Annotated in this window: 84 protein-coding genes, 1 other RNA gene, 6 pseudogenes and 1 CRISPR repeat array; of the genes and pseudogenes, 49 read left to right on the top strand and 42 right to left on the bottom strand. The window is 38.0% G+C overall.

Annotated features, from left to right (window positions below; all coding sequences use genetic code 11):
* The 8 genes from HEQ36_RS18335 to ychF all read left to right on the top strand — a co-directional run.
* Positions 1-214, top strand: a 214-nt coding sequence (locus tag HEQ36_RS18335; protein WP_290708232.1) for a hypothetical protein, incomplete at its 5' end; no start/stop codon positions are given.
* A gap of 1,017 nt (positions 215-1,231) precedes the next feature.
* A complete protein-coding gene (locus HEQ36_RS18330) occupies positions 1,232-3,853 on the top strand; it encodes a hypothetical protein (RefSeq protein WP_290708230.1) in 2,622 nt (873 codons plus the stop codon).
* Positions 3,854-4,676: 823 nt separating this feature from the next.
* A complete protein-coding gene (locus HEQ36_RS18325) occupies positions 4,677-5,240 on the top strand; it encodes a DUF11 domain-containing protein (RefSeq protein ID WP_168636678.1) in 564 nt (187 codons plus the stop codon).
* A 188-nt stretch (positions 5,241-5,428) separates the two neighbouring features.
* The gene (locus tag HEQ36_RS18320; protein WP_053539848.1) at positions 5,429-6,967 is read left to right on the top strand and encodes an isopeptide-forming domain-containing fimbrial protein; all 1,539 of its coding nucleotides are present in this window, start codon (positions 5,429-5,431) and stop codon (positions 6,965-6,967) included.
* Positions 6,964-10,935 (top strand): TonB-dependent receptor, encoded by a 3,972-nt coding sequence (locus HEQ36_RS18315; RefSeq protein WP_205748588.1) that lies wholly within the window; start codon positions 6,964-6,966, stop codon positions 10,933-10,935. The genes HEQ36_RS18320 and HEQ36_RS18315 overlap by 4 nt, the downstream gene beginning before the upstream one ends.
* A complete protein-coding gene (locus tag HEQ36_RS18310) occupies positions 10,932-13,112 on the top strand; it encodes an OmpA family protein (RefSeq protein ID WP_168636677.1) in 2,181 nt (726 codons plus the stop codon). Before HEQ36_RS18315 ends, HEQ36_RS18310 begins: the two co-directional genes overlap by 4 nt.
* Positions 13,113-13,175: 63 nt before the next feature.
* The gene (locus tag HEQ36_RS18305; protein ID WP_290708227.1) at positions 13,176-14,774 is read left to right on the top strand and encodes an isopeptide-forming domain-containing fimbrial protein; all 1,599 of its coding nucleotides are present in this window, start codon (positions 13,176-13,178) and stop codon (positions 14,772-14,774) included.
* A gap of 634 nt (positions 14,775-15,408) precedes the next feature.
* Positions 15,409-16,500, top strand: a complete 1,092-nt coding sequence (gene ychF / locus HEQ36_RS18300; RefSeq protein WP_168636675.1) for a redox-regulated ATPase YchF — start codon at positions 15,409-15,411, stop codon at positions 16,498-16,500.
* Positions 16,501-16,576: 76 nt separating this feature from the next.
* Here the strand turns inward: ychF and HEQ36_RS18295 are convergent, their stop codons facing one another.
* Entirely contained in the window at positions 16,577-17,434 is an 858-nt protein-coding gene (locus HEQ36_RS18295; RefSeq protein WP_053539851.1) for a prephenate/arogenate dehydrogenase, read from the bottom strand.
* A gap of 186 nt (positions 17,435-17,620) precedes the next feature.
* Between HEQ36_RS18295 and HEQ36_RS18290 the strand changes: the two genes are divergently transcribed.
* Positions 17,621-18,196: a DUF1517 domain-containing protein gene (locus tag HEQ36_RS18290; RefSeq protein WP_168636674.1), complete on the top strand. Its 576-nt coding sequence runs from the start codon at positions 17,621-17,623 to the stop codon at positions 18,194-18,196.
* Positions 18,197-18,283: 87 nt separating this feature from the next.
* On the opposite strand, the gene HEQ36_RS18285 is transcribed toward HEQ36_RS18290, so the two are convergent.
* The 3 genes from HEQ36_RS18285 to HEQ36_RS18275 all read right to left on the bottom strand — a co-directional run bounded on the left by HEQ36_RS18285 (position 18,284) and on the right by HEQ36_RS18275 (position 21,990).
* Complete coding sequence (locus HEQ36_RS18285; RefSeq protein WP_290708045.1) at positions 18,284-19,009, bottom strand: transposase; 726 nt, start codon at positions 19,007-19,009, stop codon at positions 18,284-18,286.
* A 99-nt stretch (positions 19,010-19,108) separates the two neighbouring features.
* Positions 19,109-20,683 carry a reverse transcriptase domain-containing protein gene (locus tag HEQ36_RS18280; RefSeq protein ID WP_290706444.1) on the bottom strand — a complete coding sequence of 525 codons (1,575 nt, stop codon included), beginning with the start codon at positions 20,681-20,683 and terminating at the stop codon, positions 19,109-19,111.
* A gap of 509 nt (positions 20,684-21,192) precedes the next feature.
* Entirely contained in the window at positions 21,193-21,990 is a 798-nt protein-coding gene (locus HEQ36_RS18275) for a transposase (protein ID WP_290708047.1), read from the bottom strand.
* Between the two features lie 76 nt (positions 21,991-22,066).
* Here HEQ36_RS18275 and tnpA point away from each other — a divergent pair, with 76 nt between their 5' ends.
* Positions 22,067-22,471, top strand: coding sequence for an IS200/IS605 family transposase (gene tnpA, locus HEQ36_RS18270; RefSeq protein ID WP_039202577.1), 405 nt, complete (start codon positions 22,067-22,069; stop codon positions 22,469-22,471).
* Here tnpA and HEQ36_RS18265 read toward each other — a convergent pair.
* The 6 genes from HEQ36_RS18265 to HEQ36_RS18240 all read right to left on the bottom strand — a co-directional run bounded on the left by HEQ36_RS18265 (position 22,462) and on the right by HEQ36_RS18240 (position 27,546).
* Positions 22,462-23,046 carry a carbamoyltransferase N-terminal domain-containing protein gene (locus HEQ36_RS18265; protein ID WP_233455548.1) on the bottom strand — a complete coding sequence of 195 codons (585 nt, stop codon included), beginning with the start codon at positions 23,044-23,046 and terminating at the stop codon, positions 22,462-22,464. The genes tnpA and HEQ36_RS18265 overlap by 10 nt on opposite strands.
* Complete coding sequence (locus HEQ36_RS18260) at positions 23,034-23,525, bottom strand: MATE family efflux transporter (RefSeq protein ID WP_168636672.1); 492 nt, start codon at positions 23,523-23,525, stop codon at positions 23,034-23,036. The genes HEQ36_RS18265 and HEQ36_RS18260 overlap by 13 nt, the downstream gene beginning before the upstream one ends.
* Positions 23,411-23,920, bottom strand: a complete 510-nt coding sequence (locus HEQ36_RS18255) for a Rieske 2Fe-2S domain-containing protein (RefSeq protein WP_233455547.1) — start codon at positions 23,918-23,920, stop codon at positions 23,411-23,413. Before HEQ36_RS18255 ends, HEQ36_RS18260 begins: the two co-directional genes overlap by 115 nt.
* 24 nt (positions 23,921-23,944) lie before the next feature.
* On the bottom strand, positions 23,945-24,574 hold the full coding sequence (locus HEQ36_RS18250) for a hypothetical protein (RefSeq protein ID WP_205748587.1): 630 nt from the start codon (positions 24,572-24,574) through the stop codon (positions 23,945-23,947).
* A gap of 372 nt (positions 24,575-24,946) precedes the next feature.
* Entirely contained in the window at positions 24,947-25,906 is a 960-nt protein-coding gene (locus HEQ36_RS18245; protein ID WP_205748586.1) for a hypothetical protein, read from the bottom strand.
* A gap of 2 nt (positions 25,907-25,908) precedes the next feature.
* Positions 25,909-27,546 carry a hypothetical protein gene (locus tag HEQ36_RS18240; protein ID WP_168636671.1) on the bottom strand — a complete coding sequence of 546 codons (1,638 nt, stop codon included), beginning with the start codon at positions 27,544-27,546 and terminating at the stop codon, positions 25,909-25,911.
* An 86-nt stretch (positions 27,547-27,632) separates the two neighbouring features.
* Between HEQ36_RS18240 and HEQ36_RS18235 the strand changes: the two genes are divergently transcribed.
* The 3 genes from HEQ36_RS18235 (at position 27,633) to HEQ36_RS18225 (ending at position 28,900) form a co-directional block, all read left to right on the top strand.
* Positions 27,633-27,857 (top strand): hypothetical protein, encoded by a 225-nt coding sequence (locus HEQ36_RS18235; RefSeq protein WP_168636670.1) that lies wholly within the window; start codon positions 27,633-27,635, stop codon positions 27,855-27,857.
* A gap of 184 nt (positions 27,858-28,041) precedes the next feature.
* Positions 28,042-28,425 (top strand): hypothetical protein, encoded by a 384-nt coding sequence (locus tag HEQ36_RS18230; RefSeq protein WP_233455546.1) that lies wholly within the window; start codon positions 28,042-28,044, stop codon positions 28,423-28,425.
* 133 nt (positions 28,426-28,558) lie between these two features.
* Positions 28,559-28,900, top strand: coding sequence for a hypothetical protein (locus tag HEQ36_RS18225; RefSeq protein WP_041457533.1), 342 nt, complete (start codon positions 28,559-28,561; stop codon positions 28,898-28,900).
* A 126-nt stretch (positions 28,901-29,026) separates the two neighbouring features.
* Here the strand turns inward: HEQ36_RS18225 and HEQ36_RS18220 are convergent, their stop codons facing one another.
* Together HEQ36_RS18220 and HEQ36_RS18215 are read right to left on the bottom strand one after the other, a co-directional pair.
* The gene (locus HEQ36_RS18220) at positions 29,027-29,410 is read right to left on the bottom strand and encodes a hypothetical protein (RefSeq protein ID WP_290708219.1); all 384 of its coding nucleotides are present in this window, start codon (positions 29,408-29,410) and stop codon (positions 29,027-29,029) included.
* 153 nt (positions 29,411-29,563) lie between these two features.
* Positions 29,564-30,091, bottom strand: a pseudogene (locus HEQ36_RS18215) (hypothetical protein); the annotation flags it as partial.
* Positions 30,092-30,460: 369 nt separating this feature from the next.
* Here HEQ36_RS18215 and HEQ36_RS18210 point away from each other — a divergent pair.
* The 9 genes from HEQ36_RS18210 (at position 30,461) to HEQ36_RS18170 (ending at position 34,388) form a co-directional block, all read left to right on the top strand.
* On the top strand, positions 30,461-30,817 hold the full coding sequence (locus HEQ36_RS18210) for a hypothetical protein (RefSeq protein ID WP_168636669.1): 357 nt from the start codon (positions 30,461-30,463) through the stop codon (positions 30,815-30,817).
* Positions 30,818-30,905: 88 nt separating this feature from the next.
* A complete protein-coding gene (locus HEQ36_RS18205) occupies positions 30,906-31,205 on the top strand; it encodes a hypothetical protein (RefSeq protein ID WP_168636668.1) in 300 nt (99 codons plus the stop codon).
* A gap of 109 nt (positions 31,206-31,314) precedes the next feature.
* On the top strand, positions 31,315-31,863 hold the full coding sequence (locus tag HEQ36_RS18200; RefSeq protein ID WP_168636667.1) for a hypothetical protein: 549 nt from the start codon (positions 31,315-31,317) through the stop codon (positions 31,861-31,863).
* A gap of 103 nt (positions 31,864-31,966) precedes the next feature.
* Positions 31,967-32,410, top strand: coding sequence for a hypothetical protein (locus tag HEQ36_RS18195; protein WP_168636666.1), 444 nt, complete (start codon positions 31,967-31,969; stop codon positions 32,408-32,410).
* 82 nt (positions 32,411-32,492) lie between these two features.
* Positions 32,493-32,780, top strand: a complete 288-nt coding sequence (locus tag HEQ36_RS18190; RefSeq protein WP_053539820.1) for a hypothetical protein — start codon at positions 32,493-32,495, stop codon at positions 32,778-32,780.
* Between the two features lie 105 nt (positions 32,781-32,885).
* Complete coding sequence (locus HEQ36_RS18185) at positions 32,886-33,110, top strand: hypothetical protein (protein ID WP_053539819.1); 225 nt, start codon at positions 32,886-32,888, stop codon at positions 33,108-33,110.
* Between the two features lie 41 nt (positions 33,111-33,151).
* Positions 33,152-33,607: a hypothetical protein gene (locus HEQ36_RS18180; protein WP_053539818.1), complete on the top strand. Its 456-nt coding sequence runs from the start codon at positions 33,152-33,154 to the stop codon at positions 33,605-33,607.
* A gap of 106 nt (positions 33,608-33,713) precedes the next feature.
* Positions 33,714-34,034 carry a nucleotidyltransferase family protein gene (locus HEQ36_RS18175; protein ID WP_053539817.1) on the top strand — a complete coding sequence of 107 codons (321 nt, stop codon included), beginning with the start codon at positions 33,714-33,716 and terminating at the stop codon, positions 34,032-34,034.
* A gap of 168 nt (positions 34,035-34,202) precedes the next feature.
* A complete protein-coding gene (locus HEQ36_RS18170) occupies positions 34,203-34,388 on the top strand; it encodes a hypothetical protein (RefSeq protein ID WP_233455544.1) in 186 nt (61 codons plus the stop codon).
* 156 nt (positions 34,389-34,544) lie between these two features.
* Here HEQ36_RS18170 and HEQ36_RS18165 read toward each other — a convergent pair whose 3' ends face one another.
* Positions 34,545-35,432 carry an IS982 family transposase gene (locus HEQ36_RS18165; protein WP_168634808.1) on the bottom strand — a complete coding sequence of 296 codons (888 nt, stop codon included), beginning with the start codon at positions 35,430-35,432 and terminating at the stop codon, positions 34,545-34,547.
* 256 nt (positions 35,433-35,688) lie between these two features.
* Positions 35,689-35,988: pseudogene (locus HEQ36_RS18160) on the bottom strand (hypothetical protein); the annotation flags it as partial.
* Positions 35,989-36,488: 500 nt separating this feature from the next.
* On the opposite strand from HEQ36_RS18160, the gene HEQ36_RS18155 reads away from it, so the two are divergent.
* Entirely contained in the window at positions 36,489-37,331 is an 843-nt protein-coding gene (locus HEQ36_RS18155) for a DNA/RNA non-specific endonuclease (RefSeq protein ID WP_053539802.1), read from the top strand.
* Here HEQ36_RS18155 and HEQ36_RS18150 read toward each other — a convergent pair.
* On the bottom strand, positions 37,328-37,714 hold the full coding sequence (locus HEQ36_RS18150; RefSeq protein WP_053541310.1) for a nuclease A inhibitor family protein: 387 nt from the start codon (positions 37,712-37,714) through the stop codon (positions 37,328-37,330). The two genes, HEQ36_RS18155 and HEQ36_RS18150, sit on opposite strands and share 4 nt — an antisense overlap.
* Positions 37,715-37,826: 112 nt before the next feature.
* Entirely contained in the window at positions 37,827-38,780 is a 954-nt protein-coding gene (locus HEQ36_RS18145; protein WP_168636665.1) for a DUF4351 domain-containing protein, read from the bottom strand.
* 180 nt (positions 38,781-38,960) lie between these two features.
* Between HEQ36_RS18145 and HEQ36_RS18140 the strand changes: the two genes are divergently transcribed.
* Both HEQ36_RS18140 and HEQ36_RS18135 read left to right on the top strand, forming a co-directional pair.
* Positions 38,961-39,149, top strand: coding sequence for a hypothetical protein (locus HEQ36_RS18140; RefSeq protein ID WP_168636798.1), 189 nt, complete (start codon positions 38,961-38,963; stop codon positions 39,147-39,149).
* Between the two features lie 91 nt (positions 39,150-39,240).
* Positions 39,241-39,975, top strand: coding sequence for a class I SAM-dependent methyltransferase (locus tag HEQ36_RS18135; RefSeq protein ID WP_290708215.1), 735 nt, complete (start codon positions 39,241-39,243; stop codon positions 39,973-39,975).
* A 195-nt stretch (positions 39,976-40,170) separates the two neighbouring features.
* Here HEQ36_RS18135 and cas6 (HEQ36_RS18130) read toward each other — a convergent pair whose 3' ends face one another.
* The 9 genes from cas6 (HEQ36_RS18130) to HEQ36_RS18090 form a co-directional block, all read right to left on the bottom strand.
* On the bottom strand, positions 40,171-41,310 hold the full coding sequence (gene cas6, locus HEQ36_RS18130; protein WP_168636664.1) for a CRISPR-associated endoribonuclease Cas6: 1,140 nt from the start codon (positions 41,308-41,310) through the stop codon (positions 40,171-40,173).
* Between the two features lie 43 nt (positions 41,311-41,353).
* Positions 41,354-41,754: a CRISPR direct-repeat array (repeat unit 38 nt; unit sequence GTTTCAGTCCCCTTGCGGGGATTAGATATGCGGAAACC).
* 209 nt (positions 41,755-41,963) lie between these two features.
* Entirely contained in the window at positions 41,964-42,257 is a 294-nt protein-coding gene (gene cas2, locus HEQ36_RS18125; protein ID WP_168636663.1) for a CRISPR-associated endonuclease Cas2, read from the bottom strand.
* Complete coding sequence (gene cas1d, locus HEQ36_RS18120) at positions 42,254-43,231, bottom strand: type I-D CRISPR-associated endonuclease Cas1d (RefSeq protein ID WP_168636662.1); 978 nt, start codon at positions 43,229-43,231, stop codon at positions 42,254-42,256. The genes cas2 and cas1d overlap by 4 nt, the downstream gene beginning before the upstream one ends.
* A 3-nt stretch (positions 43,232-43,234) precedes the next feature.
* Entirely contained in the window at positions 43,235-43,819 is a 585-nt protein-coding gene (cas4, locus tag HEQ36_RS18115; RefSeq protein WP_053539797.1) for a CRISPR-associated protein Cas4, read from the bottom strand.
* A 171-nt stretch (positions 43,820-43,990) separates the two neighbouring features.
* Positions 43,991-45,019 (bottom strand): CRISPR system precrRNA processing endoribonuclease RAMP protein Cas6, encoded by a 1,029-nt coding sequence (cas6, locus tag HEQ36_RS18110; RefSeq protein WP_168636661.1) that lies wholly within the window; start codon positions 45,017-45,019, stop codon positions 43,991-43,993.
* Positions 44,997-45,749: a hypothetical protein gene (locus HEQ36_RS18105; protein WP_168636660.1), complete on the bottom strand. Its 753-nt coding sequence runs from the start codon at positions 45,747-45,749 to the stop codon at positions 44,997-44,999. The genes cas6 (HEQ36_RS18110) and HEQ36_RS18105 overlap by 23 nt, the downstream gene beginning before the upstream one ends.
* Positions 45,730-46,560, bottom strand: a complete 831-nt coding sequence (locus HEQ36_RS18100; protein WP_290708237.1) for a DevR family CRISPR-associated autoregulator — start codon at positions 46,558-46,560, stop codon at positions 45,730-45,732. The genes HEQ36_RS18105 and HEQ36_RS18100 overlap by 20 nt, the downstream gene beginning before the upstream one ends.
* Before the next feature lie 130 nt (positions 46,561-46,690).
* Positions 46,691-47,608, bottom strand: coding sequence for an IS982 family transposase (locus tag HEQ36_RS18095; RefSeq protein ID WP_290708209.1), 918 nt, complete (start codon positions 47,606-47,608; stop codon positions 46,691-46,693).
* A gap of 167 nt (positions 47,609-47,775) precedes the next feature.
* Complete coding sequence (locus HEQ36_RS18090; RefSeq protein ID WP_205748585.1) at positions 47,776-48,909, bottom strand: hypothetical protein; 1,134 nt, start codon at positions 48,907-48,909, stop codon at positions 47,776-47,778.
* A 227-nt stretch (positions 48,910-49,136) separates the two neighbouring features.
* On the opposite strand from HEQ36_RS18090, the gene HEQ36_RS18085 reads away from it, so the two are divergent.
* Together HEQ36_RS18085 and HEQ36_RS18080 are read left to right on the top strand one after the other, a co-directional pair.
* A complete protein-coding gene (locus HEQ36_RS18085; protein WP_168636658.1) occupies positions 49,137-50,078 on the top strand; it encodes an Rpn family recombination-promoting nuclease/putative transposase in 942 nt (313 codons plus the stop codon).
* Positions 50,079-50,485: 407 nt separating this feature from the next.
* A complete protein-coding gene (locus HEQ36_RS18080) occupies positions 50,486-50,809 on the top strand; it encodes a hypothetical protein (RefSeq protein WP_290708191.1) in 324 nt (107 codons plus the stop codon).
* A 2-nt stretch (positions 50,810-50,811) separates the two neighbouring features.
* Here HEQ36_RS18080 and HEQ36_RS18075 read toward each other — a convergent pair whose 3' ends face one another.
* Positions 50,812-51,798 carry an ISH3 family transposase gene (locus tag HEQ36_RS18075; RefSeq protein ID WP_290602942.1) on the bottom strand — a complete coding sequence of 329 codons (987 nt, stop codon included), beginning with the start codon at positions 51,796-51,798 and terminating at the stop codon, positions 50,812-50,814.
* Positions 51,799-52,194: 396 nt separating this feature from the next.
* Between HEQ36_RS18075 and HEQ36_RS18070 the strand changes: the two are divergent.
* Positions 52,195-52,329: pseudogene (locus tag HEQ36_RS18070) on the top strand (IS982 family transposase); the annotation flags it as partial.
* A 459-nt stretch (positions 52,330-52,788) separates the two neighbouring features.
* Here HEQ36_RS18070 and atpC read toward each other — a convergent pair.
* Together atpC and atpD are read right to left on the bottom strand one after the other, a co-directional pair.
* Entirely contained in the window at positions 52,789-53,202 is a 414-nt protein-coding gene (gene atpC / locus HEQ36_RS18065; RefSeq protein ID WP_039201817.1) for an ATP synthase F1 subunit epsilon, read from the bottom strand.
* A gap of 96 nt (positions 53,203-53,298) precedes the next feature.
* A complete protein-coding gene (gene atpD, locus HEQ36_RS18060; RefSeq protein ID WP_027404015.1) occupies positions 53,299-54,747 on the bottom strand; it encodes a F0F1 ATP synthase subunit beta in 1,449 nt (482 codons plus the stop codon).
* Positions 54,748-55,550: 803 nt separating this feature from the next.
* On the opposite strand from atpD, the pseudogene HEQ36_RS18055 reads away from it, so the two are divergent.
* The 4 genes and pseudogenes from HEQ36_RS18055 to HEQ36_RS18040 form a co-directional block, all read left to right on the top strand.
* Positions 55,551-55,679 (top strand): annotated as a pseudogene (locus HEQ36_RS18055) (helix-turn-helix domain-containing protein); the annotation flags it as partial.
* Between the two features lie 289 nt (positions 55,680-55,968).
* On the top strand, positions 55,969-57,057 hold the full coding sequence (locus HEQ36_RS18050) for an ISH3 family transposase (protein WP_325064634.1): 1,089 nt from the start codon (positions 55,969-55,971) through the stop codon (positions 57,055-57,057).
* 139 nt (positions 57,058-57,196) lie between these two features.
* Positions 57,197-57,775: an RNA-guided endonuclease TnpB family protein gene (locus HEQ36_RS18045; RefSeq protein ID WP_290708189.1), complete on the top strand. Its 579-nt coding sequence runs from the start codon at positions 57,197-57,199 to the stop codon at positions 57,773-57,775.
* 636 nt (positions 57,776-58,411) lie between these two features.
* Entirely contained in the window at positions 58,412-58,663 is a 252-nt protein-coding gene (locus HEQ36_RS18040; RefSeq protein ID WP_367272413.1) for a reverse transcriptase N-terminal domain-containing protein, read from the top strand.
* Here HEQ36_RS18040 and HEQ36_RS18035 read toward each other — a convergent pair.
* Positions 58,601-60,322, bottom strand: a complete 1,722-nt coding sequence (locus HEQ36_RS18035; RefSeq protein WP_053538855.1) for an IS1634 family transposase — start codon at positions 60,320-60,322, stop codon at positions 58,601-58,603. The genes HEQ36_RS18040 and HEQ36_RS18035 overlap by 63 nt on opposite strands.
* Positions 60,323-60,411: 89 nt before the next feature.
* On the opposite strand from HEQ36_RS18035, the gene ltrA reads away from it, so the two are divergent.
* Both ltrA and HEQ36_RS18025 read left to right on the top strand, forming a co-directional pair.
* Entirely contained in the window at positions 60,412-62,025 is a 1,614-nt protein-coding gene (gene ltrA, locus HEQ36_RS18030; RefSeq protein ID WP_168636478.1) for a group II intron reverse transcriptase/maturase, read from the top strand.
* 102 nt (positions 62,026-62,127) lie between these two features.
* Positions 62,128-62,403 (top strand): hypothetical protein, encoded by a 276-nt coding sequence (locus HEQ36_RS18025; RefSeq protein WP_233455519.1) that lies wholly within the window; start codon positions 62,128-62,130, stop codon positions 62,401-62,403.
* A 45-nt stretch (positions 62,404-62,448) separates the two neighbouring features.
* On the opposite strand, the gene HEQ36_RS18020 is transcribed toward HEQ36_RS18025, so the two are convergent.
* Together HEQ36_RS18020 and HEQ36_RS18015 are read right to left on the bottom strand one after the other, a co-directional pair.
* Positions 62,449-63,951 (bottom strand): cryptochrome/photolyase family protein, encoded by a 1,503-nt coding sequence (locus tag HEQ36_RS18020; RefSeq protein ID WP_168636657.1) that lies wholly within the window; start codon positions 63,949-63,951, stop codon positions 62,449-62,451.
* Between the two features lie 25 nt (positions 63,952-63,976).
* Entirely contained in the window at positions 63,977-64,231 is a 255-nt protein-coding gene (locus HEQ36_RS18015; protein WP_039200108.1) for a TIGR03643 family protein, read from the bottom strand.
* Positions 64,232-64,458: 227 nt separating this feature from the next.
* Between HEQ36_RS18015 and HEQ36_RS18010 the strand changes: the two genes are divergently transcribed.
* Together HEQ36_RS18010 and HEQ36_RS18005 are read left to right on the top strand one after the other, a co-directional pair.
* A complete protein-coding gene (locus HEQ36_RS18010) occupies positions 64,459-65,274 on the top strand; it encodes a SirB1 family protein (RefSeq protein ID WP_053539752.1) in 816 nt (271 codons plus the stop codon).
* Positions 65,275-65,322: 48 nt separating this feature from the next.
* The gene (locus HEQ36_RS18005) at positions 65,323-65,778 is read left to right on the top strand and encodes a DUF29 domain-containing protein (protein ID WP_168636656.1); all 456 of its coding nucleotides are present in this window, start codon (positions 65,323-65,325) and stop codon (positions 65,776-65,778) included.
* A gap of 71 nt (positions 65,779-65,849) precedes the next feature.
* Here HEQ36_RS18005 and HEQ36_RS18000 read toward each other — a convergent pair whose 3' ends face one another.
* A complete protein-coding gene (locus HEQ36_RS18000) occupies positions 65,850-67,283 on the bottom strand; it encodes a GTP-binding protein (protein ID WP_168636655.1) in 1,434 nt (477 codons plus the stop codon).
* A 337-nt stretch (positions 67,284-67,620) separates the two neighbouring features.
* On the opposite strand from HEQ36_RS18000, the gene HEQ36_RS17995 reads away from it, so the two are divergent.
* The gene (locus HEQ36_RS17995) at positions 67,621-69,108 is read left to right on the top strand and encodes an AAA family ATPase (protein ID WP_053539749.1); all 1,488 of its coding nucleotides are present in this window, start codon (positions 67,621-67,623) and stop codon (positions 69,106-69,108) included.
* Positions 69,101-69,814 carry a hypothetical protein gene (locus HEQ36_RS17990; RefSeq protein WP_168636654.1) on the top strand — a complete coding sequence of 238 codons (714 nt, stop codon included), beginning with the start codon at positions 69,101-69,103 and terminating at the stop codon, positions 69,812-69,814. Before HEQ36_RS17995 ends, HEQ36_RS17990 begins: the two co-directional genes overlap by 8 nt.
* Before the next feature lie 13 nt (positions 69,815-69,827).
* On the opposite strand, the gene HEQ36_RS17985 is transcribed toward HEQ36_RS17990, so the two are convergent.
* Entirely contained in the window at positions 69,828-70,631 is an 804-nt protein-coding gene (locus tag HEQ36_RS17985) for an ABC transporter permease (protein WP_325064623.1), read from the bottom strand.
* 291 nt (positions 70,632-70,922) lie between these two features.
* Between HEQ36_RS17985 and HEQ36_RS17980 the strand changes: the two genes are divergently transcribed.
* Positions 70,923-71,996: a glycosyltransferase family 4 protein gene (locus tag HEQ36_RS17980; protein WP_168636652.1), complete on the top strand. Its 1,074-nt coding sequence runs from the start codon at positions 70,923-70,925 to the stop codon at positions 71,994-71,996.
* Positions 71,997-72,460: 464 nt separating this feature from the next.
* On the opposite strand, the gene queF is transcribed toward HEQ36_RS17980, so the two are convergent.
* From queF to HEQ36_RS17955, 5 genes are all read right to left on the bottom strand, one after another.
* The gene (queF, locus tag HEQ36_RS17975; protein WP_039200120.1) at positions 72,461-72,877 is read right to left on the bottom strand and encodes a preQ(1) synthase; all 417 of its coding nucleotides are present in this window, start codon (positions 72,875-72,877) and stop codon (positions 72,461-72,463) included.
* A gap of 81 nt (positions 72,878-72,958) precedes the next feature.
* Complete coding sequence (locus tag HEQ36_RS17970) at positions 72,959-73,381, bottom strand: hypothetical protein (protein WP_053539744.1); 423 nt, start codon at positions 73,379-73,381, stop codon at positions 72,959-72,961.
* A gap of 165 nt (positions 73,382-73,546) precedes the next feature.
* Positions 73,547-73,948 (bottom strand): phasin family protein, encoded by a 402-nt coding sequence (locus HEQ36_RS17965; RefSeq protein ID WP_053539743.1) that lies wholly within the window; start codon positions 73,946-73,948, stop codon positions 73,547-73,549.
* A 25-nt stretch (positions 73,949-73,973) separates the two neighbouring features.
* An RNA gene (gene ffs / locus HEQ36_RS17960) (signal recognition particle sRNA small type) lies at positions 73,974-74,070 on the bottom strand.
* Between the two features lie 37 nt (positions 74,071-74,107).
* Entirely contained in the window at positions 74,108-74,374 is a 267-nt protein-coding gene (locus HEQ36_RS17955) for a YciI family protein (RefSeq protein ID WP_027404002.1), read from the bottom strand.
* Between the two features lie 175 nt (positions 74,375-74,549).
* Here HEQ36_RS17955 and HEQ36_RS17950 point away from each other — a divergent pair, with 175 nt between their 5' ends.
* Positions 74,550-75,101: a 2'-5' RNA ligase family protein gene (locus HEQ36_RS17950; RefSeq protein WP_168636651.1), complete on the top strand. Its 552-nt coding sequence runs from the start codon at positions 74,550-74,552 to the stop codon at positions 75,099-75,101.
* Positions 75,102-75,349: 248 nt separating this feature from the next.
* Positions 75,350-76,138, top strand: coding sequence for a peptidoglycan-binding protein (locus tag HEQ36_RS17945; protein WP_168636650.1), 789 nt, complete (start codon positions 75,350-75,352; stop codon positions 76,136-76,138).
* 92 nt (positions 76,139-76,230) lie between these two features.
* Here the strand turns inward: HEQ36_RS17945 and HEQ36_RS17940 are convergent.
* Positions 76,231-76,668, bottom strand: a pseudogene (locus HEQ36_RS17940) (AAA family ATPase); the annotation flags it as partial.
* 43 nt (positions 76,669-76,711) lie between these two features.
* On the bottom strand, positions 76,712-78,148 hold the full coding sequence (locus HEQ36_RS17935; protein ID WP_168636796.1) for a BCD family MFS transporter: 1,437 nt from the start codon (positions 78,146-78,148) through the stop codon (positions 76,712-76,714).
* Between the two features lie 144 nt (positions 78,149-78,292).
* Here HEQ36_RS17935 and HEQ36_RS17930 point away from each other — a divergent pair, with 144 nt between their 5' ends.
* The 3 genes from HEQ36_RS17930 (at position 78,293) to HEQ36_RS17920 (ending at position 80,650) form a co-directional block, all read left to right on the top strand.
* Complete coding sequence (locus HEQ36_RS17930; RefSeq protein WP_168636648.1) at positions 78,293-78,808, top strand: GNAT family N-acetyltransferase; 516 nt, start codon at positions 78,293-78,295, stop codon at positions 78,806-78,808.
* A gap of 368 nt (positions 78,809-79,176) precedes the next feature.
* On the top strand, positions 79,177-80,139 hold the full coding sequence (locus tag HEQ36_RS17925; RefSeq protein ID WP_168636647.1) for a DUF1517 domain-containing protein: 963 nt from the start codon (positions 79,177-79,179) through the stop codon (positions 80,137-80,139).
* Positions 80,140-80,410: 271 nt separating this feature from the next.
* A complete protein-coding gene (locus HEQ36_RS17920; RefSeq protein ID WP_233455541.1) occupies positions 80,411-80,650 on the top strand; it encodes a hypothetical protein in 240 nt (79 codons plus the stop codon).
* A 52-nt stretch (positions 80,651-80,702) separates the two neighbouring features.
* Here HEQ36_RS17920 and panB read toward each other — a convergent pair whose 3' ends face one another.
* The gene (gene panB / locus HEQ36_RS17915) at positions 80,703-81,476 is read right to left on the bottom strand and encodes a 3-methyl-2-oxobutanoate hydroxymethyltransferase (protein ID WP_168636646.1); all 774 of its coding nucleotides are present in this window, start codon (positions 81,474-81,476) and stop codon (positions 80,703-80,705) included.
* Between the two features lie 224 nt (positions 81,477-81,700).
* Complete coding sequence (locus tag HEQ36_RS17910) at positions 81,701-82,765, bottom strand: two-component regulator propeller domain-containing protein (RefSeq protein ID WP_168636795.1); 1,065 nt, start codon at positions 82,763-82,765, stop codon at positions 81,701-81,703.
* Positions 82,766-83,637: 872 nt separating this feature from the next.
* Between HEQ36_RS17910 and HEQ36_RS17905 the strand changes: the two genes are divergently transcribed.
* The 5 genes and pseudogenes from HEQ36_RS17905 (at position 83,638) to HEQ36_RS17885 (ending at position 86,664) form a co-directional block, all read left to right on the top strand.
* Positions 83,638-85,068 (top strand): form I ribulose bisphosphate carboxylase large subunit, encoded by a 1,431-nt coding sequence (locus HEQ36_RS17905; RefSeq protein ID WP_027403993.1) that lies wholly within the window; start codon positions 83,638-83,640, stop codon positions 85,066-85,068.
* 70 nt (positions 85,069-85,138) lie between these two features.
* A pseudogene (locus HEQ36_RS17900) lies at positions 85,139-85,547 on the top strand (chaperonin family protein RbcX).
* Between the two features lie 46 nt (positions 85,548-85,593).
* A complete protein-coding gene (locus tag HEQ36_RS17895) occupies positions 85,594-85,923 on the top strand; it encodes a ribulose bisphosphate carboxylase small subunit (protein ID WP_039200136.1) in 330 nt (109 codons plus the stop codon).
* 130 nt (positions 85,924-86,053) lie between these two features.
* Entirely contained in the window at positions 86,054-86,278 is a 225-nt protein-coding gene (locus HEQ36_RS17890; RefSeq protein ID WP_053539736.1) for a type II toxin-antitoxin system Phd/YefM family antitoxin, read from the top strand.
* A complete protein-coding gene (locus tag HEQ36_RS17885) occupies positions 86,278-86,664 on the top strand; it encodes a type II toxin-antitoxin system VapC family toxin (RefSeq protein WP_053539735.1) in 387 nt (128 codons plus the stop codon). The genes HEQ36_RS17890 and HEQ36_RS17885 overlap by 1 nt, the downstream gene beginning before the upstream one ends.
* The last annotated feature ends 307 nt before the right edge of the window (positions 86,665-86,971 follow it).

The following is an 86,971-nucleotide window of genomic DNA, read 5'->3' as shown; positions in this document are numbered from 1 at the left end:
GGCAAGAGGCAAGAGGCAAGAGGCAAGAGGCAAGAGGCAAGAGGCAAGAGGCAAGAGGCAAGAGGCAAGAGGCAAGGCAAAAGGCAAGAGGCAAGAGGCAAGAGGCAAGAGGCAAGAGGCAAGAGGCAAGAGGCAAGAGGCAAGAGGCAAGGCAAAAGGCAAGAGGCAAGAGGCAAGAGGCAAGAGGCAAGAGGCAAGAGTGAAGAGGGTTTAGGCGATTTTACGTTTCTTTACACAGTTCGGTTTTATTGTGTTCACCTACTTATTTCTTCTCTCTCTGTGTTCTCTGTGCCTCTGTGGTTCTTTTGTTCATTTATTGGGATAATTTTTTATTTTCTCTCTTTTCATAATGATTATCATTATTTTTTTTGGGACAATTTATTTCTTGGAAGTCCCTTCGGTGAATTTTCTAGCAGTACATTTTATAAAGATTTTGTAAATTTATGTAAAAAGCGTAAATCCTAATGCAGTGATTGCATATTTAATTTCTCTCCATTAATTTATTTGTGAGATAAATATATTACATTATTATCTTATTATTAAAAAACTAAGCGAGAATTAGTGGTTGTATTTATTTACACTATATATTTACATATTTTATCAAATACATTGCAAATATACTGATAAATGAGATACTTGAATTAATTTTATTTATACCTTTATTTAAGTAATAAGTGATAATACTAACAGTGCTTTTACCCCTAAAAATTCATTTTCTTTTACCAGAAATAATATTGATACTTAAAACGTTCTATTTGTAAAAAAGTAATATGTTGTCATTTCAAGCATCAGTCACTCTACAAAAAGTAACTAAAGATGATTTATAGTGGGATAAGAGGTAAATACAAATCAATTAGACCGTATTCAGGGTAAAAACAAAAAAATCTGTAAGGCTAGTCAACGATAGTCATATACCGAGCAAGTATTAGAGGATGTTTGAAAAGTTTTTAATGTATCAATAAACCCCTCTCCAAACCTCTCCCCTAAGCGGGGAGAGGCTTTGAAACCCCCCTTCCCAGCCTTCGGCACGCTGCGCTAACGTAGGGAAGGGGGGCTGGGGGGTTAGGTTTTTGGAGATTATGGGTTTCATATAATACTTTTCAAACAACCTCTTAGCCTTGACCTTGCAAACTTCTGCCAATTAGTCTTTATTGAGGATAAAAAACCCCCAATATTACTACGGTCTTATTAAACCTATAGTTTATTCAACTTAGCCCAGAGAGGTATCAACATGCAATCTACTCGAAAGTCTTCAACTCGTAGAAAATCTCAATTATTCCGTTCTTTAATAGCGACAGCCTTTATCGCTAACGGCTTCTTCCCATTCGTTGCTCCTGCGCTTGCTGACGGAACAAAAGCTGGACAAGTCATTAGTAACACAGCAACAGCGACCTACGAAGATCCTAACAAACCTGGAACAACTATTAATGCTACATCTAACACCGTTACCGTAACGGTGGCAGAAGTAGCAGGTATCACGGTAACAAACACTGGTGTACCAACAGATAACAGCCCAACAGATGCAATTAAAGTTGGTGATATCCTTACCTACACATTCACCATCAAGAACGTTGGTAACGACCCCACCAAATTCCGCATACCTAACCTAGCCACAACCACTGGACCTGGTGTTGTTGATGGAAACTTAAAATATAATGACGGCACGGGTTACAAGGAGATAAGTAGTGGTGATGGTGAATTTATTACAAACTCAATCCCAGTTGGTGGAACAATCTTAGTTCAAGTCCCAGTTAAAGTCCAGGCTGGTGCTAATACTGGTGACATTATTACCGTGCAGCTTGGTGATACACCTGGTAACGCTCAAAACGTACTCCGTGTTAACAACGGTGGTGACGTTTACACCGTAGATAACACTATTCCTCCTCTTCTTTCTCTTCCTGCTAATGAAATAGATGGTGCACCAATTAACGGCACACGGGAAGCCAGTGCGAAACAGCAGAGTGTAATTGGTTCATTGACAAAGAACCTAGCTTTAGCTACCTTGCTGAAAACTCGCAAGGATTATGATAATAATAACACATCCGGTGTTATCACTGACGATAAAATTACTTACGAGTTGAGTTTACGAGTTGAAAGTAATGACGTAACTGGACTAGGAATCACACCAAACCCACTTGCAGGTTATACAGGCATAAACGTTGATAGTGACATCACCAAGAATTACATTTTAGTTTCCGACGTAATTCCTGCTGGTACGGTATTAGCAGAACCACCTACCGCCCCAACTGGGTGGACAGCCGTTTATTCTACCGCTGAAGCTGGTTCAGCTAAGCCAAATGATGTTACGTGGACTAGGTTCAACACCACGCCTCCATCTTCAATAGGAGGTGTCAAAAGAGTCGGTTTCGTTAAAGAGACTACTGCTGTTACTTCTAGTTATATTCCCGTCGGTACCACTGTTGAGGGCTTCTCTATCAAGCTAGGCGTAGCAACACCCGCAACACCAACATCATCCCTTACGATTAGTAACATTGCTCAGGTAGTCGGTCAAACGCCCGGTACTAATGAACTACCAGTGTATGACGAATCAGGTGACCAAAATCCCAGTAACTACAATGGTGTTTTAGGTAATATGAAACCAGGAGTGGATGCATCCGCTGATGGTATTCTACCTAAAGATGCAGCCACTGTAATTACTGGTATTAAAAATGGTGTTGCTGACCCAGCCACCCAAGGAGTTGACGCTAGTAACGACAACACTGGTGTTGGGGATGGTGGTGAAGACAACGTTTTCGTAATTACTGCAATAACAACTGGTTCTGCTTCTGTACTCAATGGACCTTTAAATGCTCCCAGTGCTATTGGTCCAGACGGAACAACTGCAACTGACTTCACTAACAAGTCTTCCTTTATTCCTGCGGGGACAAGTCCTGGTTCTACAATTGACCCACAAGCGGTTGCTTTCAGTAATACAGTCCAAAATAATGGTACCACTGCTGGCGATGTCACATTAGAACCAACTGCACTAGCAAATAAGCTGGATTTACCAGATGAGACAACAGTAACTATTACCTATAATGGTCTTTCTGCTGTCTATACCTATGATCAAGCTAATGGAACATTTGATATAGCAAATGGTGGGACAGCAGTTACCATTCCTGACGTTACCGTTGGCGCTAGTGTTGGCTATGGTGTGGAAGTAAATCTGCCAGCAGGTACGAAGCTGTCAACAGATACCTTGATTGACTATGACGGCGATACAGAATGGGGCTATCCAGTACCTATCACCGCTACTATTGGTAGTGGTCTAAATGCTCCAAAAAACGTTACGATTGATAGGGTATATACTGGCTTCTTGCAACTGGTCAAATTCTCACGGATTTTACAGGGAACTAGTGATCAAGCAGTAGGAACTGGTCAAGATAACTTTGAAAGCACACCAAAATATGTGAATGCTGGTGTGGACATTGACCCGAATAGTACCGTTAATGACGTACCTAGAACACCACTTCCTGGCAACATTATTGAGTACCAAATCCGCTACAAGAATATTTCTGATCTTCAAGCTGGTGTTGGTAACGTGACTTTGAAAGCTGGAAATATTGTGATTACTGAGGATGGCGCTCTCAGCGAGACTCCTCCTAACACTACTCCTACTGATGGTAAAAACAACTGGGCACTAGATAATGATGACGACACTATCATTGATACCAGTAATGTTACCAATCCACAGGCTTCCGACTCTAACAGTGGCACAATTCAATTCTTCCCCTCTGTTAACCAAAGTGGTACAACAGCAGCGACAGATGTTACCAAGTATGTTAACACTGTGAACCAAATTATAAATCCACAAGGATCAGGACGGTTTACTTTCCAACGGAAGGTGAACTAAGTAGGTGAACACAATAAAACCAATCTGTGTAAAGAAAAGTAAAATCGCCTAAACCCTCTTGCCTCTTGCCTCTTGACTCTTGCAAAGCATGGTCAGAAGGTTAGAGGTTGTTTGAAGAGTATTATATCAAACCCGTAATCTCCAAAAACCTAACCCCCCTACCCCCCTTCCCTGCAAGGGAATGGGAGTTTTAAAGCCTCTCCCCTTGCAGGGGAGAGGTTTGGAGAGGGGTCAGTCTATACATTCAAAACTTTTCAAACATCCTCTTAAAAGTATCAGCTATTAGAGGATGTTTTAAAAGTTGTATCCCGTGATTTTTATCACATTTTCACCCTCCTTAATCCCCCCTTGGAAATGGGGGAAACAAGAAAATCCAGTTCCCTCCCCTTCACAAGGGGAGGGTTAGGGTGGGGTGATTTGAGGAATAAGGGTGAAAAGCTATAACACAAGTTAAATTACCCCCCTTAATCCCCCCTTGGAAATAGGGGAAACCGGAAAATCGTGTAAACACAAGTTAAATTACCCTCCTTAATCCCCCCTTGGAAATAGGGGAAACCGGAAAATCCAGTTCCCTCCCCTTCACAAGGGGAGGGTTAGGGTGGGGTGATTCGATTATGAGCGTCGGGTTGCGCGACAGTGCAACCCAACCTATTCCCTTGTTGATGACTGATATTGAGTTAAGTAGGTGAACACAATAAAACCAAACTGTGTAAAGAAACGTAAAATCGCCCAAACCCTCTTCACTCTTGCCTCTTGCCTCTTGCCTTTTGCCTTGCCATAACGACAATTTTCAACGCCAACCTACTTAATAGGAAGTATAAAAATGAGACGGTTTTCTATAGCTAGTTTAAGTGCATTTGCTCTGGTTGTTACCGTACCTTTTATCAATCAGGTTCCAGAAATAGCACCTATATGGCAGTCTACCAGTGCGGTTGCTCAAAGTAATAATCAGAAGCCTCAACTGGAATTACGATTGACAGCCAAAAAACGAGTTATTGCTCAAGATCAACAAGGTAAGCAAGTTAAAACCTGGGAACCTGTACAGAGTAAGGACTCAGTTAAACCAGGGGATCTATTGCAATATACTTCGACGGCAAGTAACAAGGGTGATAAACCCATTAAAAATGTGACTCTTAATCAACTCATTCCTAAAGAAATGGTGTATGTGTTGGATTCAACAAAGGTTTCTGCTAAAGATGCCAAAATTACTTACAGCATTGATAATCAACTCACATTTGTGGAAAACCCCACCATTCAGGTAACTCGCAACGGGAAAAAAGTAACTGAACCTGCACCAGCAAGTGCTTACACTCATATTCGGATTCTAGTTCCATCTGTGGTGGGTAAGGCGACTGTGACAGCGACTTATAAAACTCAAGTTCGCTAATGATCTGGGGGATTTTGACAATCTGCGGTCTAAAGACACTCGGATTCTTTAATACTTGCTTAAAAAGGATAGTCAATTATCCTCTTCAGATTAAAACAACTACCACTACGTCGGGTATCCCATCCTACGCATCCACAAAAATACTGAGATAAAGATGAATTTTAAGTCAAAAGAGATGAATTTTATCCGTGAATATTTATTGGCTAATCAAAAATTATTTAACTGCTCAAGGTGGTTGGCGGAGAAAGCTAACTATTGGTCTTTTGTTAGGAGGTATATTACAGGCTAGTGTACCTGTAGCAGTTGCACAAAGACGAGTAAGTGGAAAAAGAGCTAATTTTTACAATCAAGCTAGTTATAGTTACAGTTATTCAGATCCTGTAACTGGTAACTCTGTAACCCATACTGGCAGTTCTAGTGTTGTCCCGGCGGATAATTCTTTGACTGACCCTCTCGGACGGATTTATGGCTGTGGAGGGGCGCTGTTACCTGACTATACGGGGTTTTCGGTGGGTATTTATGAACCCCTGGGCGGTCCGACTGGTACAGAGTTAGGAGAATTAGTCTCTTTGACAACGACGGAAGTTCCAGATGTGCCTAAGAATGGTGTACCAGCAGGTCTATCACCAAACACCAAAAATGTCAACCCTTATTTTATTGGCAATGAGCCTATACAATACAAGGGTGTGTATAACTTCTTACTTGATCCTACTAAGGGTCAACTTGACATTGGCAAAACCTATATTCTTGTAGTTAATCCACCGACTAATTCCATCTATGCGGAGCAACTGATTAAACTGGAGATATTAAGTAATACAAATAATATTGTTGCGTATCGGGCGACCTCCTTGGATGGTAAACCGATTGGTCTTGATAACAGCACGACGATTACAGATCAACAGGTTTTGGTGACTGATGCGGCAACTCAGTTGTTAGCGTTTAACTTTAAGTCGAGGTTGTGTCAATCAAATCAAATACGGATCACAAAGACTGGAGATCGGGCTACAGCAGAACCAGGAGATACGGCAATTTATCGTGTATCAGTAAAAAATACATCCAAGGAAATACCACTAGATAATTTAGTAGTTAAGGATACTTTACCTGTGGGGTTCAGGTTTTTGCCTAATTCAGTCCGCGCCGAGCTAGATGGTAAAAAGCTGGATATTATCACTAGTTACAATGGCAATACTGTCAGTTTTAGTATAAATACGACTGTTGCTGTTGATAAAAGTATCAATATAGCCTATGCTGTGCAACTGACCAATGATGCTCAACGGGGGACAGGAAAAAATAGTGCGATCGCTAGTTCAACTCGCAGTGATAATAATTTAACGGTGAAAGATGGACCAGCTATACACTATTTGAAAGTTCGTGGTGGAATTACCAGTGATTGTGGGACAATCATCGGGCGGGTATTTGTTGATAAAAACTTTGATGGAGAACAACAACCAGGAGAATCGGGAATCCCCAATGCGGTGATTTATCTGGAAAATGGCAATCGTCTGATCACAGATCCTAATGGTTTGTTTTCTTTGGTGAATGTCTTACCAGGAGCGCATACAGGGGTATTAGACTTGAGCAGTTTACCGGGATATACTTTAGCTCCTAATCGAAAATTCAGGGAACGTAATAGCCAATCTCGCTTGGTGCGAATAGCGCCTGGTAGCATGGTAAGAATGAATTTTGCGGTTACTCCTACATTCCAGGAGGAGGGGAAAACAAGATGAAACCTAAGCTAGATTACCATCCTAGTTTCATCAACATATTAATGAGGACTGTGGCGGTAGCCTTTAGCGTTGCGGCATCTCATGATTTAGTCAAGGCCGAGGTTTCTCCTGTTCCTTTAACTCAATTACCTATAAATACAGCAGCAGAAAAAGCGGAAAATATTCCTGTTGCTGGTTCTCTAAATTTTACAAATCCAACGGACAAAAAGGCTATAGATGCTCCTGTTCCAGCGTCTTTAAATCCAACTACCACAACTACAGAAAATGCTCCTGTTCCAGCGTCTTTAAATCCAACTACTACCACAACTACAGAAAATGCTCCTGTTCCAGCGTCTTTAAATCCAACTACCGCAACTACAGAAAATGCTCCTGTTCCAGCGTCTTTAAATCCAAATACCGCAACTACAGAAAATGCTCCTGTCCCAGCGTCTTTAAATCCAACTACTACCACAACTACAGAAAATACTCCTGTCCCAGCGTCTTTAAATCCAACTACTACCGCAACTACAGAAAATGATCCTGTCCCAGCGTCTTTAAATCCAACTACTACCGCAACTACAGAAAATGATCCTGTCCCAGCGTCTTTAAATCCAACTACTACCGCAACTACAGAAAATGATCCTGTCCCAGCGTCTTTAAATCCAACTACTACCGCAACTACAGAAGTTTCCCAAACAACCAAAGTTGTGAAAATTCTCACTCCTAGTGCTGATGAGGTTTTAAGTAGTCCTGCTACTTCCGTCATTGTCCAGTTTAGTATTGGTAGTCAGATAGAATTACGAGTTAATGGGGAGTTAGTTGATTCCTCCTTAATTGGACGGACAGAAACAAGTCCTAGTACCAATTTAGTAACGCAAACATGGTATGGTGTGGGTTTCAAAGAAGGTAAAAATACCATTTCTGCTCAGTTAGTGGGAAGAGTAGAGCCACCAGAAATAGTCCAGGTTTCTATTAAAGGTTCAGCAACGGAATTAAAATTAGAAAGTCAAGCTAGTCGGATTCCAGCTGACGGACGTTCTACTGCGGTAATTCAGGGACAACTGTTAGATAAAGGTGGTAATCGTTCCGAGCAGGATGCTGTTATTACATTAACACCCACAGCCGGAAAGTTTCTTGGTGCAGACTTCAAACCAGACCAACCAGGATTTCAGATAGAAGCGAAAGAAGGGATATTTGTAGCTACCTTACTTTCGGATACTAAGGCACAAACAGTGCGAATTAGTGCTACAACCACTGGGTTAGAAGGTTTTACCCAGCTACAGTTTGAAACTGCACTACGTCCGAGTTTGCTAACTGGGGTAGTAGATCTACGACTGGGGGCAAAAGGTACAGATTATTACAGCCGATATCGTGATTTTCTGCCAACTGATAAGAATAATGGCACAGAAGTCGGATTTAATTCGGCCATATTTGCCACTGGTGCTATTGGAGATTGGTTGTTTACTGGTGCATACAATAGTTCTCGCAGTTTGAATGAAGATTGCGACTGTAATACTAATTTATTTGCGTCTGGCTCTTCTAGTAATCAAAATTATCCTGCTTATGGTGATAGTTCTAGGTCTGAGATTGTTACTCCTTCTATTAGTAGTGTATTTGCCCGCTTAGAGAGATCCTCAAAAGTTCCTGGTGCTAACCCGGATTATTTGATGTGGGGTGACTATAATACGGAGGAGTTAGCACGACCATCACAGCAGTTTACATCTACCAGTCGTCAATTAAACGGGTTTAAAACTAATTATAATTTAGGAAACCTGGCTGTTACAGGTTTTTATAGTCAATATGTGAAAGGCTTCCAACGGGATACTATTGCTCCTGACGGAACTAGTGGTTATTATTTTCTCTCCCGACGCATATTGGTGGGAGGTAGTGAAAACGTATATTTAGAATTAGAAGAACTCAATCGTCCGGGGACAGTGGTTAAACGGCAAAAACTTGAGCGGGGAACAGACTACGATTTTGATTATGATCGTGGGACTGTGTTGTTTAAACAGCCGATTCTGAGAACTTCTGTGGATGAGTATGGACAGATATTAGTCCGCAAAATTATAGTTAGCTATGAATATGATGCGAAAAATTCCGATGGTGATATTTATGCAGGTCGTCTGCAATATAACTTAAGTGGAGATTCTCAACAACAAAGTTGGTTAGGAACAACTTTCCTACAAGAAAATCAGGGACTCCGGGATTTTCAAGTCTATGGTGCAGATACCCAAATTTCTTTACCTAATGCGGGTAAAATCACTGCTGAATATGCCCATTCCCGCAATACTTCGGAAGTATTGGGTAAGGTACGTGGCCAAGCTTATCGCTTAGAAGTGGCAGGGCAACTTTTCTCCAGTTTGAAAGGACGCAGTTATTACTCTTCTGTAGATACAGGATTTGCTAATAATGCTACAACTAGTTTTGTTCCTGGGCAAACTCGTTATGGCGTGCAAATGACAGGTAGAATAACGACAAATACAAATTTGCGGTGGCAATATGACCATGAAGATAACTTTGGTATTGCTCCTGTAGCCCGGAATACCTTTGAAGAGCTATTTAGTCCTCAAACCCAAGCCACGCCCGGAACTCCCGTTGATAACTCTCTGACGACCATTAATGCGGGTGTGCAACAACGGTTTGGTCAGACTAATTTGGATGTAGATTGGATTTATCGCCAGCGTGAAGATAGGATGTCTGTTGGTGCGCCTAGTAGCAGTTCTCAACAATTGCGATCGCGTTTAACTGTCCCCATTGCTAAAAGTCTTACATTCCAAGCCCAAAATGAACTGAGTCTCTCAAAGCAACAGGACAGCGTTTACCCCGCTCGTACCACCTTTGGCCTCAATTGGGCAGCCATTCCCGGTGTCAACGTTAGTTTAACTCATCAACTGTTTAATAGTGGTCAATCTAACGGTAATTCTGTCACCGGTTTAAATGTCAATGGTGAACAAAAACTCGGTCAAGATACCTCCTTAACCGGACGATATTCCATTATTGGTAGTGCTAATGAAAGGACTACACAGGGTGCAGTTGGTCTAAAAAATCGCTTAACTATTGCACCGGGCTTAAAATTAAGTGTGGCTTACGAACACGTATTTGGCAGCTTCTTTAGCAAGAATGCCACTGGTCAACAATTTTCTCAACCCTTTGCCTTTGGTCAAGCAGGTTCGGCGATTAGTTTTAATAGTGGTGATAGCTACAGCGTGGGTTTAGAATATACAGATAATCCTAATTTTCAAGCCAGTACTAAATATGAATATCGCAATTCTGCTGGCGGCACAAATACAGTAATTTCCGGTAGTATCACTGGTAAAATTTCCCCCTCACTCACAGCCTTGGCCCGTTACCAACAAGCTAGTTCTGCTAATCAAACCTTGAGTTTAGGAGATACCATTAATGTCAAAATGGGTTTAGCTTATCGTGATATTAATAGTGATAAATTTAATGCCCTATTTCGCTATGAATACCGTCAAAATCCCGCCACTATTCCTGACACAATCCTAATAGGAAGTGGCACAGGTTCGGAAGATCATACTTTCGCTATAGAGGGTATTTATGCTCCTAATTGGCAATGGGAATTTTATAGCAAATATGCTTTACGCAATAGTACGTCCTATTTAGCTAGTGATTTAGTAGGGACCAGTTCAGTAAATTTATCTCAACTCCGGGCTACCTATCGTTTAGGGTATAGTATGGATCTGGTGGGGGAAACTAGGTTAATTACTCAAGGCAATTATACAGAGACGGGTTTTGTTTTAGAAACTGGCTATTATCTTAATCCTAATTTACGTCTGGCTGCTGGTTATGCCTTTGGTAAAGTTGACGACCGAGACTTTTCAGGAACTCGTTCCGCTGGTGGTGCATATTTAGGTTTAACCCTGAAACTTAATGAACTATTTGAAGGTTTCGGACAACAAAAGGTTGCGCCAAAACCACAACAGGAATCTGCGATTAAAGCAAATAAAGCAGGGAATACAGGAATATGAAACTATTAAAATTAAAATTTATCTGGTCAGTAGTCAGTGGTCATTTAACAACTGACAAAGAACAACTGACAAAAAACCACAACAAATTAAGACGGCAAAAATTCTCTAAATTGTTGAATTTTTCGACATTGTTATTAATCTTGCTACCACTGACAGCTTTAGCCCAAACTTCAGATAAGGGACTGAAAATAGTAGTCAATAGCAATCAAGATGGTGCTATTATAGCCGATGATGTTTTAACCTTGCGAGAAGCCATTTCTCTCGTCAATGGTAGTTTAAAAATAGAGCAGTTAAGTAATATTGAAAAGGCTCAAATTACCCCTAGTCAATATTCACAAATTAGCTTTAATTTACCACCGGCACAAACTACAATTTATTTGCAAGAAGTCTTACCACCGCTGGCTACTCCTGGTTTAATTATTGATGGTACAACCCAGCCAGGATACAATAGAGAAAAATCACCGACGACGGAAATTAAGATTCCTCAACCAGTAGTAAGTATTACCGCTGCTAGTGACGCAGAAGTATTTCGAGGCTTGACTATTACTGCGGATAATGTGACAATTCGCGGCTTGAGTATTTATGGTTTTAACTCCTATCACCGCGATACCGAAAGCACTCCTCCCGCAGATATTTTTATTGCCCATTCTTTCATTTTACCTCTTACATTTAAATTAAAATCTTATGTAGGCAATATTGCCGAAACTGAAAATAATCCCCCACCTCAAAATGTGGTAATTGAAGATAACTGGCTGGGAATTACTCCAGAAGCAAAAATGCCAATTATGACTTCTGCTTTTGGGGTATATGTATTTAATAGTGTGGATACAATGATTCGTCGTAATCGGATTTCCTATCATGATGGTAGTGCAGTTATTACAGGGATTCGCGCCCAAGGACTGAAAACTATTGAAAATATTATTATCGCTAATGGGATAGCCGGAATGCCCGACGCAGTTCGTTTAGATGGCATTATTGATAAATCGGAAATTAGTGGAAATCTGATTTGTGGTAATGATGGTAGTGGGATATTTTTATTTAAATCTGAAGGTTCTATTCGCATTTTCCAGAATCAAATTAAAGCCAATGCTCGCAGATTTAGAAGAGCCGCTATTTATCTCATGGGCAATGATCATCAAATATATGATAATCAAATTAGTCATCAAGCCGGCGCAGGAATTGTCATTGCTTCCTATCCTCAAAGTGATAGAAATATTATTCTCAATAATCAGTTTTGGAATTTGGAAGGGTTGAGTATTGACCTCAATGCCTTTCATAATGTTGACGTGCAAAACTGGGAAAATGGAGATGGTCCAAACCCACCCCGCAATTCATCTAACCGTCGTTTAGATACGGCTAATGCTGCTATTAATAGTCCGCAATTTTTGAGTAAGGAATTTTTCTCAGGTTTGAGTTCTACCGTGGGAATTGATGGTATGGCTGAACCAAATTCTCAAGTTGATGTTTATTTAGTCGGTGGAAAAGATGGTTATGGCGGTTTAAATAAATTTTTGGCTAGTAGCAAAGCTGATACTCAAGGTAAGTTTACCATGAATTTGGCTAATTTACAACCAGGAGATCGCATTAGTGCGATCGCAACTTTACCCCAATATGGAACATCTGAGCCTACCTATCCGGCCTCAATTCGTGCTATTAATTCACAATCACCCCCAGTTCCCGACCCCTTAAATCAGTTAGCAACTTCTAGCCTCCAATGTCTCACACCAGTAACCGAAAAACCACCAGAAAAACCACCAGAAAAACTACCAGAAAAACCACCCACACCCACTAAACTTAAAGTTCCTAAAAACGTCCATTTTGCCCTAGACAAATATAATATTAGTCCTGCCAGTGCGAGAGTTTTAAATAAAATTGCCCAGGTATTACGTGATAATCCGTCAATTGTTGTAGAAATTTATGGACATACAGATTATCGTGCTAATGATAAATATAATATGCGATTGGGAGCAAATCGAGCTAAATCTGCGAGAAACTATCTAATTCGTCAAGGAATAGCCCCAGAAAGAATGACAATTCGTTCTTTTGGTAAACGTCAACTATTAACACCCGGAAACGGAAAATTAGATCATGCTCGTAACCGTCGTGCAGAATTTATTTTCCAAGATATTCGCGGTATGGAAGTAATTGTCCAAGAAGAAGATTTGCAATTGGAATAAAAGTGGTTATTGGTCAGTGGTCAGTGGTCATGAACAACGGACAAAGCTGGAACTGCTCTATCTGTGGGAACTTATAATGCCAAGGTTTACGTTACTGCTGGAGAATATCACTTTCCCCTGTTAGACGTTGAGAGCAATCAAAATGGGATTAGAATCATCATGGAAAACGCTCCAGGAGCTTTTACCGGGACGAATACTACTGGGGTTGCTATAAACAGCAGTACCATATACTATGACGATAGTAACTATACAACTAAAGATGGTACACCTGTTAATTTAGATTTGACGGGTGACGAACTTGCTACTTCTCCCCGTGATGCTACTAAAGGGGTTAATACTAATACGTTTGGACGGCATGAATGGTCACGCTTGTACGGTAATGACAAGGGTATAGATACTTGGAAATATTTCTTAGATCCGAACGGAACTGCTACTCCAGTCGTAATTGTTGCCACAACTCCCAACGTTGCCGGAACTAAACAAGTAGCATTTAAAGCAGATAATGATAGTAGTGGCTCAGTGACAAAAAATGATACTGTTGAATACACTGTTAGTTATGCCAATACTGGTGATGCTAATGCTAATAATTTCATGATTAAAGACACCCTGCCAGCCGACTTGACTTATGTACCTGGCTCGTTGGCCATTGTTTCCCAGACTTCAGGAAACACCTTGGCAATTAATCCTAATTACGGTGTAACGACTGGTGGCATTATTGATGTTAATCTGACTAATACTGGTACTTTGCGTGCAAATGATACAGTCACTATTAAATTTAGTGCTACAGTTAATACTGCTGCCGTTACGATTAGTAACCAAGCAACAGCTAATTTTAATCCAGCTACTAATACAACAGTTACTGTTACTACCTTAACAGATGCAGTACCAACTACTACTACTGATGGTGCTACTGATAAACCCACAAAATCTGGAGATATTGTTTTACAGACTGCTGACGACGGTACGGATACGGGTAACAATCCTGGTAGTACCAGCGATGATGATCCTACCTTATTTACATCTGTGAATAATCCGCCAAAATTACTGTTGGTTAAACGAATTACGGCTCTTAACGGTATTACCACTGACTTTACTGGATTTGATTCCTCAGCGCCAACGCCGGAAGACACTGATACTAATTGGCCTGATAAGATTACTTATCTACGGGGGAAAATTAATGGTAGTACAGTTAAATCGGGGGATATTTTAGAATATACCATTTACTTCCTGTCTAGAGGTTTTGCGCCGGCAGTGAGTACGAAGATCTGCGATTTAGTGCCAGATAATCTCGAGTTTGTACCTACAGGTTTTAATAGTGATACTACTATTCCTTCAGATTCTGGTATAACAACGACGACAGCAGATTTCGGTATTGTTTTGGGCTGGAATTCTACTGGTACTGGTGGTTTACCTTCACCGGCCACACCTTTGACCGGATCTTATTTATTGAGGTTAACAGGTGCAGGAACAGATACAGATGCAGGTGAATTTTTCGCGGCTGGTGTCACCCCCAGTACAACCTGTGCTGCAACTAATACAAATGGTGCAATTGTCGTGAAAGTTGGTGGTTCAACACCAGCAGCGGGAATACCCCAGTCCACGGGGGTGGGAACACCAGTAGGTTCTTATGGTTTCTTTCGTTTTAGGGCTAAGGTAAAATAAACTGCTTAATCTTTAATTTTCTGATCTCTATCATCTAGACAAAGCATTTGTTACCAAAACCTTATATACTAAGTAGGTTAGCATTGAAAATCGTCGTTATGGCAAGGCAACAGGCAAGAGGCAAGAGGCAAGAGTGAAGAGGGTTTGGGCGATTTTACTTTTCTTTACACAGATTGGTTTTATTGTGTTCACCTACTTATATTAAACTTTGATAAACTTGAAAGCTGTATTAAATATGACGTTATAACTATGTATTCCTAAATAAATACTAGGATATCTATGGTTTTTAAGGTTTAATAAAGACTAATTAATTCTCCGTTAATAAATATTTATATACAACTCACATTCAGTATTGCCTTGCCCTAATATAGAATTGCGTGTCATTGTCTGAAAATTTTGGTATCATTGGGTTATGGATAATTCCCAAAATACCTGGATGAAAGTCTTTTTGAGACTTCCAAGAAATAAATTATCCTAAGAAACGAACCACAGAGGCACAGAGTACACAGAGAGAGAATTTCTGCATCAGTTTTGGGACATTTTTTTATTTGGAAGTCTCTTTGTGAATTAAATCCAACCATCCTCCACCTGTTTGAATTATCCTGATACTTGAAACCAAAATCTAAAATTTGCAATGCTAAGAGCCGGAATTGTCGGACTTCCCAACGTCGGAAAATCAACCCTATTTAACGCTGTAGTCGCTAACGCTAAAGCTGAAGCCGCTAACTTCCCATTTTGCACCATTGAACCGAATGTTGGTATGGTCTCAGTCCCCGATGACCGGTTAGACGTTCTCGCCAAAATTGCCACCTCAGTGCAAACTATACCTGCCCGTGTTGAATTTGTTGACATTGCCGGTTTAGTTAAAGGTGCAAGTCAAGGAGAAGGACTGGGTAATCAATTTTTATCCCACATTCGGGAAGTTGATGCGATCGTTCATGTTGTGCGTTGTTTTGAAAACGATGATATCATTCACGTAGCCGGTTCTGTTGACCCAGCACGAGATATTGAAATCATTAATTTAGAACTTGGTTTATCGGACTTATTCCAAATTGAAAAACGTATTGAAAGAACTCGTAAACTTGCTCGTACCAGCAAGGATGCACAATCGGAAATAGAAATTCTGGAAAAATTAGCTGTCGCTTTAAATGAGGGTAAATCTGTTCGTCAAGTTGGTTTAAATACCGAAGAATCGGAAATTATTAAGGGCTTAGGATTACTTACCAATAAACCCATTATTTACGCTGCTAATGTTTCTGAAGAAGACTTAGCTACAGGTAATGATTTTGTCGAAAAAGTGCGAGCAGTTGCGGCGGTTGAAAATGCCCAAGTTGTCATAGTTTCTGCCCAAGTAGAAGCGGAATTAGTCGAATTACCAGAAGCCGATAAAGCTGACTTTCTGGAATCTTTGGGAGTCAAAGAAGGTGGGTTAAAATCCTTAATTCGGGCAACTTACACTCTTTTAGGTTTGCGGACTTATTTCACCTGTGGACCGAAAGAAACCCGCGCTTGGACAATCAATGCTGGGATGTCTGCACCTCAAGCCGCAGGAGTCATTCACTCTGATTTTGAACGGGGATTTATTCGGGCAGAAACTGTAGCTTATCATGATTTAGTAACTCATGGTTCAATGAGTGCAGCCAAAGAAAAAGGCTTAGTCAGAAGTGAAGGAAAAGAGTATATTGTCCAAGAAGGTGATGTACTATTATTCCGGTTTAATGTATAAATCGCAATAAAACCGTAGGGCGCAGGGCCTGCGCCCTCATTTATATTTCAAATCAAGCACTTTTTCAAGTTCTCGATCATTCGTCCTGATTCCTGACTCCAACAAAATCAGGACGCGCTTGCTGATTGAATTTAAACTTTTCCTCTAACAATTCCCATTTTTCCTGCTCAATTATATGAATAAATTCGTCTAAATTTTCGCGGTATTGATGAAGGGAATGTAATAATGCTTGGCGGTTATATTGCGCCATCATGACTCCTAATTCTGGATTTCCACCGCCAACCCTACTTGTATCTCGAAACCCCGAACTAGCAAAATTTTGGGCTAATGTAGCAATTTCTGGATCTTTCTCACTTAAACAAGCTGCAATCAAGGAGGCACTCACCATTACAGGTAAATGAGAAATCCAACTCACAGCCCGGTCATGTTGTTCTGGTTGACAATGGTAGATAATAGAACCGAGCGATCGCACAATTTCTTCTACAATTATCACAGCATCACCAGGTGTTGTCTCCACTGGCGTTAATACATAAGGCCGATTGACAAACAAATTTCGCTGTGCTGCTTCTATCCCGACATCAGTTTTTCCCGCCATGGGATGACCACCAACAAAATTTTCCCATAAAGGAGAAATCGTTTCCACTATGGGTGTTTTAACTGAACCAACATCAGTGATAATAGTAGTCTTTGGTAAATGAGTTATTAATTCTTTCACTTGGGGGACTATCAGTCCTATAGGGGTACAAATAAATACAACCTCTGCTGATGCCAACAAGCTCAAGTCCACCGACGCTTGATCAACACTACCAAGTTTAATTGCTTTCTCACAGGTTGATTCACGACGGCTGACACCTAAAATATAATGTCCTTGCGATCGTAAATCGAAACCTAAACAACCACCAATGAGTCCCAGTCCTACAATACCAATTTTCATCGTCATTTTGAAAATTTAATTTTTACTTATTCTCTCGATACTTTACCAACTCCAACTCTCAAAGTTGGCAATACCAGGGTAGACATCATACCTGATTTTTCCGTGATTGCAGATTTTATCAAAGAATTTTACTGCATTGGTTAATATACAGTTGTCAACATTTACCGAAATTACAGGAGAAAACAAATGTTTAATCGCATGATGGGCAGAACTCGCTATATTGTCTGTCGGTTGTTTTTGCATTTAAAGGGAGATGAAGTAGCACCAATCTTAGGCACTCTCAATCGTGCCGCCAGCGCAGCGATTAATGCTGACGGTGAGCTAGAAGTTTTAGGAGAAGGATTGGTGGAACTATGCCAAACTTTCCTCCAATATGACGAATATTGGTTCTCTGCTGCCAATGAAGGTGATGTCTTTTGGAATGAAGGGGAAGCAGGAGATTATGTCAATGAACTATTCACAGACTCAGCCCAAAGATATGGAGCTAATCTGGATTTGAATTCCTCAAATCAGCCCTTATCACTTCCCGTCACCCGAAACATCATTGTCATGATTACAGTCGCGGCTGAGGGGGAAATTCCAGAGTTAGAAACCGATTTGGCTAACATCTCCGCCTTGAAAGCAGCCTTTAAAGCCCTAATTAATCTACACTACAAACATAAACTCCGCGCTATCCAAGTACATTTTTCCCCAGCCCAATTAGGTGATGAACTTTCCAGCGACCAATTATTGGAATATTATCCAGAATTGATTCCTCTGTAAATGATTTGTTAAGGCATAGGGCAGCGTGAGATGAATGGCTTGACACTCCCCGGTCTAAAGACGCGGGGATTCTTAATCGAATAATTGTCAAGACAACTGCTCGAATAATATCCGCTTTTCAGGTATTACCTTAGATGTACGGTTCTTGCCCTGATCCTGTTTGCCATTACTGGCAGAATCATCTCTGACAAGCGTAACTTTCCCGCAGTCCGCAGGTAGGTTTTTAATGTCTTTGCTGACAAATTTTAAATTAGCTCTTCGTAAAATTGTCCGGGAGGCTTGAGTATCAGCATGGTCAATATGACCGCAGTTTTCACAAATGAACTTTTCGCCATCTCTGTTAGCTTTACTAATATGATGACAAGCCGAACATTCTTGAGAAGTAAATTTAGGATTAACGGATAATACTGGCTTACCAGACTTCAATGCCAGCCAAGCGATTTTAGAAAATAAGTCACCCCAACTGGCATCAGAAATAGAGCGATTTAACCCACGTTTTGCAGATTGACCATTAGGCATAAATCGCCCTTTCTGCCGTTTAGGTTTGCAGCGGGACTTCATCGCCTTAACATTTAGATCCTCTTGGACAATTGCCTCAGCGGTGTTAACAACTTTATTAGCTGCTTTCCATTGATGATCATTCCGTTTATCTGCAATCTTTTTATGTAGTTTGGCGACTCTTTTCCCGGCTTTTTTACGATTATTAGAACCCTTGACTTTACGGTTAACCCGGCGCTGTCTGATTCTTAATTGACGACGGACTTTTTTGTTAGTTGCAAATTTAGGATTTTCAATAAATGAACCATCCGACAAAGAAATTAATTTAGGTAGAGTCGAGGGCGGGTATTATCCCGCGCCCCTCTCTGTTAAATCTGGACGTGCCACTTTCACGGCATCCAGCTTCCGATGTTCTTAGCTTTCGCTTTTGCTCATGTGAATATAATCGTGGCAGCTTTCATGAATTGCTAGAAGGTTTTTAGGTTTACCATTCTTATGGTTTCCATCTATATGATGTAAGTGTACCTTCTCATCACTGAGCATTTTTAACCCACAATTACCACATTTATGGTTTTGCCGTTTGAGGGCTTTAGAGGTGTTACCGTCATATAACTTACTGTTGCGTTCGCTCCAGTAGGTTATATCTCCGTCGTAGGGTGATTTTTCACCTTTGACATTGATATGTTTATTTTCGGAGTAAGGGACTGCTGGGAACGCCTTATCTAGTAATTGCTTACTAGTGTAGCGATTCTGCTTTGTTTCCTTGTTGAATACCCTAAATGCTCTAGTTTCGATGTGGAATAACGAGTTTCTTGACCCGTCCATCTTGCAGAAGCGGTGGTAATTCCTCCAACCTCTAACTACAGGGGCTAATTTCTCAGCCTTTGTGGTAGAACCATAATTCGAGTTGTTGACGATGTGTTTTACTTTCTTGCGGAAAGCTTTGAAATTGTCCGCTGATGGGACGCATCTAAACTTCCCGTTTTTCTGGACTTTAAAATTCCAGCCGAGGAAATCAAACCCCTCTGTCGCGGCGGTTAACTTTGTCTTTTTCTCACTGACTTTCATTCCCCGCTCTGCTAAGAACTGACTGATTTTGTCAAGTATATCAGTTGCATCGTCTTGTGGTCTGAGTATTATTACCATATCATCGGCGTAGCGAATTGATGGCTCAATAATCCTTTCCTTTGGGGTCTTGTCTGTGATTCTGTAGCCTGACATCTGGTGATATCTGTGAATACTTTCAATCCCATTTAAGGCGATGTTAGCTAAAAGTGGACTTACCACCCCGCCTTGAGGTGTTCCTTGTTCAGGAAACTCTGGATTAACTCCGGCTTTGAGACAGCGGAATACTCCCTGTCTTATACTCTTAGGAGCGATAAGTTTATCCATGATGGCGGTATGGTTTATCCTGTCAAAGCATTTTTCAATATCGAGTTCTATAACTCGTTTATCTATTCCATTGCAAAATGAGCGTAGGTTGTTGAACAGGATTTTCTGGGCATCGTGAGCCGAACGCCCCGTCCTAAACCCATAGCTGTATGCGTGGAAGGTTGCTTCGTGCGCTGGTTCTAATGCGTATTTGATAAGGCATTGATACGCCCTATCGGCAATAGTGGGGACTTTGAGAATCCGGGTTTTACCATCCTTTTTAGGGATGGGTATTTCACGCAATCCCTGGTGATTCCAGTTATTGCATTCTGTTCTAAGTTTTTCATTTAGTTCAAACCTTTGCTCGAATGAGAGCGCGGTTTTCCCGTCAATTCCCGCTGTCTTTTTCCCAGCATTTAGCTGTGTTACTTGACGAATAGCCAGTAATCTTGCTGCGGTTGATTTCAGAATCAGCTTTTGTAGGGACTTAGCTTTGCGCTTGTCGCCAACTTGAACCGCTTTGTACACTCGTTTTTGTAGGCGGAATAGGTTACGGCGGAATTTCTTCCAAGGTAACGTTTTCCAGGATTCACTAGAGTTTTCTCTGTGTCTAATCATGCTCTGCTCCAATTTGTGTATTCTGAACACCTCAGACCAATTACGGTCTGTCCTACCCGAATTGAAGGAGTTCCGCTGCTCGTCTAGCCTACTTTAGGGTTCGACCTCCCTAAGACCCTCAATCCGTTTTTATTCGTTCCCTCGGTTAGATTGTTAGTTCCTTTAGGTGTAGCCATTTCAACTACTGGAATCCCTAGACTCTTGCCGCTATTAATTAAAGATGCGGCGGGAATTAATTCCAGTTAAGTCAGGATTTTTAATGTTGTGTCCTGCTTCGTAGTTAGTCGCTTTTCTAGGCTCTGTTTCACCGTGGGAACTCCCCATTAGCACCAGTGTCACCCCACAACGGATGTCTGATTGCGCCCTGTTCCTAGCTTCGACCTCCCGAAACCGAGTCGGGTCATCGTAGGCAGATAGGGAGTCATACCTGAGTCTGGTAGATGGGACTTACACCCATATCAGACCGAGAGTTCAACCTTTCCTCTATTACTAGAGTTGGGTTGGTTAGCTTATGTACGGGCTGGATACCGTGATTCAACTAACAACGAATCGCACTTAATTCCTACGTCAATACCCACCGCTGATTTGACAGTTTCAATTTCTGTGACTTCAGGTAGCGATTCAGGTAAATTGAGTAATACACTCATGTACCATCCGTCAGCTTCTTTAATTACTGTTACCGTCCTAATGTCAGCATCTACGGGAATAGTCCGACTATCAAAATAGCGCATAGTCCCCAGTCCAGGAAAGTAGGCATGGGAATAGCATCGGGGCTGATTGGATTCACGATTAACGGTTAATTTTACTTGTCCTGGCTTGAATTGAAAAGTTTTAAAATTAGCTGCTTTACGAAACGCAGGAAAACCCCTTTTGTGTTGAAAAAATCCGTTATAAGCAATATCTAATTTAGCTAAATTACCTTGTAAAACATCTGAATTAATTCGGCTATACCATTCAGATTCAGAACGTAATTCAGTTGTTCTCTTACTTTGAATATCAGTCGCACTACCCCAGCTTAAACCATGCTTCTTACTATTTTTTGTTAGCCCAGAGGACATTACGCCATGCTTAACGATAGGGCAGGTTAATGGGCAATAAGAACCATATTCAATACGACTATCTAAGTCTGAAAATGCGCCATATTGGTACATAACAGACTCATCTGATTTTTGGTTATTAGTTTCAAATCCGCGCTGACGTTCTGCTAAACAATAATTTCTGTGTTTCCGCAAAGTAACAAGCCACTCAGACATTAAGGCTTGTTGCCCAATATTCGGTTGTAGCTTGAATCTCCAGCGTATTTGCACAGGTTTATTTTGTTGATATGATTGACGATATGACTATCTTAGTCTACAATTTAAAGGAAGTCAATAGCTAAAATATATGAAAAAAAGTTCTTATGAATATCGGCATTATAATCACGCTGTCGGATTGAGCGTGATTCATTTAGTCTGGATACCTAAACGCCGAAAAAAAGTGCTTGTAGGGAAAATCAGGGATAGGATTTTTGAGATATTTTCGGCATTAGCTATTGAAAAAGATTGGAATATTCGGGCGTTAGAAGTTGCACCAGATCACATTCATTTATTCGTAGAGATTCATCCAACTGATGCAATATTTCAGGTAGTTAAAGCATTTAAAGGACGCTCATCTAATTACCTAAGAAAAGAGTTCCCAGAATTAAAAAAGCTACCGTCACTTTGGACTAGCAGCTATTTCTTTTCAACTGCTGGAAACGTTGCTGCTGATACTATAGAAAGATATATTAATGACCCGCATCATGGTTGAGAATATTGGACGCGGTTAAAACCGCACGAGTAGGCTTTCCCCCGCGCTCTAAAGAGACGCGGCTCCCAGCCTTCCCGCAATCTCCTGGTGGTTGCCCACTCTCCTACACCATCTAAGCACAAAACGGCAGCACGCTCAAAAGGACTGGGAAAAAAAGCAGAAGCCGCATGGGCTTGGTGATGTGAGGTAAATAATAGAGGCGGCAATTGAGAAGTTTTGCACTCCCCCAAGAGTGCCAATTCTTTTTTTAGGATTGTTTTTAGGCAAAGCTTTTCTTTTAGCCAGATTGGGATGGCTGTGATAAACGAGCTAAATCCTTTTGGCGCATGGGCTAAATAGGTTTCCAACAATCGCTCAAACTTGACTAATGGCTTGTCGTAAAAAACAATTTGATCGATATATTGTAACTTGGTTCCTGCTTGTTTTAGACAGTAAGCGATCGCTCCAATAGGAAAACTAGCATCGTGCTTTCGTCTTGAAAAACGTTCTTCCTGGGCTGCGGCAACGATTTCGCCATCGACAACCATAGCGGCAGCGCTATCGTGGTAGTAAGCTGAAATTCCTAAGATATGCATTTCAACACCTTTTCGGCGGGTATAATTTGACTCTCTTCCCCGTTATTACTATTGGCAATCTTATGGGCAATCATTTGATAAAAACGAACCATTAAAATGACTCCAGATAGGAGTGGACTCAAAACCATACTTAACCAGATACCGATACCTCCCCAACCTAAAATGATTGCCATGAAATAGCTTCCTGCCAAGCCAAGAACCCAGACAACTAAGTTCATTAACACTGGAACGAACGTATCTTGCAACCCTATCAAAGCCCCAACAGTAATCATTTGAATACTGTAAAAAATTTGGAATAATCCCGACAAAGCGAGAAAAGAAGTTGCTGTATTAATTGCTTCGATATTCTCTGGATTGTTTATATTTAAATAAATTCCCGCAATTTGATATGGAAGCAACCAGAAAATGAGTGCCGCAGCACTCGCAAAAATGGCACCAATCGTAATCCCAATTGATGCTGCCCTTCTTGCACATCCCATTCGGGGAATGAAGGTATATCATTCACAGGGCTCCCTAAACAGACCCACACTAAGCCGTAGCGTTCCTGGCAATGATAGGTCTTGGCGATCGCACTTGCTGGGGGTATCATGTCAGGGTGAGCCGGGATCTGTACGCATTTACCTGCTTGATTGTATCTCCATCCGTGATATGCACAAACCAAAGTATTATTCGCAATTTCTCCCATAGACAGAGCAACACCTCGGTGGGGACAGTGGTCTTGCCATACCTGTATGGGTGAATTCTGTTCATGACTGCGCCATAGTACCAATTTAACTCCCAACAAACTAGCTGTGGTGATACTTCCTGGTTTACAATCTTCTATCTTTGCGACTACGTACCAGTCGTTGATTAAGATTAGGTCGGCATTTGTCATAATTGTCTCCTAAGTTTTACCACTCTATGTCACCCTTGTGAAACGATAATTAAAATAAACATTAAAAATAGGACAATGCGATTCAATAATCTGAATACGGTATTCGTCTTCCAGGTGGCGTTGTAACCACTCTATGCCCAACCTATTAGTGACATGACTTTTTTGACCAAAAATATCCCGTCCGCAGCGCACAAAATCTGCTGCATCAAAAGTTGGTTCAAACTCTGCAACGACAAAGCGCGACGGCTCTCCTGTTTGAGGAAACTGGAAATTTAAGTCATACTGTGCGTCCAATAATTGTGGCTTCGGTGCCGCGGTCCACTTAGCTCCTGCCTGAAAATATTCCTTGAGCAGCTTTCGATACGCCCAAGTTTCAAAATAGCGGTTGCGATCTGCCATTGGTGCTTCAATAATCTCATTGCCAATCACCAAAAAAACATCACGAGGATTGGCGGCACAAAAACCACTTCCTACTTGCCAAGCTGGTGTGGAGAAGGGGGCAGAGAAATCTACAGGGTTGACTCGACGAACTTTGACTCCTTCTGCTTCAAGAATGTGAATAAATTCATTTAGTTCTTTGTGTGCTAATGCAATCATCTCTGGTGGATAGGGAATTCCTCCTGTCTCAGAGAGTACCTTTTGGGCAGATTCCAATTCTTCAAGAGGGAATGTCCATTTGTTGATTGGTTCTAGGGCAGAACCATTAAGCCTTAGCGGCTGGATGGGTGGTTTTATGATTGTAGCTGCATCTATTTGGGCAATGCTAAAACGTAAGTAAAGAAAAACATAACAACGCGTTCTAGCAGAATTTTGTACTGCCTATATTTTTTAAATCTTCAATCCTCCAATGTCGATGATATAAATCAGTTACCATATAGGAGAGAGAGCGAAAAATTTCGGGGGAGATGGGGTTAACAGAGTTTTGAAATCTTAGGAACGCAAATTTAATAACCTGCAATTCTGATGTAACCTGGAATGGTGCGTTACGCTGTCGCTAACACACCCTACTTTTGCACCTTATTTAATTCACATTCCTAAGTCGGTGATGGAATTATAGGTTTGGGATAGGCGATCGCACTTTTTCCGTAGGTTATCAATAATTTTATCTTTTTCCAGCACTTCAAATGAGAACCACTGGAGTAACATCCATCCTGGTTTAGCGCGACGTAATTCCCCCTCAAACACCAAACCAAATAATAGTTTACCCTGGTGATTACCTAACGCTGGTTTATTACCTTTGAGTGAAGATAAGGGAATGACTAAATCAAATTCAGAAGAGTCGAGTTTAGGGTTATAACCAACAGTTCCTTTACCAATCCATTCTACTAAATTATCGTTGTTTCTGAATGCTGCCCTAAATTGTAAGGGTTTATTTTCATCAGGTTCAAGTTCTTCATCTTCTCCAGTATCGGGATTAAATTGTTGTAATGGCAGTCCCAGTAATTGCATCAGTGCTTTACTAGCTTTGGCGTGACTATCCCCAGTCTCCCAATGAATATTATTGACTGCATCATCTAAGTCGTTACCATCTGAATCTTTATTTTCATCATCTACTACTACATATTTCATTTGTTTGTATACCAGTTTCTTACAACCAGTATGCAAAATGCTACCGTAAATTATACGTTTCCATTGGTCTTTAGCTGTTTCCCCAAAATACTTTTTACCGATGGTTTTTTCATTAGTGAATGTGAATCTTCCATGATTTCTAGAACCACTGGCTAAATCCAGAAAGAATGCTGCTTGATAACCTTTAGGTTTAAATGCGTTTAATGCTGATGCCCTGGTTTCTGTTGTTTCTATTTCCCCAATACAAAAATCTAATTTTGGATGTAATCCTGCTAATAATATATTTCGTAATACTACTTTAGGTGCATTTGACCATTTATTTTCAGTACAATTCCACACTGACCATTCAGCAACGGTGGCGATTGAACCTACCGAACCATCTTCGATATAGCGGGTGTTTGTGAATGTTATTGTCATAATTAAAAATCCATGTATTCTAAACTTGATAATCCTGCGTTAATTGTGATAGCGGCTTCTTCAGGAATAATTACCGGAGTTTCATTGGATATGTCCATGCTTCTAGCAATCTGTTCATTTTTAAATGTCAAAGCATAAATAAAGTCATAATTCTTATTGGTTTCGGTAATAAATCCCTCTTTCAATGTTTGTATATCCTCCATTTTCTCGTCACCAATTACTCTGGCACAACAGATATCGGGTTCTGTTTGGGATGCCAATAATCCCAGTATTAAAATAAAATCACCGAGTTGATTTCTTTTAGCCATTTTGATAGCAATAATCACCAGGATTGCTGCTGCTAAAATATAAGGAGCGCAAGCTGTTAATAAACCCCATGCCCCCGCAAACATTCCGGTATTATTGAAAACTGCTGGTAATAGGTCTTTGACTGTTCTTAGTAATCCCCCAGTAATATAACGAATTGCTTCACCTCCGGGAATATCTAATCGTTTTAAGATTATAGAAATCGTAGTATTTTTTAAGGCTTCAACGAAAACTCCCGGTAATTGCACTCCCTTTAAAATAAATGTTGTCAGAATACTTTCGGTAATCTTTTTCAATACTTCAATGGCGTTGATTGTTGTCGGTATATCCACAGGAACAATTGCACCATAAGCACTAGAAATATTCCCAAATTGTGATTTAATTGTGTCTTCTTTATAGTTATTTTCTTCTTGATTAGATAACAATTTCCCGGCTTTTCTAAATAGTTTTTTGATACCGTTAATTGTTGGATTAACAATCTTGCTTTTCAGAAACTTCAACAGTCCTGATTTATCCTTGTGTTCTTGTCTCGCTTCTGCCCTCGCTGCCTTGGATTCATCTTTACCTAAAACCAATTCTTTGATTTTTTGTAAAGCATCCGCAAGTTCTTCTTTGAGTTTATCTAGGAGTCCTTGAAATATATTGACAATTTTGAGGTTGTCCTGGGGGAAATCAGCGAACTGCTTGCAGCAGCGCTTCGCTATCGCCGATGGAAATTCCTGCTCTGTTTTCTCCCTAATTGCCACAAAGTGATTCCTTACTTCCTGTGGTACAGGGTCTTCTTGTTCATCAAATTGGGATAATAAACTATCATAAGCATTGAGCATTAATGTTTTTAAATCCTCAATTTGTTGAGAAAACCAACTTTTATTTACTTGTTCTACAGATTTAATTCTGTCATAAACTGAATCATCGTTATCATAACCACTACTATTAATATTCTTCCAATTAATCAATATATTATTAACTTCTACGGCTGCTTTATAAGTTTCGATATTCGCTAGGCGTTGTCCAATGGCATCCAGTTTTTGTTGTCCAACAGCACTTGGATTACCGTGTACTTTAGAGTTGAAAACTTTGTTGACACCATAACAAGATTGTAGGATTTCCGCAGAAGCATAGCCAACTTCATCGTCTAATTCTGATTTAGAAAAGTAATTAATAATCGCTTTTAGTGAAGGTAAATTATCTTGCGAGTAAACTACTGGTTGAATTGAATCAAACCAATCCTCTTTATTTGACAAAGCTTGCACAACTTCTGTGGGGACTCTTAACCCACCCTTGTTTACCCAAATTCCATCGGTTATTTGACTTAAAACTTCTTCTGGTGTCATGGTCTATAAATTTAATTTAGTTAATAAAAATATGTTAAGGATGCTAATGCTATCGCTTTGGGGTTGTGTTGTTGTTAGTTAAGATCATGACCACTGCATTCGTTAAACGTACAGGAATCAACCCTTTAAAATCAATTGAACTCACTGTTGAGCAATTAAATATACTATTCAATGAACCCCGAATTACTGGAGTTGTTGATATTTCAGATTCAGGTAAGTTAATTGTCAACTGTGAAGACGGTTTATCTAGGATGATTGGGTTTTCTGATAGTCAGATAATTTGGTTTGACAGTTATTCAGACCCGGATTAGTAGAAAAAAGGGAATAGGCATGAGTTAATCTATTCCCAGCACTACATCATCTATTAACTAAACTCTAGCCATTGTTTGATTTTAACATAATCACTAATAAAATCAAGCTTTATATAGTGAAATGAAGATTACAAAAATCATTGATGCTATCGCTTTTTAGTCTTGGTGTTTTTGAGATTTAATGATGAATAAAATCAATTTTGCGGGTATTGAAGGTAAGGTTTTACAAGTTAGTCCACATGGGAATTATCAGGTGGTGGAACTGAGCGATAGCGAAGCGCTCCGTAGGAATCGCATTACCATTGTGGGTACTTATTCAAACAAGTTTCATTGGCCAGAATCCACCGATGAAAGCTCAGGATTCACTAGCTTTATCACTTACATTGGTTTGAAACAACAAGAGTTCCCCAGATTTAGAGATTGGGTAATTGTCAATAATGGCTATTTCGAGGGAGACGACGGCACACCCCGACAATCCAAACGAGTCCGCAGATTTCCACTGGAGATTAAGGTGAGGGGGTTACTCGCTGAATCTGTTGTTGAGTTGATTCATGGGGAAATTGGATAATGTTTGAAAATGCAGGTGACAGTTACCAATTAAGGTAATTGAGGATTGAAACCAGCAATAACAAATAGCAAATAGCGTTATTGATTATCGGTAATGCTATTGCTTAATGTTCAATAATATAGGGGATTGTATCATGATTGGACAATTATTCACCACTGGAATTGGTATTTATCAAATGTATCCCGGTGATGATAACAAATGGATTGCCCAAGTTGATTTTGAGGATGAAAGTCATGCCCAATTATGGGGTGTGCAAGGGACTTTAGCAACAAAATATGGTGATGATTTATTGGAATCTGTGAGAACCGTTAAACAGGATGCCGAGAATTTGGGGATGAGAATGTTGTCATTACCTGATACTAAACTCAGACTCTATGTGAAACGATTGTTTGTTGATAATGCTGAAGTATGGAAACAAATTGAATCTGTAGGTAAGGAACTTGATTTGGAAGTGATTTCTTGTTTACCTGAATAATTAATTCAAACAATTGTCTACATTTAATCAATTGCTAGATACTAAGAGTAATAATTTTTGAACATTAGTATTCTGCTTGTTTATCCCTGACTTTTGATAAAATCATAAATCAGGGACATAACAGCATTATTTTGGCTGTAATACTGCGTTAATTAATGTTTGAAACTCATCCAGTGAATTAACGCTAATGGTTTTTAAATGTAGGTTTTTTAAAGCCATTAAATCATTAATTTCTTTGAGAGTTTCCATTAATTTTTCAGGTAAAGTACCAAAGCGATTTTCTAGTAAATCAAAAATGTTTTGTTGGCAGGTTTCTTTAGCACCTTTTACTTGTCCTCTTTCTTCTGCAAGTTCTTCAATAGTGCTGAGGAAAGGCATATTTAACTCCTTTTCGTGTTGTTCTAATTTATGGTTAAACTCTAATTGCAATGGTGGTGGTAACGTCATCATTTTATCAATGAACTTGACTAAATTAATAATGTCAAATTTAGTTAAGCCTTTTTGATACAATGGTCTGACTAAGTTCCATTTCCATTGTTCTCTTTGCGTTAAGTCCTTAGGAACGCAAATTTAATAACCTGCAATTCTGACTTAACCTGAAATGGTGCGTTACGCTGTCGCTAATACACCCTACTTTTACACTTTATTTAATTCATATTCCTTAGTAGTGACTTTGGTTTTCAGATGTGCCATTACTATTATAGCAAACAGATTGTTACTTGCAGCTAGTTCTTCCCATTGATAGTCTAGCAGTTTCACTGTACTGAATTTGATTTTAACTTCACTATCCCCTAAACCGTATTCATAACTATTTGGTCGCCAACTTTTGTTTTCATCTCCTAATATTGCTAAACTTATTACTGGTTTATTAAATAAATCAAATGAACGATAATTATAGATAAACATTCTTTGAGGAAACTGTTTATCATATTGACTTTGGACTTCTATATGAATCAAAATCCAAATTATTTCATTATTCAATAACCAGACTTGAAACAATTTATCCGCATAACGTTTTTTTGTTTGACTAGATGCAGTAATTTGTTCTAGTTCTTTATCTAAAGAAATAGGGGGTTTACTCCAGTCAATTTGTTCGTATATTTTTGGATAAAAGAATTGTAGAAATGATTCAAAATATTGTCCTATAGCTTCTTTCCATGTTTGATCATAGTTCGCTGTTGCTTCTGTCATATTTGCCCCCGGTTTTTGGGATTTATAATAAATCCCCAACTTCTTTATGATACCATTAATTTTGTTGTCAATAGTATGATATTGTCTGAGATTTATATACTGCAAAATTTAGTATAATTAATAATGCCCCTGGCGTTGATAATTTAGTATGGTTTGGCGATTCCTACGGAGCGCTTCGCTATCGCTTCACTGCTCATTCACTTGAGAACCCCGAAGTATTATCAATATTATCAGCATTGTAAACATAGGTAATCAGCCCCCTATTGGCATTGATAGCGCAGCGTGGCGTAAGCCATAGTCTTGAGTTACCCGGAAGTTATCGGTAGGGGCGCTATCGCGCAGAGGGGGCGTTGTTTTCGAGGTTTTGTTATGGCTATCAACATTCTTTCCAAAGCTGACAAGAAACTTTCTCAACTCAAGGATGGAATTCGAGTTTTGGCTTGGGAACAGTACAAGATTGATAATCGTGTTAAAGGTCAGGAAGGTTATAAAATCTTTGAAGCAGAATGGTTAACTCATGACATTCATAAGATGGATCAAGCCAAGTTTGATAAGTTTATTGCAGGTTTAGGTTATACCGTAGATGACTTACTTGCTGAAAGGAATAGATATTATCAGAAACGTAATCGAGCTACTGGTATTGGTAATGAACCCGCTAGTTTTGATAACAAACCTGCCAGTGTTGATTATGTTGAAGGTAATCAACCAGATAACATTCCATACTAATTAGTTTACAGTCCTAGTCTCCTTTGGGGATTAGGGCTTTTTTTTAATGTTATCACTTGATGTTTTTGATTATCTAACATGAGGAATTATGGCAATTAACATCCCCAGTAAATTTGGTAGCGGTTTACCTGAACCCAATAAGAAAAAGGGTATTGACTTTGATAAACTTACTGAAAAACTTCGCTTTGAACGTGATAATATTCAACCCTATTTAACTAATCATCAACTTCTATTCTATCATCATAATTGTGATTTATTTGTAGGTAATTACTATCACGGTAAAAATCATTTCCTGAATGTGAACTTCACCGGCGATGAAAGTGAAGAATACCCACCACATCGTAATGATGAATATGATGAAGTTGGTAAGATTTTAGCTCACATTTAGTCATTTAGTCATTTAGTTTAATAGTCTTGACTCCCACTGTCAGGACTTTTTTGATGTTTAGTCGTTGGGGCGCTATCGCTGAGGGAAGTTGAGTAATTTGGAGAATTTCATGAATCCTAACCCCAGTGATTTGAAATTAGTTAGTAAAGTTAAATCCGAAACTTTAGCTGATTTAAGAAGCTTTTGTAGAGAAAGTGTGAATTTAATGACCAGTGATGTTTCTAGTTACGCTCAAGGCAGATATCGCCTTTGGTTATTTCATGAGTGTGATTTGAGAACTCCAAGTACAATCACTAAAGCTTATCATAATGATAGACTTGGGAATTTCTGTCAGCGAGTTTACCCCGGAACTAATATCGGCTTGTTAACTTTCGGTGGCAAGATTGGTAATATTCAAAGTACCGGATTGATTATACCACATCGAGATCATAGTTATTCTAGAGCGATTCCTGCGGAGCGCTTCGCTATCGCTAGAACTGTGAATCTTGGTAGTTGTGTATTTCACTATGATGGTAAGGAATATCAATTAAATGATGGTGATATCATCGAGTTTAATTGTAAGAAACTTCATGGTGTAACTAAAATCTTGAGTAATGAAAGATTTAGTATCAATCTTTGGCAGTTGAATCAAGAGAAAGGTTATCATCCAGTAGTTTAATTACAAAAATAAATAACTCCAGTTTAGCAATAGATTGGAGTTAAGTAAATTAATTTGTGGGGACGCTATCGCTGACAGGGGGCGTTGTTTTTTTGTATTCATCATGTTTTATCAAGCCCCTGAAATCCAAGGCAGTATCCGCAATCTCCGTCAATATTATCGTGAATCTATGCGTCAAGACGTATGGGCTTATGAAATATATATTGATGACGTTTTGGTGAAGAGTGAAGATTGTCATTGGTGGTCTAACACCCGTGAAGAAGTTATCACAGAAGTTAAAGAAATCGGCGAACAACTCAAGCAAAAGGAGTTAGTTAAACGAGAATTAGCTACTGTTGGCGATCGCATTTACGTAAAGTGGTGTACAGATATCACCAGAGCAGGTAAAGCTCAAGGTATCACCGGCTATTATGGGATATTTGAAAAGCGGCATCTCTATTGTTGTGCTACTTATCAGAGTTTAGATGCTGCATTAGCGAAATTGGGTGAAATTGAAAGTAGAAATGATGCTGAGAAGGCGTTATTTAATTCTTTCAGAGATGATTAATTTATAGTTATCAACCCCAGTCATTAGATTGGGGTTATTTAATGCTATCGCTTGTTGACTATGATGTTTTTGTAATATCATTATGTCAGAATATACTGAATATCATGAAGCTCATGGAATGCCAGTTTCTGTAACAAAATATGAACCGGAAGATTGGGAGTTAGAGGTTCAGGAATACGAACAACGAGATAGTGAAATGAAGACAAATTTAGCAATAGCTCTCAATAATATGTTATCGGCAAAGTTCCAAGTTGAGAACCTGAATAATCCTACTATATCGTATGAAGTAAGGATTGAATTGATTAGTAGATTTATTAACAACACCATTAAATCTATTCAGGAAGTTCAACAATTAACTGACATTGAATAAACCCATGAGTCTCTAGTTTATCTAGGGACTTTTTTTATTGCTATCGCTAAAGAGGATACCAAACTTGCCCGGTTAGACGAGGATATTCAACGCATTACTGGGGAATTGGCTAATAAACATTCTGAACAGATTGCAGATATTGAATCTCAGATTGCTAATCACCGGGATGCTATTGAAGAATTGGAGAAACAACAGGCTAAATTATTGAGCGATAGCGAAGCGCTGCTGCAAGCAGTTCGCCGCATCATCACACTCAAGAAACAGTACCATGAACACCGGGAATCAACATTGTCTTTAGACCCTGGTTTATCGGTGTTTTTGAATGATTGAATACTATCGTTTTCTAGTGTTGTTGAGTTCAATGCTAAACAATGGAATTAAGAAGATATCGGTTTAATCGCAAAGTAGGTAAAATTTACTTAGAAGTTGGTAATCAACTGAGTGAAATTGGGTCTATTTTGAAGATGATTATATTATGGGCATCTACACCAATATTTGGTAAGCCATTTGCCCATTTACCTGCACAGAATTGGGTGCAAATAACGTTTCTTGATATGCAAGGAAATTGGTGTTATGCACTGTTGAATAGTGGAACTACTGATGCTTTAAATCCTTGGTTACAATACAGAAAACAAGTGGAATCAGAACTGGAATTATGTGGAGTAATCACCACCATTAGTTTTAATTTAGTTGAAGGTGAACATGAATGTTTTGATTATTCATTTTCGGGAGTTCGGGGAAAACCAGGACTCGAAGAACGGATGAAAACACTGATTGATAATAGTGGTCATGTTTTGGTGGATACATCGGTAAATTTATTGACGTAATAGTTGGGAGATAGGGGAAACCTAAACAAACATAAATTGCTTTATTATTTAAATCGAAGGATTAAGAAACAGTTAGTAAAGATTGGTTTTTTTTAGAGGAATAGACATGATACAGGATAGTGATCGAAAAATTGTTTCAGAGTTTCGCTCTCGACTAGAAGCGATAATTCCCATTTTGGATTTACGGGTATTTGGTTCAAGAGCGAGAGGTGATGCTACAGAAGAATCAGATTTAGATGTGTTTATTAAAATTACTGAATTAGATAGATCATGTCGAGAAAAAATTAGCGATTTGGCGTGGGAAGTAGGTTTTAAATATGATCTAGTTATTTCCACCTTTGTAGTTACAGAAGCACAGGTAGAAAGGGGAGCTATGGGAGCTAGTCCCTTACTGTCTAAGGTGTTACAAGAGGGTATTGCTATATGATAAATCAGCAACTAAAGTTATTAATTGAGTACCGTTTATCCGAAAGGGAAGAAATGTTAAGAGAGGCGAGTATTTTATTAAAAAGGTCAAGAGACAGGTGTGAGTTATTGATTTTTTCTTTCAATTGGTATTAAGGTTTCCAAATTAAACAATCTAACACCTATATCTATGACGAAAATTCCTAGCATTTGGAATATTATAGCCAACGCCAAAAAACGGGGATTAGACCTGACGGAAAACGTTTCCCGTCAACTGGAAATTGTGGGATTGGTGTTACAGGGTGTGGGGAGATTCACTGCTGAAAGTTTTCGGACCAGTCGTTTACCATTATTGAATTTACCCGATGATACCTGAGTTCGATGTAAATAAAAAGTCTAAAAGTACGTAACAGCAACAGTTCTGTCAATAAGTATTGGTTATTGAGAATTAAAGCCCACGCCAAAAAGTTCTCAAAAAATTAATTTTTTGAAATGTATTTACTATTAGGTAATATTGATATTTAATTGGTAATTAAGCTAATAAAACTGGTAAGGTTTCAATTTCATTTTCATCAAATCTTAAAGAAGGTTTTTTAGGTTGCCAAGTATAAGCTATTATTGCAGCAACAACATTAACCATGAAATTAGTAACACTTCGATGTCGAGAATGAGCAAGTTGTGAAATATTTTTGAGTTGGTCATTAACAGTTTCAATTAAAGAGCGTTTTCGGAGCATTAATTTCTCCTCCAGGGACAAGAGCTTATTCCGCATATTTTTCTTGAAAGGAGTGATTAATTTGAGTCCATTAGACCAAAGTTCAAGCCAGAGTTTTTGAGAAATATATCCTTTGTCTCCAAATATTTTCCCAAATAAGTTCTTAGTCAAAGTGGGAACAGGTTTTCGGTCATCTGTATTTCCAGGAGTAATTTGAAACGCAAGTAACTCTCCTTGATCATTAATAATCAAATGAAGTTTAAACCCAAAATACCAACAAATAGAACTTTTCCCCCAGCCAGCTAAATCTTTAAAGACCTTATTTGTCTTGGCTCTTTTAGAATGACAAATGGGAATAGAGGTACTATCAATAAAACTTATACCTGTATTGAGTCCTTTTCGTGTATTCAGATAATACATCAAGGGAATTAAAGCATTTGGCATTAATTCAACAAATCTTTGATAACTCACTAAATTGGGAAATTCACCTTGGCAATATTTGAAGATATGTTTCAGGTAATAATCTTTAAAATTGCGGTAACTAGAGCGATGAAAATACACAATTATTGTCATAATTTCACTTAGACATAATCGGCTGGGTCTAATTCTTTTTTTTATTTGGGATGGGATAAGTTGAGCTTGAAATATTGGCTCAAAATAGGTACAAAAATCATCAATTTCACAGAAAATAGTTTCTAATTCCATGAGTTATAATCATTAATTTTCTTTAATTAAACCTCTTCTATTGTCCCTAATCTGAGGTACTTTGAGTTTGTATTCAAATAGTATTCGTAATATAAATTTAGATTTTGTTATGAAAATTTACTTAAATCTAGGCTGGTTTCCTATTAATTCTCAATAATTAAGGCTTATTGAGAATATAGGCTCTTTCCAGAAAAGCCTCTAACCCTTTTGAATACTCATTTTTAGCTGGTTTTCTTACATCGAACTCAGGTGCGAGCGAAGCTATCGCTTTTTCAATTTTCTCCAACTGTTTACCAAGGACTTCTAATTTAGTGGCCACCTGTTGATCTTGCTGACAAAGGTGCGTTTCCAGTTCCCCCAGCTTCTCCTCCACCTGCTGTAATTCGCTGGTTGCTTCCAGTTTTACACTGCTATCGAACTGCGCTATCAGTTCCTGTAATCCTTGCAATAACGCCGTTGTGTGACCGTCGCGGTGGATTTTTGCTAGTTGCCGTACTACCGGAATTAGTACAGTCGGCACGCGAATCATTTCACTGGGTAGGGTCTTGTTATTCATGGCGATATCAGTTTTGATATCAATTGTAAACCAAATTTTCCTCTAAGAATTTCCGACTCCCCGGTGTCGGTTCGCAGACAAAGTGAAAATTGTCGCGGACTATGTAAAAATTTGTCGCAGACTAATTGAGAATGACCTTATGTTACCCTTATCCTCTCGTTCTACACGGCGATGCTCCAAAGGAGCCGCCGTAGGCATCGCTACTTACAGAATTATTGCTCCAAAACCTATACTGTAATGAGTTGCGAACTTTTATCCTCATTTGGCGGAAAATTTCAATTAGTCCGCGATTTTGGTAGGAATTTTTCATCTACTCCGCGACAGATTTTCACTTTGTCTGCGACAAGGTAAGTTAGAACCCTGATTATTCCGTTGAAATTTTTTCAATTAGTCTGCGAACCGACACCGGCAGATACCAAAAGATTGCACAAGCAGATTGCCATTGTTGACCTAATTGCTTTACAGTTTGTTTAAGTGTTTCAATAATAACCGAGTAATTTATGATCAAGTTTATAAAAGTCCTAAAAGTCCGATTTTTAATTAGTTTTGCAATTGGGCTACTGATTTGTTCACCGGCACAAGCACAAACTTTAGAATTAGAACCAGAATTACTTGCTAGAAATATACCATCGGTTCATTTACTGTTGGGTAATCCCAGTCAAGCCACAACCAACATCAATAACCCTGATAATGACTTGATGATAAAACCCCAGTATGTACTGTCTTACAATCGCAGTAATGGTACTCCTAATTGGGTAAGTTGGCAGTTAAATAAATCATGGTTTGGGGATGCCCCACGTCAAGATAACTTTAGACCAGATAACACATTACCTGAAGGTTGGGAACGCATCAAACCCACTGCTTATAATGGTTCAGGGTATGATAGAGGTCACATTACCCCATCGGCTGATAGAACCCGTAGCATTGAAGATAATACAGCAACCTTCTTAATGAGTAATATGATGCCCCAAACACCCGATAATAATAGGAATACTTGGGGGAATCTGGAGGATTATTCTAGGGAATTAGTATCACAAGGTAAGGAACTTTATATTATTGCTGGTCCGGTTGGCAGTAAAGGTAAATTGAAAAACCTAGTCACAATTCCCCAATCCACTTGGAAAATTGTTGTAGTCCTAGATCCTGATGCTGGACTCAAGGGTATTACTGCTAATACCCGTGTTATTGCTGTCAATATCCCCAATGATGAACAACTTGATAATAATTGGAAGGTCTTTAGAACCAGTGTGGATACCCTAGAAAAACTAACAGGGTATGATTTTCTCTCTAATGTTTCTCCCAATATTCAACGGGTGATTGAAAGCAAAGTTGATGATCTTTAGGTTTCGATAACTTTTGTGGAAACCCCTGCTATACCATCAGGGGTATTACCGGTAATGTAAACATCAATTTCTCTATTACCTATTTTGTAAACTTGTAAATCTATTAAATTAGTTTTTAAGAGATTCACAAGATTCTGAAACTTTTTCACAGTGGCTTTTTCCTCGTCTTCGTGCCAATCTTCTGCGGTTACAGAGTTTCTAAAGAAATCATCAATTTCCACAAGTTTAACGGGTGTCTCCTGAGAATGACCCGTTTTTTTTAATACTGTAGCTTCATTCAATACTGCGGATTCCCATGCGAAAACCTCAAATGGGTACTCTGATTCACTGGTCATCAGTAACCCGTCGGTGGCTTGTTTTAATATGTTTGTGATGTTGGTCATTTTAGCGTTCACGAAGTGTAGTGTAACTATCCCTAATAATTTAATTTTCTCTAATCCCAGTTTCTCAGTTTTTAGTGTTCCCCACAATTAATGAAAAGTGGGGTTGTTACTTCTAGGACTCTGGTTTATTTTCTAACCACTGTTCTAAATCAGTGATAGAGGAGAAATCCAAGAGCGCTTCACCAAGTAATTCTAACTGCTCAATTGTCAATGTCCGAATTGTCTCAATGAATGATGATTCAATTTCACCAATTCGCCGATTTAGTTGGCGGAGAATTAGTTGTTGTTCTCCTTTTAATTCACCGCGTTCCATTGCTAATTCTTCTGTTGGACTAATGAAAGGCATTTGATTTTCCTCCTCTAAATGTTTAATTTTAGCCACTAATCCTCGTTGCAATTCTTTGGGTAATGACATCATTTTATCAATGATTTTAAAGAGTTTAACAATTTTTTCTTTTGTTAAGCCTCGCTCGTAAAGTCCCCTAATTAATGTCCATTTCCATTGTTCCCGTTCTGCTAAATTCCCCGTGGTGGCTTTGGTTTTCAAGTGTGCCATTACTATGATAGCAAAGGGATTATCACTTGATTCTAGTTCATTCCACCGTGATTCATAGTCTAGCAGTTTAGCAATGGGAAACTTCAAACTTAATTCACAATCTAACATGGCTTGTTCATAACTGTTAGGTCGCCAAGTGGAACTTGTATCACCTAAAATTGCCAAACCCACCACAAATTTATGATAAAGGTCAAAGGCTCGGTAGTTATAAATATACATTCGTTCCTGGAAGTCAACATCATATTGGCTTTGAATTTCAATATGAATTAAAATCCATACTTGTGTTTTATCCAATAACCAAACTTTATACAGTTTATCGGCAATCCGTTTTTCAGTTGCTGACGACGCTGTAATTTGTTGCAGTTCTTTATCAAGTGATTCCGGTGGTTTTGTCCAATCAATTGCTTTATAAGCCACAGGAAAGAAGAAGGATAAGAAACTATCAAAATATTCGTTTAAGGCTTCTTTCCAAGATTCATCGTAATTCGCAGTAATTTCATTTTTGTTCATAAAATGCTATACTAATAATTGTTATTGCAACCTCAGTTTCTTTACTTTAATTTGCTGGTATCTATATAATATTCTAGCCTAAAATAGTTACTTTTTCATAAATACTCTATGTTTCAAATAAAGTAAAAACCTATTTTTAAATACGGAGAAGTTTTGATTAATTTAGATACTAAAACGGCAATGTTTACTAAAATTGATTCAGTTACCATTATTAATAATGTTACCTTGTTGGTATTCTATACAGAAGCCCATTGTTGGCAGTTCCGGTTAATTAGTGCTGGTGGTGAGGTATTTGGGGAACGCAAGCTTTATTACAGTCCAGAAGCAGCAGAAAAAGCGGGGCGGGAATGGATTGATCTGGATAGTTGATTTTTTCTTAAGGGATGTAAAAAGAATTGATTGCAGCAAGGTATTGTTTAAATCTACCTTTTGATTTATGAAATTTTCTTATAGGATTTCTATGATCAATTATAGTTTGCTAATTGGTCAAAAATATCACTTAAAAAGAATGAAACATAATAAAGTTAGTCGAAACATAGAAATTACTAATGATGCCGCTCCAGGTGCAGCTATTTACAGTAAATTTATTCTTGAGATTTATGATTTGTTTGTACTAGGTTTATCAAATACATTTTTTTGGCAATGCCCAACTAAATTAATTCTCGAATTTTACAACCAACATATCTCTGATCAACATTTAGATATAGGGGTAGGAAGTGGTTATTTTTTAGACAATTGTAAGTTTCTGAATCCTAATTCTAGAATTACTTTAGTAGATTTAAATCCTAACAGTCTTGAATTTACGGCACGACGGATAAAACGATATAAACCAACTTCGCTTATTGCCAATATTTTCCAACCCTTACCTTTAGAACCAAAAAGTTTTGATTCTATTGCCATCAACTATTTATTACATTGTCTTGCTGGTAATAACATCTTGAGTAAGGAGATTGTTTTTGAGAATCTTAACATCTTGCTTAAAGATGGTGGAGTTTTATTTGGTACAACCATTCTTGGTAAAGGATTATCACACAATTTATTTGCTAGACAATTAATGCGTGTATACAATATTAAAGGAGTATTTGGCAATACAAATGACACTTATGATGATCTAGAAAAGATTCTCATAAAACATTTTCGTGCTTATGAAATTCATGTTGTAGGGTGTGTTGCTTTTTTTGTGGATCGTAAATGAAAAGTAAATGAATTTAGTTTTGATTAACTACTAATTTTTCCAATATTGCCTGATTAATTCGTTGGGATTCTTCACTAGAAGTTTACCAAATCCTTGACCCATAATGCTACCTCTGTCTATATGGGAATTTTAGCAGATTGGAAGGTGGTGTTATCTTTGTCATGTTAGAGGTAATTGCAATTTTGCAGAAAAATGCTAAACATTGGATTGTGTATCTTTAAGCATCCGACGAGCTAATTTAACATAGGTTTTCGCTGTGGTGTAAGGTATTTCTAAATCCTCAGCTATTACCTGTAATGATTCCCCCACTTCCCGCCGGGCTAAAATCGTTGCCCAAGTTGTAGCAATTTTTTCCGTGCGTTCTCCTCCTATCCGTTTACGTTGTGCTGTGAATATTGTTGTCAATTCCTCAATGCGTTCTGGTAAGATATTTGTTATCGCTGTGGAAGATATATTTGATTCTGGGTTTACCCAGTCCAAGCAGGTTTGTCCGAGTCCAAAGGTAGTTTTATGGCCTGTTCCGCAGTAGGGAGCAAGTTGCACTAAAGCATCAAATAATTGGGTAAATTCAATGTTATCTAAGGCAGTTTTAGTTAATCCCAGAGAAATTGCCCCTGTAAAACCAGTGACAGAACCCCGTTTACCTGCTGCAACTTTGACTGATTCTAAGCGATGTTTGTGAATGATGACGTTTTCGTCTATCCATTCTAGAAAAGCATCTTGTTCTATGGGCATTCCTGAAAAATCATTCCAGCGTCTGAGGTAACTATGGAAAAGATTGAAGGGAACAGGAAGGGGAAAATGATGCCCTTTACGGCGAAAACTGGTAGGGGAAATAAAACTCAGATTAATGTTTTTATGGTTGATAGATGATTGTAGTAGTTTGTTGTAAGTAGTTGGTGGATTAACAATACTTATCTGTTTTACTTGTAAGCAAGCATCCCTTAATTTCAAAGTAGTTGGCGGTTGTATTAACCACTGACTCAAGAACTGAACTACTGGTTGAGAAATAGCGTTTATCTGCCAACGATATATCTGATTTGCTTGCAGTTGTAGTTGTTTTCCGGTGGGCAGTAATTGACCTTCTAGTGCAGAAATGCTGAAGGGTTTTTCTGATTCACTATCATGTAAGTATGCTGAAAGCGTTGGGTTAATTTGCCGCACTTGATCCAAAAACCAAGCATGAAGTCCAATGGTATATTGCGAGTAGAGAGCGGTGGAATCAGTTACTTCTAGGTCAAAAACTAAGCTAACTAATTCGGTATCATCTGCCCATATTAAAGGGGTGTTTTTTGATGGGTTTTTACGTTTGCTAGATGTGGCTGATTCCGGCATTTTTTTTGATGCTAGATGGTTTTTATGATCCGCATTTTACAACCTTTCAGTCCCCTTGCGGGGATTAATTATGTGGAAACCATATGATGCTTTTCTTCAACGGTTTATAATTGGTTTCAGTCCCCTTGCGGGGATTAATTATGTGGAAACCTAGAGTATGGCAAAGCCGTATTCCAGCTAGAGTGGGAGTTTCAGTCCCCTTGCGGGGATTAGATATGCGGAAACCAGTCCCATAATGCGGTTCTAGGGTGAAGAATTACAGTTTCAGTCCCCTTGCGGGGATTAGATATGCGGAAACCAGTTCCCCGAATTTCTCTGCGGCTTGTATTTATGTTTCAGTCCCCTTGCGGGGATTAGATATGCGGAAACTTGCAGCGTTTACATTCCTGAAGCTGTTCTTGAAAATGTTTCAGTCCCCTTGCGGGGATTAGATATGCGGAAACCCCGCCGTCTGAAACATAATCTGGGGGCGGAGTCCAGGAGTGATTTTGGCGGACCTCTCAAAAAACCTTATTTCAGGCTTTGGGTCAAGCACAAACTGAAACTAATGAAACGCTGAAAGTATTTAGTTGTCAAGGTTCTGGCTGTTTGGCGAATCTCTAGGGTTTTTGACCCCGCTCTAGGTCTGCCAAAAATTTAAGCTGATGTATCAATTATATAATGATAGCCTGTTCTTGTCTAGGAATTTCCGAACCATAAGTAATAGTTCTTTTCACACTCCCAGCATCCAGCACATACATTCTAATAGAATCCTCATCAGACTTGATCAGTTTTTCTATCTTGGTTTGCAACTGAGCAAATTGTACAGCAGTCAAAAAACACTCAAACACACTGTATTGAGTCCACTTACCATAACCACTGAGCATTTTATGTAAACGAGTCCGGCGTTTATTGGCTGCTTTATTGTCAGGTAAATCATAAATAATCAGATAAAACAGTGTTGTCATCTTAGTGATAAAGGTTTGTAGGGAATACCTTCTTGTAAATGACGACTTAGTAATCGTGCTTGTAATTCTATTGCTCGTCTGTAGGTACAACGATAATCAAACACTGGGTGTTTAAATTCATCATTCATTTTTTTGTCAAAAGCTTGCAAAAAAGTTTTCCTTGCATTATCTTTCAACCGATAAGCTCCCAAACTTTCATTAAAATCTTCGGGTTTAATTTCGTGTTTATGCAATAATGACAACACCAAATTATCAGCAATCAAAGCCCGAAATTCCTCCATCAAATCCAACACCATTGCCGGTTGACCATGATGAACTTCGTGGAGATAGCCAATATAAGGATCTAATCCTGCTACATGAACACCAGTCATAACTTGACCTTGTAATAAAGCATAGGCAAAACTGAGTAAAGAATTTACAGGGTCAGTAGGTGGACGGCGATTTCTGCCATTAAAAGTCCATTGTTTACCTACCATTCTTTGCCAACAAGCAAAATATTCCTTAGCTGCCAAACCTTCAACACCACGAACTTGATCTATATTTTGTTGAGTTTTAACTAAAACTTTCCGTTCTTTAAGCGGATTATCCTTTTCATTATGTCGGTACAAGACATTATATTGATTATGAATCTTTGCTGTGACAATTGCCTTAACTAATTCCAAACGCCGCACAGGATCATGATAAACTGCATACTGTGCCAATCTGAGTTGACCATTACGAGAAGACTTAGGTAAAGCCGAACCCAAGTATTTACCAAAACTAGAAAGATAATGCACTGGCATTCCCAATTCTAAAGCATAGACAAAAGCATCACCGGTGACTTGGGGATTACCCATCAAAATAACTTCGTCTACAGTTTGAGCCGCAACCTTTTGTTTTTTCCAAGAACCGTCTTCTTGTTTCAAAGCGACTTGAAAAGCTTCATAATCTTTGCTTAAAACAGCATCGGGTTGAATGATATAAAGAGTAGTCATAATTTAATATTCTTGACGTTGTAATTGTTTGACTTCAAAGGGTAAACAAATTCCTTGCAGACTACATGATTGACATTTTTTGGGATGATCAATAGGTGCTGGCATTTTGTTTTGACTTGCAACATGAGCGAGGGCTATAGCTTGTTCTGTCATTTGCCTTAATTGCGGTGTAAATGCCACAGTTTGTCTTCTGCGGTTGGCATGATAAAATATTTCACCATAGGTAATCGTGCGACCCGTGCGTTCTTCCAAACATAAAGCCGCAGCACAAACTTGAAAATGGTCATTTAGGTGTTGTGCCATCTTGCCTTTTTTGTATTCCACAGGCACAAGTTGACCATCGTATTCCTCAACAGCATCAATAATCCCGGAAACTTTGAGACGTTCTGACCAGACCCATTGTTGTTGATGAATTAAGGTTTCCCCTTCTTGAAAAGTGCCTTCTTCATTAATATTGCGGTGGACATGACGGCCTAAAATAATATGTTCATTGTCTGCCATTTCTCCTAATACATATTCTAGGTAAAATCGTCGAGGACAATATTCCCAGGCATTCAAGTAAGCTAATGGTAAATAATCTTCATTCATTTTATTTGGTAATTGGTAATTGGTAATTTTTCGTTTTCTCGTTTTTCTCGTTCCCATACTCTGTATGGGAATGAATTCTAGAAGGCTCTGCCTTCAATAACAGCAGAGGCAGAGCCTCTGTGATAGCATTCCCAGTCAGAGACTGGGAACGAGATACGAAATTCTTCATTTTTAATTTTTAATTCTTAATTTTGAATTGACCTGTCCCATACCCATAGCTGTTTTACGTCCGACTCCAGAAAAGACCGCGAAGTTAGCTAAAATAGTGGCAATTCTGGCTTGTTCTGAGTCTGGAAACCGATATTTGACCCAGCCGACAGTACCAATTTCTGCACCAGCTTCCATCTTCAAAGCATGGGTTTTCAGTTCAAAAGCAGAAACTAAACCCTGCCATTCAACTTGAGGAAATTGTAATTCTGCGGGTGCAAATCTATTCCAACGACGTAATAAACTGTTAAATACTAAATCAGGTAATGGAAAAGGTTGGATATTTTGATTCTGTTTAAAACTGGTGGGGGAGAGAAATTTTAATTCAATTACATTTTGTGATGGTATCTCTAAAAGTTTTTCAAAGCTGCTAGATTGATAAATATTTATCCACTTGCCTAATTTACAAGATATTCCTGCTAATGTAATTTCACCACCTAAATTGTTACTTAATCCCCACAATAAAGGTGCTAAAAGTTCTTGTTTTAACAGCGTAATTCTCAATTGGATTCTTTGCGGGGAAGTGTACTGTATTCCTATCGTCATTGGCAAAGTATCTTGTTGATGCAAATTCTCTGCTAGAATAGGATCTGCATTAGCAATCCATTGAAAACATTGAGCATGAATAGCCTTTCCTAATGTTGCTGGTAATGGTGCAGTAGCAGAAATTGAAATGAGAATTACATGAAGGTTATTAGAATCAACTTCAACACCTGTTAATTGATATGAATTATTTTGCCAATCCAGGGTGATGCTTTTACCAATAATTCGCTGACAAATTGATTCCATCAGTTGGGGATATAGTCCAGAATCTGGCAACACAGGCATGATTTTGGTAATACCATCAGCAATGTGTAATTGAATCCAAACAGGTGTAGGTTGAATATCTGATAACCAAGATTCTAAGGTGACAGAATTGATAATTTTTGCATCTTGTCTAAGGATTAAACTCATCCCAGCAAATGTAGTCTCAATATCTTCTGTAAATGTCATAACGAGTGCTGGTGGCGATAAGTTTCAATGGTAGAAATCCTGATTTAATCACTCGGTCTTTATTGAGTTGGGCTTTATCAGTGGAAAAAGGATTAATACGACTAAATGTGGTTTTTTCACCTAAATCATCCATTGGTTGAATTGTAAAACCAGTAGCAGGATTTGGTAGAAATAATGGTTCAGAAGTTTCTTGTTTCAAGTCTGGTAAATATTGAAAAAAACATCCCTTTTTACCAAAATAATTAATTTGGGCAAATAATTGTTCTAGTTCTAATAAATGGTTTCCTGCACTACAACAAATTTGCAGATGTCCTTGTAAATGTACCCATTCCCGAAATACAAAACCATCCTGCATAGGGAGAGTTAGACGAGTTTTATCAGCCTTATCTGCGGATTGATCGTAATAGCGGAGTTTGTAACCATTACGATTAACAACTAATCTTTCTGGAGTACAAATATAAATGATTAAATCTCGAATCCAGGTAAATTCAGTTTTAATCCATTGTTCAAAATCATTTGGATGGTGTCTTCCCTGACTTTCTAACAACACTTTTAACAATGCCATTTTGATAGCATAAGGAGTAGGTACTAAATTAGACCTTGCTGCCATGCTGGTAGCATCAGAACGTTTGAGAGAAAATAGGCTAACAGGTTGATATGTTACAGTTAGCCATGTAGTTACGGTTTCTGATGTTGGGGAAGTTTTATATTTAGGAGATTGCTTCGGCATTTTCACTATCCCAAGGTAGAGTTTGAGCAATCAAAATTTCAATCTGATCTGCAAATTCAGCCATATTGTCAAACTTAAAACAGCGAATTGTCTCAGCACCATTAAGTTTATTTAATGTGGCTGCTAAACTGTCAATTTGGGTTTTATATTCTGGTTCTAAAGAACTAATCATTGGTGCAGGACAACGCCGACTACTAATAGTAATTACACCTTCAAAATTATCAGGGTGCGGTAAATTAGTATTGCGTTTTGCACCATTGGGTTGTAAATAGGTATAAAGCACACTTTTTAGTAAAGCATCCAGGCGTTTTTTCCGTTCAGAAATATCAATGCTATAACCAAAATTGTGGGGGTTATAACCAATTCTAAAAGCCTCAATATTGAGAACAGTGGCATATAAACCCGAACTAACTTGCACATTATAAGGAGTGGGATTATCTACACCATATTTGGCATGAAAATAACTCTGGGTTTTTACACGATTTGGTAAACCAACAACCGCACCAAATTCAATTACAGAGTCGCGTTTGAGGGTTTGTCCACCTTTAACAGTCACCATGAAACCTTCTAAATCGCTGATGGTGCAAAGTTGCAGAACTTTACCAGTTTTCGCTGATAAATCAGTATCTTTATCTGTGAAAATTGAGAGATTTTTTTCTAGATCATAACCAATTCTATCGGGATTAAATTGTTTACCACCCTCAGATAAACTTAGTCCAGATTCAAGGGCAACACGGTGTAAATGTTCAGATTGAATATGTTTGAACATATCCCCAGAAATACCATTTACATACTCACCTGAGTTCGATATAAATAATCATCCTGAAAACTAATTATATCGGGCTTTTCTCAATTAGCAATGATTATTGACAATAAATAAACAAGAGAAAACAATCCAAAATTGAATATTTTGGACTCACAATTTAATTGCATGAAAATAATTAAATTAATAAAGCTGGTAGAGAAGTTACTTCATGTTTATCTAATTTTAAAGAAGGTTTTTTATCTTGCCAAGTATAAGCAATTAAACCAGCAATAATATTAACCATAAAATTATAAATACTGCGATGACGAGAATGAACAACTTGGGAAATATTTTGATAGCCTGCGTGGCGTAGCCATAGTTGGTCATTGACAGTTTCAATTAAAGCTCTTTTTCTTAACATAAGTTTTTCCCACAATTCAACTAATTTATTCTTCATATTCTCCTTAAAAGGAGTAATTAATTTCACATCATTTTCCAATAGTTCCTGAAATAAACTTTTAGAAATATATCCTTTATCTCCAAAAAGTCTTCCCCATAAATTTTGTGCCAAAGTAGGAACTGGTTTCCGGTCATCAACATTTCCGGGAGTAACTTGAAAAGCTAATAATTCGCCTTGTTCATTAATAATTAAATGAAGTTTAAATCCAAAGTACCAATCCACAGAACTCCTGCCCCAGCCCGATAAGCCACGGAAAACTTTATTTCTTTTTGCTCTTTTATTATGACAAATAGGAATACCCATGCTGTCAATAAAAGAGATGCCACTACATTGACCTTTTCGACTATTAAGATAACAAATTAAAGGCAGTAAAGCATCAGGCATTAATTCAACAAAGCGATTATAACTCACTAAAGATGGAAAATATCTGTGGTATCTGTGGTAGTTTGTTAAAATGCTTTTTTGATAATAGTCCTGAAAATTACGATAACTTGATTGGTGAAAATGAACAATAATAGTCATGACTTCACTTAAACATAAGCGACTTTTTCTTTTTCTTTTTTGTGACTGGCTCGAAATTAGTTCTGAGTTCAATTTTGCTTCAAAATCCAAACAGAAATCATCTATTGCACAAAATAATTGTTCTAATTCCATTGTCCATTTTTCCTTGCTCAAACAACTACTTTATTCTTAAATCTTTGGTACAATCTTGAGTATGATTAGTAATGTTATTTAATGGTTTTTAAGAAAAATTTACAATTTATATTATTTATTCCCAAGAAATTGTCAATAACCGGAAATTATTGATAACCGCTAAAAATTCATTTAATCCTGAAACTCTTTCCAGTCAACACTTGTAAGTTATTCTCTTCCGTCGAACTCAGGTAACCTGGTAAACCTAAAGAAAACACTTCTTTGACACCATAAACTTGACCTTTAGAACCAAAGTGAGTTCCAATAAAGCTACTAACAAAATGATTAACTGACTGCAAAAAATCATCAAATTCATCTTCTTCAGTATTGACTATGATTTGATGATGATTAAGTAATTCTTGACAAAAACGTAATATCAACTCAGCATCAAATCTAGCAATTCCGTGACCCCCAGAAGGTGGGTTTAATTGACGCAGCTTATTCAATACTTCACGGTATTTACTTAACTGAATATCTTGAGGTTCAAGAACAACAACACGCCAATCATAAACTCGTTCTGCGATTTTGATTCTTTCGGCGATACCAAAGGTAAATAAACCCCCAGCAATCAACCATAAACTTAACCAATCGGTTTTTTGAGAATCTACTTTATTACCATCTGCTTTAATGCGATTCACACCTTGGACAGATGTAGGTAAATAAATTTTAACTGCACTGGCTGTTTCTGGTAATTTCTGTCCAGTAGCCTCAGTAAATAACTCATTTACTAATTTATTAACATCCTCTGCTTGTTGGCTGAATGCTGTAAACAAAGCAACCAATAAAGCCCCATAATGGTCTTTAATTTGCCATCCTAAATACCACAATTCGTTATGATTGCGGTCATGGCGCATGGAAGTAAGAATTACGCCATTTTGGGTACTTGGATGCGGTGGTTTTGGTGAATCTTCGTTAAATTGGGGTTTACCTTTTCGTTGAAATAAATACTCCCGGTAAAGTTTTCGTCTTTCGGTTTTCTCCACTGTGTCAAAACATTCAGTTTCCTGGGATATTTTGCTAATGTCAGTCTTTTGACCTTTGACTGGTGGAAAAGGATCGGTATAATTGAGTTTATCTACCAGTTCTAAATTGACTGTCTGTTTTAGTTTTAGGCAGTAGTGTGTTCCTTGATCTAAAAGTTGAATTGCACTTTTTTGATTAGTAGCTTTCAGGGCATACTCCACAAGCTGCGCCAAACCTAACATCAAGAAAGTGTCAGCATAAGTGCCGTATTTCTTGGTAACAAATAGCTGCTGTGTCATTTGTCTTTCAACTCATAGGAGTTGTGTACTTCCAATCAGTGTATACCCACCTGGAAGAGGGCTATTCCAACCGAAAGACGCTATGATATTTCTGCAATCTGAGTAAGAGACTTCCAAGAAATAAATTATCCTAAGAAACGAACCACAGAGGCACAGAGTACACAGAGAGAGAATTTCTGCATCAGTTTTGGGACATTTTTTTATTTGGAAGTCTCTAAGAAAAACCAGTGAGTGAAGTAAAAGCCGATTATGATGGTGCTTGGAAGGAAGGTGTAGAACAATACTTTGAGCCGTTTCTGGCATTCTTTTTTCCAGAAATTCAAGCAGAAATTGACTGGACACGGGGTTACGAGTTTCTTGACCAAGAACTCCAGCAGTTGATCCGAGAATCTGAAATTGGTAAGCAATTTGTTGATAAACTAATTAAAGTTTGGCTAAATGATGGTAAAGAAACCTGGTTACTGATTCATTTGGAAATCCAAAGTCAAGTAGATACTGGCTTTGCTAAACGGATGTTTTCTTACCATTACAGAATTTTTGACCGCTATAACCAGGAGGTTGTGAGTTTAGCTATTCTCGGTGATAGTCAAGCAAGTTGGCGACCTCAAGAATACAGTTATGGACGTTGGGGATGTCGTTTAAGTCTTCAGTTTCCTACTGTAAAATTACTAGATTATCAACCCCGTTGGTTAGAATTAGAAGCAAGTGATAATCCCTTTGCTGTACTTGTGATGGCGCACCTGCGAACACAAGCGACAACTAAAGATTTAACAGGCAGATTACGGTGGAAGTTAAGCCTAGTTAAACGGATGTATGAGTTAGGATATAGTAGAGATAAGATTCTTCAGTTATTCGATTTAATTGACCGACTGATGGCTTTACCACCAAATCTGGATTTGAATTTCAAAACTGAATTGAAGCAGTTTGAGGATGACAAAAAAATGGCATATATAACAAGTGTACAACGTATAGAAAGATCGCAAACTCTCCAAGAATCTGTTGTTAAAATTCTAAAAACCCGATTTCAAGATACTCCGTCTAAGTTAGTTGAACAAATCAATCAAATTTATGAGCATGAGCGATTGAATCAGCTATTAGAGGAGGCTATTACTACAGGGTCAATTTCTGATTTTCAGCAACAATTAAGTCAGGAGAATACAGATACTTGATTCTAAAGTTGTACGGAACGTTGGTCACACAGTCGTAAAGCCCTAACTACCAGCAAGTAGAGATGAAAATACTCAAATTCATCAGCAGTATTTAACTGATTCAAATCAAACTCTTTTTTAATTGGGTAGATACTTTTGCTTAAATTTGCTGGTGCTAAAGGTAAACTCTGATTTAACCTGAGTTCGACGGAAGAGAATAACTTACAAGTGTTGACTGGAAAGAGTTTCAGGATTAAATGAATTTTTAGCGGTTATCAATAATTTCCGGTTATTGACAATTTCTTGGGAATAAATAATATAAATTGTAAATTTTTCTTAAAAACCATTAAATAACATTACTAATCATACTCAAGATTGTACCAAAGATTTAAGAATAAAGTAGTTGTTTGAGCAAGGAAAAATGGACAATGGAATTAGAACAATTATTTTGTGCAATAGATGATTTCTGTTTGGATTTTGAAGCAAAATTGAACTCAGAACTAATTTCGAGCCAGTCACAAAAAAGAAAAAGAAAAAGTCGCTTATGTTTAAGTGAAGTCATGACTATTATTGTTCATTTTCACCAATCAAGTTATCGTAATTTTCAGGACTATTATCAAAAAAGCATTTTAACAAACTACCACAGATATTTTCCATCTTTAGTGAGTTATAATCGCTTTGTTGAATTAATGCCTGATGCTTTACTGCCTTTAATTTGTTATCTTATGATTGGCTGGGTAATAATTTCTTGACGCTAACCGGATGGAATATAAATGCTTTCAACGACTTGATATTTCCTCTGTAGGGCTTGAGATAAAAAAGCTAACATCTGTTTGAGTGTGAAAAGTGTGCGATAAATTAATCGACTACCCTTCCTTTTACGGCTGATTTTGAGCCATAGTAGATTCACCCAGATATTAACTAGAAGAAAGGATATTCCAATGAATAGTAATCTCAAAACTGGATTTTTGTTATTCGTCTTAATTCGACAAATATTTTTCAGACGATAACTAGTTTCAATGCCAAATCTTTTTCGATAATCTTGATAGATATAATTTAAATTTGTTTTGACCTTATAAGCAAGATAAACAAAGTATTGAACTCCATGCTTTTTATGCTTTCCCTTTCTATATTTACAGACAATCCATAAATCAAATGTGACGAAATCATCTTTGTCTCTTGTAATGGTATAGGTAGTTTTATAACTTTTTTTACCCTTGAGAAATTGTTTGATTCCTCCTTTTTTTCCAGTCTTGATAGCAGGCATAAGAAAGGGGATATCTAATGCCTGTAACCATCTAATTACAGGAGTATTAAAAAATCCTCTATCCAAGTAGAGTTTTTTTACATTTATTTTGAGGGGTTCAAGTTCTGCTAATAAATAAGTAATTAAAGCCACACTAGTATCTAATTGGCGAACACCTCTTATTGCCAGAGTTACACGCTTATTATTACTAATAACGTATAAAGTGGCATAGGCGTAAAATGAATTAGTACCAGATTTAGCTTCACTTCGATATATGTAGGGTAATTCTGACGGTGTTGGTTTACCATAATAACAAATTAAATTTAAATCAATCGCTATTTTTAAACACCCCTTTTTTAATCCTAAAGGAATTCGACTTTTTAATGCTTGATTTATTTGCGCTTCTAATTCCTCAAAATTATTAATTTTATTGAGATGATATCTAATATCATTAGCTGTCGGAATATTTTTTAACAATTTAGCTGTGTTTTCAATACTGTCTCCAGTGCTGGCTGCTTTAACCAGAATCTCGAATAAAGTTTGTTGGTCACAGGCTCCTTGCGTTTCAATCGAAAAATTTTCTACTAAACACTGAATAACCTGCGTCTTGGGTTTCTGAGTCGGTTAAAACGAGTTCTTCTGTAGATTCGCCCTGCGTGGCTTTTGTTAGAGATGAAACAGTCAATTTTTTCAACCAATATGCTACACACTACATTCATCATTTCATATTTTGACCCAGTGCAAATTACTATAACTATTTCTTATGTATTTAGTATTTTATATCACATAAATGTCTATCGTATTTTGTTGTTGATGCCTGCTTCGTCTGTAGCAATAGCGTTAGCATTCCGTAAAAATCGCTCTTTGGGAAAAACTTTTTGGTTTACTGATTCTCGTCATCGCAGTATTTATAATTTTATGGTTAATATTATTGCTGGTTTAATTGCTTATACTTGGCAAGATAAAAAACCTTCTTTAAAATTAGATAAACATGAAGTAACTTCTCTACCAGCTTTATTAATTTAATTATTTTACCTGAGTTCGATATAAATAATCATCCTGAAAACTAATTATATCGGGCTTTTCTCAATTAGCAATGATTATTGACAATAAATAAACAAGAGAAAACAATCCAAAATTGAATATTTTGGACTCACAATTTAATTGCATGAAAATATCTGCGGTCAGTTTTACATCACTGACCGCTTTTTTTCCGCCAATTCTTTATTCTCTATAATCGGTAGTCTTTTTAACTCATTGTTTCTCAGTAATTTTAACTTATATTTCTGTTTTTAGTCTAAACTCCAGAACTAACAGCAGAAGAGATAAAAATTATAGAAGGATAAACACGAAAAATCTCAGATCCCCGACTTCTTTAAGAAGTCGGGGATCTAAAAAGAAGATAAAGCTAATCAAATTAAAATACCAATAAAATAAGGGTGGGCTATTTGTCCACCCTCATTAGTTTTAAATGCTCTATACAATTTACACTAAACCACCAGCAGCTTGAAAACGAGCGCGAGCGCGTTTAAATGCCTGTGTTGCTTGGAATTGTGCTTTTCGGTCATCTGCGCTAACTTGATTTAAGCCAGATTGTGCTGTATTAAAAGCAGTGCGGGCTTCTTCAAGGTTAATTTTGTCGCCACGTTCAGCACTATTGACTAGAATTGTGACTTCATCTTGATCAACTTCAGCAAAACCGCCTAAAAGAGCGATCGCTTGCCAACTAGCATTTTTACTAGCTCGGACACGCATTACGCCTGTATCCAAGGCTGTCAGCATGGGAGCGTGTCCACTGAGAATACCTAACTGACCAGTAGTGCTAGGTAAAATTACTTCGTCAGCTTCAGCATCCCAAACAGTTTTGTCTGGGGAAATTACACGAACAGTTAATGTCATTTGTCAGTTGTCCTTTGTCATTTGCCTTTTGTCAGTTGTCAGTTGTCAGTTGTCAGTTGCATAAAAAACCACTGACTACTGACTAATGACTAATGACTAACCCTTGAGCTTTTCAGCTTTAGCTTTAGCTTCGGCAATATCGCCTACCAAGTAGAAAGCTTGCTCCGGTAAAGCATCCAATTCACCAGAAAGAATTTGTTGGAATCCCTTAATGGTGTCTTCCAACTTCACATACTTACCAGGAGAACCGGTAAATACTTCAGCTACAAAGAAAGGCTGAGACAAGAACCGTTCAACTTTCCGCGCCCTTGCCACAATTAAACGATCTTCTTCAGACAATTCATCTAAACCCAAAATGGCGATGATGTCTTGAAGTTCTTTGTAACGTTGCAGGGTGGATTGTACAGCCCGTGCAGTATCGTAGTGATCACTACCAACGATGTTGGGTTGCAACATGGTGGAAGTAGAACCCAAAGGATCAACCGCAGGATAGATACCTTTAGAAGCCAAACCACGAGACAATACTGTTGTACCGTCTAAGTGAGCAAATGTGGTTGCAGGTGCGGGGTCGGTCAAGTCATCGGCAGGTACATATACAGCTTGAATAGAAGTAATAGAACCTTCGGTGGTGGAGGTAATCCGTTCTTGTAAAGCACCCACGTCAGTACCCAAAGTAGGCTGATATCCTACCGCAGAAGGCATCCGACCCAAGAGCGCGGATACTTCAGAACCAGCTTGGACGAACCGGAAAATGTTATCAACAAATAGTAATACGTCTTGCTTGTTGACATCGCGGAAATACTCAGCCATTGTCAAACCAGACAAACCAACCCGCATTCTGGCTCCGGGTGGCTCGTTCATTTGACCATAAACTAGAGCAATTTTGGATTCGTTGAGGTTATCTTTGTTGATAACTCCAGATTCCATCATTTCGTTGTAGAGGTCATTTCCTTCGCGTGTGCGTTCACCCACACCCGCAAATACAGACACACCACCATGCTGGGTAGCGATGTTGTTGATCAACTCCATCATGATCACGGTTTTACCAACACCAGCACCGCCGAACAGACCGATTTTACCACCGCGTTTGTAGGGAGTTAACAAGTCAACAACTTTAATCCCAGTTTCAAACACAGAAGGTTTGGTTTCCAAATCTGTGAATTTGGGAGCGTCACGGTGAATAGGTAGATATGCTTCGGCGTTTACGGGACCTTGCTGATCTACAGGTTCGCCTAAAACGTTGAAAATCCGTCCCAAGGTGGCTTTACCAACGGGGACGCTGATAGGAGATCCAGTATCAACTACTTCTAAACCACGAACTAAACCGTCGGTGGTACTCATAGCAACTGCGCGGACTTGGTTGTCGCCTAGAAGTTGCTGTACTTCAACGGTCAAGCTGATGTTTTGTCCAGCCTCATTTGTACCTGTGATGGTTAAAGCGTTGTAGATTTGGGGTAATTTACCGCCGGGGAATTTAACGTCTACAACCGGACCAATTACTTGGGTAATGTAACCAATGTTTGTTTTTTCTGCGGTGGTGACCATGCTGCGCCTAAATGAATGAAGCTGTTTTTCACAAGTGGGTTCGTTTAAAACCCCAGATCAAGCGATATCATCTTTTAGGTTAGCACTTAACGACTCCACCTTTGCCTTAAATTCATTATTAAGAAGAGATCCCCGATTTTGTGAAAATCCTGGAACTGCAAAATAAATTACTTCCACAAAAAACCGCAAAAAGAGAGTATTGGGGATTGACAACGGATTTTATATTTGTTATCATGGAGTTGATAAGGAAGATATATCAAACAAATATAAATAACCCGGTAGGGGTTCAGCACTGCTGAACTCTCATATTATAAGGGTTTCAAGAATGTCAAGAAAGATATGGGTAAGGCATAGTGCGGGGAGAGGTTTGGAGAGGGGTCAAATTCTTTTCGTCAGTCTCCCCACTTCAAAACCCCTAAAATCCGGTTTTAGCTTAACCGACAGAAGCCCCACGACTGACCCGAAGGGCAGCGTGGGATGAATGGCGCGTGAATTAACGACAGTTTTTCAACCTATCTTCCGCACCCTCAACTGTCACAATCGGTTTTTACTGTTTTTTATGATGAAATGAGGATGTATTATATACAGAATCTCAATGAATTAACGGATACATGATGCCGACAAGGCATAATTTATATCCAGAAATCAAGAGAAAATCAAGTGATAATACTATGTGACACCCCAGGGTGCGGAATGTGGGTTTCAACCAAAGCGACAGCAAGGGAGAAAAACATGGAGGCAATTCACAAATCTTGTGTTATAGTGTTTTATAGTGTTTTATAGTAAATTTCTTTCGCTCTAATATGTTAAAAGTTGTCAAAATCAGATTATATCCAGATGCCCAGCAGCAGCAGTCATTAGCACAAGCTTTTGGCAGTTGTCGTTGGTTATGGAACTATTTTTTGAATTTGATGAATGAAACATATAAACAGTAAACCAAAAAGTTTTTCCCAAAGAGCGATTTTTACGGAATGCTAACGCTATTGCTACAGACGAAGCAGGCATCAACAACAAAATACGATAGACATTTATGTGATATAAAATACTAAATACATAAGAAATAGTTATAGTAATTTGCACTGGGTCAAAATATGAAATGATGAATGTAGTGTGTAGCATATTGGTTGAAAAAATTGACTGTTTCATCTCTAACAAAAGCCACGCAGGGCGAATCTACAGAAGAACTCGTTTTAACCGACTCAGAAACCCAAGACGCAGGTTATTCAGTGTTTAGTAGAAAATTTTTCGATTGAAACGCAAGGAGCCTGTGACCAACAAACTTTATTCGAGATTCTGGTTAAAGCAGCCAGCACTGGAGACAGTATTGAAAACACAGCTAAATTGTTAAAAAATATTCCGACAGCTAATGATATTAGATATCATCTCAATAAAATTAATAATTTTGAGGAATTAGAAGCGCAAATAAATCAAGCATTAAAAAGTCGAATTCCTTTAGGATTAAAAAAGGGGTGTTTAAAAATAGCGATTGATTTAAATTTAATTTGTTATTATGGTAAACCAACACCGTCAGAATTACCCTACATATATCGAAGTGAAGCTAAATCTGGTACTAATTCATTTTACGCCTATGCCACTTTATACGTTATTAGTAATAATAAGCGTGTAACTCTGGCAATAAGAGGTGTTCGCCAATTAGATACTAGTGTGGCTTTAATTACTTATTTATTAGCAGAACTTGAACCCCTCAAAATAAATGTAAAAAAACTCTACTTGGATAGAGGATTTTTTAATACTCCTGTAATTAGATGGTTACAGGCATTAGATATCCCCTTTCTTATGCCTGCTATCAAGACTGGAAAAAAAGGAGGAATCAAACAATTTCTCAAGGGTAAAAAAAGTTATAAAACTACCTATACCATTACAAGAGACAAAGATGATTTCGTCACATTTGATTTATGGATTGTCTGTAAATATAGAAAGGGAAAGCATAAAAAGCATGGAGTTCAATACTTTGTTTATCTTGCTTATAAGGTCAAAACAAATTTAAATTATATCTATCAAGATTATCGAAAAAGATTTGGCATTGAAACTAGTTATCGTCTGAAAAATATTTGTCGAATTAAGACGAATAACAAAAATCCAGTTTTGAGATTACTATTCATTGGAATATCCTTTCTTCTAGTTAATATCTGGGTGAATCTACTATGGCTCAAAATCAGCCGTAAAAGGAAGGGTAGTCGATTAATTTATCGCACACTTTTCACACTCAAACAGATGTTAGCTTTTTTATCTCAAGCCCTACAGAGGAAATATCAAGTCGTTGAAAGCATTTATATTCCATCCGGTTAGCGTCAAGAAATTATTACCCAGCCAATCATAAGTAATTGTTATCTATATGATATCTACTGGTTAGAACACTGGGAATTAAAAAGTATTTTATATTACTGATTGTTTGATGATAGCATCAGTGTTTTATAGGAATCGCTTTTTGGGAAAAACTTTTTGGTTTACTGATAAAGAAACGGGTAAAGGACTGTCTGGATACGAAGTCAAAAAGATAATTCCTCAGCTAAAGAAAGAACATGAGAAGAACTTAAAAATAAAACAACAGCAATTATCCAGAAAACAAAAAGGCTCTAATAACCGCAATAAAACTAGAAAGAAAGTTGCTAGAGTCCATAGAAAGATAACTAATTGTAGAGAAGATTTTCTCCATAAACTATCTCGTAGGATAGTTAACGAAAACCAAGTTATTGTGGTGGAAAATCTTCATGTTAAAGGCATGATGCAAAATCACTGCCTAGCCAAATCTATTCAACAAGTTGGCTGGGGGATGTTTTGCACCATGCTTAAATACAAAGCAGAAAACGAAGGGAAGATTTATCAAGAAGTTGATAGATTCTTTCCTTCGTCGAAAACTTGTCATGTATGCCTTAATCAAGTGGGTAGTTTGCCACTTGATATAAGATTCTGGACTTGTGAAAAGTGCCAGACTAGACATGATAGAGATATTAATGCAGCAATAAAGTGCGATTCGTTCAGTCGAAACCGAGCAATCGGGGGATGACTGGCTTCTACAGGGTAATCCTCAAGGATTGAGTTCGCACTTTAATCCCTTGTAGATGACAACTTCATAACCTTACAGGTGAGCGTTAGTACCCTAGAAAACGTCAAGTCCTGTCCTCCAGACGTAGGAGTGAAAACATATCCCCCATTGTAGAGACTAGCCATCAATCGGTGAAGCGGGGATAAAAGCGGAAAGAGCTACTAGCCTAAAAGTGGTATCCCGTGAGTAAGTTCTTATGGATAACAAATGCTAAGTCACTGTTTGAATCATCGTTACCGCGAACCAGCGAAATAAGGCTGTCTGCGCTGGTAGTCCCAAAAGGGCATAGGGAAAAAAAAGAAACAAGGGTGGTATGAGGATTTTAATCGGCATACCTACGTTACCCAAAAACCCGGTGAAAAGGTGACATCCTAACAGAACAAAACAAAGGTTATGAGGAACGAAGTAACTCACTTGATTACTCTCAAAGAGGTCGAATACTTTGAGTAGTCAGCTAAGACGAAAACTCTGGATTAAAACCAGGTAACAGGTGAGAGAGATTGGGTCAGAAGCTAACGCCTTGCTGTAATGGTAAGGATATGCCCACAGACACACGGTAAAACGGAAAGTATAGCTACTAGTAGCAATAAATAAGTCATGAACACGGCGTTAAAACCGATGTATGAATGGAAAGATATTAACTGGCGAAAGCTAGAACGTAACATTTTCAAGTTGCAAAAGCGGATATACCAAGCGTCTAGTCGTGGTGATGTCAAGTTAGTTCGTAAACTTCAAAAGTTGTTGATAACTCCCGGTTCGCCCATTTTTGCGAGAGTTAGAAGAATTCTACTCAGGAGTAAAAGATTGACCACTAAGCTGAGTATAAATAGTAGGGGGAAACCCAAGTAAAACAAGAATACGCTGCTGTAAAGGGGAAAGAGTAGTTAAATGAGTGTAGACTTCATTGTTAACCTCAATTAATATCAATGTGATTTCTTTAAATGCAACAAGAAGCATTTCAGCAGTAGGACGTGCCGTTTTACGCTGAGGATTACCAGCATAAAGTCCAGCCAATTTTTCTTGATTTTTGTCAAGATGGCGACGAACCTGAAACTCTAAAAGAGTCAAAACTCGCAAACCAATTGAAAGTAGTCGGATCAAACCAGTAATATGGTCTTCACGTTGTAAATAAATTGGAGTTAAAGAAAGAGGAAAGCCTTTAAGTCGAGCAAATCCTCGTTCTGTCAAATACTCATCTCTATAAGCACGAACTGCTTGTTTCAAACTCAGGTTAGCTTCAGTTTCATTAGTGACATAAACTCGCCAGCCTAACAGTTGAACTTGTTGTTTTACCGCGTCTTCATTAATTTTAAAATCTAAATTAAAGGAAACTTCTTCTATTATTTGAGATTGACGTTCGCCATATTGTCTTTTAACTTTTTCAACTCGCTGAGTTTGAATATCAATTTCAAATAATCCCCCAGTCCGATAACGCTTGAGAATCTCAGCTACAGATAACTCCCACTCTGGAAATGATGTCAGCTTTTTCTTGCCGCGTTTGGGGATTTTTAGTTGTTCAAGAGCATGAACGGTTTTCTGTATGCGTTCACGTAGATATTTTTCCTCTGTCTGGGCAATGGCATAAGAACGGACTACTAATTGTCGCTCTTCCCAAGATATTTCTTGCTCGTTAATCTTTTCTTTTTGGAGCAATTTTAGTTCAAATCCTTCAGCAATCTCTCTCGTTTTTCCATCTGCATAATCATAATTGATAGTTGTCAATTCTTGTTTTTCATCCCAAACTGGTTGCAGATATTCTCTTAATTTTTCTGTCGGTGTTTGCTTGGCATTTAAAGGACATAGATAAAAATCTCCCCCTGATACAATATGGATTCTTGTCCCCATTGATGCCATTTTACAGTCCCCAATATACAGTAATCCTGGCTGTTTTAGCGTCGAACGGACTCTCTCAATTGCGGGGATATATAAAGGGTCATCTGCTTTTTCTCCCGATAATATTTCTGTTGCTATTGGCATTCCTAATGGGTCTAATGTTGATAGCATGATTTTGACTTGTGCCAAATCTGGACGATGGTCTTTGCTATGACCCCATTGAAATAGCCCTTCAGTATTCACCCCGCAATAACTTGAAGCTGTTGTACTATCCAGTCTTACCCGTTCTGGTTTGATATCATACACTTGCAACAAATTACTTCCCAGTTCTTCCTCAAACGCATACCAGTTCTCGTCACAGTTAAGGTAACGCAATACTGCTTCTAATCGGTCATCGGTTAGGTCAAGTTCGTTTAAGCTTTCACCAATCAATTTTTTCAATGTTTCTAACCGTTTACCAGCCCAGGCTTGAACTTGATTTAAACGGTGGTCTGCTTGCGATAAGATATGTGTTAACCAGATCACTGCTACATTCCCCAAGCTTTGTCCTCGCCAATTTCCATGGGTGGGGAAGTTTTTATCTATTAGCTTTTGTACACCCATCCGTTCTATCTGTGTGAGTAGTACGGGTATGTCATCTACTCGTTCGTTTGTAATTATGGATTCAGTTGCCATAACGTCGAACATATACTTACTTAGCTTATTTTGTATAACCTGTCTCTGATTATACTTTTATCTGCACATTTTTCCTAACTCCCTAAAAAATGGGCGAACCGGGAGTGATAAGTTCACGTTCAGCAAGAGCATTATCGGTTCGTCGAGTAACCCAGGATAATCAAGGTAAGAAAACGGCTGGTGTGGACGGAGTTAAATCACTGACCCCAAAGCAACGTTTGACTTTGATGAATGAAATTAAAATGGGTTCAAAGGTCAAACCTACTCGCCGAGTTTGGATACCCAAACCAGGAACAGAGGAAAAAAGACCTTTAGGAATACCGACAATGAATGATCGAGCCTTGCAAGCACTTGTCAAAATGGCATTAGAACCAGAATGGGAAGCGCGATTTGAACCTAACTCATACGGGTTCAGACCTGGGCGCTCATGTCACGATGCGGTTAGAGCAATATTTAATGCAATTCGTTCAAAATCCAAATTTGTTTTGGATGCCGATATCAGCAAATGCTTTGACCGCATTAATCACGATGTACTTCTCAAGAAATTAAATACCTACCCAACCCTACGAAGACAAATTCGAGCTTGGTTAAAAGCTGGTGTTATGGATGGGAAGAATCTGTTCCCAACTGATGAAGGCACACCACAAGGCGGGGTAATTTCACCTCTACTTGCTAATGTTGCCCTACATGGAATGGAAGAACTGATTATAGGATTAGCTCCAAAATTTGATATGAAGCGACCCGATAATACTCAATTGAGTGTTAGAGATAAACTGAAATCAATTTCATTAATCAGATACGCAGATGACTTTGTAATAGTTCACGAGAACCTAGAAGTCATAAAAATGTGTAAAACAGAGATAGAGAAGTGGTTAAGTGACATCGGGTTAGAACTAAAACCGAGTAAAACAAGATTAGCCCATACCCTGAACAAACTAGAAGATGAAGAGCCTGGATTTAATTTTCTAGGATTCAACATTAGACAATTTCCAGTCGGAAAATACAATTCAGGGAGTAAAAGCAGAGGTGGCTTATTAGGTTTTAAGACTATTATCACTCCCAGTAAAGAAAGCCAGAAAAGGCACTATAAAAAAGTGGCTGAAGTAATAGATAAATCGCGCGGATTAGACCAAGCGACGTTGATTATGAAACTCAATCCTATTATACGGGGTTGGTGCAATTACTTCTCCACCGTCGTTAGCCAGAAAATTTTTGAAAGGCTATCACATTTAGTTGTCTGGAAGCTTCTTAAATGGGGTCGTCATCGTCATCGAAATAAAGGTAGAAGGTGGATACGCCTTAAATACTTCAAAACCGTAGAAGGCAATAACTGGACATTCGCAACCAGGGAGGACAAAAATCCTCTAATGCTTATACAGCATAGTTCCACTGAAATAAAACGCTATGTAAAAGTCAAAGGGATAGCATCTCCCTATGACGGTGACTGGATTTATTGGAGTTCAAGAATGGGTACACATCCTGAAGTGTCTACGAAAGTAGCAAAACTACTCAAAAGGCAAAAAGGGAAATGCGCTCTCTGCGGTAACTACTTCACTGATGGAGATTCGATTGAAGTTGACCATCTTGTTCCTACATCCCTTGGTGGACGGGACACATACGATAATTGGCAACTACTCCACCGACATTGCCATGATAAAAAGACTGCCCTTGATGGTAGTCTCGGTAACAAATTAGCACATTAATAATGCTAAACCTAAGCCACCTGTAGAACCCGTTATTTACGGGGAAAACGATATGTTGGCAATGACGTTCTGATGACAACAGCCGTTTTACTGAGGAGCGGAATGATGGGAAACTATCACGTTCCGTTTTGGAGAGCAGTGGAGGGGGCAACTCCTTCACTGACTTTAATCCTCAGAGATGAGGGACTACGAATTTTGACCTCTGGAACGGGGGATAAAGCGATGAAGTGTGGTCTTGGGGGTTTCCCCCATGAACAACTTCATCAAGAAGCCTGTCGCCCAGAAATAAGTCGCAGTAATAGAGGACGCAAGAAGTCTACTACTGTGCTTTCTGTTGGACAGGAAGCCGACACTGTACCGTCAGGTCAGTGTGGGTAGTTCACTTCCCCAGCTTAGAAACTGACTCTGTATGCACAAAAATAATTAATTCTGACGAAGACTCCACCAGTTTTCAGCCTGTTGGTGGATAGACTGCAATTCTTCTGAAGACATTTTATCTAGATGTTTTAAAATTAAGCCCATTCGTCCTTGAGTTTGGAGTTTCTCTCTGTGTCTGTTCAGAAAATCCCAATAGAAAAAATTGAATGGACAGGCATTTTCACCTATCCGTTCTTTGTGATTATAAACACAGCTTTTACAATAGTCACTCATCTTATTTATATAGTTAGCAGAAGCAGCATAGGGTTTAGATGCTAATACTCCTCCGTCTGCGAATAAACCCATACCAATAACATTAGTTTGCATCACCCAATCATAAGCATCAATAAATACTGCATGAAACCAATTTTCTACAGCTTGGGGTGAAATTCCCGCAATTAAAGCAAAGTTACTCAATACCATTAACCGCTGGATATGATGAGCGTAACCTGTACTTTTGATCTGGGTGATAGTTTGGTGTAAACAATTCATGTTTGTTTCACCTGTCCAGAAAAATTCGGGTAATGATTGGGTGTGACCAAACCAATTCTTTTCGGCATATTCTGGATCTACAAAATGATAGATGCCATACATATATTCTCGCCAACCCAATACTTGACGAATAAAACCTTCCACACTATTTAAAGGTAGTTGGTGTTGTTTATATGCTGCTTCAGCGGCTTGAATTACTTCCAATGGTTGGAGTAAGCCAATATTCAAATAAGGAGAAATTAATGCGTGCCACATTGTCTGTTCTCCGGTAATCATCGCATCTTGGTAAGTACCGAAATCTGATAAACGATGTTGAATAAACCAGTCTAATACTTGAAGTGCTTGTTGACGATTTACTCCCCAATCAAAGGGTTCTATTTCTCCATAAGTTAAATGAGAAAGAGAGTTAACTTTGTCTATAACATCGAGAGTAATTGCGTCTGGTGTAAACCATTGGGCTGGGGGTGGATGTAATTTACCTTTAGGTGGTTGACGATTTTCTTTATCTAAATTCCACTGTCCTCCAATTGGTTGTTTGTCCTCCATTAAAATTTGAAAACTTCGTCTTCCTTCTCGATAAAAATCTTCCATTAATAGGCGTTTGCGACTTTTCGCCCAATCAGTGAATTCTTCTGTACTCCATAAAAATTGATTATTAGGAATTAAGGTGATTGGACAAGGTAATTGTAAATTTTGAATTATTTGGATGAATGGTTGATCATTGGGTGTCATTACCCGCAATTCGGTAATTTGATTAACTTGAACCCATGCTTGGAGTGATGTTTGAAAATCTGTGGCTACTTTGTATGTGACTGCATAGTTTAGTTGTGCTAATTCTGCTGCAAAGTGGCGCATTGCTGACCAAATTAACACTAATTTTTGGCGATGATATGGTCTGATTTGAATATGCTGTAATGATTCGATGAAAATTACAGGTGTATTTATTTGATGATTACAGCTTTTTAAGGCTGATTGTTGTAGGGAAAGTTGATCGCCTAATATCCAAATTCCAATCATAGATAATTTTATATTTTATGTGAATTTAAGTCTTTTGATTTTGGGATTTGAATCTCCCGGCAATAAATTCTCTTTTTTCTAAATGTTTGGTTTTACGTTTGGTAACTCTTTCTCTCCACATTTGAAAACTAGATAATTTCATTTCCCTTCTCATCAGAGCAATTACCTGTTTTTCCAAAAGTCCAAATTGTTTTTCTATCACATCAAATGGTGTCCGATCTTCCCAAGCCATTTCAATGATCCGATCTATGGTTTCAGTATCTAAGTCAGGTAGTTTCATACTTTGAGAATTTGAATAAAAATGCCACAATTATAAATCTATATTGATTATACTATCACAACTCTCTTTTCTCTTGTTTTCTCTAAGGAGGTAGAACCTCTAAGATAGCATTCCCAGTCTGGAGACTGGGAACGAGAAGACGAGAAATAAATCGCCAGAATGCTCTAAAATAAGAGTAGGTACAAAAAACTCTGTACTCTCCTCCAGTCGCTTCATCTTTATTACTTATGACTTTCTCGTCAGCACGACAGTATTTTTACCAAGAGATTCAACAACCTGATGAGGATATCAATCTCGCAAAGGCAGCCTTATATATTGCCCAGGAAGAATATCCAGATATTGATACTGAAGAGTATTTAAATGCTATTGATACAATGGCAATGGAGTTAGAGGAACGTTTGCCTTCTTTTCGCTATCCTCTACGGGTTATTCAAAGTATTAATCAATATTTATACGAAGAATTGGGATTTGATGGTAATAAGCTTGATTATTATGACCCCCGCAATAGTTTTTTAAATGATGTCATTGAACGGAAAACGGGTATTCCGATTACTTTGGCACTGGTTTATATGGAGGTAGCCAAACGGATTGATTTTCCGATGGTTGGGGTAGGAATGCCGGGACATTTTTTGATTCGTCCAGACGTGGAAGATATAGGGATTTTTGTGGATGCTTTTAATGGTGGTGAGGTGATGTTTGCCCAAGACTGTCAAGAAAGACTTTCACAAATTTATCAGCAAGAAGTGACACTCAAACCTGAATTTTTAGCGGTTGTGAGTAATCGGCAATTTTTAACGCGAATGTTGACTAATTTAAAATATATTTATCTTCAAAAGCAGGATCTAGAAAGGAGTTTAAGAACTGTAGAACGGATTTTGCTGTTGTTTCCAGAAGCAAGTTTTGAATTAAGAGATCGGGGTTTATTGTATTATCAACTTGGGCAGTTTTCTCAAGCTGCGGAAGACTTACAGATTTATTTAATCAAAGTTCCTGATGCTAGGGATGGAGATGTAATTCGTCAATTACTTGCTAAGTTGAATTAGTTAGTTGTATAATTTTCTTAGGAGTCTATCGAGTCAGGAGATGTTGTTATGCTGACCATTGATACTAATAAAACATTATATGAACAAGATTTTTATCTGTGGATACAAACTACACTTACACTTTTGAGAGAAAGAAAATTAGAACAATTAGATATTGAGAATTTGATTGAAGAAATTGATAGTATGGGAAGGAGGGAAAAGAAAGAACTAAAAACTCGCCTAGTTGTCCTAATTGAACATTTATTAAAACTACAATATTGGACAGAGGAAAAAGATTACAATGCTAGGGGCTGGCGTAATACTGTCGTTGAACAAAGACGACAAATAGCCTATACTCTAGCAGATAGTCCTAGTTTAAAAGGTATTTTAGATGATGTATTTCTAGATTGTTATACAGATGCTAGAAATGATACAATAAATAAATATCAACTTCCCCCAACTTTATTCCCTGAAGAACCATCTTTTTCTTTAGTTCAGGTTCTCAATGCAGATTTTATGCCCTAAGTCTAGAGTATAATTCAAGATGGTGCGTTACGCTATCTGGGCGCAAGCCTCGCGCCCCTACTTCCTGACTTTCATACTTTTTTCCTCAGTCTAACTTTAATCAGCAATTCATCTTTAATTCGGTTCAAAATTGAAGTTTCATTTAAAGTTGATAGAATTTGACTAACTACTGCTTTTGGTCCATCTGGTCCCCAGGTTGCACCATTGGCTAAATAGGCTTTGGTAACTTGACCGATACTGTATGAAGATACTCCAGCTACTCCTGCTTGGGTTATAGCTATGGATAAATAGGGTCCAATTGTCATGCCGGCGGTTGCTGTTGCAGAGATACCCAGTAGGGTTTTTAAACTACTTAAACCCAAATTTGCTAATAGTTCACTAGCACCGATACCACCCATACTCAGGGCGATTTTTTGGAGTAATTTCACTGCACCGGTTTCTGTCATGGGGATACCGTAAAGCTTGGATAAGCCTAAAATTAAGGAGATATCTATAATTACAGCACTGAGTATATCCACTACTGTAACAGGATTGAGTGCGATCGCCAATGCTTTAGTAATTACTGCTTTCCAAATTAACTGATTCGCATTTTCTTCTCTAATTATCAGTTTACGTTGTACCAATTGCTGATTAACATCATCAGCATAAAGCATAGTATTTAAAGCTACTAATGCCTTACCTTCATGGTGCAGAATTTCCAATATTTTCAATTTTAATTCGTCAACTTGTGATTGTCCTTTTTGGAGTTTTATACCTCTAGTCCCATCAGGATTTTGTACCGCCATTCTGACTAATGGTGAAGCTGCGGACATGACGATTTCTGCTGGTGAAAGTAATTCCCGCACTCTATCATCTCGAATTTTTTCATAAATTGTAATTCTGTCAGTTTCGGGATATTGATCAACTTTATTAAAGACTAAAATAATCGGTTTACCTACTTCTCGTAATTGCGATAATGCTATTTGTTCAATCTTCGTCATATCTCCCGAAATTACAAATAAAATTAAGTCTACTTGCTTGGCAATTTGTTCAGCTAAAGCTGCGCGAGTTTCACCGTCTACTTCATCTAATCCAGGAGTATCAATTAATTCAACTTGGGATTGACCATTGCTGGGTAATGTGGCTTTTAAAATCCCTAAAGCTTCTTGACTAATACTCCAATTTACTGTTTGTGCATCACGAGTAACACCATGTAGAGGTCCAGTAACAAAGACTTCTTGACCGACTAAAGCATTGAGAAGGGAGGATTTACCCCGTCCTACCATCCCAAAAGCAGCAATTTGGACTACCATGCTTTCTAGTTTATCTAGCATGGTTTCTAAATCATGAATTTCTGCTTCTAACCCTGATTTTTCCACAGGGGAAAGATCAAGATTATTAACTAAGTTTCGGAGTGCGTTTTTGGCTTGTTTGTAGTTAAGTTCGGCTTGAATATCGTCAAAGGTAAAAATGGCATTATCCAATTCTTCTTCCCAATTGGGGATGGATTCGGGTATAGTGTTCATTTGAGAAAGCGAAAAACAGGGAGTAATTAAAAGTTACACTAGCACAAATACAGTATATGAGATTTTTCAAGCAAGACATATTAATCAGATTTTACTCTGTGGGTGCAGGTTATTTCCAAATTTATGCCTTTAGAAGATGTCAAAGAAGCCATGAAGCGGATAACGGTTAAGTTCAAGGTGTAAAATATTTTGGTGGTTAATATCCAACCTTGTATATTTAGACAAAGTAGTAGAGTGATAAGCTTTAGTTTAGTATAATGTCAAGGAGAGTATTGTGTGAACTTAACTCTTTTGTCCTTATTTATACAAACTATAAATAGTTTAGAGGTTAATTTATATGAAATTGATCATCAAAAATTTAGGTCCGATTAAAAACAATACTCAAGCCATTGATTTAGCCAAGGATTTCTTTATTTTTGTTGGACAAAATAACAGTGGTAAAAGCTATGTTGCTCAATTATTATGGGCGATTTTTAATGAAGATATAATTCATAAATTTGCACGTACAAATGTAGAAATAATTGATAATCAAATTGTTGAAAATATAAATAATATCGAAGTTAATCCTGAATTATTGGCAGTAATTTTGAATAGATATAGTTCATTTTTGCAGGAAGAAACAAAAAAAGAGATATTTAATACAGGCAAAAATTCCCAAATACTCAATAATATTGTTATTGCTTTTGACTATGAAATATCTGAATTAAGAGAAGGAGAAATTGAAGGAACTGTCAGAATAAAAGATGCTGATGACAATAGATTAGAATATATAGAATTTAAAAAAGATCAAGGAGATTTAATATATAAATTTATAGAGAAACAATTACCAGAGAGTATTAAAGAAATAATTCCTAAAAAATCTTTAGACAGGGATTTACTAGATGAAAAAAAGTTTCTTCTAATTGCAACAATAATTAGAACAATGTTGAAATATGAACATGAGACTTTTTTCTTACCAGCTAGTAGAATTTTCTTTTCTACATTCTATCGTTATATTTATGAGGTTGATAGAAAAAGACGGGAACAAGATATTAAAAAACTTGTAGATTTACTAGAAAATCGCCGCAATAGGTCTAATATTCAATCATCTGATCTTCAAGAGTTAGATGTTTTTAAAAGAAAATATACAGAACCCATGAATAAGGTTTTTGAAAAACTTTTCTCTCTGAATCTTGAAGAAAATATTGAAGGAAATTATATCAATCTTGTCCAACAATTACAGAAGATTATTGGAGGTGAGATAAAACTTATTAGTGTAGAGGGAATTGGTCTGATAGAATTTTATTTTAAAATTGATTCTGTTGATGAACCTTTGCCCATGTATTTAGCTTCTTCTTCTGTTAATCAATTAACACTTCTTTATTTATATTTAAAATATTGGGCATTAGAAAAGAATAATTTTTTAATGATAGATGAACCAGAAGTAAACTTACATCCTGAAAATCAAATTAAGTTAATCAATATATTAATACAGTTTATTCAAAGTCAAACAGGAAATAAAGTATTAATAACAACCCATAGTTCTATGTTAGCTAATGCTATTAATAATTGTATCTATCTGGATGTTCTTAAAAATCAACATGGAGTTAATGTCAAAAAAATTATAGAAGAAAATAAATTAAAATATGTTGATTCATCTATTTCTATATCAAAAGAAAAGGTAGGTGTTTATTTCTTCACAGGTGATAGGATAATTGATTATGAAAGCAGTGATTATGGCATCTATTTTATGAACTTTCGAGAGGTTGAAAACAATTTAGATAACTCACTTCGCATTCTGACTGATTATATTTATCTTCAAGAAGATGAGGTTGAAGATGAGTAAAAGTAATAAATATTATTTAAATAATCCTAAAAAGCTAAGTGTTCCTTCTCTGAGGGATGAATTACATAGAAAATTAGCTGAAACACAATTTATTGAAGAGGTTACTAATGATCAAATCGAAGTTGAAGAAAAAAATTCTGATGCAAAACTTAAAAAGGTATCTATTGAAGAATTAAATTATTCTGATGATAAATCAAAAGTAGACAGAATCTGGAAAATCAACTTAGAAAAAGAAATATTCGGTATCTCAACTAAAGACAAAACTCCAGAATGTGCTATTTTGGTTTTACAAAAATATGAAAGTAGTTATAAATTAAATATTATTTTAATTGAATTAAAATCTAGTATATCTAATAAGGACTTAGGGAAAATTGGAGAAAAATTTCAATGTGCAATGTCAAGAATATATATGTTACTTGTTCTGAATAATCACTTAAATTCAATTCAAAATTATCACGAATCAGAAATATATATAGATTTTAAAGGAATTCTATTTTATCAAAATTTTTCTGATAAAAGTAAATTTACGGAAAAAAATAACGAAAAATTATATTCGCAAATGTATGACATTTTGCAGACTCCTGGTAAATCACGTCTATTCACTTGTCAAACAATTTTAAAAGATCAAGATAAAATTAATATTAAATGTTTTTGTCAGCAAGACGAGGTAATAAAGATAAGTTTAGAATCCTTATTATCCAAATAATTCATCCTACTTCCTATTCTCTCCTTTCCCCCGCAGTTCTAATCAATTCCCCTATCAAAGCCACAATCGCAGTCGTAGAAATTAACATCACACTTAAAGCATTAATATCCGGTTTGACTCCCGTTCTAATCCGGCTAAAGATTTCCATTGGTAAAGTATTAGTACCACTTCCCGCAGTAAAACTAGCAATTAAAAAATCATCCAAACTCAACACAAAAGCCAATAAACACCCAGAAATAATTCCTGGCATTAATTGAGGTAATAAAACTAAAATAAAGGCTTGTGTTGGTGTTGCACCTAAATCTAAAGCTGCTTCTTCCAAATGGGGATTAATATTATTCATCCGCGCAGACACTACCAAACCAACATAGGATAGACAAAATACGATATGGGCAGCAATAATAGTCCATATACTCAAAGGAATAGCAAAGGCTGCTAAACATACTAGGGTAGAAACTGCGATCGCAATATCAGGAATTAATAACGGTAAATAAGCAATTGCCTGATATAATTTCTTACCAGGAAAGTCATAGCGTGCCAACCCCACAGCCATTAATGTTCCCATAACGGCGGAAACTCCCACAGCACAAAAAGCCACCACCAAACTATTATATAACCCCGATAAAATCCGGTCGTCATTCAACAATTTTCCGTACCATTCCAGGGTAAAACCTTGCCATGTAGCACTGTATGGTGACTGATTAAAACTATAAAAAGCCAGTACCAGGATAGGTAGGTACATAAACACAAATATGATCAGTGCAAAAACCACCTGCCATGAAATACGCGGTTTATTTATTTTTTTGTATATATTCATGCTACTTAATCAATGCAAATATTTGGTTATCGTGTCATACTATACTGATTTTTTTGTTCTCAGTCAAGTTAAAAATTACAACCATGATGATTATATTCTGTCTAATTTATTTCTTAAGGATCAGGCATTTACATTACCTGAGATAGACAAAAAATATCAAATATAAAACATAAGATTTGGTAGTAATCATAAAGAAGGGTGGTTTTGATCTTTTTAGCTATTTCTGCGTTAGTTATTTCATTTATTCATCAACTAACTAGAAATAGAAATCTGATATTTTAGGAGATTGACATGAAAATTGCTCAGGTTTCCCCACAGTGGGAGAGAGTACCCCCACCAGCTTATGGTGGCATAGAATTAGTAGTGGGGTTATTAACTGATGAATTAGTCCGTCGAGGACATGAAGTGACATTATTTGCATCAGGAGATTCTTTAAGTTTAGCCAAATTAGTATCAGTGCATCCCCGCGCTTTAAGGCTAGATCCTACAATTAAAGAGCCAGCTATTTATGAAATGCTGCTCTTAGCTTCAGTTTATGAACAAGCAGAAAATTTTGATATCATCCATTCTCATGTAGGACTAGGAGCGCTAGTTTATGCCAATTTAGTCAAAACTCCTACAGTTCACACTTTACATGGAATTTTTACTCCCGATAATGAAAAAATCTTTAAATATGGCAAAAAACAGCCTTATATTAGTATTTCTAATTCTCAAAAAGAACCCCGGCTAGGATTAAACTACGTAGACACTGTTTATAATGGCATTGATGTTAGTAGTTATGAATTTTATCCCCAACCAAATGAACCATCTTATTTAGCTTTTTTAGGGAGAATGTCCCCAGAAAAAGGACCACATTTAGCAATTGAAATTGCTAAAAAAACTGGTCGGAAGTTAAAAATAGCAGGTAAGGTAGATTTAGTAGACTTGGAATATTTTGACCAAAAAATTAAACCACATATTGATGGTAAACAAATTGAATATTTAGGTGAAGCCAATCATCTACAAAAAAATGCCCTTATGGGGGGTGCTTATGCAACTTTATTCCCCATTACTTGGCGAGAACCCTTTGGATTAGTCATGGTAGAATCAATGGCATCAGGTACACCTGTAATTGCCATGCGAATGGGTTCAGCAGAAGAAGTGATTGTTGATGGTGAAACAGGTTTCCTTTGTAATAATGTGGCAGAATGTATTCATTCTCTTGACAAAATAAGTAACTTAGATCGTTACGCTTGTCGTGAATATGTGGACAAAAATTTTAGTGTTCAGCACATGACTGATGGTTATGAAGCAGTTTATCGCCAGCTAATTGCCGAAAACTTAGCTCAACAAAATGGTTTTTCCCGCAATGTTTTAGTTACTTAGTAGGGGTGCTTGTCGGTTAAGGAAATGTAGGTTGGGTTGAGCGACAGCGAAACCCAACAAGATCCTTGATAATGTTGGGTTATGGCTAATAGACATCTCCGGTAAAGATTGTAGAGACGTTCCATGGAACGTCTCTACAGGGGTTTCATGTCACGCATATTTAATTTTCACCAGATGTCTAATGACAAAGAAACCAGATGTGTAGGGGTAAAGCAAAAGCTTAATGGTTTCAACTTAAGCCCTGGCGAATGGAATTCACGGCTACACAAACAAAGTCCGCCTGCGCGGACTAAGGAAAAATCAAGGATTGAAACCCACGCAGGTGGGTTTTGCCTGTGTAGACGCGGTTTCTAACCGCCCGTTTTACGTTAAGTTGACACCAATGAAGCTCTTGCTTTACCCCTACGTTTAGAATCAAACAATCAAGCCGTTTGCAGTATAGTTCCTGACTCCTGACTCCTACTCTAAACAGCTTTTTGATGTCTGACTTCAACAACTGTATGCACATTCCCACGAGGGGTAAAATCTGTTTTCACAGTAATTGCTAAAGGATCACAAGCTGCAACTAGATCATCTAAAATTTGATTGGCTGTTTCTTCATGGGAGATATAGCGATCGCGGTAGCTGTTAATATAAAGCTTGAGTGCCTTCAACTCTACTACCTTTTCATCTGGAATGTATGTAATATAAATAGTCGCAAAGTCAGGATAACCGGAAAAAGGACATTTGCAAGTAAATTCCGGTAAAGTAATATTAACGTCGTAGCGTCTGCCAATGCGGGGGTTAGGAAATGTAATTAATTTCCCTTCCGCAATTTCGCGTTCACCATATTTTATTTCTTGACTTGCTGGAGATACAGTTTCAGGTGCAAGGTTACTCATTATGTTAATAAACAGAAATGCAGAGATTGACAATTATTAACTTAACAGTTTTTAACATTTCTCCCCAGCTTCATGAGTTACCTACTCAATTTCTTTTTCCCAATCTGGACAACTTTCATCATCCCAACCATGAGGGTGCATACCACAGACTAGTAAATTACCACTGTAAACTTGTCCGTGATAGTTACTACAACCAATACAAGCAGCATTTTTTTCTAGTGTAGCTTCTACTGCATAGGGAAAACCAGCATCTATATCTTCGGATATGTCCCCTAATTCCCAATAAATTTCCAAAAATGGTTCGGTCAAGTCCTGTAAAAACTGTTCGTGCAAAGTAGCGAAGGTATCAATATCAGCCACCAATGCGTTTTGTACTTCTTCAGTAATCTCTTCCGTAATCTCAAAAAAAGCGTCTACCATATCATTTATTTCTAGGAAGAACTGCTCTACTCCATCAGTCACGGCTTCAATCATGCCTATTAAGTCTTTTTGCCACTGTTCCATAACTTGTACTCTAAAAGGCTAAAAACATGACGCTTAACACCGCTTAACTGGAAGCTATCGAGTTTACGGTTGGTAATTGCAACTGAAACCATCTTGGGTACAGCGTCATTTTTCGATAATTACGAGAATTAAATGTTCCTGATACCCAAAGTAAAAAATTGCTTTTTACGGTTCACGTTGCAGCCGTTTTAACTCTTCCTGTAGTTCTAGCACTTGATTGCGTAGTTGATCTACATTATCGCCATTTTCTTTATTTTCTTTTGTCGTCTCTTTCACCCTTGGTTCTTCGTCAACCTCTAAAATTTCAATCCGACGAGGTTCGGAAGGGGCTGTTTTTTCAGGCGTTTGTCTAGAGGTTGATTGCTGTTGGGCTTGCTTCATCATATCTTCGACAAAGCGGCGAGCCTCTTCTGTGTTCATCTCACCTTTGGCTACCATTTCATCTGCCAATTTTTGAAATTGCGATCGCAATTCGGCTAACTTCCCCCCAGCTTTTTCGCCAGCGTAAGAGGCTAACCCCACACCAAGATAAAAAGCTTTTTGTACAATATCTCCAAAACCAGGCATTGCTGCTGAAAGCTCCTACAAATAAGGCGACCCGGAGACTACGCCTACCACAAGCATCCCTTATTGCTGCTACCTTCCGGTCCTGACAAAGTTTGGGCGTTGAAGTTGCATAGATCCAGGTCTTCCATCATCATAACACGAAAATTCAAAATTTGTGGACTATTCCACAACAATTCGCCATTCAAATAATTGATAACTGACACAATCGTTCTGTACCAAGGGGTCAGCCAATACTATTGCTTGTGCCTCATCCATTGATGCCGCCTCAAATAACATCATTCCACCACCCTTCTGCGCCCAATAACCTGTTTTAGCTTTGTGTCCTTTAGTAATCAACTCTTGTACATAGGCTCTATGGGCAGGTACATATTGGTCAAAGGTGGGTTTCTCAACCTTACCAGTTTCAATTTTGACAAACCAAGCCATATCTTCAGATGAGATTTTAAATGAATAATTTCTGATTTATCACAAAATATCATGATTTGTTATCGTATTTGCGCTGATTCATATATTTTTATGATTTATGTAATATTTCATAGCCACACGCTACCCATTTACACATCCATCCTGTATAATTATTTAGTAAAAGCAGGAGAATTAAATGAGTCGCTTTTTCGTTGCCCTCTTACCACCACAAAATATCCAAGAATATGCAAACGAAATTAAACAGTATTTTGCAGATAAATATGCCTCCTACAGTGCTAAAAAATCACCCCCCCATATTACCTTACAGCCGCCCTTTGAATGGGCAGATTATTCCCTATTGAGTTTAGAAACATCCCTGGAAGCATTCGCTATTCAACAGCAATCAATTTCCATCACATTCAACGGGTTTGCTGCCTTTCCGCCTCGTGTTATATACATGGATGTAGTCAAAAGTCAAGCACTTTTGAATTTACAAACAGATTTAGTCACACATCTAGAAACCAAATTAGGGATTATTGATGAAGTCGGAAAAACTCGCCCCTTTATCCCCCATCTCACAGTAGCATTTCGGGATTTAACAATGGAGAACTTTCGGACTGCTTGGCCAGAATTTGTCCAGCGTCAGTTTTATTCTGAATGCACAGTAACTCATTTAACTCTACTCCTGCATGATGGCAACTGCTGGAATATTAAATCAAAATTTCCGTTTCTACCATCCGGCAAATGATGCTAAAATTTGTGAGATTATCTAGAAATTTACTAATAATTTGTTAAATTTTTAAAATTCAGTTGAATTAACTGAAAATGACTGTAATAATGATTCTACTGCTGAGAACAGACAATTAGTGAATATCAAAAATTCATTCACAAAAATGGATGGAAATTGTTTACTTATTGTTATAGGTAAAAAGTAAGTTTTAAATTTGCTTTTTCTTAATTATTAAACTGATTAAATCCAGTCCCCATAATAACACAATGCCTAGCAAATTAAATCTCAATAGCGGTGAAACTCTCCAGAAAGGTGCCACAGGATCACAAGTTCGACAACTCCAAGAAATCTTAAAAGCACTGAATCTAAATCCAGGAACAATAGATGGTGATTTTGGCAATAATACTGTCAAAGCCGTTAAACAATTTCAAAGTCAAAAAGGGCTTGAAGCAGATGGTGTAGTCGGAAAAAATACTCAAAATGCTTTAAATAATGCTCTTGGACAAGCAACAACAAGCGCAGCATCATCTATATCATCTCCAACTTCTAGCGTTCCCACAAAAGGTTTTGGTGGGACAACTGGAAAACTACCACTTCCAGGTGTTCCTCTCATCAAAGAATTTGAAGGTTGTTATTTAAAGGCATATCCAGATCCTCTCAGTGGTAATTTACCTATCACTATTGGTTGGGGTACTACTAAAAAAAGAGATGGTAGTAACTGGAAATTAGGTGAAAGCATCACTCAACAAGAAGCAGATGATTTATTGATGCTTCAGTTGGAAAATAGCTATCTCCCACCTCTGCAAAAAATTCCGGTTTGGAATGAGTTAAACGCCAATCAACAGGGTGCTTTATTAAGTTTTGGTTATAACTTGGGTGCTAACTTCTATGGTAGTTCCAACTTCTCAAGCATGACTAGAGTTTTGAGAGATAAAAAGTGGGATGAAATTGAAGAAACTTTTCTAAAATACAGAAATCCTGGTAGCAATGTAGAAGCAGGATTGAAACGGAGAAGACAAGCAGAAGCTAAACTATTTTTAACTCCTGTTAGCTAAATATTAAATTCAATCGCAGGGGAAACGCATCTAAATTTTATTGACAGAACACCATTTTTGTGTATAAACGAAAGAATCGGTATTTATCGTTTGTTGGAATCATAACTTCCGGGTAACTGCACATCTGTGGGATTATCAGCAATATTCATCAATGTGGCATTTACCAACTGAGTATTTACTGTATATTGAGTTCCTTCGTCAAAACGTCCTGCACCGGCATCTAAATCATTAATCATCAGTACGCACATTTTCCCTCGTACCTTGATTAATTCTGCTGTTTCCCGATAACGCAGACGTATCAATCGCGCTGGATCTCCTGCATCTGGACTTTCTAATTCTCCTCCAGATATTAAGGTGACTTCGATACCCATTTTTTCAAAGACTAATTCGCATTGAAAAGTTTTCCCCTCACCTTTGCGTCCATGAATACCTAAAATTAGAGGAACGCGAATCCCAGGAATATTTAAGAAGTTTTTGGTGATATGAACTGCAAGTTTATCAAGAAAACTAGGCGCAATGTAGTAACTCATAGAATGTATCCCTGGTTATGTTTTATTTGTCAGTTGTTAGTTGTTAATTATCTAAGTCACTTTCGAGAACAGAGGCTAAAACTTGTTTTGTGTTAGTTTGAAATTCTGTAACATTGACTCGATTCAAAAACCAAATTGATATCAACATTCCCACAGCTTCTAATAGAAATACCATGCCATAAGCTAAGACCAAATTATCTGGTAAAAACTTGCGTCCTAAATCTAAAACAGTACCACCAATTACCGTAGCAATGCCTCTAGATAAAGACTGGGCAAGTCCCCAAGCACCAATAAATGTACCTGCGGCTTCAGCAATTGTTAAGTCTAACATTAAAGTAACGGCTGCGGTAGTGACAAACCCAGTAGCTAAACCAAATAAAACTAAAGTTGATTTTAGGAGAGATGGATTTGCGGAAAATCCAGAAAAACCTATTAATAAAGCGGCAACTGCTACTAAGATACAACCTAACTTTATAGTCCTTTTTTTACCCAAACGGGGAACAATGAAAAAACCTGTGATTCCATAGGAAATTAATATCCCTGTACCGTAAAAAACGTTGAGTTTGGTACTTTCTGCTAGGGGCATTTTAAATACTTGCCCTGCATAAGGTTCTAAAATGGGATCTTGCATAAACAAGCTGATAGTCATCACTAATAAAAATGTGAAAAATAAGCCTGTTTGTGGACTAGCTGTTAAAATTTTCCAAGCACCTTTTAAGGTGATACCATCTTCCCGATTTCCTTTATTGGCACGGTTTAAGAAACGGGAATATTTGTTTTCAACCCCTACAGTTGCCACAATTGCTAAACTAAAAACGATGCTGGGAACAATTATAAATAGACGATTAATTGCCGCTTGTAAAGTTTCTAGAGGTGCGTTTGTATCTAATTGTTTTAATAAGCTGGAACTGATAATTGCCCCTACTATAATCCCTACCATTAACATTGACCAAACAATCCCCACAACTTGGGAACGGTTGTCTTCTTCGGAAATATCAACTAATAAAGCTGCAAATGCTGTACCACTAGCGCAAATGGCTAAACCGTAAATTGCGAACACGAAACCGAGAACCGCTGTCCAACCGATTGTTTGGGTAGTCCATGTCCACTTATCACCAATATTAGCCGCATTTAACTGCCACATTACTTGTACCGCTAAAAATGCAGCGATCGCAAATATTCCTGCTCCTCCCCACACATAAGCCGTGCGATGATAACCTAAGAAGGGTTTAGCGTCGGACATTTGCCCAAATAAAATCCTTGTCGGTGCTATAAAATAAGGTATTGCTAATACTAAACTACCTATAGTTGCCGGAATTGCGATTTCCTGAATCATGACACGGTTAAGCACTCCCAGAGTCAAGATAGACATCATACTCAACCCCATTTGAAACAATCCTAGCCGAAACATCGTCAAAATATTGACTTTGGGGATAGAGAAGGATTGAGTTGGGGTGTCAAATGTATCATCCATTGCCATAGCTGCTTTTTTGTCTTGTTTTCTAAATAGTAGCACCCTCCGTATGTTTCCAAAATCAAAGATGAATTCTATATGATCTCAATTAAATGGTAAATTAATTTTAGAATCATCACATTTAATTTTCATTAGAATATAATTCTCTCTATGAATAATTCATCAATTACCATTACTCAGTTATCAGATACAGATTTGGGAGAACTCAGAAAAATCAGTCGAGAAATTTGGTATAGCTACTATTCGACAATTCTCAGTCATGCACAAATCGAATATATGCTCACTAAAATGTATGGAACAGGAGTAATTGAAAACGAAATTCATCACCAAGGAATATTTTATGATCAAGTTTTACATAATTCTGAATTAGTTGGTTATTTATCTTATAGTTCAGAAACGATGAATAATATGAGTTATTTAAAACTACATAAATGTTACTTATTGCCATCACTGCATGGTTTTGGCTATGGTCAAAAGATGTTATTCCATGTTTACCAAAAAGCCCAAACAATGAACCTAAAACAAATAATTCTCAATGTTAACAAAAGGAATGAAAAAGGCATTAAAGCCTATTCTCGATTTGGGTTTAAAATTATTGATAGTCAGATAAAAGATTTTGGTAGTGGATTTGTATTGGATGATTACATCATGGGTTATGATATTTGAATAATTCAATAATTTGTGATTTACTTCATATCAATAAATTATCCAAATTACAAAAAAAGAGAACAGGGAACAGATAAGAAACTAAAACAATACAATTGAGGGCGGGGTTATAGCTTTTGCAATTTAGTCACTGTCTCCCATTTAAGTGCATACCCTTATATCAGATTGGCAGCACTAAACATGAAAAATTATTAATTAATTCTAAAGTTTTTGGATTCTCAAGATGTTTCCTTGTACGGTTATCAACGCCAGAAATCTCTCCCTATTTCCACCCTAACCAAGAAAAGAAGCGGTAGATTAGAGATAGTGTCACTTCTTCAAAACCGGAGAAGTGATCATAAAAATACAGTTGTCTCCATAAATGTGTTATGAGTAAAAAAATACAAGGATTCTTCAAACCCCTATTTAAAACCGTCTTTATCCTTAGCTTAGTGCTAACTTTAGCTTTTAGTCATGCTAATGATGCCTTAGCAGCCCGTAGTGGCGGCAGAATTGGCGGTGGTTCTTTTAGAATGCCTTCTAGCCGCACTTATGCACCTCGGACAAGTATGCCAGGTAATGGCGGCTACTATGCCCCTTATGGTGGTGGTTTTGGATTTCCGTTTCTTTTACCCTTATGGGGTTTCGGCGGTGGTTTTGGTGGGTTGTTTGGGATATTGATCTTTTTTGCAATGGCGAATTTTTTAGTCCAAACCTTTCGCCGTGTCACCAGTGGAGAAACCGAAGAAGTCAGCTATAGCAGCAATCCCTCCGTGTCTGTCACCCGGTTACAAGTTGGTTTACTAGCCCAAGCAAGAGATTTACAACCCGAACTCAATCGCATTGCGGAAACTGCTGATACCAATAGCCCCGCAGGAAGAAGCGAAGTTTTACAAGAAGCTAGTTTGGCTTTATTGCGTCACCCTGAATACTGGGTATATGCAGGTGGTGGAACTCAACAAGCAAAACTAAATTCCGCAGAATCTCAATTTAATCGGTTGTCTTTAGCCGAACGCAGTAAATTTAGCGAAGAAACTCTCTCTAATGTCAATAACCAACTCAAGGCTGTTTTAAGTAAAGAAGCTTTATCTGGTGAAGATAATCCCACTCGTTTGATTAGTGAAGGACCAGGAGAATATATTATCGTCACCTTATTAGCAGCGACTTTGGGTAAATGTGAAATTCCCGCTATTAATAATGCTGATGATTTGCGTCAAGCCTTACGTCAAATTGGTGGTCTTTCCGGTGAACAACTGTTAGCAATTGAAGTTTTGTGGACTCCCCAAGCGTCAGGAGATACACTGACATCAGATGATTTGTTTGCGGAATATCCTGATTTGAAATTGGTTTAATTGAGGTTTAGGGCTGAAAACAGTTGGAAGTGACTTGTAATCGAAAATTGCGACATTCGTTTTAACATTATTTATGTCACAATTGAGGAAACTACCATTTATAATCCTACTGCTGTACAAGCCCTAACCTGTCTGAGGGTTTGTGAAATGCTGTCTAACCGCCTTCTAGACATCCACTTGGTTCGATTTGATGAAATTGAGCGATATGTATACATTCTTGCAGGCGATGAAATGGAAATTTTAATCTTCCCTGAAGGAAATTGGAGGTTTAATGATGAAACCTAATTTTGTTCAAATGTCGAGGTCTGAGTTGAAAGACTATGTACGTAGACATCCCCGTGATTGGGAGGCTTTGAATATTCTAGTGAGTCGTCGTACTCCTGATTCAGAAGCTACATGGTATGCGCCAATGGTGACAGCAGAAGGTATACCAATAGAAGAAAATGTCCGGTTAGCAGAAGAAGCTATTCAGGAACGAATTACCTTAGAGAACCAAAAAAGAGTCCATTAAGAGTATAAACAATTTCAAACTCTTACTCTCTGCGCCTCTGCGTGAAACGAACTTATTTCGGAAACTGTCCTTCTCGCACTTCCACAGCATAATCTTGTACAGCTTTGGTGATTGTTTCTCGTAAGTTTGTATAAACCTTAGCGAATGGTGGTTGTTTTTCCGAAAGTCCGAGAATGTCAGAAGTTACCAATACTTGACCATCACAGCTAGAACCTGCACCGATGCCGATGGTAGGAATACGGAGTTTTTCTGTAATTTGCAGTGCTAGTTTTGTAGGAATGTGTTCTAATACTATAGCAAAAACCCCGGCTTGTTCGAGAGCGATCGCTTCATTAAAAATTCTCTCTCCTGCTTCCTGGGTTTTTCCCTGTTGTCGTAACCCTAATTGATGGATTGATTGGGGTGTTAAACCCACATGACCCATAACTGGAATCCCAGATTGCACTAACCGGGTAATGGTTTCCACCATTGTGGGATAGCCACCTTCTAATTTCACCGCTTGCGCCCCGGTTTCTTTCAACACCCTACCGGCGGAGTGCATAGCTTGAGAAATACTTTCTTGATAAGTCAAAAATGGTAAATCAACTACCATTAAAGCATTTTTGACCCCACGCCGCACGGCTTTAGCATGATGGATCATTTCATCCAAAGTTATTGGTAAAGTAGTTTCATAACCAAGGACGACGGCAAGAGAATCACCAACTAGGATAAAGTCTACACCAGCTAGATCCAAAAGTTGAGCGATCGCATAATCCCAGGCAGTTAACGCAACAATCGCCCGTCCCTGTTGTTTCCATTGAGTTAATTGTTGGGTAGTAACTGCCATAAAGAATTGATCACTGATAATTGTCAATTGTTAATTGTCAACTGATAATTGTCAATTAAGTAAGTAGGTGGGCGTTAAAAATTGTCGTTGGGGCAAGGGAACAGGGAACTCTTAACTGGGAACAGGAAATACAGAATTGATACCTACTGAGTCTTATTCAAAAATCAAATAGGAGTCCTAATATTACTTATCTCCTTCTAATTCTTCCTCCTGACTCCTGACTCCTACTTCACATACCGACCAAAACCAAAATGAGGTTGAGCCGTACCCACTGAAGGCATTAACCAAGCTAAACCCTCCGTTGTTCCCACCCATAACTTATTACCAATATCCGGAGCCAAAGTCAAAACTCGACTAGAAGGCAGTCCCGTAACTTGGTCTAAGACTGCCCCCGTATATGGGTTCAATCGCAGCAAACCATTATTAGTACCCACCCACACACTACCATCCTTAGCAAACCTAACCGATGTCACGTTGCGTCCACGCAGGGGAGTCACAGACCTTAACACAATACCATTTTTGGGGTTAATCACCAACAATTGATTTGGCATACCAGCCCAAATTAACCCCTGGGGACTAATAGCCAAAGTTTGGACAGTTCCCCCTGGTAGATTTTGGATTCTCTTCATCAGTAAAGCACTGGAAGTATTCACCTTAACTATTCCCTCCAGCGTCCCCGCCCACAATTGACCGTCAGCATCTAAAGTCATCGCATTAACACTGACACCGGGCATATTTTTAACCGTTGTCATGATTAAACCTTGGTCGGGACTAACCAGAGTTAACCCAGCATCAGTTCCTACCCATAAATAGCCGCGTTTGTCAAGTAACAGTGATAATACTCGTTTGGAGGGTAATAATAAATTCTGGGCTGTAATTTGACTGGTTTGGGGGTCTACTCTCGTTAAACCTTCATTATTTCCCACCCACAAACGCCCTACCTTATCTTGGACTAAAGCACTAATCGCAATATTTGGTAAACTCACACGGGAAATAACCCTACCTGTATTGGGATTAATGCGTGATAATCCGCGCCACGAACCTACCCACAGATTACCAGTGAAATCTCCCAATAAGTTACTAATGCGATAATCTACCTGTGTTTCTCCCTCTTGCAATTGTCTCTCGTTAGGTAAGGGTTTGATTCGTTCTGGTGGTGGTGCCACTTCATAAGTGGGGGTAGATTTGGATTGATTAAGACTGGGATTGTTGTCTTTATTCTCAACCTTTTGGGCTGTAGCTGGTGTGACTATGCTTGGTAAGGCGATTAATCCCAGCAAGGCGGACATTAACAATAAGTTAGTATGCTTGTGAAATAAAGTCACGGTGATATTCCTTTCTAGTTAATTCTACTAAGTTTTTTGAGTTTTATTAATACCATAATAGATGTATATTTTAAATATGGTATAGTTATTAGGTAGCATAAAATCGTTCACGAAGTGTGGCGTATCCATGCGGGAGCCGGAGGCATCAGCCGTAACAAACATTTTAAATTAGTATTAAAAATTACATTATTTGACAACAAAGCCCTGACATCATTAGCTCTCTAGAGTTTAGATATACACATTTGTAAATCAATCTTAATAAAATGTTAAATCTTTATGTAATAACAAATTTAAATATATCAATTAACAAAATTCGCAAAATAACTTATTGAATTATTGATATATTGTGGGGTAAGCTACAAATTCCGTGATGTGCAGTTTCTTCTTTTCTTGCTCATCCCCTGATTAAACTTGTCTTCAGGAAAAATGCCTCATGATCCCTCCTTACCCGCTTTAGGTAAAGACATCAGGAAAAAAAAGAGAATTGCAGCAAACCAGCCTTATATCTGGAATGCGGCTTTCAGGCAAAATTCCCCAGACGGCTTGTAAAGCCGATTTAGTCGGGTATGCAAACTCAAGATGAAAAGATTTTGTATTTCTGGGACGAAAAATAACAGCGTCAAACAGTACGTCTGAAACATGGTAAACGACTTGTTGCGGTGATTGTGACTGCAACCTGATTCGTGCAGCAGTAATACTGCCACCATAGAAATTGATCGCCCCTAACCATAAGCAAAACTTATAATTTCATTAAGAATGAATTAAGAGTAGGAATGAGAAGAAGTGGCACATAACGTGATTTGATAGTAGAAAGAAAGACTTCTTGGAAGAAAAATATGTCTTACGCGCAAACTAAGACTCAGGCTAAGTCTGGGTACCAAGCTGGGGTTAAAGATTACAGACTAACTTATTACACACCTGATTACACTCCTAAAGATACAGATTTATTGGCAGCTTTCCGGATGACTCCCCAACCCGGAGTTCCTCCTGAAGAAGCCGGTGCGGCAGTAGCTGCTGAGTCTTCCACTGGTACTTGGACAACAGTATGGACAGACTTGCTCACCGACCTAGATCGCTACAAAGGTCGTTGTTACGACATCGAACCAGTTCCCGGTGAAGATAACCAATATATTTGTTATGTTGCTTATCCTTTGGACTTGTTTGAAGAGGGTTCTATCACCAACGTACTAACCTCCATCGTAGGTAACGTATTTGGTTTTAAAGCTTTACGGGCATTACGTTTGGAAGACATTCGTTTCCCTGTAGCTTACATCAAGACTTTCCAAGGACCTCCTCACGGTATCCAAGTAGAGCGCGACAAATTGAACAAATACGGTCGTCCTCTGTTGGGTTGTACAATCAAACCCAAATTAGGTCTTTCCGCTAAGAACTACGGACGCGCAGTTTACGAATGTTTACGTGGTGGTTTGGACTTCACCAAAGACGACGAAAACATCAACTCTGCTCCATTCCAAAGATGGCGCGATCGCTTCTTGTTTGTATCTGAAGCTATCAACAAAGCACAAGCAGAAACAGGCGAAATCAAGGGTCACTACCTGAACGTTACCGCTCCTACCTGCGAACAAATGATCCAACGGGCTGAGTACGCTAAAGAACTCAAACAGCCCATCATCATGCACGATTACCTGACCGCAGGTTTCACCGCTAACACCACATTGTCTCGCTGGTGTCGTGATAACGGTATTTTGTTGCACATTCACCGTGCTATGCACGCTGTAATTGACCGTCAGAAGAACCACGGTATTCACTTCCGCGTATTAGCTAAAGCTCTCCGCTTGTCTGGTGGTGACCACATTCACACCGGTACAGTAGTTGGTAAGTTAGAAGGTGAACGGGGAATCACAATGGGCTTCGTTGACCTATTGCGTGAAAACTACATCGAGCAAGACAAGTCTCGTGGTATTTACTTTACCCAAGACTGGGCTTCTTTACCCGGTGTAATGGCAGTTGCTTCTGGTGGTATCCACGTATGGCATATGCCCGCGTTGGTAGAAATCTTTGGTGACGACTCCGTACTACAATTCGGTGGTGGTACTCTCGGACATCCTTGGGGTAACGCTCCTGGTGCTACAGCTAACCGCGTAGCTCTAGAAGCAGTTGTTCAAGCTCGTAACGAAGGTCGTAACTTGGCTCGTGAAGGTAACGATATTATCCGCGAAGCTGCTAAGTGGTCTCCTGAGTTGGCTGTTGCTTGCGAACTGTGGAAAGAAATTAAGTTCGAGTTTGAAGCAATGGATACCGTCTGATAATTGAGGATTTGGGATTTTGGATTCATAAACAATCCAAAATCTAAAAATCTAAAGGGCTGGGTCAAGCATGGATCTAAAGCAAATTGCGAAAGACACAGCCAAAACTCTCCAAAGCTACCTGACTTATCAGGCGTTAAGGACTGTATTGGCACAGCTAGGCGAAACAAATCCTCCTCTAGCACATTGGTTGCAAAACTTTTCCGCTGGGAAAATCCAAGACGGAGAAGCATATATTGAGGAACTGTTTCTAGAAAAGTCAGATTTGGCATTGCGGATTATGACTGTCAGGGAACATATAGCGGCGGAAGTGACAGAGTTTTTACCAGAAATGGTACTAACTGGCATTCAGCAAGCCAATATGGAACAGCGTCGCCAGCATCTCGAACGCATTACGCAACTAAGTTTATCAAGTCCCAGCCTCGAAATACCAAAGACAGACAATATCTGATTCTAATTTGGATAATTTATCTAATTAGTCAGTCAACCAAGTCATAAAAAATCTCCCCCCACTTATCAAAAACTATGCAAACTTTACCTAAAGAGCGTCGTTACGAAACCCTTTCTTATCTTCCCCCTCTGTCTGACGCGCAAATTGCCAAGCAAGTTCAGTACATTATTTCACAAGGTTTCATTCCTGCAATTGAATTCAACGAAACTTCTGAACCTACAGAACTTTATTGGACAATGTGGAAGTTGCCTTTGTTCGGCGCTAAAACTGCTCAAGAAGTATTGAGTGAAGTTCAAAGTTGCCGTTCTCAGTATGGTAACTGCTACGTCCGTGTTGTTGGTTTTGACAACATTAAGCAGTGTCAAGTTATGAGCTTCCTTGTTCACAAACCCAGCAGATACTAAGAGCTAATTAGCTAATAGTAGTTTGATGAATTAAAAAGAGGGGTAGAGTTTTCTATCTCTCTTTTTTTAGTTTTTGATAGAGAATAGAATTGTCGGTTGAGTCGCACACACAAAACTAAAGGTAGTAATTATGCAACAAATTACTGTTAATGAAGCATCTCAACACTTATCTGATTTCATTGAAGCAGCACTTGGTGGTGATGAAATTATCATCATGAAAGATAATCAGCCTGTAGTGAAATTAATTCCTGTATTACCAATTAAACATCGTCGTCAACCTGGTAGTGCTAAAGGAATGGTAACAATGGCTGATGATTTTGATGCACCTTTAGAAGATTTTCAGGAATATATGTGATGATGTTTTTGATAGATACACATACATTTATTTGGTATGTAACAGATAATTCTCGACTTAGTAATCAAGTTTTAGAATTGATCAACGATGAGAATAATCAGATTTTTTTGAGTATCGCTAGTGTTTGGGAAATGGGAATCAAACACGGGTTAGGAAAGCTAACTTTTAATCTTCCATTTGAGACGTTTATAAGGCAGCAGATTAGTATTAATGACTTCACTGTGTTAGATATAAAAATCAGTCATATTACGGCTATTAATCAACTCCCTTTACATCATCGTGATCCTTTTGACAGAATGTTAATTGCACAGGCTATGGTAGAAAATATGCCTATAATAAGTGCTGATACAATTTTCGATACCTATCCCGTACAGCGTTTGTGGTGAAAAATAACGCTCAAAATGAGTTTTTTTCTTCATCCTGTACATCCTTAATTGTCTGAATCAGGATAACCAGGATTAGAGGATTTACAGGATTTTTTATGAATATTTATCTGAGAATATTTCAGGTTTTAAAGATGAGTTTTTTTCTTCATTTTGTACATCCTTAATTGTCTGAATCAGGATAACCAGGATTAGAGGATTTACAGGATTTTTTATGAATATTTATCTGAGAATATTTCAGGTTTTAAAGATGAGTTTTTTTCTTCATTTTGTACATCCTTAATTGTCTGAATCAGGATAACCAGGATTA

The sequence above is a fragment of the Anabaena sp. 54 genome (assembly GCF_017355725.1).
Classification (GTDB): Bacteria; Cyanobacteriota; Cyanobacteriia; order Cyanobacteriales; family Nostocaceae; genus Dolichospermum; species Dolichospermum heterosporum.
Note: the sequence above shows the minus strand (reverse complement) of the source record. Positions and strands in the feature narration are given on the sequence as shown.

What these genes read in the sequence shown, in the direction of transcription:
- HEQ36_RS18330 (WP_290708230.1), top strand. Translation starts at nt 1,232, where the DNA reads ATGCAATCTACTCGAAAGTCTTCAACTCGTAGAAAATCTCAATTATTC.
- HEQ36_RS18325 (WP_168636678.1), top strand. Translation starts at nt 4,677, where the DNA reads ATGAGACGGTTTTCTATAGCTAGTTTAAGTGCATTTGCTCTGGTTGTT.
- HEQ36_RS18315 (WP_205748588.1), top strand. Translation starts at nt 6,964, where the DNA reads ATGAAACCTAAGCTAGATTACCATCCTAGTTTCATCAACATATTAATG.
- HEQ36_RS18310 (WP_168636677.1), top strand. Translation starts at nt 10,932, where the DNA reads ATGAAACTATTAAAATTAAAATTTATCTGGTCAGTAGTCAGTGGTCAT.
- ychF (WP_168636675.1), top strand. Translation starts at nt 15,409, where the DNA reads ATGCTAAGAGCCGGAATTGTCGGACTTCCCAACGTCGGAAAATCAACC.
- HEQ36_RS18295 (WP_053539851.1), bottom strand. Translation starts at nt 17,434, where the DNA reads ATGAAAATTGGTATTGTAGGACTGGGACTCATTGGTGGTTGTTTAGGT.
- HEQ36_RS18290 (WP_168636674.1), top strand. Translation starts at nt 17,621, where the DNA reads ATGTTTAATCGCATGATGGGCAGAACTCGCTATATTGTCTGTCGGTTG.
- HEQ36_RS18280 (WP_290706444.1), bottom strand. Translation starts at nt 20,683, where the DNA reads ATGATTAGACACAGAGAAAACTCTAGTGAATCCTGGAAAACGTTACCT.
- tnpA (WP_039202577.1), top strand. Translation starts at nt 22,067, where the DNA reads ATGAAAAAAAGTTCTTATGAATATCGGCATTATAATCACGCTGTCGGA.
- HEQ36_RS18265 (WP_233455548.1), bottom strand. Translation starts at nt 23,046, where the DNA reads ATGCATATCTTAGGAATTTCAGCTTACTACCACGATAGCGCTGCCGCT.
- HEQ36_RS18260 (WP_168636672.1), bottom strand. Translation starts at nt 23,525, where the DNA reads ATGGGATGTGCAAGAAGGGCAGCATCAATTGGGATTACGATTGGTGCC.
- HEQ36_RS18255 (WP_233455547.1), bottom strand. Translation starts at nt 23,920, where the DNA reads ATGACAAATGCCGACCTAATCTTAATCAACGACTGGTACGTAGTCGCA.
- HEQ36_RS18245 (WP_205748586.1), bottom strand. Translation starts at nt 25,906, where the DNA reads ATGACAATAACATTCACAAACACCCGCTATATCGAAGATGGTTCGGTA.
- HEQ36_RS18240 (WP_168636671.1), bottom strand. Translation starts at nt 27,546, where the DNA reads ATGACACCAGAAGAAGTTTTAAGTCAAATAACCGATGGAATTTGGGTA.
- HEQ36_RS18235 (WP_168636670.1), top strand. Translation starts at nt 27,633, where the DNA reads ATGACCACTGCATTCGTTAAACGTACAGGAATCAACCCTTTAAAATCA.
- HEQ36_RS18230 (WP_233455546.1), top strand. Translation starts at nt 28,042, where the DNA reads ATGAATAAAATCAATTTTGCGGGTATTGAAGGTAAGGTTTTACAAGTT.
- HEQ36_RS18225 (WP_041457533.1), top strand. Translation starts at nt 28,559, where the DNA reads ATGATTGGACAATTATTCACCACTGGAATTGGTATTTATCAAATGTAT.
- HEQ36_RS18210 (WP_168636669.1), top strand. Translation starts at nt 30,461, where the DNA reads ATGGCTATCAACATTCTTTCCAAAGCTGACAAGAAACTTTCTCAACTC.
- HEQ36_RS18205 (WP_168636668.1), top strand. Translation starts at nt 30,906, where the DNA reads ATGGCAATTAACATCCCCAGTAAATTTGGTAGCGGTTTACCTGAACCC.
- HEQ36_RS18200 (WP_168636667.1), top strand. Translation starts at nt 31,315, where the DNA reads ATGAATCCTAACCCCAGTGATTTGAAATTAGTTAGTAAAGTTAAATCC.
- HEQ36_RS18195 (WP_168636666.1), top strand. Translation starts at nt 31,967, where the DNA reads ATGTTTTATCAAGCCCCTGAAATCCAAGGCAGTATCCGCAATCTCCGT.
- HEQ36_RS18190 (WP_053539820.1), top strand. Translation starts at nt 32,493, where the DNA reads ATGTCAGAATATACTGAATATCATGAAGCTCATGGAATGCCAGTTTCT.
- HEQ36_RS18180 (WP_053539818.1), top strand. Translation starts at nt 33,152, where the DNA reads ATGGAATTAAGAAGATATCGGTTTAATCGCAAAGTAGGTAAAATTTAC.
- HEQ36_RS18175 (WP_053539817.1), top strand. Translation starts at nt 33,714, where the DNA reads ATGATACAGGATAGTGATCGAAAAATTGTTTCAGAGTTTCGCTCTCGA.
- HEQ36_RS18170 (WP_233455544.1), top strand. Translation starts at nt 34,203, where the DNA reads ATGACGAAAATTCCTAGCATTTGGAATATTATAGCCAACGCCAAAAAA.
- HEQ36_RS18165 (WP_168634808.1), bottom strand. Translation starts at nt 35,432, where the DNA reads ATGGAATTAGAAACTATTTTCTGTGAAATTGATGATTTTTGTACCTAT.
- HEQ36_RS18155 (WP_053539802.1), top strand. Translation starts at nt 36,489, where the DNA reads ATGATCAAGTTTATAAAAGTCCTAAAAGTCCGATTTTTAATTAGTTTT.
- HEQ36_RS18150 (WP_053541310.1), bottom strand. Translation starts at nt 37,714, where the DNA reads ATGACCAACATCACAAACATATTAAAACAAGCCACCGACGGGTTACTG.
- HEQ36_RS18145 (WP_168636665.1), bottom strand. Translation starts at nt 38,780, where the DNA reads ATGAACAAAAATGAAATTACTGCGAATTACGATGAATCTTGGAAAGAA.
- HEQ36_RS18140 (WP_168636798.1), top strand. Translation starts at nt 38,961, where the DNA reads ATGTTTACTAAAATTGATTCAGTTACCATTATTAATAATGTTACCTTG.
- HEQ36_RS18135 (WP_290708215.1), top strand. Translation starts at nt 39,241, where the DNA reads ATGATCAATTATAGTTTGCTAATTGGTCAAAAATATCACTTAAAAAGA.
- cas6 (WP_168636664.1), bottom strand. Translation starts at nt 41,310, where the DNA reads ATGCCGGAATCAGCCACATCTAGCAAACGTAAAAACCCATCAAAAAAC.
- cas2 (WP_168636663.1), bottom strand. Translation starts at nt 42,257, where the DNA reads ATGACAACACTGTTTTATCTGATTATTTATGATTTACCTGACAATAAA.
- cas1d (WP_168636662.1), bottom strand. Translation starts at nt 43,231, where the DNA reads ATGACTACTCTTTATATCATTCAACCCGATGCTGTTTTAAGCAAAGAT.
- cas4 (WP_053539797.1), bottom strand. Translation starts at nt 43,819, where the DNA reads ATGAATGAAGATTATTTACCATTAGCTTACTTGAATGCCTGGGAATAT.
- cas6 (WP_168636661.1), bottom strand. Translation starts at nt 45,019, where the DNA reads ATGACATTTACAGAAGATATTGAGACTACATTTGCTGGGATGAGTTTA.
- HEQ36_RS18105 (WP_168636660.1), bottom strand. Translation starts at nt 45,749, where the DNA reads ATGCCGAAGCAATCTCCTAAATATAAAACTTCCCCAACATCAGAAACC.
- HEQ36_RS18095 (WP_290708209.1), bottom strand. Translation starts at nt 47,608, where the DNA reads ATGGAATTAGAACAATTATTTTGTGCAATAGATGATTTCTGTTTGGAT.
- HEQ36_RS18090 (WP_205748585.1), bottom strand. Translation starts at nt 48,909, where the DNA reads ATGACACAGCAGCTATTTGTTACCAAGAAATACGGCACTTATGCTGAC.
- HEQ36_RS18080 (WP_290708191.1), top strand. Translation starts at nt 50,486, where the DNA reads ATGGAATTAGAACAATTATTTTGTGCAATAGATGATTTCTGTTTGGAT.
- atpC (WP_039201817.1), bottom strand. Translation starts at nt 53,202, where the DNA reads ATGACATTAACTGTTCGTGTAATTTCCCCAGACAAAACTGTTTGGGAT.
- atpD (WP_027404015.1), bottom strand. Translation starts at nt 54,747, where the DNA reads ATGGTCACCACCGCAGAAAAAACAAACATTGGTTACATTACCCAAGTA.
- HEQ36_RS18040 (WP_367272413.1), top strand. Translation starts at nt 58,412, where the DNA reads ATGAACACGGCGTTAAAACCGATGTATGAATGGAAAGATATTAACTGG.
- HEQ36_RS18035 (WP_053538855.1), bottom strand. Translation starts at nt 60,322, where the DNA reads ATGGCAACTGAATCCATAATTACAAACGAACGAGTAGATGACATACCC.
- ltrA (WP_168636478.1), top strand. Translation starts at nt 60,412, where the DNA reads ATGGGCGAACCGGGAGTGATAAGTTCACGTTCAGCAAGAGCATTATCG.
- HEQ36_RS18025 (WP_233455519.1), top strand. Translation starts at nt 62,128, where the DNA reads ATGATGGGAAACTATCACGTTCCGTTTTGGAGAGCAGTGGAGGGGGCA.
- HEQ36_RS18020 (WP_168636657.1), bottom strand. Translation starts at nt 63,951, where the DNA reads ATGATTGGAATTTGGATATTAGGCGATCAACTTTCCCTACAACAATCA.
- HEQ36_RS18015 (WP_039200108.1), bottom strand. Translation starts at nt 64,231, where the DNA reads ATGAAACTACCTGACTTAGATACTGAAACCATAGATCGGATCATTGAA.
- HEQ36_RS18010 (WP_053539752.1), top strand. Translation starts at nt 64,459, where the DNA reads ATGACTTTCTCGTCAGCACGACAGTATTTTTACCAAGAGATTCAACAA.
- HEQ36_RS18005 (WP_168636656.1), top strand. Translation starts at nt 65,323, where the DNA reads ATGCTGACCATTGATACTAATAAAACATTATATGAACAAGATTTTTAT.
- HEQ36_RS18000 (WP_168636655.1), bottom strand. Translation starts at nt 67,283, where the DNA reads ATGAACACTATACCCGAATCCATCCCCAATTGGGAAGAAGAATTGGAT.
- HEQ36_RS17995 (WP_053539749.1), top strand. Translation starts at nt 67,621, where the DNA reads ATGAAATTGATCATCAAAAATTTAGGTCCGATTAAAAACAATACTCAA.
- HEQ36_RS17990 (WP_168636654.1), top strand. Translation starts at nt 69,101, where the DNA reads ATGAGTAAAAGTAATAAATATTATTTAAATAATCCTAAAAAGCTAAGT.
- HEQ36_RS17985 (WP_325064623.1), bottom strand. Translation starts at nt 70,631, where the DNA reads ATGAATATATACAAAAAAATAAATAAACCGCGTATTTCATGGCAGGTG.
- HEQ36_RS17980 (WP_168636652.1), top strand. Translation starts at nt 70,923, where the DNA reads ATGAAAATTGCTCAGGTTTCCCCACAGTGGGAGAGAGTACCCCCACCA.
- queF (WP_039200120.1), bottom strand. Translation starts at nt 72,877, where the DNA reads ATGAGTAACCTTGCACCTGAAACTGTATCTCCAGCAAGTCAAGAAATA.
- HEQ36_RS17970 (WP_053539744.1), bottom strand. Translation starts at nt 73,381, where the DNA reads ATGGAACAGTGGCAAAAAGACTTAATAGGCATGATTGAAGCCGTGACT.
- HEQ36_RS17965 (WP_053539743.1), bottom strand. Translation starts at nt 73,948, where the DNA reads ATGCCTGGTTTTGGAGATATTGTACAAAAAGCTTTTTATCTTGGTGTG.
- HEQ36_RS17955 (WP_027404002.1), bottom strand. Translation starts at nt 74,374, where the DNA reads ATGGCTTGGTTTGTCAAAATTGAAACTGGTAAGGTTGAGAAACCCACC.
- HEQ36_RS17950 (WP_168636651.1), top strand. Translation starts at nt 74,550, where the DNA reads ATGAGTCGCTTTTTCGTTGCCCTCTTACCACCACAAAATATCCAAGAA.
- HEQ36_RS17945 (WP_168636650.1), top strand. Translation starts at nt 75,350, where the DNA reads ATGCCTAGCAAATTAAATCTCAATAGCGGTGAAACTCTCCAGAAAGGT.
- HEQ36_RS17935 (WP_168636796.1), bottom strand. Translation starts at nt 78,148, where the DNA reads ATGGCAATGGATGATACATTTGACACCCCAACTCAATCCTTCTCTATC.
- HEQ36_RS17930 (WP_168636648.1), top strand. Translation starts at nt 78,293, where the DNA reads ATGAATAATTCATCAATTACCATTACTCAGTTATCAGATACAGATTTG.
- HEQ36_RS17925 (WP_168636647.1), top strand. Translation starts at nt 79,177, where the DNA reads ATGAGTAAAAAAATACAAGGATTCTTCAAACCCCTATTTAAAACCGTC.
- HEQ36_RS17920 (WP_233455541.1), top strand. Translation starts at nt 80,411, where the DNA reads ATGATGAAACCTAATTTTGTTCAAATGTCGAGGTCTGAGTTGAAAGAC.
- panB (WP_168636646.1), bottom strand. Translation starts at nt 81,476, where the DNA reads ATGGCAGTTACTACCCAACAATTAACTCAATGGAAACAACAGGGACGG.
- HEQ36_RS17910 (WP_168636795.1), bottom strand. Translation starts at nt 82,765, where the DNA reads ATGTCCGCCTTGCTGGGATTAATCGCCTTACCAAGCATAGTCACACCA.
- HEQ36_RS17905 (WP_027403993.1), top strand. Translation starts at nt 83,638, where the DNA reads ATGTCTTACGCGCAAACTAAGACTCAGGCTAAGTCTGGGTACCAAGCT.
- HEQ36_RS17895 (WP_039200136.1), top strand. Translation starts at nt 85,594, where the DNA reads ATGCAAACTTTACCTAAAGAGCGTCGTTACGAAACCCTTTCTTATCTT.
- HEQ36_RS17890 (WP_053539736.1), top strand. Translation starts at nt 86,054, where the DNA reads ATGCAACAAATTACTGTTAATGAAGCATCTCAACACTTATCTGATTTC.
- HEQ36_RS17885 (WP_053539735.1), top strand. Translation starts at nt 86,278, where the DNA reads ATGATGTTTTTGATAGATACACATACATTTATTTGGTATGTAACAGAT.